The organism is Acetobacter pasteurianus subsp. pasteurianus LMG 1262 = NBRC 106471 (genome assembly GCF_000285275.1).
Classification (GTDB): domain Bacteria; phylum Pseudomonadota; class Alphaproteobacteria; order Acetobacterales; family Acetobacteraceae; genus Acetobacter; species Acetobacter pasteurianus.
In genome coordinates, this window is the sequence record NZ_CADO01000139.1 from 226,001 (window position 1) to 341,343 (window position 115,343).

A 115,343-nucleotide genomic window follows, 5' to 3' on the forward strand; every position below is an offset into this window, starting at 1 on the left:
GCTGCCATGATCGTGTTTTTCTCATATTTCTATGCGGCCGTTACTTTCAACCCGACGGAAACAGCCGATAATCTGAGAAAGCAGGGTGGGTTTATTCCTGGTGTGCGCCCTGGTGCGTCTACGGCGTCATACTTTGATAAAATTCTTACCCGTCTGACCACGATTGGTGCAGCGTATATGGTGGCAGTCTGTCTGTTGCCTCAGATCCTGATCAGCCACTACAACGTGCCGTTCTATTTTGGCGGAACGAGTCTGATTATTATTGTGTCTGTAACTATTGATACGGTCACACAAATTCAGTCTCATTTGGTGGCGCACCAGTATCAGGGGCTTATGCGTAAATCACGCGGCGGCAGGAAGCAGAGGATCATCAGACGATGAATATTATTTTTCTGGGCCCTCCCGGCGCGGGAAAAGGTACGCAGTCCAAACTTCTTGAAGAGCGGTATGGACTGATTCAGATTTCTACAGGTGACATGCTGCGCGCAGAAGTGGCCAAGGGATCTGAAACAGGTAAGCAGGCAAAAGCTCTGATGGACGCCGGGAAACTGGTGCCGGATGAGCTGATTATTGCAATGCTGAAAAGCCGGATTGCGCAGGCAGATTGCCAGAATGGTTTTATTCTGGATGGTTTTCCGCGCACGCTGGCGCAGGCTGAAGAGCTGGACAGCATGCTGTCTTCTGATGGGAAGAAGATCGACACCGTTCTCTTCCTGGATGTGGATGAAGAAATTCTGGCAGATCGGATTTCCGGTCGCTTTACGTGTGGCAACTGCGGCAAGACGTACAACGAGGTCTCTAACCCACCTAAGGTGGATGGGGTCTGTGATTCTTGCGGCAGCCATGAGTTCAAGCGCCGGGCGGATGATAAGCGGGAAACCGTTGTTGAACGGCTGAAAGAGTACCGGAAACTGACAGCTCCGATTCTGCCGTTTTATGAAAAAACCGGACGGCTGCACAAAATTAACGGCATGCTGTCGGCCTCTGAAGTGACAGGCGAAATCGAAGATGCGCTTGCCAGCGAGGGGCTGATCACGAAAAAGTGATCCGTTTTCGTTGACTTGTGGCGGTGGCCGGTATATTTCGCGGCCACCAAGTGAAATCTGCCCCAAGGGCTATGAGCGTTCGTGGTTAAGGCGGGCGAACAGGAGTATAAGGCGTGGCACGTATTGCCGGCGTGAATGTCCCGACCAACAAACGGGTTGTTATCGGGCTTCAGTATATTTACGGGATTGGCGCAACTAAGGCTGTTGAAATCTGCAAGGCTCTGGAAATTCCGGAAGCAAAGCGGGTTAACGAGCTGAGCGATGACGAAATCCTGAAGCTGCGTGAACTGATCGACAGCAAGTATCGCGTTGAAGGCGATCTGCGTCGTGAAATCGCAATGAACATCAAGCGTCTGATGGATCTGGGCTGCTACCGCGGTCTGCGTCATCGTCGCGGTCTGCCTGTGCACGGTCAGCGCACACACACCAATGCCCGCACGCGCAAGGGCAAGGCTGTGGCGATTGCAGGCAAGAAAAAAGCAACGCGCTAATCCAACTGGTTAGGATGTCTAACCCTGCTGCGGCAGGCTCTGGGCAGGGACTGAGGTAGAAAAGACATGGCGAAAGCCGCAACTCCGCGTATTCGCAAAAAAGAGCGTAAGAACATTATTTCTGGCGTGGCGCATGTGCTCTCCACGTTCAACAACACCATGATCACCATCTCTGATGCACAGGGGAATGCCATTTCTTGGTCTTCCGCTGGCGCACAGGGATTTAAGGGGTCTCGGAAATCTACGCCTTATGCGGCGCAGGTTGCGGCGGAAGACGCAGGTCGCAAGGCTCGCGAACATGGTATGGAAACTCTGGAAATCGAAGTTTCCGGTCCTGGGTCAGGGCGTGAAAGCGCACTGCGTGCTTTGCAGGCTGTTGGTTTCACCATCACCTCCATCCGCGATATGACGCCGGTTCCGCACAATGGCTGCCGCCCGCGTAAGCGTCGCCGCGTCTAAGTCCTGAGCAGGAAGGCAGCTTATCAATTAGGCTGTCTTCCGGTTGTTGTGTCCACTTCAGAGAAATCGCTGCGATTGCAGTGGTTTTTCGTATTGAAAGGCCGGTACCTTGGTCCTTCAGAAAAACTGGCAATCTCTGATCAAGCCTGAAAAGCTTGAGGTCGAATCCGGTGTGGAGCCAGCACGCATCGCAACCGTGGTTGCAGAACCTCTGGAACGCGGGTTCGGGATGACACTGGGGAATGCGCTGCGGCGTGTTCTGCTGTCCTCGCTTCAGGGTGCGGCTGTTACTGCTGTGCAGATTGACGGCGTGCTGCATGAGTTCTCGTCTGTTGCAGGCGTTCGGGAAGATGTCACGGACATCGTGCTGAACATCAAGCAGCTGGCACTGCGTATGCATGGCGAAGGGCCAAAGCGTATGATGCTGACGGCCACAGGCCCCGGCGAAGTGCGTGCCCGTCAGATCCAGACCGGCCATGATATCGAGATCATGAACCCCGATCTTGTTATCTGCACGCTGGACGATGGCGTTAAGCTGGGCATGGAATTTATTGTAAACATGGGTAAAGGCTATGTGCCTGCCGCGGCTAACCGCCCGGAAGATGCACCAATTGGCCTGATTCCGGTGGATGCAATTTATTCCCCCGTAAAGCGCGTGTCTTATAAAGTTGAGCCTACCCGCGTTGGGCAGGTGACCGATTATGATAAGCTGCTGCTGACGGTTGAAACCAATGGCGCTGTAACGCCTGAAGATGCTGTGGCTCTGGCTGCACGTATTCTGCAGGATCAGCTCCAGCTGTTCATCAACTTTGATGAACCGCGCCCTGTGCAGGCTGAAGAGCCTGAAGATGATCTGCCGTTCAACCGTAATCTGCTGCGTAAGGTGGATGAGCTTGAACTGTCTGTTCGTAGTGCAAACTGCCTGAAGAACGACAACATCATCTACATTGGGGATCTGGTGCAGAAGAGCGAGCAGGAAATGCTCCGTACTCCGAACTTTGGCCGGAAATCCCTGAACGAAATCAAGGAAGTTCTCACTTCTATGGGGCTGTCCTTGGGTATGAATGTGCCGGCTTGGCCGCCGGAAAATATTGAAGAGCTGGCAAAGCGGCTTGATGAGCCGTTTTGATCTGACTTTTCACACAGTACGTAGGAACTGAACTATGCGTCACGGGATTGCCGGCAGAAAGCTCGGCGTTACTTCTTCTCACCGCGCAGCCATGTTTCGCAATATGGCTGTTGCACTGATCAAACACGAACAGATCACCACCACGCTGCCTAAAGCTAAGGAACTGCGTCCGGTTGTTGAAAAGCTGATTACGCTGGGCAAGCGGGGCGACCTGCATGCACGCCGTCAGGCTTTTGCCGTGCTGCGTGATGATGTGATCGTGAAAAAGCTGTTTGCTGCTATTGCAGAACGCTACAAGGCTCGTAATGGCGGTTATACGCGCGTTCTGCGTGCTGGCGTGCGTTATGGCGATGCCGCACCTATGGCTGTTATCGAACTGGTTGATCGCGATGTTTCTGCCAAAGGGCAGGACAGCGGCCCACGTCCGGAAGCAGAAGAAAAGCAGGATCTGGCTGCATAAGCCACTCATCCGGTTTTTAGAAAAAGGCTGGCTCAGAAATGGGCTGGCCTTTTTTTATGCGTTTATGACTCCGTTAGTGGTGCGATTTTATATCGTGAAATTGGTTGGAAAATTTACACCATTTCTACTTGCTATATTGACAATATAGCCTTGTAGCACGTTAGTAATTGCAAAATGAACGGCGCAAACAAACACGGTGGCATTATGAGGCGAGTTTTTCTGCGGATCATGCTGGTGATCAGCCTGCTTTTTGTAGGGCTGACACAGCAGGCACGGGCCGGAACCCCGGTGCGTATTGGATATATTCCTGTTCTGGGGTCATCCGCCCTGTTTGTTCTGGATGGTGAGGGCTGGGCCAAGCAGGCCGGGTTAGACTTGCAGCTTGTGCGCTTTGGTTCTGGCCCTCAGGCTATTCAGGCCTTGGTATCCGGGCGGATTGATGCCTACGTGGCAGGTGTGTTGCCGTTGCTGCAGGCCCGTGCGCATGGTGTGGATGTTAAGGTTGTAGCTTCTGGCTCGGTTGAAGAACTGGAGCTGGTGGCCCGTGGTCCACTGGCGCAAATGGTGCCAGAAGGGCAGGAAGGCGGCCTTTCTGCTCAGGTCATTAAGGATGGCTTTGCCAAGTTCAAGCAGGAGCAGGGCCATCTGCCGCGTGTTGCTGCACAGCCAGCCGGTTCTGTGCCGGATATCATGCTGCGTTACTGGCTGCAAAAACGCCTTGATATTGCGCAGCCTGCCTCTGTTATCAACATTGCCGGTGTAGATATTGATGCCGCACAGCAGGCTTTTCTGGCTGGCGCGGTAGATGCCGCTGTGTTGCGCGAACCTTCTTTAACCGTTGTTAAAACCCGCATTCCAGATGCACGTATTCTGGCCACCGGGCATGATATGCTGCCAGATCAGCCGGGTTCTGTTCTGGCTATTGTAAAGCCAACAGAAGTGCCTTGGGCAAAAACACTCACAGGCCTGTTTGTTAAAGCCAACACCTTGGTGGCCCAGCACCCGGATGAAGCCGCTCCTTTTGTGCGCACGGCACTTGGTGGCGGTATGCTGAAGGAAGAAGTGTTGCAGAAAGCCCTTACGCGCTCTGCCCAGCATTTTGTGAGCGATCCTGCGCGTATTGTAGAAGGCGTGCGCCAGTTGCAGGATTTTGAGGTTGAACAGGGGCTTTTGCGCAAAGCCGAGCCAGTGGATGGCCTGTTTGATCTGGAGATGTGGAAGCAGAGCCAGCAGTGAGGGATAAAGTTTCGTTTTCAACAAAATGGGCGTTAGGTCTTATCGGGCTTATCGTCTTTTTTGGAGGGTGGGAGGCAGCAATCCGCACAGGGTTGCTGCCTTCTGGTATGGTGCCTGCTCCCAGTTCACTTGGGCCAGCCTGGCTGGATGAAGTGCGCGGGGGTTTTTGGCAACAGGCCATTCTGGATAGTCTGCATCATTATCTGTTGGGCCTGCTTATTGGTTCCGTGCTGGGGGCTGGCTTAGGCATTCTGTGCGGCATGGTGGCCGTTGTGGATGGCTTGCTGGAAGGTATTGTCCGGCTGCTGCGGCCTGTGCCGGGCTTGGCATGGGTGCCTTTTGCCATTTTGTGGTTTGGTCTGAACACATCTGGCGCCACGTTTGTCATCGCCATTTCAGTTTTCTGGATCAACTTTTACGCGGCGCATAGTGCCGTGCGCGGGGTAGACCCGGAGTTGTATGAACTGGCAGCCGCTTTTGGGCATGGTGGCTTTTTTGGCCGCTTGTTCAAAGTGGTGCTGCCTGCGGCTTCTCCCGGCCTTATGTCTGGTCTACGCACAGGGCTGGGGCAGGGCTGGATGTCTGTTGTGGCGGCGGAACTGTTTGGTGTTCCCGGTATTGGTGCGCGAATGATGCAGGCCTCCAGCTTGCTGGCAACCGATGTTGTGGTTGTTTACATGCTCACCATGGCGCTGCTTTATGCGGTAACCGATTTTCTGTTCGGGTTTGTAAGAAAGCGCGTGCTGAGGTGGCAACCATGAGTGCAAAACATAGCGTTGCCAGCTTGGATAATGTTGGCCTCTCGCATGATGGTGGGGCCAATTTTGTACTGCGCAATGTCAGCCTGACCTTGGAGCAGGGGGAGTTTGTTGCGCTTTTAGGCCCATCGGGTGTGGGTAAATCCACGCTTTTGCGCGTGTTTATGGGGTTGATGCAGCCTACAGAAGGCACGGTAGGAGGTTCGGCCTGCACAACAGATGCAGAGGAAACAGGCACCAAACGGCGCAGGCGTGCCTTGGTGTTTCAGGATGCGCGGCTTATGCCGTGGCGCTCTGTGCTGAAAAATGTTGAGTTCGGGCTGGAAGGCTTGGGCCTGACGCGTGAAGAAAAGCGTACCCGCGCCATGGATGCGCTCAAGCTGGTAGGGCTGGAGGAAGCTGCAGACCGGTGGCCGCGCCGTATGTCCGGCGGCCAGCGCCAGCGTGTGGGGGTTGCCCGTGCTTTTACGGTAAACCCTGATCTGCTGTTGATGGATGAGCCTTTTGGCGCGCTGGACCCCATTACACGCAGCAGCCTGCAGGAAGAGCTCCAGCGTATCTGGCAGCAAACACATAAAACCGTGCTGTTTGTTACGCATGATATTGAGGAAGCCTTGCGCCTAGCAACACGTGTGGTGGTGCTGGCAGGTGGTCCACCAGCAGGCATTACGGGTGAAATTGCCATTACGATGGATGAACGGAACCCCGAAAGCACGGTTTTTAGAACCTATGCCGCCCGTTTGCGGGCCATGATTGCGGGGGAAAAAGACCCCGGTGGCGCTCCGTACTGGCGTTCTGCTGAAATTTAGTTGAAAAGCATATAAATAAACATAACACGGCATCCTTTGCGGGGTGTCGTGCGTTCACATGCAACAAAACGGGGAGACATCGCATGAGCGATGACAACACAAAGGATTACGCGCTGGAAGAAGGTATTGGCCGTGTTCAGGATGGTGCGGAAGGCTTGTTCAGCCAGCTCCCCAGTTATGATGAAATGAATCCGGGCAAGCGTTGCGCTGCAACAGAAGCAGTGAAAGATGTGGTGATTGACCGGCCATTCCTGATCCTGCCGGTTGTGGGGATTTTCAGCTTTATTGTTGGTGGCCTGCTGCGTCGGCGACGCTGAGGTTTTTTGATAGACGTCTTTCAGTCAGAAAAACTCTGCCTGAGAGTATGAAGGAGATGATTACATGCTGAAGCTGGCACTGTTTTTTCTGGTTATTTCCCTTATTGCAGGGCTGTTCGGTTTTGGCGGCATTTCCACTGCAGCTGCGGGAATGGCAAAAATCCTGTTCTTTATTGCAATTATTCTTTTTGTTGTTTTCCTGGTGGTGGCCTTGCTGGCTGGGCGCGCCATTACAAAATAACCGCTCTGGAATAATTAGAGCATGAAAAAACCCCCGGTCTGAAAAGGCCGGGGGTTTTTGTTTGTGCTGCAGAGCTGCGCAGACCCTAGTTTTTGTCCTTCTGAATAAAGGAAGGCAGAAGCGGGTTGTCTGTTTGCATGGAATCTTTGCTGGGTAGGGAGGATGCATCCCACCCACCACCAAGAGCCTCAATCAGCGTTACGGAATCCAGAATACGGCTTTGCTGGATTTGCAGCGCCGTTTCCGCGTTGGAAAGGGCCGTTACTTCCGCCGTAATCACCGTGGTGTAAATCTGGGTGCCAGCCATGTACTGGTTGAAGGAAATCTGCACAGCCTTGTTGGCAGCTTCTACCGCAACGGCCTGCTGATTGGCCTGATCAGCCAGTACGCGCAGGTTGGCAAGCTGATCTTCCACCTGTTGCAGGGCGGTCAGCACTGTCTGGCGGTAGGCAGCCACGTAGTAATTATAATTGGTCTCGGCTTCACGCACGGCGGCTGTACGTGCACCGCCTTCAAACAGGGTTTCCGTGGCGGAAGCACCAAGCGCCCAAATACGGTTGGCCACCTGCACCAGCGCGCCCACCGGGTCACCACTGTAGGAGTAGCTGGCTGTCAGTTTTACGTCCGGGTAAAAGGCGGCAAGGGCCGCGCCAATCTGAGCGTTATATTCTTCCATCCTGCGTTCTGCAGCAGAAACATCAGGCCGACGTTGCAAGAGTTCGGAGGGCACAGCAACGGGAATGGCGGGAATATCCCGCGTAAGCGCACCGTGCGGGATGGAAAGATCTGCCGGGGCCTTACCCATTAAAATGGCAATGGCGTGCTCATACCCAGCACGCGCGGCATCTGTTGCTGTGGCTTGGGCGCGGGTTTGCTCAAGCTGCGTTTTGGCCTGCATCAGGGTGGTGGGATCTGCCGTGCCTGCATCATACTGGTTTTTGGTAATCTGGTAGGAGCGTTCGTAAAAATCTACGTTCTTTTGTAGCAGATCGTGCAGGCTGTCCTGATACCGCAGGTTAAAATAGGCTGTGGCCAACTGTGCCTGATAGGAGAGTTTGGCATTGGCCAGATCCGCCGCAGAAGCCTGAGCCTCGGTTACCTGAGCCTGAATCTGGCGGCGGATAGCGCCCCACAAATCCAGATCCCACGATGCCGAAGCGCCCATGGCATAGGTGTTTTCTGTGGTGTTGGAGGCAACGGATGAGGTTGTATCTCCGTAATTGATGATCGTGCCCGATGAGCGCGAACCACGGCCAGAGCTCTGCCGGTTGAAGGAGAGGGCCCCGCTTAAGGTAGGATACAGTTCAGCCCGTATGGCGTTAATGGCAGCGCGGGCATTGCGGTATCTGGCCTCATACTGCGCCACGTTCTGGTTGTTGATTTCAACCTGAGATTCAAGCTGGTTCAACAACGGATCATTATACAGTGTCCACCACGCACCTTTGGGAATAGCGGCCAGGCTGGGCTGCGCGTAGTTCCAGCCCGGAGCAGGCTGCAGCTCCTTGAACTTGGGAGAGATAGTGGCGGAGGGCCGCTTGTAATTGGGGCCAACCATGCAGCCCATCAGCACCAGTGGCGCCATAAGGCTGGCTGCGCGGCGAGACAGTTTTTTGTGTTTGAGCATCATGCTGGAAAAAGAAGGCGAAACCATCAGCTATCCTGCCGGGAGGTGCGAGAAAAGAAGGAGCGCAGGCGTATTTTCTGAACACGCAGCCGCCACGTATCAAGCGTAAGATAAATAACAGGGGTGGTGTAAAGTGTAAGGGCCTGGCTGACGAGCAGCCCACCCACAATGGCAATGCCCAATGGGTGGCGCAGTTCTGCCCCATAGCCATTGGTGATCATCAGCGGGGCTGCCCCCAGTGCTGCGGCAGCGGATGTCATGATAATGGGACGGAAGCGCAGCAGGCAGGCGGTACGAATGGCCTCAAGTGAAGACATGCCATGTTCACGCTCTGCCACAAGGGCAAAGTCCACCAGCATGATGGCGTTTTTCTTCACAATGCCAATCAGCAGAATCACCCCGATCATGGCGATAAGCGAGAACTCTTCACCCGCCAGTTGCAGCGCCAGCAGCGCGCCCACACCTGCGGAAGGCAGGGTGGAAAGAATGGTGAGCGGGTGCAGGTAGCTTTCGTACAGAATGCCCAGAACAATATACACGGCGCATAGGGCCGCCAGTATCAGCAGGGGCTCATCATTCACGGCTTTCTGGAACTGTGCGGCATTCCCCGCAAAGCTGCCATGGATGGTGGAAGGCATGTGCAGCGTAACCTGAGCCGCATTGATAATCTGCGTTGCCGTGCTGAGTGAAACCCCTTTGGCCAGATTGAAGGAAATGGTGGAAGCCACCGCCATACCCTGATGGTTGACCGAAAGGGGGGTGCGTGTCTGCACAATCTGCGAAACCAGAGTAAGTGGCACCATGCTTTCTGATGATGTGCTGACAGCAGACCCGTTGGAAGCCCCGGCACCTCCGGCCAGTGCGTTGGCAATCTGGTTTTTGAAGGATTCCGAACTCAGGGAGGATGCCGAACTACTGCCCGCTGCATCCAGCCCGGTCGTGTTGCGCACGCGTATGGTGTTGGATTGTGTGCCACCACCTGCTGTGCCACCGGCCACACTCACCCATACCTGCATCAGGCTATGGGGGTTGGACCACAGTACCGGATCGGCTTCCATAACCACACGATACTGATTGAGCCTGTTGTAGATGACAGAGGCCGCACGCTGGCCGAAGGCATCATACAGCGTGTTGGAAAGCAACTGAGGCGTGATGCTGACACGTGCGGAGGTATCACGGTCTATATCCACGCTCATGGCGGAACCGCCCTGCTGCACGTCGGATGAAAGATCTGTCAGTTCCGTGTGATGGCGGAGCTCGCTCAGTAGTTTTTCAGTCCATGTATAAAGCTCGGAGGCGTTTTCACCCTCCAATGTATATTGGTAGGCGGCATTGCTCTGCCGGGCACCCGCACGTACGGCGCCGGGTTCCATTAAAAAGAAATCAGCCCCCACCAGCTTGCTCAGCCGCTTGCTGATACGGTTGATAAGGTCTGTTGGTGTATCCGAGCGCTTACTTTTGTCCTGCAATTGTAGGAACAGATTGGCTTGGTTGGAGGAACCTCGGCCGCCGATAAAGGAGGAAACACTTTGCACCTCCGGTTCCGCCAGAATGGCCTTTTGCACATCTGCCAGCTTTTTGCTGAGTGCGCCAAAAGAGATGGATTGATCGCCCTGCAAATGCCCCATCAACAGGCCCGTATCTTCCACCGGGAAGAAGCCTTTGGGCATAAGAATAAACAGCGCCACAATCAGTGCCAGCGTAAAAGGCAGGCTTAGCAGCACAAGCTTGTTATGCCGCAGCGCTACATCCAGTGAATACGCATATCCAGCCTGCAGTTTATCCAGCGCACGCGTAATGCGTGCTGCCACGCGGGCAGAAAGCGGAGGGTGTTCCTGTGTTTCAAGCGCGGGGGCACGTGGGGCCAGCAGGTAAGCGGCCATCATGGGCGTAAGGGTGAGAGACAGCACCATGGAAATAATGATGGTGATGCTGACCGTCATGGCGAATTCGTGGAACAACCGGCCCGCAAGGCCACCCATCAGCAGAATGGGCAGAAAAACCGCAATGAGCGAAATGGAAATGGAGAAAACGGTAAACGCTACCTCGCCACTGCCTTTTATGGCAGCCTCTCGCGGGGCAAGGCCTTGCTCTATGTAGCGGGCAATGTTTTCCACCACCACAATGGCATCATCCACCACAAAGCCGGTGGAAACCGTAAGCGCCATAAGGGACATGTTGTCCAGCGAATAGCCAAACAGCGCCATCACCCCAAACGTGGCCACAATGGACGCAGGCACCACAATGGCGGGAATAAGCGTCATTCTGACAGAGTGCAGGAACAGCAGCACCATCAGCACAACCAGCACCACGGAAATAACCAGCGTAAGCTGTGTATCCGCCAAAGAGGCACGGATGGTAAGGGAGCGATCAAGCCCCACATGCAAATCCACCCCACCGGGCAGGGCGACCTTGAGCATGGGCAGTTTGGCGTTGATTTGATCCACCGTGTGGATCACGTTGGCCCCGGCCTGCGGGAACACAACGGCAATAACTGAGTCCTGTCCGTTATAGTACCCGGCGTTGCGCAGGTCTTCCACGCTGTCACGCACTTGGGCAATATCGGCCAACCGCACGGGCCGGCTATTGCGCCATGCAATAATCAGATCCCGATAATCCTGCGCCTTGCTGACCTGATCATTCGTGTCCAGCGTAAAGCGCATGCCGCCTTGGTCAATAATACCTTTGGGGGTATGGGCATTGGCCGAGGCCAGGGCTGCGCGCACGTCTTCAAAGCTGATGCCGTAACGGTAAAGCGGCAGGGGGTTTATTTCCGCACGGATAGCTGGCAGCGCACTCCCGCTGATTTCTACCTGACCAACACCTGCTACGGAGGAAAGGTGCTGCACCAGCACGTTGGTGGCATAATCATAAAGCTGCGGGCGCGTATGTGTATCTGATGTCAGGGTTAAGATCAGAATGGGCGCGCCGTTGGGGTTGGCTTTACGGTACGTCGGGTTTTGCCGCAGGGAGGAAGGCATATCTGCATGGGCAGCCTGAAGGGCGGCCTCCACATCTCGCGCAGCGCCGTTGATATCGCGCGAGAGGGAAAATTGCAGCATGATGCGCGTAGTGTTCTGCGAGGACTGTGACGTCATTTCCGTCACATCCGCAATCTGGCCCAGATGCCGTTCCAACGGGGCCGCTACGGAACTGGCAATTTCTTCCGGGCTGCCACCGGCCTGCGTGGCCTGCACCATAATGACCGGAAAATCCACATTCGGCAGGTCAGATACCGGCAGGGTGCGGTAGCCCAGAATGCCCCCCAGCAACATGGCCACCGTAAGCAGAATGGTGGCCACGGGCCGGTCAATAAACAGCCGGCTTATGCTCATGGCGCGGAATGTCCATCAGCCGGAGGTGGGGCAGAAGGCTGGCTGTGCCGATGCCGCATGGCATTGAACTTATGGGCAAGCGTATCCAGCGCCAGATAGATAACCGGCGTGGTGAACAGCGTAAGCAACTGGGAAAGTGCCAGCCCGCCAATAATGCTCAGCCCCAGTGGGTAACGCAGTTCCGAGCCTGTGCCGTGTGAGATGACCATAGGCACCGCGCCCAGCATGGCGGCAAGGGTTGTCATTAAAATAGGGCGAAAACGCAGTGTGGCGGCGGTGCGGATGGATTGCAGGGAGTCCATGCCATGCACACGTTCGGCTTCCAGCGCGAAGTCGATCATCATGATGGCGTTTTTCTTTACAATACCAATCAGCAGCACAATGCCGATAATGCCCATAATATCCAGATCCACGCCCGCAATCATCAGCGTAAGCAGCGCACCAATGGCGGCGGAGGGCAGGGTGGACAGAATGGTAACCGGGTGCACAAAGCTTTCGTACAGAATGCCCAGCACGATGTACACAGCTATCAGCGCCGCAGCCACAAGGAACAGCTCGTTACTGAGCGAGCCTTCAAACGCCGCCGCCGTGCCTTGGAACGATGTCTGGAAAGCCGAGGGCAGACCTATTTCCTTTTCCACCTTGCGGATGGCGGCTGTGGCATCCCCCAGCGCGTAACCATCGCTCAGATTGAAGGAAATGGTGGTGGCCGGGAACTGCCCAAAATGCGTGAGCAGCAGGGGAGCTGTTTCCTGCGTAACGGTGGTAACGGCAGCCAGTGGCACCAGCCCGGAGGTAGGCGAACGCGTGGGGCCAGAAACACTTTCCCCCGAATTGCCGCTAATACCCGGTAGGTAAAGCTGGGAGAGTGAGGTCAGGTTGGTCTGAAACTGCGGGTCTGCTTCCAGAATAACGCGATACTGGTTGGACTGCGTATAGATGGTGGAAATCTGCCGCTGGCCAAAGCTGTCATACAGCACGTTATCAACGGTTTGCGGCGTAATGGAATAACGCGCACCGGTGGCTCTATCCAGCGTAACCTTTGCCACCAGCCCGGATGCCTGCAAATCCGATGTCACATCAGAAAGCGCAGGTTCCTGCTTCAGGCGGTCCAGTAGTTTTGGCACCCATGTTTCAAAGGCGCTGTATTCTGGGTTTTCCAGCAGGAACTGGTATTGCGTGGCCGTAACCGTTGTATCCAGAGAAAGATCCTGAATAGGCTGCATATACAGTTTGATACCGGCGACCTGTGCGGTTTCATCTGCCAGTCGGCGGGCAATCTGTGCGGCAGTGCTTGTGCGGTCATCATGCGGTTTGAGGTTGATGAGGAACCGGCCCTGATTGAGTGTGGCGTTCTGCCCATCCACCCCGATAAAGGAAGACAGCGAAACCACATCAGGGTCTTTCAGCAGCACTTTGGCCAGTTCCTGCTGATGCTCCTTCATGCTCTCAAAAGAGATGGTTTGCGAAGCAACGGAGATGCCCTGAATAACCCCTGTATCCTGCGCGGGAAAGAACCCTTTGGGGATAACCCACGCCAGCACACCCGTAAGCACCAGTGTGCCCACGGCCACGCATAGGGTGAGCACACGGTGGGCTAGCACCACATCCAGTATGCGGTCATACCCGGCAATCAGCTTTTCCGTGTAGTCTTCCATCCGGGCAGACCAGCGCTGGAATGCCGTGGTGGCCGAACTGGCATCATGCACACGTTCGGAAAGAATGCGCGCACACATCATCGGCACCAGCGTAAGCGAGACCACAGCAGACAGAATGATGGTCACAGCCAGCGTAAGCGCAAATTCATGAAACAGGCGGCCCACCACATCGCCCATGAACAGCAGCGGAATCAGCACCGCAATCAGCGAGATTGTGAGCGAGATAATGGTAAAGCCAATTTCCCCGGCCCCTTTCAGGGCGGCTGTCATCCGGTCTTCTCCTGCTTCCACATAGCGGGAGATGTTCTCGATCATGACAATGGCATCATCCACCACAAAGCCGGTGGCGATGGTCAGGGCCATGAGAGACAGATTATCCAGCGAGAAATCCAGCAGATACATCACTGCCAGCGTGCCGATAATGGAAAGCGGCACAGACAGGCTGGGAATAATGGTGGCGGGGATATTGCGCAGGAACACAAAAATAACCGCCACAACCAACGCAAGGGATAAAAACAGTTCACCCTGCACATCGGAAACAGAAGCGCGGATGGTGGTTGTGCGGTCTGTCAGCGGGGTAATATCAATGCCCGGAGGCAGCGTTTCCCGCAGGGCAGGCAGGGTGGCCTTTACGTTGTCCACCACGGAAATCACGTTGGCGCCGGGCTGACGCTGCACGTTCATGATAAGCGCAGGCGTCAGGTTGGACCACGCCGCAAGCTGTGTGTTTTCTGCGCCCACAACCACAGTTGCTACATCACGTAGGCGGATGGGCCCGCTGTTCTGGTAGGCGATAACCTGATTAAGCAGCACATCTGCGCTGGTAATCTGCCCATCCACCTGCAACGTGGCGGCCTTTTGCGGGCCATCAAACGTACCGGTAGGGGAGTTTACGTTCACGTTGCCAATGGTGGTGCGTAACGTGTCCAGATCCATCCCGTAGGATGTGAGCTTGGGAATGTTCACCCGCACCCGAATGGCCTTGCGGTTGCCGCCAGAAAGCGTCACCAACCCCACGCCGGAAATCTGGCTGATCTTTTGCGCCAGACGCGTATCCACGTAGTCTTCCACTTCAGGCAGCGGAATGGTGGAGGATGTAATGCCCAGCGTCAGCACAGGTGTATCGGCCGGGTTTACCTTGGCGTAAACCGGAGGGGCTGGCAGATCTGTTGGCAGCAGGGAGTTGGCCTGGTTGATGGCCGCCTGAACTTCCTGCTCCGCCACATCAATGGATGTATCCAGCGCAAAGCGCAGGGTAATAACCGATGCCCCACCAGATGAGCGGGATGTCATCTGGTCCAGCCCCGGCATCTGGCCGAACTGGGTTTCCAGCGGCGCAGTTACGGAGGTGGACATCACATCCGGCCCGGCGCCGGGGTAGAATGTTTCAACCGTAATGGTTGGATAATCTACCTGAGGCAGGGCAGAAACGGGCAGAAAATGGTAGCCCAGCAGGCCAGCCATAAAAATGGCCAGCATAAGCAGAGTAGTGGCAACCGGCCTGCGAATAAAAAGGGCTGAGGGGTTCACTTTGCCGCGTGATCCGATGCTGGAGTGGTTTGTGCAGGAATGGTGACTTTAATGCCGGCGCGCAGATGGTCTGTGCCATCTGTTACCACTCTGTCACCATCTTTCAGGCCAGTGGGCACAACAATGTTGTTGCCATCTGATGTGCCGGTGGTAACGGGCCGCACCTCAACAGTGTTATCGGCCTTTACAACGTAAACAAACTGGCCGGTGGGGCCAGTTTGCACTGCTGTAGTGGGCAGTAGCAGCACGTTGTTAAGTGTTTTGACCAACAGACGGGCATTTACAAACTGGTTGGGGAACAGGTGCTCGTCCGTATTGGGGAAGATGGCACGCAGACGCACGGTGCCGGTGGAGGTATCTATTTCACTATCCAACGTGCTGACGGTGCCATCAGCAATTTTTTGCGTGTTGGAACTGTTCCATGCCTCTACGGAAAGAGACTTCTGGGTGCGCAGTTCCTCCGCCACTTCTGGTAGCTGATCCTGCGGCAGGGTGAAGATAACGGAAATAGGCTGCATTTGCGTAAGAATAGCCAGCCCGCCAGATTGGCCCGCGGTTACGTAATTGCCTTTATCCACGGCGCGGATGCCAATGCGGCCATCTACAGGCGCAATAATATGGCAGTAGGTAATCTGGAGTTTCTGGTTATCTACCAGTGCCTGATCGGATTTTACCGTGCCTTCCAACTGCTGCACAACAAACTGCTGATCCTTGGCGGTTTTGGCATCAATACTGTCCTGCCGGATCAGGCGCTGGTAACGCGCGCTATCAACACGGGCCTGTGCAAGCTGGGCCTTATCTGCTGCAAGCTGGCCTTCATACTGAGCCAACAGCACCTCATAGGGGCGGGTGTCTATCAGCGCTAGCAAATCACCTTTGTGCACGTGCTGTCCTTCCGTAAACAGCACGTTCATCAGGTAGCCTTCCACGCGGGTCTGCACGGTTACGTTGGTAATGGGAACTACCGTGCCCAGTTCAGTAAACACCACAGGCATGGAGCCACTATGCACTGTTTGCACGGCCACAGGCTGCGCTTGCGAGGCATCCGCAGTATGGTGTTTGCCTTTTTTATGCGTTCCGCTGCTGGTGTCTCCATGCGGGCGCAAAAAGGCAAAGGCCAATACGCACGCGCCTGCCAGAGCTATGCCTGCAAGTAACATCCGTTTTTTACGGGGAGGGCGCGGAGATGGTGAAGACGGAGAAGCGGGAGAGGCTGGCTGATGTTCATCCATGTGGCGCGCTGCGTATTACCTGAAAAATAAGGAATGTTGGTTCAGACAGGAAAATAAAGGCCAGAATAAGGTTTTATAATCCATCTGAAGAAATTGATATGTGCCGGAAAGCAGAAAATCCTGCTTTCACCGTAAAACGTACCACATGGATATGGGAAGGGCTTGTTACGTTTTTTTAGCGCCTGTTGCCGCTCATGGAAGCCCCGGCAGAAGGCGCAAGGCGTGCCGCAAAAGGCACTGCCAGCAGAGATACAGCCCCGGTTGCCAGAAAACCGGCGGAAAAATCACCCAAAGTGGGTGTTGTGTGGCCATATATTTGCCCCAGCACCGTAAGCGTGCCCGCAGCAATACATATGCCAGCCGAAAGCATGATCTGCTGCATGGTGGAATACAGGCTGGTTGCCGCACTCATGTTGCTTGCTGGCACATCCGCATAGGCAATGGTGTTGTAGGCAGAAAACTGGATTGCTTGCGCAGCCCCGGCACATGCCAGAATAAGCGAGAAAAGCCACAGCGCATGTGGTAGCCGAAAGCTGGCCACCAGCGTAAAAACAACAGCCGCTGAAACACCGTTAAACATGAGCACTCTGCGGAAGCCCCAGCGCTTGAGAATGGCTGGCACAAAGGGGCGCGTTATTAACGCACCAATGGGTGCAGTAAATGTTACCAGCCCGCTTTGCTCGGCATTCAGCCCCATGCCGATTTGCAGGAAAGACGGCATAAGAAAAGGGAGAGACCCCACGGCCACGCGTGAGGCTGCACCCGCAAAAACAGAAATCCGGAAGGTGGAAATACGCATCAGCCGGAAGTCCAGCAACGGCGCAGGAACGCGAAAGGCGTGGATGCAGTAAATGGCCATCAGAAGGCTGCCTGCACCCAACATAATCAGGCGCAGGGTAACCGAGCCTTCTGCGTGGCTGAACAGTTCTGCAAAAACAGAAAGCAGAGCCAACCCGCCACCGGCCAACACCATGCCTTTCAAATCAAACGGTGGTGGTGAGGGTTCATAAATTTGTGGAATGAAGCGCCACGTAAGCCCTAGCCCAATCAGCCCGATGGGAATGTTGAGGTAAAAATTCCACCGCCACGAAAACCATGTGGTGATAAACCCGCCCACCACCGGCCCAAGCAAAGGGCCAAGTGTGGCGGGCAGCATCATCCATGTCATGGTGCGTACAAGCTGATCACGCGGTGTGCTGCGGATAATCACCAGCCGCCCTATGGGCACCATAAGGGCACCGCCAATACCTTGTAGCGTGCGCATGCAGGCTAGAAAGGGCAGGGAGTTTGCCTGCGCGCAAAGCAGGGAGCTGGTGACAAAAATGCAGATGGCCACCATCAGCACGGAGCGGCTGCCCAGCCTGTCTGCTAACGCGCCGGAAGCCGGTATGAAAATGGCCAGACCAATAATATACGATGTGAGTGCAACAGAGGTTGCAACTGTATCAACGTGTAAACTGTTAGCGATAGAAGGCAGAGCTGTTGCCAGAATGGTGCCATCAAGCTGTTCCATAAACATCATGGAGGCAACGATCAGGGCGGTGAACTGCGCTTTGGTCGGGCGTGGCATGCCTAGTCAGAAACGTGTTTTTGCGGTCTGATGCAACCTATGATCCTGTAGGCACTGTTTTGTTACGGCAAGCAGGCGGGCAGGATTGCACTCAAAGTTTAAGGAAAAAGTCATGGCTGAAGATAAAATCAAAAATGTTGAAAGCAAGGTTGAAGGCGCAGCAACAGATGCCAAAGGCCATGTTAAAGATGCCGTGGGCGGTCTGACAGGCAACATTGGCATGCAGGCCGAAGGCAAGTTCGATCAGTTTGCTGGCCACATGCAGCAGGATTTTGCAGACCTGTATGAAGAAGGTGAAGGCGTGCTGGAAAAAGCAGCTACCTTTGTGCGTGATAAACCCCTGCTTTCATTGGGTATTGTATCTGCTATCGGCCTTGTTCTGGGCTGGCTGATCTTCCCCCGCCGCAAGCGTTCTTGAAAAATTAGTTTACCGGGACTCTTGCGCTCCTAGGTAAAAAAATGCTTCTCCTTCCCTGCGGAGTCGCAGTTGATGCGACTCGGTTAATTTAGCCGAGTCGCATCAAATGGATGGAAAGAGGGGCAATGCCGGACTTTACGCGGGAGCAGCAGCTGGGTGGCCGAGTGGCCGGGGTGGATGAAGTGGGCCGTGGCCCGCTGGCAGGCCCCGTGGTTGCTGCCGCAGTGGTGTTTGGCGCTGGTGTACCTGCTGATCTTGCCGCCGTTATTGATGATTCCAAAAAATTAAAACCAGCTGTGCGCGAAGCCATAGCAGAACGCCTGCCTCAGGTGCCGGGTATTGAAATCGGCATTGGGGCGGCGTCCACTGCGGAAATCGATAAGCTGAACATCCACCATGCAGCCCATCTGGCCATGCAGAGGGCGGTCGGCCGCCTGCCGCGCCTGCCAGACCACGTGCTGGTGGATGGTAACAAGCTGCCGGATTTTGGTTGCGATGCACAGGCCATTGTGGGTGGAGACAGGGTGAGCCTGTCTATTGCCGCGGCATCTATTGTGGCCAAGGTGGTGCGTGATCGCGCCATGGCCCGGCTGGATGCGCGCTGGCCTGATTACGGCTGGGAGAAAAACGCGGGCTACGGCACGGCTGTTCATCGCAAGGCGCTGATCAGCGTGGGCATTACACCGCACCACAGAAAGACGTTCGGCACAGTGCGCCGGCAGCTAGAAGAACATTATTCGGCGGAGAAGCAGGTATGAGCGGCGCAAAATCAGCATCCATGGAACTCCCTCTTGATCAGATCCTCCGTGGTGAATGTGTGGAAACCATGCGGTCCCTGCCTTCTGGCTCTGTGGATTGCGTGTTTGCAGATCCGCCATACAACCTCCAGTTGCGTGGAGAGCTGCGTCGCCCGGATGATACGCTGGTGGATGGCGTGGATGATGATTGGGACAAATTCTCCGATCTGGAAGAATATGACCGCTTTACCCGTGCATGGTTGGCAGAAGCCCGCCGCGTGCTGCACAAGGATGGCACAATCTGGGTGATTGGCTCCTACCACAACATCTACCGCATTGGCGCCATTTTGCAGGATCTGGGCTTCTGGATTCTGAATGACATTGTGTGGCGTAAATCCAACCCCATGCCCAATTTCCGCGGGCGGCGTTTTACCAACGCGCATGAAACCCTCATCTGGGCCGCCCGTGGGCAGGATAGCCGCTACCGCTTCAACTATCAGGCCATGAAGGCACTGAATGATGATGTGCAGATGCGCTCAGACTGGTATCTACCCTTGTGCACAGGCAATGAACGCCTGCGGAATGAGCACGGCCTGAAGCTGCATCCCACCCAAAAGCCGGAAAGTCTGCTGCACCGTGTGCTGCTGGCCTCCACCACGGTAAACGATGTTATTCTGGACCCATTCTCCGGCACAGGCACCACGGCTGCCATGGCGCGCCGTTTGCGGCGGCACTTCATTGGTATTGAACGCCACCCGGATTACGTAGAAGCTGCAATGGCGCGTGTGGCTGCTGAAACGCCGCTGGAAGCCGATGCTGTGCAGACCACGCAGGATAAGCGCGAAGCCCCGCGTATTCCTTTTGGTTCCTTGGTGGAGCAGGGTGTCATTGCTGCTGGTACAGTGGTGTGTGACAAGAAACGCCGTGTGCATGCCACAGTTTCACCCGATGGCACGCTGGTAAATGGCACCAAGCGCGGCTCTATCCACAAACTGGGTGCGCAGCTTACAAACGCCCCATCCTGCAATGGCTGGACATTCTGGCATTTTGAACGGGCGGGGGAACTGTTGCAGCTTGATGTGCTGCGGCAGGAAACGCTCCAGAAAACAGCGCAGGCTTAACTGCGCTTCTTTTTGGCAATCAAGAAAATACTTTAAAAACAGATGGGAAAGGGCAGCTTTTTAGCTGCCACCAAAGCCCAGAAAGCCAACAGAAGGCTGTGCTGTACCGCCTGTGCTATCATAGCGCCGTTCTTGAACACGCTTCTGTTCTTCCTGCTCATAACGGGCAGTGTTGATGCCGCCAGAAACAACAGGTTCCGAACCACCGTCATCCATGCTCCCACCGTAAGAACGCGGGTTATCAGCCGGTGTGCGGAGGGAAAGCAGCAGGAAGGTAATGGGGTTTCGGTTGAGGTCGATAGACATATCCAGCGGTGTCTGACCCAGAATATTATGCCCGTTCAGATCTGCCCCACGGTTAATGGCATCTTTTGCGGCAGAAATACTGCCACGGTTGATGGCATCAAACAGAGCGGCTGTGGGCTCCACATCCTTGTTGGATTTATCCCCGTCATCTTCATCCAGGCCTGATGCACCGGGAATATTGGTAGGCGGGGCTGCCCGTTTGGCAGCTTGTGCGTCTTCCGCCTTTTTGGCGTCTTCCGCTGCGGCAGCTTCATCGCCCCCTTGTGCCTGCGCCCAGACAGGAGTGGTGGCAAAGCAGGCAAAACTGCCCATAAGCATGGCAGAAGAAGCAAGGCGGCAGAAACGGGTCATTGTCTGTCCATCATTACACGTATGCGTCATGCTATCACACCGCATAATGGTGTGAAAGTGGAGAGACCGCACACCCCACTCTTTCCCTGCTGTTATCAATTCCGGCCTTCACGCCACCACCCAGCAAAAAGGAAGGCGAGGGATACCAGCAGCATGCTCCATGTTGGCAATAAGGGTTCTGCACTTTTGCCCGTAACAATATGTGCGCCACGCTGCGGAAAAGCCAACCAATCTGCACTGTGCAGGGTGGTAGATTCTGCCATCCGAATGGTTGGTATGGCCAGATGCCCCGGCGTGCCCAGCCAGAATACACCTCCGCCCGATTGTTGCGCCATAGGAGCCAGCTTGGTAGCCGTGGCTCGTAAATCCGTCATTTCACGGATATCGCTTTGCACGGGGGCTGCGTAGGCAGTGTGTGTGCCATCCGCTACTTGCCAGATGCCCATTTCATTTGCAGGCAAGGTTGCCGTCTGGCTGCCATCCTGTGGGGCTGCATGCAGGTGTAGCGTTGTATGTGTGCCTGAAGGTGCCGTAACGGTCACATCCGGCGGCGTGGCTTCGGTGCTGATACTGTGGCGTGTTACGGTTAACATGTTGTCCGTAATGCTGGCGGCCAGTTGTTCTTCTTCCAGCTCAGGCTCTTTCATGAGCCAGTGGGAAATCCGGCGCAGCAATTCCGCCTGCGGTCCCCCACCGCCTTCACCGCGAGACCAAAGCCAGATCTGGTCAGAAAGCAGGAGGGCCACACGGCCCTGATCCACCCGGTCCAACACCAGCAGGGGGGCGGCATCTGGCCCGCTCATCAGCACTTCACCATGTGTGCTGTCTGGCTTGAGGGCGCGGTACCATGGCCCCCATGCGCCGGCAACGGTTGTCGTGCTATCTGGCACGTTTGCCTCTGGCGCCCCAGAAAGTGCCGCCGTCACGGGGTGTTGGCGGCCCTGAGCCGTTAACCGGGGGCGGAACTGGCGTTCCACCATGCCGGTTTCTGGCGGCACATGTGCGGGCAGCACATCGCCCACAGGTGTTTCCTGAAGTGATCCGGGGCCTACAAATTCTGGCCCTGCAGTCAGCAACAGTCCGCCACCACGGCGTACAAAATTGGCAATGTTTTCCAGATAGCTGTGGGGCAGAATACTACGGTTTTCAAAACCATCCAGAATAATCAGATCAAACTGGTTGATCTTGTCCTGAAACAGTTCCTTTACGGGAAAAGCTATCAGAGCCAGATCAGATAGCGGCGTGCCATCATCTTTTTCCGGTGGGCGCAAAATGGTGAAGTGAATCAGATCCACTGCGGGGTCGGCCTTCAGCAACCGGCGCCAGACACGTTCCCCCTGATTGGGTGTGCCGGAAATCAGCAGCACCCGCAGCCTGTCCCGAATGCCCATAATATGGGTGATGCTCTGATTATTCAGCTGAGAGACTTCTCCCGCCAAAGGAGAAACCGAAAGGCTGATGAGCATCTGCCCCGGCCGTGCAACGGGGATACTGATATCCTGCGGCGTGCCTGTAACAACGGGCATAACCACAGGTTCTTCCCCATTCACGCGCAGGGTCAGTTCCGCTGGCGTGCCGGCGTGCGTGCTGGGGCCGGAATCTTCGGCCAATACGCGCAAATGTGCCGGTTGTCCGGCAATAGCGTAGGGCGGTGCTTCCAGTATCTGGAGCTTGCGGTCTGTTTCCTCACCTTTGGCAGTTAGCAATACATGCAGGGGTAGGGTGGTTTGTTCCCCCGTAGCGGCGGTGCGTGGGCGCAGGCGATCAGGTAGGTTGGCGGGAACATCAGCAACCTGACCGTCTGTGACCATCATGGCCCCAGCAAGCTGATCGGGCGGGATATCTGCGGCAGCCTGATCTAATGCTTCAAACAGGCGGGTACCGTCATGCCCGTTTTGGCGGACTGTAATGGTGCGGATATTCAGCCCATCCACCTGCATATGCGCCAATGCATCCGCAGCCTGCCGGGCAATAGCCGCCCGCTGCTCGATGGCCATGGAGGGGGACTGATCTACCAGCATAAGGGCAGTTTGGGGCAGGCTATGCCAGCTTTCGCGCAGATGCTGCGGGCCCGCCAACCAGAACAGAAGTGAGGCAAGTGCCGCCAGACGCAACAAGGCCCCGCGCGCACCGTTATACAGGCTCCATGCACAAAGCAGCACGCCCGCAACACCAAGTAGAGCCAACAGCCATAAAGGCAGCAGTGGCGCAAAACCGATGGATTGCATCAAACTGTTCATCATGGCCGGTCTTCCAGCCGTTTCAGCAGCATGGGCACGTGTACCTGGTCCGCCTTATAGCTGCCGGTAAGCGCGTAAATGACAATATTCAGCCCAAAGCGGTAGGTCAGCAAACGCTGTTCCGCCCCACCAGGAATAACAGCAAAGGGCGTGTTGCCAGATGCATCAACCGCCCACGCATGCGCCCAATCTGCCGAGCCGATAATAATGGGGCTAACTTCATCATTCCCGGCATCGCCTTCACGCGCCACCCAAATGGGCTGGCCCGCATAACGGCCCGGAAAATCATGCAGCAGGTAAAAGGTATGCGCCAGCAGGTGGTGGTCATTCATGGTCACAAGTGGTGGCACTGTCAGCCCTGTTGTGGCGCGGCGCAGGGCAGCGCGTGTGCCCGGGGCATCACCAGCAAAACTGGCGTCATCTGTGGCATTATCTGGTGTGTCCTGCCCTTGGGTATCAATCAGCAAGATACCACCATGCGCCATAAAGCGGTTGAGCGCGGCTATCATGGCGGGGGAGGCATGGGCATCTGGCGTAATGGGCCAGTATAGCAATGGATAATACGCCAGATCATCCGTTTCCGGGTGCACGCCATCGGGGTGGCCCAGCACGGCAGATGTGCGGGCATTGGTGAAATCCGCCAACCCCTGAAGCCCTTGGCGCGAGGCCTCATCTACATCTGCATGCCCTGTTAAAACGTAGGCCAGACGTGTTTCAAGTGCCGCTCCGGGTACGGAGAGGGTAGCTTGCGGCGTTAGAACTGCGGGCTGTGTATCTGCAGCATAAGCAGGAGCAGCCATACCAAGCAGCATGCCCCCCATAACCAAGGTGGCCACATTGATGTGTTTGGGTGTCAAAAATCCCTTACGCATCAGCAACGCCAAAGCACCATCGAGCAACAATAGAACAAGAGCAGCCAACAGGCAGAAGCGCCCAAGAGGCACATCCGGCTGTTGGCCTGCGGGGTCTGTAATAACCCCCACGGCACTTTCCGGATGCAACGCGGTAACGTGATCTGCGGCATTCAAGGCGCGGCGGCCAGAGCCGGGGCCATACAGGCCCGGTGGGTGCGCGGGTGATACATCCGTGGTGGCAAAGTCGGAGGCTTTCAGGCCGCGTGCATATGGTGGCGGAGGGCCAGCAACGCCTGCGCCATCTAGTGTTAAGGCTGGTTGCAATATGGCATCATCCGCAGGTACGCTCACGCCATTTGCGTGGTCTGTCAGCCTTTGCAGCATGGAGACAAACAACCCCGAAAGCGGCAGGTTGGACCAATCCGTTGTGCTGCTAACGTGGAACAGCACAATCTCCCCTTTGCCCAGTGCGGCGTGCGTAACCAGCGGCGTGCCATCTGCCAGCCGTGCCCATGTATGCTCGGTCAGTGTGGCAGAGGGACGGGCCAGAACCTGCCGTGAGACCGTAACATCATTGGGGGGTACCAACCCGGCAAATGGGGAGGCTGCATCAAACTGGGCAAGTTTTTGTGGTGTGCCCCATGTCATGGAGCCGCCAAGCTGGCGTGCGCCATCCAGCAAAGTAACGGGCAGCAGATCTTGCGTAGGTGGCTGGGTGTTTTCGCTTTCGGTGGTTTCAGCAGCTTCATCATGCTGGGCACCGGCAAGGGTTGGGCCAGCAAAGCGGATAAGCGTGCCGCCATTTTTCACCCATTCGCGCACTTTTTCCCGTGTTTCGGGGTCTGCCAGCGTGCCATCAGGTGCGATTAAAATAGAAAGTGGGCGGCTTAAAAGAGTTGTTGGCGTGCCTTCATGCAATTCGGCAGAAGGCGCAAGGGCGCGGCGCAGATAGAACAAAGACCCCACCAAAGGTGTATCCGCACCACCAGAAGCCAGAAGGCCGACCGGGTGGAGGCGGCTGCTTTCATCCATCAGCACCGTGGTGGCGGCACTGGCTGAGCCTGCAAGTGTGAGCGTGTCTATACGGTTGCGCACGGCTGCTGGCAGGTTCACAGAAATATCGGCATAAGCGGATTGTGCTGGTAGGGTTACGGGCACAACGGCCAGAGTGCCGCCATCTTGAGTATGCGCAATAACATTAAAGGCCCGTGGAGCTGCCGTCGGCATCGCCACCAAGCGCGCCATGACGGTACTGCCTTTATCGGCCATTGGCGCCAAAGCCACAGCATTTTGGTGCGGAAAACGCACTTCGCGCACATGGCCTAAACTTTGCAGTGCGTGCCTAAAGGCATCATCGCCGGGGGTGGCAATGCCATCTGCCAGATACAAAACGCTGCCAAATGTCTGTGATGTCAGATGTTCAAGTGTGTGAGCGGAAGCTGATCGATCCACTTGCCAAGGTTCTGGGCGCAGTGCGTTCAGATGCTGCCGTACCTGCGTAACGGGTAGGGGAGTAAGGTTTTCTGCAACCGCTGTTTCTGCTTCTGATGCGGTTGTCAGCAACAGCACAGGGCGTTTGGCGCGTTCGGCATCATCCAGAAGGTTTTGTGCAGCAGCGAGCCGCTCGTTCCAGTCTGCGGCGCTGAACATGCCGTTATCTATAACAAGCAGCACCGGGCCAGAGCCTTGCTGGGCAGCATTATGCCCCGGCAGCACAGGCCGGGCGAGGCCAAGCACCAACAAGGTAACAGCTAAAAGACGCAACAGCAGCAACCAGAGCGGAGAGCGTGCGGCTTCGGTCTGGCGTGGTTTCAGGCTGGCCAGCAGCTTTACGGGCGGAAATACCTGTTGGCGTGGGCGCGGCGGTGTTGCCCGGACAAGCCACCACACCAACGGCAGCGTAAGAAGCCCCAGCAGGGCAAGAGGAGCCAGAAATATCATACTCGGTGGCCCATCAGGTTATGCAGGGCCAGCAAGGTGGGTGTGGCTGGGGTATCGGTAACGTGGCAAAGATAATCATGCCCAAGGCTTACGGCCATGTGTTCAATCTGGCTGCTGCGTGCTGATGCCAGATGGGTGTAATCTGCACGCAATGTTTGCACATGCGGCAGTTCTATGGGGTGTTCACCTTCCAGCCCCGTAAATTCAACACGCCCTTCATAGGGGAGTGAAAGTTCTGCCGGGTCTGCAATATGCAGCACATGCGTGCGCACACCACGGGCCGCGCATTGATGGAGCAGCCCGCGCAGGGTTTCTGTTTCGCACAGCAGATCACTGGTCAGCAGCAAATGCGCGTGGCGCGGCAATGCGGCAGCTGCGGGCAGGGCGTTTTTTTGCGGTGTAGATGCCTGAAACACCAAGGCCAATGCCAGACGCTCCAGCAGGCTGCCACCAGCAGGCAAGTGCACCATGCCGGATGATGAAAGCAGGCGAATACGTTCTCCCCCACGGGCAAGGGCTGCGGCCATTGCCAGCGTGAGCAGAATGGCGCTTTCCAACTTGGTGGGAATGTTGGTGCGGGATTGCCAGTTCATGGAGCCGGAAAGATCGCACCAGAGCAGAATGGTTTGCGCGCTTTCGGCTTCTGTTTCACGCACATAGGCGTGGGTGCTGCGGGCAGATTGCCGCCAGTCTATGTGCGCGGCAGGTTCCCCCGGTTGAGCCGGGCGATATTGCCAGAAGGTATCACCCCATCCTGCACGATGCTGTGGATGTTGCCCGGCTGCCAGCGTGGCGGTTGTGCGGTTGGCTTGCACAATCAGATCGGGCATGCGCGCTGCCAAAGCCTGCGCCTGTTGGGTAAGGGTGGCAGGTTGCTCAATGGCAACAGACTCATCCGCCTGCGTAGCAAAATGCGGAGCCCGAGTGGTGCCAGCCTTATTGCGGCGGAATGCGGCGGTAAGAAAAGATGGGCCGCGCAATGGCTTTAACCCAACTGTTGCAGAAGGCGAGAGATCACATCCTGAATCTGCACACCTTCAGCACGGGCGGCAAAAGTCAGCGCCATACGGTGGGCCAGAACGGGCTGTGCCAGTGCGGCAACATCATCAAGGCTGGGGGAAAGTCTGCCATCCAGCAAAGCGCGCGCACGCGTGGCCAGCATAAGCGTTTGCGCAGCACGCGGGCCGGGGCCCCATGCAATTTGTTCACGCAAGGTGGCATCCTGCGTGGTTTCTGGCCGCGCGTTGCGTACCAGATTGAGAATGGCATCCAGCACTTTTTCACCCACCGGAATACGGCGCACCAGTGCCTGTGCTTCCAGTAGGCTTGTGGCATCCATAAGGGTTTGGGGTTGCTCTGTTTGTGCGCCAGTGGTGGCCAGCAGCATCTGCCGTTCCGCTGCTTCATCGGGGAAGGAGAGCGGAATTTGCAGCATAAAGCGGTCAAGCTGCGCTTCTGGCAGCGGGTAGGTGCCTTCCTGCTCCATAGGGTTCTGGGTGGCCAGAACATGGAAGGGGCGCGGCAGGGGGTATTCCGTGCCGGCCACGCTTACGCGGTGTTCCTGCATGGCCTGCAATAGGGCAGACTGCGTGCGTGGGCTGGCACGGTTGATTTCATCCGCCATTAACAGTTGGCAGAACACAGGGCCAGGCACAAAGCGAAAGCTGCGATGGCCTGATGCATCTTCATCCAGAATTTCACTACCCGTAATGTCGGAGGGCATAAGGTCTGGCGTAAACTGCACGCGGCGCGAATCAAGCCCCAGCACTGTTCCCAAAGTTGTGACCAGCAATGTTTTGCCCAAGCCGGGCGCGCCCACCAAAAGCGCATGCCCACCTGCCAGAATGGTGGCAAGTGTTTGGCGGATAACCTGTTTTTGGCCAAAAACAATGCGAGAGGTTTCCTGCTGCACGGCTTGCAGCCGTTCGCAGATACGGTCTGCCTCCCGCACTTCGGGAGGAGAGGAGGGCTGTTGCGCGGGCTGCGATGCGTCTGATGCGGTCATGGTTCCAGTGTGAAGCACATACGGGGCTTACATCAAGCGGGGTATCATCCCTATATCATCAGGATGACGGTATGGACACGTATTACAGGATGGTAGGCCAGTGAAAGGCGAACACGCAGTGAGTGGCGACAGTCTTGCCTGTTCGGGGCATCAGGAAAGCCCGGAAAGAAAAAGGCATGACTTGGGATATCTGCCTTTTCTGGTGCGGCGCGATGGCGTGTGGCTTTATCGGGGCACCCCCATAAAGCGTAAGGCCATGCTGTGCATGTTTGGCTCCATGCTCACGCGGGATGAAAATGGGGCATACCTGCTGCGCTCCCCGTTTGAGACCGGGTATATTGAGGTGGAAGACGTGCCTTTTCTGGCGGTAGAGCTGGATTGGACGGGCTGTGGCAAAATGCAGCGGCTGTGTTTTCGCACCAATATGGATGAAGTGGTGGTAGCTGGGCCGGAACATCCGATTCGGACAGATTGGAACATGCCACCAGAGGCCTGCCCGGAGAGTTGCCCCCCCTATATCCGGCTGCGGGAAGGCGATAACAGGCATTTTCCGCTAGAGGCGCGTTTATCTCGTCCAGTGTGGTACGAGCTGGCAGCCTTGGCGGAGCCGGGCATGTGCCAGGGTATCCCCTGCATGGGGGTTTGGAGCTGTGGCTGCTTTTTTCCACTTGCCAGACAAACATCCGGCACAGACTGCGACGTATGACCCGTAATTTATTGGACCGCTTGGAACCCACGCGCCTGCACGCGCTGGAGGAGATATGGGCCGTGCTGCCCGAGGCGCGTCTTGTCGGCGGTGCGGTGCGTGATCTGATGGTGGAGCGCCCTATTGCGGACATTGATCTGGCAGTGCCCCAACCGCCCGAGGAGGTGATGCAGCGCCTGAAGGCGCAGGGTATGACAGTGGTGCCCACAGGGCTGGCGCATGGCACGGTTACGGCGGTGATCGATTCCGCACCCTATGAAATCACCACCCTGCGGCGAGATGTGGAAACAGACGGACGCCACGCCGTCGTGTGCTGGACAGACAACTGGCAGGAAGACGCCGCGCGCCGTGATTTTACAATCAATGCCATGTCCTGTGACAGCACGGGTACTGTGCATGATTATTTTGGCGGCCAGCATGATCTGGCAAATGGAAGTGTGCGCTTTGTAGGCGATGCCACGCTGCGGATACAGGAAGATGCCCTGCGTATTCTGCGGTTTTTTCGCTTCTGGGGTCGCTATGGGCGTGGGCAGGCAGATGCACAGGCCATGCACGCCATTACCACACAGGCAGAGTTGTTGAACGGCTTGTCTGTTGAGCGCATATGGTCTGAACTCAAGCGTATTCTGGCTGGGCCGAAGGTGCTGGACGTTGTGTATCTGATGCAGCAGGCCGGTATCCTGCCTGTTTTGCTGCCAGAAGGTGCGCATGTGCCTTTGTTTGCGCAGTTAATGACGTTTAATCCGCCAGCAGATGCCCTGTTGCGGCTGGCAGCTTTGGTGCCAGACAAAAGTGCGGATCTGGCGCGCCGCCTTAAATTCTCCCGTGCTGAAGCCGCGCGTCTGAAAGCTATGCAGGCTGAACCCGTGCCTTTGCCCGATATGTCTGATGCGCAATTACGCCACTTATTGGCAGATACCTCGCCAGATATTTTAACAGCACGCAGTTGGCTGTATCAGGCGCGGCATGCTGATGTTTTGGGCACAGAACTGCGCCAGCGTTTGGCGCAGCTTGAAATACCAGTGTTTCCGCTAGCAGGGCGAGACCTGCTGGATGCAGGCTGCCAGCCGGGGCCGCATGTTGGGCAAGTTCTGAAAGATGTGCGCAACTGGTGGCAACAGGGCGGTTGCACTGCGGATAAACAGACCTGTTTGGCCCATGCGTTAGGGCTGGCTAAAGCGTTGCCATAATAAAACCATGCGTCAGCCTCTTACGTGAAAGGGTGGGAGGCTGTTAGAGAAGAGCGCATGACGTCACAAGCATCTGCTTCCTCTACCCGTTCGTCCCGTTCATCCCGCGATTTGTTGCCGGATGATACCCGCGTGCTTCTGAGGAGGTTATGGCGGGGGCAGGTGCGCCGTTATCCCGGCAATCTTACGGCTGTTGTGCTGCTTACGGTGTTAACCGCCGGGCTTACAGCATTGTATCCGCTGGTTATCCAGCGCGCGCTGGATATGTTTTCCAGCCACGATTCCCGCATTCTGTACCAGGTACCGCTGCTGGTGGTGCTGATTACGGTTGCCAAATCCATCTCCCAATACGCGCAAACGCTGGCGTCTCAGGGTTTGGTGCTCAAGGTTATTCGCGGTTTGCAAAGCGAGATGTTCGCACATCTGATGCAGGCAGACATTACCGATGTAGAGCGTGAAGCCCCGGCCAAACTGGCCGCACGTTTTACCACGGATGCCGTTTCCATTCGTGAAGCCATGATCCGGGCTGTGAACTCGCTGGGTGATGTTGTTACCGTGGTGGGGCTGATTGCCTCCATGTTCTATATGGATTGGGAACTCAGCCTGATAGCCGGTCTGCTTTATCCCATTGCTGCAGTGCCTATCCAAAAACTGGGCAAGCGCGTGCGCCGCGCATCTGGCGGGATGCAGGAGCGGATTGGGGAAACCGCTGCTTTTCTCACTGAAAGTTTCAGTCAGGCCCGCACCGTGCGCGTGTATCGGCTTGAACAGCGTGAGGAAGAACGCGCCGCCACATCGTTCGATCATCTGCATCAGGCTATGTTGCGCATTACGCGGGGCCGTGCGCGTGTTGACCCCTTGTTGGAAGCACTGGGTGGCTCAGCCGTGGCTGCCGTACTGGGTTTTGCAGGGTGGCGTGCTGCTATGGGGGGCGCCACATTGGGGGATTTTTCCGGCTTTGTAGCGGCATTGTTGCTGGCAGCACGCCCACTGCGTGCATTGGGGGCCTTGAACGCTGCTTTGCAGGAAGGTCTGGCCGGGCTTGTGCGTATTTTTGAAATTATTGATGAAAAGCCTGCTGTGGCAGATTGTCCGAACGCAGTGCCCCTTTGTGCCGGACAGGGTGATCTGGTTTTTGAGAATGTAGGCTTTGTTTACCCAGATGGGCGGGTTGGCCTTTCTGGCCTGAATTTTGAGGCCAAGCCGGGCTTTACCGTGGCCTTGGTGGGGCCTTCTGGGGCAGGTAAATCTACCGCACTTTCGCTGGTGCCGCGCCTGCACGATGTGACATCAGGCCGTATTTTGCTGGATGGGCAGGAACTGCGTGATCTCACGCTGGCCAGCCTGCGAGATGCCATTGCTTATGTAAGCCAGGATCCGCTGCTGTTTGATCTTTCTGTGCGCGATAACATTCTGATAGGCCGCCCCTCTGCCACGGAAGAAGAAGTACAAGCAGCAGCCAAGGCCGCAGCGGCTGAAAAGTTTATTCTGGCCCTGCCCGCAGGCTATGAAACCACAGTGGGGCCGGGTGGGCAGCGGCTTTCTGGCGGCCAAAGGCAGCGTGTGGCCTTGGCGCGGGCACTACTGCGCAACCCGCGCCTTCTGCTGTTGGATGAAGCCACAAGTGCGCTGGATAGTGAGAACGAAGCCGCAGTGCAGGATGCCTTGGCAACCTTGCGCAAGGGGCGCACCACGCTTGTTGTGGCGCACCGTCTTTCCACCGTGCGTTCGGCTGATCTGGTGGTGGTGATGCAGGAAGGCCATGCTGTGGAATGCGGAAACCATGATGAACTTATGGCGCAAAATGGCCTGTATGCGCGTCTGGTCAGAACGCAGGGGCTGGAACGCTAAGGCCAGCGCAGCAGATCAGACGTAGCAAACTGCGTCTTTTTTACAGCAAAACATTAAAAACCCAGCTTGCACATGCGCTGAATGCCATGTGCGACTTGATGCCTGCTTGTGAACATGCCACAACTCTGACCGACCAGTTCGGTCAGAGAAAGAGTGACCGAAAAAGCAGGGTATGCGCCGTGCGTTTGAGATGGCAGGGAACAGTATGACAGACGACCACAACGACCAGTCTTCCGCAAATACCGGCGCACCAGCCAAGCCAGAAGAAAAGAAAAAAGAGAATCCCCGCCGCAAGATTATTCTCACTGGGGTTATTGCCGTACTGGCTGTGGGTGCCGGTGTGTACTGGTTTATGACTCGCAATGAAGTTGAAACGGATGATGCCTTTACTGCCGGGCGCGCCATTACCATTGCACCGCATGTAAGCGGGTATGTGACAGAACTGCTGGTGAACGATAACCAGTTTGTACGCAAAGGCCAGCTTTTGGCCCGCATAGACCCGCGAGACTGGAAAGCTGCGCGAGATCAGGCCGCCGCACAGGTTGAAAGTGCGCAAGCCTCCAAGAACGCCAGTGACATGATGCACATGGTGGCCATGCTGGAGTTCCCCGGTAAGCTGTTGCAGGCAAAAGGTCAGCTAGAAGCTGCCAAAGCGCAGGAATTTAAGGCGCAAACAGATTTCCGCCGCCAGCATGTGGTGGAACGTGCAGCAACATCGCAGCAGGATATAGATTCCGCTCGTGCTGCGTTGGATGCCGCCAAGGCCCGCGTGATAGCCGCGCAGGGTGCCGTGCAGATGGCCATGCCCGTGCAGCCCAACATCCAGAACGCCGCCATTCAGATCAGTCAGGAAGAAGCAGCGGTTAAAACTGCACAGGCTCGGCTGGAAACCGCAAACCTGAATCTGGAATGGACAGAAATTCGTGCTCCGCATGATGGCTGGATTTCCCAGCGTAATCTGGAGCAGGGCAATTACGTGCAGCAGGGGCAGAATATACTGTCCATTGTAGAGCCGGAAGTGTGGGTGGTAGCCAACTACAAGGAAACCCAGATTACCCGCATGAAGCCCGGCCAAAAGGTGGATATCAAGGTAGATGCCTATCCATCTCTCAAGGTGCATGGGCATATTGATTCACTGCAAAAAGGCACGGGCGCGCAGTTCAGTGCCTTCCCGCCAGAAAACGCAACAGGCAACTACGTAAAAATCGTGCAGCGTGTGCCTGTTAAAATCCTGATTGATGATGGTCTGGACCCCAACCAGCCGCTGGCCCTTGGCATGTCCGTGGTGCCAACAGTGCATGTGGATACACAAGGCCATTCTGATGCAGCGCCGCGTGATGGGGCAGAACCCGCAACTCCGGCCCCGGCTGCGCAATGAGCACACAGGCCGAAGTAGCCCCCGGCGGGTGGAAGCCAAAGCATAATCCGTGGACTGTCGCCTTTGTAGTTACCATGGCGGCGTTCATGGAAATTCTGGATACAACCATCGTGAACGTCTCCCTGCCACATATCGCAGGGAGCCTATCCAGCACGTATGATGATGCGACGTGGACACTCACGGCCTATCTGGTCGCCAACGGGATTGTGCTGACAATTTCTGGTTGGCTGGGTAAGGTTTTTGGCCGCAAGAACTACTTTCTTATCTGTATTGTTATGTTCACCGTATCGTCGTTTTTGTGCGGTACGGCTACCAGCCTTGCTGAACTGGTGATTTTCCGTCTGATGCAGGGCTTTTTTGGCGGAGGGCTTCAGCCCAACCAGCAGTCCATTATTCTGGATAGCTTCCCGCCCGAAAAGCGTGCCGCAGCATTTGGCCTTACCGCCATTGCTGCCGTTGTGGGGCCGGTTATTGGCCCAACGCTGGGTGGGTGGATTACCGATAACTTCTCATGGCGCTGGATCTTTTTCATCAACGTGCCATTCGGGTTTCTTACAACCGTTGGCGTGATGGCGCTGGTGGAGGACCCGCCGTGGGCGCGCAAGCAGAAAGCCCCGGTGGATGCCATAGGCATCAGCCTGATTACCATTGGCTTTGCCAGTCTTGAAGTGATGGTGGACCGTGGTGAGGATGCAGACTGGTTTGGTTCCACCTTCATCCGCATTATGGGTGTTCTGGCGTTTTTGGGCATTGGTGGCGCTATTTTGTGGCTGCTGCATGCCAAAAACCCGGCGGTGGATTTGCGCGTGTTCAAGGACCGCAACTTTGCGGTAGGCACGGCACTTATGGGGGCAATGGGCGCGCTGCTTTATGCATCCGCTATTATTGTTCCGCAGTTTGCCCAGCAGGTTATGGGGTACACGGCCACAATTTCCGGTTTGCTGCTTTCTCCGGGTGGGATTGCCGTTATCTTCCTTATCCCGATTGTGGGTAAGCTGATGACGCTCATGCCCGTGCGCAATGTGATTGCACTGGGTTTTGGGCTTATGGGCATAGCTCTGTTCTGGTCCGCCCATTTGCTACCGTTGCTGGACTTCCATCACCTCATGCTGTTCCGCATGAGCCAGACAGCCTGCTTGGCCTTTCTGTTTGTGCCCCTTTCCACTATTGCGTATTCCACCATTCCCGAAAGGCTGAATGCAGATGCCTCGGCGCTGTTTAGTATGGCGCGTAACGTGTTGGGCTCTTTGGCTATTTCCGGTGCTACGGCATTGCTTACAGAGCGGCGGCAGGCGCATCAGTCTTACATGGTGCAGTGGATGACGCCGTATCATCAGCCGTATAATGATTATCTGGCGCAGGCCAAAGGCGTTGCCTCAGCCCACGGATACGCCCCTGGTGCGGCACAGGCCATTGCCCAGCACACCCTGTTTCAGGAATTTACCCGGCAGGTGGCCATGCTCTCTTACAATGAAGTGTTTATGATCTTGGGTATAGGCTCGTTTTTGTGTGTGCCGTTCTGTTTCCTGTTTTCTGCCATTACAGGCAGCGGCAAAACGACGGGCGCACACTAAAAAGCACGGCAAAAACCCAACAAAAAAGCTCCCTGACTATGGTTGGTCAGGGAGCTTTTTTATTGTGCGTTATGTTTATGCGCGAGGTTTTGCAAACTGTGCAAAATCCTGCACCAAGCGTTCGTAAATCGGTTTTTTAAACCCCACATTCTGCTGGGGCAGGGTGGCAAGATCTATCCATTGCCAAGCATCAAATTCCGCTGGGGTTTGGGCATCCAGCCGGATATCGGCATCTGTGCCCTCAAAAGCCAGGGCAAACCATTTTTGTGTCTGGCCCCGATACTTCCCACCCAATGCACGGCCTATAAGGTGCTGGGGCAGATCATACGTAATCCATTCTGGATGTTCGGCCAGAATACGCACTTTGTCTGTGCCAATTTCTTCTGCCACTTCGCGCAGTACGGCTTTTTTTGGGTCTTCTCCGGCATCAATGCCGCCTTGGGGGCATTGCCATGTGCCTTCGCTTAATGGGCCGCCAGCGCCGGGCATATCCGTGCGCCGGGCAATAAAAATGCGTCCATCAGCATGAAAGATCATGGCTCCAACATTAGGGCGATACGGAAGGGACGGAGAGCTTGCGTCTGTCATTGTTGCGGCTGGCCTTGCTGCTGCACACGTGGGTTGGAGAGGTTCACATGCATGCTGCCATCTGCGGCGGCTGGGCCATAGGCGGACATATCCGGCGGCAGAACAATCTGGCTGACAGGCACCAACGCAATGCCCATATCTTTGAGGTGCGGCAACCATGCGCGCAGGCAGGCCATGGCTACAGGCCGCAATGGCCCCAAAATGCCAATGGCGCGCCCGTTCTGCCGTGCCAATTGCTGGAGTTTCAGCAACTGGATATCAATGTTGACAATATCCGTATCCGTGTTCACCACCACATCAGCGGTGGCAGTGCTGCTAGCACCTTCGGTTTGCGTGCCGGGTGTGGCGTCCAGATAAAGCAGGCCACGCTGGTCTATGGCCTTTACCAGAGATTTAAAGCTTTCAGATTGCGGGAAGCTGCCACCATTCTGCCCGGCAAAGGCATTGGTAACACCCACATACCCTGCCAGATGAGAAAGTGCCCAGTTTAGATTATCCATGTTCTGCTGGGGTGAAAGTAGCAGCCCAAGTGCTTTGGGCCCGGCATCTGTGTTCTTGGTGGCGTTATCCTGAATGGGGAGAGAAAGCAGCGTTTCATGCCGGTGCTGGCGTGCTGCGTTCATCAGTTCTTCAGGGTTGGCGGCATAAGGTGAAATACCCAGAGAAACCGGGCCGGGCAGGGAGTTTATGGCTTCGGTTGTCAGGTCATCTGTCTGGTCTATGCCATCAATCAGCAAAGCCACCATGGGGGTGCCGGGCGGTACATCCACCGCAGGGGCGGCATAAACCTTTTTGGGCGTGCGATCATGCGCACCCACTTTGGGGAGGGGAAAGCCCCCTGGCCCATTCTTGCTTTCCAGCAGATCAGCCTGCGGCCCCGGAATGGTGGTGCGCTGTGCGGGGGAGGATTGTTTGGCAGCAGAATCTGCCGAAACATCAATATCCTGCCCCTCAATGGAAAGTCCGGGCGGCCCCATAACCTGCAACCCTATGGCAAGCGCCACAGCGGCTGTGGCGCACCCACCCCAGAAGCGGATAAAGGCGCGCCCGTTAGAGGGCAGTTGCTGCCAGAGCGATGGAGTGTGCATGGCCTTTCCCTTTCGCGCCCTTAGTGGTGCGTTGCACTATCCGTTTTGGCGGGTTGCTTGGCAGGCGGCAGAGATGCAGCCGGATCTGGAGAAGGCAGGCCAGCCATAAAGCGCACAATGCGCAGGCCTTCCTGAAGCTGGAAGTCTGTTGCGGGCTTGTCGTATTCAAACTCCGGCCAGTTTGCTGGCGGTTCGTTTGGAATATCCTTGGCAATGGCAGGCAGATCCGTGCGGGGCTGCGCCTTGGTCTGGTTGCCGCCCTGATTTTTCAGAATATGTTCCAGATCAGCTTCGCGCAGGCTGAAAGCTGGGTCTTCGCGCGTTTCCTTCACCACAATATCAGGTGTGATGCCCAGCGCCTGAATGGAGCGGCCAGAAGGGGTATAGTAACGCGCGGTGGTCAGCCGCACGGCACCATTACCCGGAATGGGGATAATGGACTGCACAGACCCCTTACCGAAGGAACGTGTGCCAACCAGCACCGCCCGGTGATGATCCTGCAATGCGCCGGAAACAATTTCGGAAGCAGAAGCGGAGCCACCGTTAATGAGCACTACCAGTGGCAGGCCATCTGTAATGTCGGTGCCGTGGGCATCCCAACGCTGGCTGTCTTTGGGGTTGCGCGAGCGGGTGGAAACAATTTCGCCCGAGCGGATGAAGTTGGAAGAGACATCCACAGCCTGATCTAACAGACCACCCGGATCATTCCGCAGATCCAGCACCAGCCCGGCTAGCTTGCCACCAGCCTGCTGCTTGAGGCTGTTATAAGCCTTCAGCAGTTCTTTTTCGGTGGTTTCGTTAAATTGTGCCACGCGGATGTAACCCACCCGGTCATACAGCGCAGATTTCACCACATCAATGTGAATCACTTCACGCGTTAGCGTCACCACAATCGGTTTGGGTGTTTTTTCGCGCACCAGTGTCAGGGTAATTTTGGTGTTGGCCTTGCCGCGCATTTTCTTCACGGCTTCATCCAGCGGTGTGCCGTCAATTGGGTGGCCATCTACGGCAATAATGTAATCACCCGGCTTGATGCCAGCCCGAAAACCCGGTGTGCCATCAATGGGGGACACAACGCGGATATGCCCATCCTGCTGCTGAAGCTCCAGACCAAGGCCGCCGAACTCGCCCTTCATCTGCACCATCATGTCATCATACTGTTTTTGCGTCATGTAGGAGCTGTGCGGGTCCAGCCCGCTCAACATGCCATTCAGCGCATTTGTAATCAGATCACGGTCTGAAACAGGTTCCACATACTGTTGGCGGATCATGTCCATAACCGTGCCAAACAGTGTGAGCAGCCGGTATGTTTCAGCATGGTTTGTGGTGGGTGTGGCATCTGGCGCAGTGGCAGCCTGCGCGGGGGAAGCTACAAGGGCAGAGCCAGAAAAGTGGCCCGGATGAAAAGCCAGGGCAAGGCCGGTTAAGGCAGTGGCGCCGAACATCAGACCTGTGCGGAACTTCATGCGATCGTCTCTCCTGTCGCAGGGCTGTATGTGGCCCTTGCGTGTTCTTCCTGTCTTTTCAGCCAGCACAATAGGGGTGTGGCCAAGGTTTTACGCGCATAACCAGATGTTCTGGCGTTGGTTGGGCAGAGTAACCTTTGTGCTCCGGCTTGGCAAAGTGCCAGCGTGTTTTCTGCCATTACAGAAACGGCGCGGGATTGATGGTTTTCTGCCCATGGCGCAACTGAATGAACAGCGTGCCAGAGCCTCTGGAACTGCCCATCTGTCCTATAGGTGCGCCCTTTGTCAAACTCTGGCCCATATCTACGGCCAGTCCGCTCAGGCCCGCCATGATAAAGCGGTAATGGCGGCCGCAATTTAAAATAAGCATTTGCCCATAGGTGCGGAACGGGGCTGCAAAATCCACAGTGCCAGCACAGGGGGCGCGCACACTGGCACCGGGAGGGGTGCGATATGTCATACCCGTAGCAGGGCCAGATTCGGTAGCAGACCCCCAAGTGGAAATAAGTGTGCCCGCAACGGGCCGCAGGCCAGACCCAGCAGAAGGATGTTCGGCCAGCCCAGGCCCCTGTGTTTTTACCATAGCGGCCATTTTACGGCGTGCGGCTTTTGCCCGCGCGGCCTCATGCGCGCGTTCTGCGGCAGCTATTTCCTTTTGCAGGGCAGATTCGGCCTGTGCCTGAAGGGCATCCAGTTTGGAAACAGCATCCTGCAAACTGGCCGCGCGTTGTGTTGCGGCCTGTAGCTGATGCGTGGTGCTGATGGCAGTGGCAGACGCCTGTTTTTGTGCTTCCCGCGCAAGGGCAGCTTGTTGGCGCACGGTATCGCGTTGGTGGGTTTGGGTTTGCTCAAGCTGGTTTAATTCAGCCAGCTTGTTTGTAAGCGTGGTATTTAATGCAGTCAGCCGCGCCTGACGGGCGCGCATGCCTTCGGCTTCCTGCTCCATCTGCCGCGAAAGCCCGCGCAAAACCAGAAAGCCGGTAATGGCATCACCCTGCGGCATGGGGGCAGCCAGCAAGGTATCCGATGGATAAAGGGAAAGACGCTCCGCCAAAGGCAGAATAGGGGCAAGCGCATGGGCATCTTGCACCAGGGCGGCCTGAAGGGATGCCTGCTCCTTTTTGACATCCGAAATCTGGTCTTGCAGATCAGCAATCTGCTGTTCTGTGCTTTGAAGTTGCGATGTGGCACTTACCGTTGCAGCAGAAAGTGAAAGCGCACGGTTTTTGGCTTCTGCCGCTGCGGCCTGAGCTGCCTCATTCTGGCTGCGAGATTGCGCAACTGCAGCAGCCTGTCGGGCTTTTTCCTGCTCCATGGCCTCATGCTGTGCATGGGCTGCATTGACGGCAGCCTGAGCTTCCCGCACCGATCGATCGGACATGACGGAAGGTTCTGCAGCCATTTTGCTTTTGCGCGTATGTGTGCTGCGGGTTTTGTTTTCCCGCGCAGATGTTTTGGCTGCAGTTTGTGTGGAATGATGTGCCGTAGCTGCTTTTTTATGGTGTGTGGTTGCAGCCTGTAAGGGCATTGCCGGATAGCCCGCCAGCAAAGTAGGGACTGCAACCAGAAGCGCCGTATATCCGGCCAGTTTTCCCCAGTGGGAAGAAGGGCAGACAGGGGAAGAAAAAGGCCGGATATGTTTCATTCAGCGTTCAAGCAGGGAAGAACCCGTCATTTCCGCAGGTTTTGGCAGGTTGAGAAGAGCCAGCAGCGTGGGGGCAATATCTGCCAGCCTACCGCCATCGCGCAGGGCGGATGCACCCGAACCATAGGCAATAAAGGGCACAAGGTTAAGTGTGTGCGATGTATGTGGCCCGCCGGTTTTTGGGTCTTTCATGGTTTCGCAGTTGCCATGATCCGCCGTGACCAATAGCGCGCCATGTTCTTCTGCTATGGCCTGCGCAATACGGCCCAAACCGGTATCCACGGCTTCCACTGCCTTTACGGCGGCATCCAGCTTGCCCGTATGCCCGACCATATCCGGGTTGGCAAAGTTGAGAACAAGCAAGTCGTATTCACCACTTTTAATGGCGGCTACGGCTTTGTCCGTCAGTTCCGGGGCAGACATTTCTGGCTGAAGATCATACGTGGCTACTTTGGGGGATGGCACCAGAATACGATCTTCCCCTTCAAACAGCATTTCGCGTCCACCGTTCATGAAGTAGGTGACGTGTGGGTATTTTTCTGTTTCCGCCATGCGGATTTGCTTGAGGCCTGCGCGGGAGACAACTTCGCCCAACAGGTTTGTCAGTTCCTCTGGCGGGAACAGAATGGACATGCGTTTGGAAAGCGTATCGCTGTAATGCGTCATGGCCACAGCAGCAGCAAACTGCACAACCTTGCCACGCGCAAAGCCATCGAAATCAGGCTCCAGCAGGGCGTCCATCAACTGGCGGATACGGTCTGCACGGAAGTTGAAGGAGAGAATGCCATCTCCATCCTTCATGCCGGTGTAGCCTTCCAGCACGGTGGGGATGATGAACTCATCCGAAATATCTGCCTGATAGGCGGCGTTTACCACATCTTCCGGCGTGGCAGCTTGCGGGCCTTCTGCGCTGACAATGGCGTTGTAGGCTTTTTCTACCCGGTCCCACCGTTTATCGCGGTCCATGGCGTAATAGCGGCCGGAAATGGTGGCGAGCTTTACGGAAGAAGGTAGATCAGCGCGGAGTTTTTTCAAAAACTCCTGCGCGGAGCGTGGGGCGGTATCGCGCCCATCTGTAAACAGGTGGAACGCCACTGGCACACCGGCTTGGGCAATAATATGCGCAAGAGCCGCAGCATGATCCTGATGAGAATGTACACCACCGGGAGAAACAAGGCCCATCAGGTGGCAGGTGCCGCCGGTTTTTTTTAGGGTGGCAATAAAGTTTTCCATCACCGGGTTGCGGGCAAGGTTGCCATCCCGGATGGCGGTGAAAATGCGCGGCAGTTCCTGCATCACCACACGGCCTGCACCAATATTCAGGTGCCCAACTTCGGAATTGCCCATTTGGCCTTCAGGCAGGCCAACATCTTCACCACTGGTGCGTACAAAGCTGTGCGGGCTGTTTTGCCACAGCTTATCAAAATTGGGGGTGCGAGCAATCTTCACCGCGTTGTCTGATTGATCCTCTCGCCATCCAAACCCATCAAGGATGACAAGCATAACTGGTCTTTTCTGTGGGTGCGATGTGGAGGTCATAGGTTAAGCCTTTTTATGTTTTTTGTTTATGCGTGAATAATGCCACCAAATTGCATGAAGACAAAGAGGGCAAGTGCAGCAGGTGCCCGTATGCCCAAACACAAAGGGCAGCCCCAATACTGGAGCTGCCCTTGTAAAAGCCTCAACACCTAAAAGTTTTCAGGCGCGGCGCACAATGTAAGATTTACCCAGTTCCTGCGTGATAAGGGCAGCGTGTTCTGGGTCTCGCGCTTCTATCATCACTTCCAACTGTGCTGCCTGCACGGAAGGTGCTGCAAACAGGCGCTGGTGCGAAACTTCGATAATATTGCCGCCAGCTTCCCCGATGCTTTTGGAAATATCGGCCAGAACACCGGGGCGGTCTGGAATTTCCATAATCAGGCGCAAAATGCGGCCATCACGCAGCATGGCGCGCAGCAGAGTGTTGGCCAGAATACGGCTATCAATGTTTCCGCCAGAAACAGGCAGGGCAACCTTTTTACCGCGGAACATATCCGGGTAAGTTAGCAGGGCAGCAAGCCCGGCAGCGCCTGCGCCTTCACTGACCTGCTTGGCACCTTCAGCCAGCAGGGTAATGGCGTTTTCAATAGCGGATTCAGAAACAACCAGAACCTGATCAACCAGCTTGCGGATGACTTCATCCGTCTGGCGGCCAATTTGCAGAACGGCAATACCTTCCGCAATGGTGGCGCCACCATTGGGGCGCGTGGCCGGGCCGGGGAAGGCACACAGGGAATCATACTTTTCCACCTGCACGCCAATCAGCTTGATATCCGGGCGCATGGCGCGGGCCGCCACAGCGCAGCCAGAAAGCAGGCCCCCACCACCAATAGGCACCACCAGCGCATCCAGCGGCCCAGCATCCTGGAAAAGCTCCAGCGCGCAGGTGCCTTGGCCCGCCATAACTGCGGGGTCATCATACGGGTGGATAAAGGTGCGGCCTTCACGCGCTTGCAGGTCTTCTGCAAACATCAGGGCTTCTGCAAAGCTTTCGCCTTCCAGAATAACACGGGCCCCCCAGTTGCGGGTACGCACCACTTTACCTGCCGGCGTAAACTTGGGCATGACAATAACGGCATCAATACCCAGCAGGCTGGCATGGCGGGCCACACCCTGCGCATGGTTGCCAGCGGATACGGCAATGACACCACGGCTGCGCTCTTCGGGGGAAAGCAGTGCCAGCTTGTTGGCGGCACCACGCTCCTTGAACGACCCGACAGCCTGAAGGTTTTCAAGCTTAAGGGTAATATCAGCCCCGGTTGCCTTGGAAAGCGCATGGGAAGCAATGGTGGGCGTGCGGATCACATTGCCACGGATACGATCTGCCGCGGCTGTGACATCCTCAAACGTGATCATATTAGATGAATTTGACGGAAAGGATTTCGTAAGTCCGATCTCCGCCCGGTGCGGGCACAGAAACGGTATCGCCTTCTTCCTTGCCAATCAGCGCCTTGGCAAGTGGGGAGGAAATGGAAATTTTATGCTGTTTGATGTCTGCTTCGTGCAGGCCAACAATCTGGTACGTAATTTCCTTGTCCGTATCTTCGTCCACAAGGCACACAGTAGCCCCAAACTTGACCTGTTTGCCGGAAAGGGAAGTGGGCTCAATAACTTCTGCAGTGGAAATAAGTTCTTCCAGTTCCAGAATACGGCCTTCAATAAAGGACTGTCGTTCTCGTGCTGCGTGATATTCCGCATTTTCAGAAAGATCGCCGTGGCTACGGGCTTCCGCAATGGCGCGGATAACTGCCGGACGTTCTTCTGATTTCAGCTTGCGCAGCTCATCTTCTAGCTGCAGCAGGCCCTTGCCCGTCATTGGAGTTTTCTGCAAGACGCATCCCCAGACTTAAAAAAGCAGCCGGAACCAGCGGGTTCCGGCGCAAAAGTTAAACAGTTACACGGGCAAGGCATAACCTGCAAAAGCAGGCTGCCACCCGAACATGGCTAAGGAGGCGCGGGCAGGTTATGCTCGCGCCTTTAGCTTAGAATGTTCCACTAAAGTATGACTGAAGTGGCGCAACATCAAGCGGTCCTTCACGCATTGCCGCAATTGCATGAATTGCAGCCCGCGCGCCGGCCATCGTGGTGTAGTGCGGAATACCCAGCACAAGGGCAGAGCGGCGGATATCAAAACTGTCTGCCACAGACTGCGCACCCTGTGCCGTGTTGATAACCATCTGCACCTCACCAGAGCGAATGGCATCCACACAATGTGGGCGGCCTTCCAGCACCTTGTTCACAAGGTTCACCTCAATACCGGAATCGCGCAGCTTTTTGGCTGTGCCGCGGGTGGCCATAATACGGAAACCCATGGAAGCCAGCAGGCGGCCCAGCGGTGGCAGTTGGGGCTTGTCACTTTCACGCACGGAAAGGAACACCGTGCCGGAGGTTGGCAGCTTAACGCCAGCCCCAAGCTGGGATTTGGCAAAGGCGCGCTCGAAGGATGTATCCAGCCCCATGACTTCACCCGTGGAGCGCATTTCTGGCCCCAGAATGGTGTCCACTTCCGCAAAGCGGTTGAAGGGGAATACGGCTTCCTTCACCGCAACATGCGGCACCACGGCTCGGTCATCCAGATTGAAGCCGGAAAGTTTGGCGCCTGCCATAACGCGCGCACCAATCTTGGCCACCGGCACACCCGTTGCCTTGGCCACAAATGGCACGGTGCGGGATGCGCGTGGGTTTACCTCAAGAACAAAGATTTCCTGATCCTTGATGGCGTACTGCACGTTCATCAGGCCCACAATGCCCAGTTCCCGCGCCATGGCTTCTGTCTGGGCTTTCAGCTCAGTTACAATCGCGGGGGAGAGGGTATAGGGCGGCAGGGCGCAAGCACTATCGCCAGAGTGGATGCCTGCTTCTTCAATGTGTTCCATCACGCCAGCCACATACACATCCGTGCCGTCTGCAATGCAGTCCACATCAGCTTCAATGGCTTCGTTCAGGTAACGATCAAGCAGGATCGGGCCGGAGGAAATATCGTGCCCGGCCATTGTCAGCACATCGCGCATGTAGCGCTGCAGGCCGTTACGGTCGTACACAATTTCCATGGCGCGGCCACCCAGCACGTAGGAAGGGCGCACCACAACCGGATAGCCAACTTTTTCGGCCACGGCTTCGGCTTCTTCCGGCGTACGGGCAATGCCGTTTTCTGGCTGGCGCAGGCCCAGCTTGTGCAGCATGGTCTGGAAGCGTTCACGGTCTTCCGCCCGGTCAATGGCATCTGCCGGGGTGCCCAGCAGCGGAATACCTGCGGCTTCCAGAGCGCGGGAAAGTTTAAGAGGTGTCTGCCCGCCATACTGCACAATGCAGCCCTTAACCGTACCTTTCTGCTGTTCGCAGCGGATAAGGGAGATCACGTCTTCAGCCGTCAGTGGTTCAAAATACAGACGGTCGGAGGTGTCATAGTCGGTAGAAACCGTTTCCGGGTTACAGTTGACCATGATGGTTTCATAACCGGCTTCACGCAGGGCGTAAGCGGCATGAACACAGCAGTAATCGAACTCAATACCCTGCCCGATACGGTTGGGGCCACCACCCAGAATAACAATCTTTTCCCGGTCTGTCGGGTTGGATTCACAGGTTGGCGGCGCAAACTGCCCTTCGTAGGTGGAATACATATACGGGGTGGAGGATGCGAACTCACCCGCACAGGTATCAATGCGCTTGTAAACCGGTGTCACACCAGCTTCCGCCCGCAGTTTGGCCACTTCTTCAGGCTGCGTGCCAGACAGGCGGGAAAGCTGCACGTCTGAGAAGCCAAGGGCCTTCAGGTGGCGCAGGCTCTGGGCATCCTTCGGCAGGCCGTGGTTTTCCACTTCCCGTTCTGCGTGAATGATTTTTTCCATTTCACGCAGGAACCAAGGCTCAAACTTGCAGGCTTCGTGGATGTCATCCACGGAAAGGCCCGCACGCAGCGCCTGTGCCGCCATAAGGATACGTTCTGGCTTGGGCTGGGAAAGAGCCGCGCGGAAGGCATCTTCTCCACCATCACCGGGCTGTTCCACTGGGTCCAGCCCGTGCAGGCCGGTTTCCATGGAGCGCAGACCTTTCTGCAAGGCTTCAGGGAAGGAGCGGCCAATGGCCATGGCTTCCCCAACCGATTTCATGGAGGTGGAGAGCAGAGCCGGTGCGCCGGGGAACTTTTCAAACGTAAAGCGCGGGATCTTCACCACCACATAGTCAATGGTGGGTTCGAAGGAGGCCGGGGTGGTGCGCGTGATGTCGTTTTTTAGCTCATCCAGCGTGTAGCCAACGGCCAGCTTGGCCGCCACTTTGGCAATGGGGAAGCCCGTTGCCTTGGATGCCAGCGCAGAGGAGCGAGACACACGGGGGTTCATTTCAATCACCACCATGCGGCCGTCTTTGGGGTTGATCCCAAACTGCACGTTGGAACCACCCGTTTCCACGCCAATGGCCCGCAGGCAGGCAATGGAGGCATCACGCATGCGCTGATATTCTTTGTCAGTCAGCGTGAGTGCCGGGGCAACTGTGATGGAATCACCCGTATGCACACCCATTGGGTCAATGTTTTCAATAGAGCAGATGATAATGCAGTTGTCCGCCTTATCGCGCACAACTTCCATTTCATACTCTTTCCAGCCCAGCACGGATTCTTCCACCAGTACTTCCGTGGTGGGGGAGGCATCCAGCCCGGAAAGCACGATCTGGTCGAACTCTTCACGGTTATAGGCAATGCCACCGCCGGAACCACCCATGGTGAAGGATGGGCGGATAATGGACGGAAAGCCAATCTGCTTGAGCGCATCGTGCGCTTCTGCCAGCGTGTGGGCAATAAAGCTGCGCGGGCTTTCAATGCCAATGGCATCCATGGTTTCGCGGAACTTCTGACGGTCTTCCGCCCGGTCAATCACCTCGGCGTCTGCGCCAATCAGTTCCACGTTGTGCTTGGTTAAAAAGCCCGAAGCATGCAGCGCCATAGCGGTGTTCAGCGCTGTCTGGCCACCCATGGTGGGCAGCACGGCATCTGGCTTTTCCTTAAGGATAATGCGTTCCACCACTTCCGGCGTAATGGGTTCCACATAGGTGGCGTCCGCAAGGCCGGGGTCTGTCATAATGGTGGCTGGGTTGGAGTTTACCAGAATAACCCGGTAGCCTTCTTCCCGCAGGGCCTTACAGGCCTGTGCGCCAGAGTAATCGAACTCGCACGCCTGCCCGATAACAATAGGGCCAGCGCCGATGATGAGGATGGAGCGGATGTCTGTCCGTTTGGGCATGATACGTTCGTTCCCGTTATTTCTTGGCGCTGTTAAGGTCGATCAGGGTGACAAAGCGTTTGAACAGATAGAAGCTGTCAGACGGGCCGGGGCTGGCTTCGGGGTGATACTGCACGGAAAACGCCGGATACTTGTCTGATGCCAGGCCTTCGTTTGATCCATCAAACAGGCTGACATGCGTGACGTGAGCATCGGCTGGCAGGGTGTCGGCATCCACGGCAAAACCGTGGTTCTGGCTGGTAATTTCCACCCGTTTGGTGGCCAGATCCTGCACCGGCTGGTTGGCCCCGCGGTGGCCGCGTTCCATCTTGTAGGTTTTTGCACCCAGTGCACGGGCCAGAAGCTGATGGCCCAGGCAGATGCCAAACAGTGGCACACCGGCATCCAGCACAGCTTTAATGGCAGGTACGGCATATGTAGCTGTTGCTGCCGGATCACCCGGGCCGTTGGAAAGGAACACACCTTCCGGCTTAAGGGCCAGAATTTCTTCACCCGTGGTGGTGGCGGGCACAACGGTTACATCACATCCAGCAGCCACAAGGCAGCGCAGGATGTTACGTTTTGCACCGTAATCCACAGCCACAACCTTGCGGCGGTTTGTGGGGGCTTCCTTGCTGCCTGTGGGCCATTCCCACACGCTTTCTGTCCATGCATATGGGGTAGAGCAGGTAACTTCCTTGGCAAGATCCATGCCTTCAAGGCCGGGCCATGCTTTGGCTTCTGCCAAAACAGCGTCCAGATCAAACTTGCCATCCTGCGGGAAAACCAGCGCGGCTGTTTGCGCACCCTTGTCCCGGATTTTCAGGGTGAGGGAACGGGTATCCACACCAGCAATGCCGGAAACACCGCGTTCCTTCAGCCACGCATCAAGGCTTTCTGTTGCGCGCCAGTTGGCCGGTGCTGTGGGGTCTTCCTTCACTACAAGGCCGCGGGCAAACACTTTTGCGGCTTCATCATCTTCAGCATTCGCGCCCACATTGCCGATATGGGGGAAGGTGAAGGTAATGATCTGCCCGGCAAAAGATGGATCAGTCAGTGTTTCCTGATACCCGGTCATGCCGGTTGAAAAGCAGATTTCGCCAATGGAGGGTTTGGAGGTAAAAGCGCCAAAGCCTTTCCCCCACAATACGGTTCCATCTGCGAGAACAAGCGCGGCGGTGGCGCCATCGGGGCGGGCGTCGGGCATGGATGATCCTGTCTTGCTGTCTCCCGCATGGGGGGAGGGTCGGTCTGTCGGAATGGGCTGGAGGTCTTCCAGGGAAAGGCCTGTGGCCTGCGCAATAACTGGCCAATGGCGGGGCGGAATAGCCTGCGCCTGCCGCCATTTGCGGATGGCTTCTGTGCCAACGCCTGTCAGCTTGGCTGTGGCGTCTGGGCCGCCAATCCGGGCGATAATGGTATCTATGGACAAGGGCATGTGCGTGCTTGTGCCTCCCGAAGCCGTCTTCTAGCACTCGATTTCCTAGGTGGGAAGAAATTTCCCACGCGCAAGATGCAGTGGTGTAAGTGGGTGGGAAGTTTTTTCCCGCAGTGTTGCATACGTGCCGCGCAGGGCGGAGTGGCACTTTAATTTCCAGCCTGAATGTTCTTTTTACGAAACCCAGTGATATGGTGCGCCCGATTGCAGCACAGAAAGAGCGGAGCATATGGAAATGACATTACGTGAACGCCTGATGGCAGACCTGAAAACAGCCATGAAAGCAGGCGAAAGCGCCCGTGTGGCCACAATCCGGATGATTACGGCCAAGCTGAAGGATGTGGAAATTGCAGGCCGTGCCAAAGGGCAGGAAGGTCTGAATGAAAACGAAGCCATTGCCGCATTGCGCGGAATGGTAAAGTCTCGCACGGAATCTGCTGGCATGTGCCGTGATGGCGGTCGCCCCGAACTGGCGGAAAAGGAAGAGGCGGAAATTGACGTTATCCGTGGCTATCTGCCGCCAGAAATGGATGAAGCTTCCCTGAAGGCCGCGGTGGATGAAGCCGTTGCTACCGTAAAAGCCGAAAGCCTGAAGGATATGGGCAAGGTGATGGCGGAACTTAAAAACAAGTTCGGCGTAGCGCTGGATATGGGCAAAGCCAGTGCTGCTGTCAAAGCGCGTCTGGGCTAAGCGTTTTTTAACGTCATATTGCAGAAATTAAGTATCGGCCCGATCTGGGGTGGCTTTGTGCTGCTTGGTCGGGCCGCTTGATGAAACGGACAGTCAATGGCGATTGATTCAGCTTTTCTGGATGAATTGCGGGCCCGCACGCCCATTGCGTCCGTTGTGGGGCGCAGGGTCAAGCTGGCCCGCTCCGGGCGGAACTGGAAAGGGTGCTGCCCCTTCCACGGTGAAAAAACACCTTCCTTTTATGTTTATGATGATCACTTCCACTGCTTTGGCTGCGGTGTGCATGGAGATGTCATCTCCTTTGTCATGCAGATGGAGGGCAAGAACTTCCCCGAGGCTGTAGAGGAATTAGCCTCCAGCGCGGGCATGGAAGTGCCAAAGGATACGCGCCGTACGCAGGAAGAAGTGGCGCATGTGCGCTCGCTGGAAGACGTGTTGGCTGCTACGCAGGAAATCTGGTCTCACGCTTTATACAAACCGGAGGGCCGCGCCGGGTTGGATTACCTGCTGGGGCGTGGCCTCACGCGGGAAACGCTGGAAACCTTCGGCTTGGGTTGGGCGAGTGAGAGACGGGGAGAACTGGTTTCTGCTCTCGCACCCAAAGGCATTACGCCCGAGATGATGGCCGAAGCCGGCCTGATGCGGGTGGATGAGCACGGGCACCCCAAGGGTGAGTTGTTCTGGGGGCGCGTTACTTTTCCCATTCGGGATCGCAAAGGGCGGCTGGTTTCCTTTGGTGGGCGTATTCTGGGTGATGGGCAGCCCAAATACCTCAATGGGCCGGAAACCCCTGTTTTTTCCAAGCGGCGGTTGTTGTTCGGGTTGGACCGTGCCCGTGCGGCTGTGCGTGCGCCACGCCCCAAAGGTATGTTGGCGCCGGATCTGGTGGTGGTGGAAGGGTATATGGATGTTATTGCCCTGCATCAGGCCGGTTTTACGGGGGCCGTGGCCCCGCTGGGTACGGCGCTCACGCCTGAGCAGCTAGAGGCGCTCTGGCAGGTCGATCGGGCACCCATCCTGTGTTTTGATGGGGATGCAGCCGGACGCAGGGCGGCAGTTAAGGCGGCAGAAACGGGCTTGCCACTGCTCAAGCAGGATTACTTCCTGCGCATTTGCCTGCTGCCAGATGGGGAAGATCCAGACAGTCTGGTGCGCACGCGCGGGCGGCAGGCTGTTGCAGAGATGTTTGCCGCAGCGCAGCCTTTATCCGAAGTGCTGTTTGATCTGCTGAGCGCTGGCATTAACAATCCGGGGCCAGAAGAACGCGCAGCCCTGCGGCGCAGGCTGACGGAAGTTGCCGCCCTTATTCCAGATAAAATGCTGGCGTCTGAATATCGCTCCACATTGCTGGATCGGTTTTTTACAACTTTCCGGCGTGGCGGTGGCGGTAAATGGAATGGGCCGCAGGGGCGCAAAAGCAATGCACCTGCCTCGGTGCCCGGTGCTGTGCCTGTCAATATGGACCAAACACGGGAGCGCCAGCGCCTGATGCTGGAGTTGCTGCTGTTTCATCCTGTGTTGGTGCCGGAGGTGGAGGAAGCTCTGTGCCGGCTGGATTTACCCGAAGAATTTGCCGAGGTGCGCGCTCTTTTGCTGGACCTTTCTGCCGAGGGTGAGTTGCCAGACAATGCTGCGGCACTATATGCATGGTTACAGGCGGAAGGGGCGGAGGAAACCATTCGCGCTGTCATGCGTGAAAGCTACTCTGCGATGTCGGAAAGTGATGCAGAAGACCCTGCGCACACTGTTGCGGCAAGAACACAGTGGTGGCATTTTTATGGTTTGCTCTACGGGCCGCAATTTATTCAGGAAGTAAATCGTGAGATTGCGCGTTTTGTTGAAAAAGGCGGAGATTCCGCTGAATGGCAACGGTTACAGGCGCGGCTAGAGGCAATGGAACGCCTGAAACGCGGCGGTGTGGACGACACCGAGCTATAAGACAACAAATGTGTTCAGGGCGTGTTCCCCTTGACTTCACGCGCAGGATATCCCACGTCCTGCCCGCCCTGAAAAGAGAGCAGTACATAGTAAACTGGTCGTTCTGCATTCTGTTCGGATGCGGGCGGGGAGGAGCAGGTCTGGCATGGCGACAAAAACGGCATCAACCAACGCAGCGCAGGAACAGGATGGTGATACCACCCTGCTTGATACGCGGTCTTCTGCAGTCAAAAAACTGATTGCCAAAGGGCGTGAGCGCGGGTGCATCACGTTTGATGAGCTAAATGCCGTTCTCCCGCAGGACAAAATGTCTTCTGAGCAGATTGAAGACATTATGGCCGTGCTGTCTGAAATGGGTATTCAGGTTGTCGAGAACGAAGATAACGACAACGAGGAAACTGAACCCAAGAAAGCCGCTGCTGAAAGCGATGACGCAGAGGAAGAAGCCGAGGCTGAAACCGAAGCGGAAGCCGAAAGCCCAACCGGTAATGTAAATGCCGAAAGCGTAGGCCGTACGGATGACCCCGTGCGTATGTATCTGCGTGAAATGGGCACGGTGGAACTGCTCTCTCGTGAGGGCGAAATTGCCATTGCCAAGCGGATTGAGGCTGGCCGTGATGAAATGATTGGCGGCTTGTGTGAAAGCCCGCTGACATTCCGCGCCATCATCTCTTGGCATGAGATGATCCGTAACAATGAAATGCTGCTGCGTGACATTGTGGATCTGGAAGCCATGCAAAGTGGTGGCAACCCGCTGGAAGAGGGCGGAGACGGCACGTTTAACGAAGCCGAATCCGATTCTGAAGCGGAAGAAGCCGAAGAGCCAGAAGCCGAGGGCGAAGGCGATATTGAGAGCGAAGGCAGTGGCCTTTCCCTTTCTGCGCTGGAAGAAAAGCTCAAGCCGGAAATTCTTGCGCATTTTGATGAGATCGAACCGCTTTATGCCGAACTGCGCAAGTTGCAGGTGCAGCGGATTGAAGCCCTGACATCTGGTGAAGATGTTGATGGCAATTTTGAAGAAAGTTACGTTGCCCTGCGTGAAAAGCTGGTGGGCAAGGTAGAGCAGGTTCACCTGCACAATAACCGGATTGAAGATCTGGTGGCCCAGCTCAAGCAGATGTTCCAGAAGCTGAACATGCTGGAAGGGCGTATGCTGCGTCTGGCAGAAAGCTGCCGTGTCTCACGTGAAGATTTCTTGCTGAAATACCGTGGCCGTGAGCTTGATCCGGGCTGGATGGACATGGTTTCCGGCCTGTCTGGTCGTTCATGGAAGAACTTTGTGGCCAAGCACGCCAATACGGTGGTTGGTCTGCGTGATCAGGTTGCACAGTTGGCGCAGGAAACGGGTTTGCCAATTGGTGAATTCCGCCGTGTGTATGCAACGGTTGCGCGTGGTGAGCGTGATTCTGCGCGTGCTAAAAAGGAAATGATTGAAGCCAACCTGCGCTTGGTTATTTCCATTGCCAAAAAATACACCAACCGCGGCCTTCAATTCCTTGATCTGATTCAGGAAGGCAATATCGGCCTGATGAAGGCGGTGGATAAGTTTGAATACCGCCGTGGTTACAAGTTCTCCACCTATGCAACGTGGTGGATCAGGCAGGCGATTACGCGCTCCATTGCGGATCAGGCCCGTACAATCCGTATTCCGGTGCATATGATCGAAACGATCAATAAGCTGGTGCGCACCTCTCGCCAGATGCTGCATGAAATCGGGCGTGAACCTGCACCGGAAGAGCTGGCTGAAAAGCTGGGTATGCCGCTGGAAAAAGTGCGCAAGGTGCTGAAAATTGCCAAGGAGCCCATCTCCCTCGAAACCCCGATCGGGGATGAGGAAGATAGCCATCTGGGTGATTTCATCGAGGATAAAACAGCTATTATCCCGCTGGATGCCGCTATCCAGACCAATCTGCGTGAAGCCACAACCCGCGTTCTGGCCTCTCTTACTCCGCGTGAAGAACGCGTGCTGCGTATGCGTTTTGGTATTGGCATGAACACCGATCATACGCTGGAAGAAGTTGGCCAGCAGTTTAACGTAACGCGTGAACGTATCCGCCAGATTGAAGCCAAGGCTCTGCGTAAGCTCAAACATCCAAGCCGTAGCCGTAAGCTGCGTTCCTTCCTGGATGATAACTGATCTAAACTTTAACGCCGAATCCACAACGCGCATGAAGGTGGTTGTTACCTTCATGCGCATGTTTTCTCCGCCCCGACACGCACCTCTGGCTTTGCCAGAAGGATGGCATGTGCAGGAGCATCTTCGGCCCGATGTGGCTGGGTATCGGCTTTTGCAGGATCGGGTGGGGCGAGACTATTGCTGGTGGATGCGGCAGGCAGCATCAGATGCCACCTTGGCGCGTTTTCTGGAAACAGCGCCTGTAAACATTGGCCTGTTGCGGCAAAAACAGCAGATCCGAGGTTTTTTTGAGCTGGATCTGGCAGACCCGCAATCTGTAAACCTTTCTTATTTCGGTCTTTTTCCCGAAGCGATTGGCCAAGGGGTCGGGCGCGCTTTTCTGGATAATGTGCTGCGTTTAGCATGGCAGGGTGGCCCGCACTCTGTGCGCGTGAACACCTGCACGGCAGATCATCCGCGGGCTTTGGCGCTGTATCAGCAGGCAGGCTTCAAGGTTATGCGCCGCGTGCAAGAGATATGGGATGTGCCAGATCGGCTTGGCATTCCCGTTCCTCAGCATTTGCGTGTGTGAATCTCTCTTGCTTTTGCCGCGTAAATATGATTGAGACTGCTCTTTCCCTGCCGGGTTCATGGCATTGGCCCGGCTATACCCGCAGCTTCAGATTTTAAAACTCTGTAGCACCGTAGGCCGGAACGGTTCGGCACGGGTGGGTTGATTGTATCCGAAGGGAGTCAACATGCCACTTTATGAAACCGTGCTGATTGCGCGGAATGATATTTCCCAGCAGCAGGTGGATGCCATTCTTGATGGTATTGCCGCCCAGATCGAAGCCGATGGCGGTGCCGTGCGCAAGCGCGAGTACTGGGGCCTGCGTAGCCTTGCCTATCGTATCAAAAAGAACCGCAAGGGCCACTATGCCCTTCTGGGTCTGGAAGCACGTTCCGAACTGGTGAAAGAAATTGAACGCCAGCTCGCTCTGAACGAAGACGTTCTGCGTCTGATGACCCTGCGCGTTGAAGAAATCGACGAAACTCCGTCTCCGGTTCTGTCCCGCAAGGGTGATGACCGTGGTGACCGTGGCGGCTTCCGTGGTCCCAAGCAGGCCGGTGGTCGTTTTGAAAGTGGCCGTGGCCGTCGCAGCGGTGGTGAAGACCGCAGCAACGCCGAACAGCCAGCTGACAACGCAGCAGCGGAGTAATCCAGAATGTCTGATACAATGGAAGTAAACCCCGCCGCCCGTCGCCCGGCTGTGGGTGCGCGTCGTCCGTTCTACCGTCGTCGCAAGTCTTGCCCGTTCTCCGGCCCCAACGAGCCGAAGATCGATTATAAAGACGTGCGTCTGCTCAGCCGCTTCCTGTCCGAACGTGGCAAGATCGTGCCGAGCCGCATCACGGCGGTTTCCGCAAAGAAGCAGCGTGAACTGGCACAGGCTATCAAGCGTGCCCGCTTCCTGGCTCTGCTTCCCTACGTTGTAAGCTGAGGGAGCGATCAATGGCTGCTACAGAAGTAATCCTGCTTCAGCGCGTCGAACATCTGGGTCAGATGGGCGATGTGGTGAAGGTACGTCCGGGTTTTGCCCGTAACTATCTGCTGCCACAGGGCAAGGCTATCCGTGCAAACGATGATAACCGTGCCCGTTTTGAGCGTGAACGCGCTCAGCTGGAAGCACAGAACATCAAGCGTCGTGAAGAAGCTGAACGTCTGTCCGAACGGATGGAAGGTCTGGCTGTCATCCTGATCCGTCAGGCTGGCGATAGCGGCAGCCTGTATGGTTCCGTCAGCACGCGCGATGTTGCGCAGGCTGTTACGGAAGCAGGCTTCACCATTTCCCGTCAGCAGGTTTTTCTTGCACACCCCATTAAGTCTTTGGGGCTGTATGAAGTGAAAATTGCGCTGCACCCGGAAGTGGTTGTGCCGGTTATCATCAACGTGGCACGTTCTGAAGAAGAAGCAGAACGTCAGGCACGTGGTGAAGCTGCTTCTCCTGAAGAAGAAGCTGAAATTGCTGGTGATGATGCCGTTGTTGAAGGCGAACTCATTACCGACCCAGCAGAAATTGCTGAAGCAGAAGCTGCACCGGCAGAAGCTAACGCTTAATTTGCCGTTTGCATTTTCATGCGGAAGAAGCCCGGAAAATTCTTTTCCGGGCTTTTTTTTTGCGCGTATGCTGCAATCAATTTTCTGAAGGAGACGCGGCATGAAGCAAGTTCTTGATCGCATTCTGCAACACTTTATCGCAGATGGTCGGTTGCAGGTGCGCTGGCCGGATGGAAGTACAAGCCTTTATAAAGGGCACAATCCCGGCCCTTCAGCAGGCGTGGTCCTGCATAATCAGGCTGCCGTGCGGGCAATGGTGATAAATCCGGGGCTTGGTTTTGGTGAAGCCTATATGGACTCTCACCTCGATCCGCTGGATTGCACACTTTACAATCTGCTGGATGTGTTAATGCTTAATGCCATGCGCCCCGGTGGCCATGTGGCAGAACGTCTGGCATCGGCCCTACGGTATGTGCGCCGTGGGTGGATTCAGTTTAATCCTATCAAGCGTGCGCAGCAGAATGTAGCGCATCATTATGATTTGGATAACCGCCTGTATTCTTTGTTTTTAGATAAAGACTGGCAATATTCCTGCGCTTATTTCCGACATGGCACAGAAACGCTGGATGAGGCGCAAGAGGCCAAAAAGCACCATATTGCAGCCAAACTGTTACTAGATCGGCCGGGTTTGGAAGTGCTGGATATTGGGTGTGGTTGGGGCGGTATGGCCCTTACGCTGGCCAAGGATTACGGCGCTATTGTTACCGGCATCACCCTTTCTCAGGAACAATTGGCTTTTGCACGCCAACGCGCCAAGGATGAGGGGCTAGAGGGGCGCGTACGGTTTGAGTTGCTGGATTACCGCAACCTGCACCGGCAGTTTGACCGTATTGTCTCCGTTGGCATGTTTGAGCATGTGGGTGTTGGGCATTATCGCCAGTTCTTTGATGTTATCAAAAACGCACTTGTGGAAGATGGTGTGGCCCTTGTGCATTCCATTGGCCGCAGTGATGGACCGGGCACAACAAACCCGTGGGTGAACAAATATATTTTCCCCGGTGGGTATTCTCCGGCACTCAGCGAGGTTTTTGCCGCAGTTGAGCCTACTGGCCTGTGGGTGACGGATTGCGAAATCCTGCGCCTGCATTACGCAAAAACCATTGCCATCTGGCGTGAGCGGTTTGAGGCCAAGCGTGCAGAAGCTGTTGCGCTGTATGATGAACGCTTTGCGCGGATGTTTGAATTTTACCTTAACGCCGCTGAACTGGCTTTCCGTGTGCAGGGGCACATGAACTTCCAGCTCCAGCTTTCACGCTCTATTTCTGCTGTACCGTTTACGCGGGATTACATTGCCGCAGCAGAAAAAGAATAAGCCTTTTATTGAGCAGATAGGGCAAAATGCGCGCGTGCCAAGCGGTCAAACTCTGCAACATCCAGAGTTTCCGCGCGGCGCGTGCCATCTATGTCTGCTGCCGCCAAAAGCTTATCACCGTTCAGGCCTTTTAAGGCCCCGCGCAGCATTTTGCGCCGCTGCCCAAAGGCTGCTGCCGTTACCCGCTCCATTGCTTTAAAAAGCGCAGGCTCAGGCTGCTGGGCATGAGGCGTAATGCTGGCAACGGCAGACCATACCGCTGGAGGGGGTGAAAACGCACCCGGCGGCAGCTTCATAACAATCGCACAATCTGCACACCATTGGGCCAGTACAGCCAAGCGCCCGTAATGTTCGCTGTTAGGGGCGGCGCAAATGCGCTCTGCCACTTCCAACTGGAACATGAGTGTTAGCCGTTCCCACGCGTTACCTTGCCGCAGCCAGCCAATAAGCAAAGGGGTGGCCACATTGTAGGGCAGATTGGCAATAATCTGCCGTGGTGCGGGGCACAGTTCTGTAAGGTCACACTTGAGCGCATCGGCTTCCACCACCTTTAGGCGGTTGGGGTAAAAGCCTGCCAGTTCCTGAATAACCAGCACTGCGCGGCTATCAAGCTCCACCGCTGTTACGGATTCTGCCGGGCCGTTCAGCAAAGCGCGTGTTAGCCCGCCGGGGCCGGGGCCAACTTCTACAACGTGGCGGCCTTTCAGGTTGCCTGCCAGTGTTGCAATACGTTCTGTTACACCCGGATCAAGCAGAAAGTGCTGGCCAAGGGCTTTGCGTGCATCCAGCCCGTGCCGATGGATAACATCGCGCAGGCTCTCCAGTGGGGCAGACAGGGCCTTATACCCCCTTCAGCTTGATGTGCTTGTCAATAATAGCGCGACGGTGCAGGTCACTATCCAACTGGCGGGCAGCCTGTTCCACACGTTCATTCATCAACTGGTCAGCAATTTCGCTGGGTGAGCGGTTGGAAAAGTTCTTTTCCTTTTTGGTGCACACCATCAGCAGATCGATCCCATCGCGCGAGACCAGAGGGCGCGAGACCTTGCCTTCGGGCAGATCGGCCAGCAGAGACTGCATTTGAGGGTTCAGGCGTTCCAGCGGCATTTCACCCGGATCTGTGGGGCGCTTTTCACCTTCGGCCTTGTTAAGGGCCTCCATTTCCGTGCAGCTATGGGTGTTCTGGATAACCTGCATGGCCTTTTGCAGCGTAGATTCCTGCTGTGGCGTAATGTGCTGCGGGTCTAGCGGTGTATCAAAGGAAAGGAACACCTGCCGAATGGTAATCAGGTGGCCCATTTCGTGCCCGATAACACGCTTGCCATTAAGGGTGATGATAACATACCCGCCCGGCACCTTGATGGGGTTGGAAATAGCCCCAACGCCCACAGGCATCTGCCGCACCACCTGAACCACTGCGGGGTCAAGCTCATCTTCCTGCACCCAGCCCATGGACCCACCATCCAGCGCTGTCTGACTTTGAGAAAACTGAGCTGCCACAATGGGGAAGGGCGCACCCTTACGCAGTTCCTGAATAACGGTGTTGGTGAAATCCAGCTCTTCCTGATCGTGCCGGGGATCTTCAACTTTTACAAAAATTTCGGCCAGTTCGTATTCCGTACGGCCTTCTTCACGCTTGAGCGCAGCCTGACGCTGGGCAATATCCTGCGCAGATACGCGAGAGCGCGCGCCCAGTTCCTGCCGGAGCACCTGAATCCAGCCAATCTGCACCCGGATCTGATCGATCAACGTGGTGAGGGATACGCCATCTTGCGCCAGATGCTCACGCAATGTGCCTTCGGGCATGCCGTTGCGCCGCTCAATATTGGTAATGGCGCCTGCAATCTGTTCCGGCGGCACGTTGATATGGCGGCTGAGAATTTCCTGCGTGCGCAGGCGTTCATCAATAAGCTGGCGGATAATCTGGGGCCGTAGCCGTGCCATCAGGTCAGGCGTAAGGGGCAGGCCGGTAGAAAGGGCAAACAGTTTGCCGCGGTTATCAACATCGCGCTTGGTCAGCGGAATACTGTTGATAACAGCCAGAATCATGTCATCCGGTTCTGGCTGGGCAGGTGTTGCTGTTTGCTGCGTTGCCGCGCTGGAGGTGTGCCGTGTTGCTGCCTGCGCATACGGTGCGCCAGCAATGGCGGGAACAGTAAGCGCGGCAAGGGAACAACAGGCCAGTGCAAGGGAACGCAGGCGCATACGGAACAGTCTTTCAGCTTTCTGCCAGATCGGGAACTCTGTTCCCTGATACCGGAGCGCGAGGCATTTTTGAAGCAGTTCTTACTTAAGGCCGAAAGACCCAAGCGTTTTCAGGCTAAGGGTGAACAGGAAGGTGGAGTTACGCTGCTGCCCACCAATGGTGGTGTACTGCTTGAGATACATGAAATCGAGGCCGAAGCAGTCATTCGTATATCCGATATCCCCACCCAGAGAGACAAATTCACGACGGGAGAGGCTGCGGCGTGCAAAGCCGGAAAGATGCCAGTTATCCCAATCGGAAGAGAAGCCGCCGCTGATTTCGTTTGTGCGTACGGTGTACAGCTGGTTGGGGTTATAGGAACGATAGTTGGTGGCGAAGTAGTAATAGGGTGTCACCGGCTCATACACATACCCGCCACGGATACGGAAATGCGGCACCCCGGCGCTGAACAGGGCATCACCAAAGTTGAACTTGCCGGTGTAGGGGTCAAGCCGCATGCGGGCGTTGAAGTCAAAATACTCGTTGGGCGAAACGCGGGCGCGCGCCACAATATCCGAGGCATGATGGTCTAGCCCAGAATAGGGCAGGCGGTCATGCTCGATATGTTCCTGGAAGCTTTCACCGGCCAGAAGGTCAACTTCGTGGCCATCCCATGTCCAGTTGGCATGCACCCCAATGTTGCCGCGCAGGCCGCCATCCAGCCTGTCTGTGCCCTGATAGCGGTTGAGCGAGAACAGCGTTGAATCCGTAAATTCATAGGCCATACTGTCTTCGTTCGGGATCAGATCATTAGATCCCATACCCGTATTGGGGGCGTAAATGGCCTGCACAATGGGTTCTATCAGCTGCGTGCCACGGCCATGTTCAAAGCTGCGGACAAACGGCCAGTTTGTTTTTAACGCAATGGTTGGCAGAACCTGCCCGCTTACAACTGTACGGGCTGTTTTGTAGTAGTTGGGCTGCTGGTACAGCTTGCGGGCGCGGTAGACCATGGAATCAAGCCGCAATGTCAGCAGGAATTGCTGCCCTTGGCGGGAACGCCACAGCCTATCCCAATTCAGCTGCAATTCACCGCGTTGATCGGCAGACCCGTTTTCACGATACACGTAAAAATCGGTGGTGTTTACGCTGGTGCGGCCGCCCAACGCATCTGGCTGGCCAACAAAGCTATACGTATAACGCGGCAGCGCCCACGGCAGATCGGTGTTGTGAATGACACCTTTGTTCAAGCCCTGATAGTACTGCCCATCAATGCGGGAGTAAGAACCTGTGCCAAAGCCTTCAATATAGGCGTTGGAGTTCAGGGTATCAGACCCATAACCCTGCACACGGTAATCGCGCATATAGTCAGCAGAGGTGGCCAGATTGATGTTGGCGCCAGCACGCCAGTGCTTGTCTATGGAGAACTGGCCGCGCGCAAACAGATAGCCCTGTACACCATGGTTGCCGCCACGGCCCACATCATCACCAAAGCCGTTGGTGTAGCTGTTACTGCGGTGCGTATCGTAAGCCAGACCACCCTGAATGTTGATTTTGCCGAAGTTAAAGAAGTTGCGATACTGCGCGCTGATCTGAGGCCCTGTTTTGGTGGAGAACAGGCCCTGCACGGTCAGGTCAGATTGATCATCAATCACCCAGTAATACGGGATGGTGAAATACGTGCCCAAGTAACGGTCATGTGGCGTAATGCCGGGCATAAGGAACCCGCTGTGCCGCTTGGCTGAAGGATCCGTCATGGAGAAATAGGGCAGGTAGATTACCGGAATGCCCAAGATATCCAGATAGGCATCACGGAAGTCGATCTTCTGGTGTTCCAGATCCTGCGTGGCGTCATAGGCGCGGAACTGCCAGAAGGGCGCGCGAGTTTTATCTTTTTCGCAAATTTCGCAGGCCGTATAAACGGCGCGGCTCATCACGTTAATCTTGCCTGCAGTGCGGCGCAGGCCATTGGCTGCCAGTTTGGCGTTGTCCTGCATGGTGGCATTCACGTGCATCATGATGCCATCCTTCATGCCGCCCGAAAGCTCGGCATAATGGGTGTACAGCACGGAGCCATCTGGCTGAATGGTGGCTACATTTCCGCGCGCGGCCATAACGCCGGTATCGCGGTCATATACAATGCGGTCTGCTCGCAGCACATGGTCGCCCTGCCAGACCTGGACATTGCCAGTCCAGGTAACGGTGTGCTCAACATCGTTATAGTCAACCTTGTCGGCCTGAAAGGTTGCCGGTTCATCGGGAGATGTCGGGCGGCCGGTATCAAGATGCATCACCTGCGGGCGGAACTGCGCGTGCGCATGTTTGGGCAGGCTGAAAAGAAGGCACGCGGCCATGCTCCCCAATGCGGTGGCCGCACTGAGGGTGGAACGACGGCGCAGCAAAGGGCTGCGGAAAGGCCGGCGGGCCACGGTCAATCAGCCATCCTCCAAATGAAGCAGCAACGAAACAGCCAGACACAACCCAGCCAGCGTAGGCGCCCATGCAGCCAGCATTGGAGGAAGTGCCCCCGAATTACCGAACTGCTCTGCAACCTTGGATACGGTGAAAAGCAGAAAACCCGCCGCAACGCCAGACCCGATCATGCGGGCAACGCCTCCGCGCCGTGATGGACGCATGGAAAAACCCGCCGCAACCAGTGCCATTGTGCCTGCCAGCATAGGCAATGCCAGCAGGGATTGAAAATGAATACGATGCCGAATGGATGAGAAACCAGAGCGATCAAGCAGGGAAATAAAGCCCGGCAGCGCCCAGACAGAAAGCGTTTCGGGGGAGGAAAAACTTTCCTGCACACGGTTAACCGTTAAATCTGTGGGCAGATCAATCTGGCCAACGTGGTGCAGCAAATCATTTGGCCGCACGACCGAGGCATCACTTAAAATCCATTTCAATGTTCCCAGATAGCCCTCTGGGGCTTCGATTCGCATCATCAGCTTGTCCTGATGATCAAGACGGAACACGCTCACATTACGGATACGGAGCAACCCATCCTTAAGCTGCACGCCACGCGCATGCAGCATGGCCACGCCGTGCGGATCGTACTGGCTATCTGATTGCCGCAACCATAAGGACCCACTGGAGAGGCTAAGTGGCCCACCGCCGGTACGCAGATATTGCTGATCCAGTTCTTCCGCCCGGCGGTACATGGATGAAGATACTGGGGAAATCAGGGTGGTGAAAACAGCGCCAATCAGCATGGCGCAGGCCACCGGGGCGGTTAGAAACTGCCATGCGGAAATGCCAGCCGCACGTGCCACAATCAGTTCGGAAGAACGGGTCAGGCGCCAGAAGCACACAATCCCGCCCAGCAGCATGCCAAAAGGCAGAATTTCCGTGGCAAAATAAGGCACATGCAGCGCTGCAATTTCTGTCACCACATTGGTGGAAACATCTGGCTTGGTGGCCACGCGGCGCAACAGGTCAATAAAGTCAAACAGGCAGACAATACCGGTAAGGGAGGCAATCATTGCCACAACAGAAAACACAAACTGCCGCGCGATATAGCGGGAGAGGGTAACGGCAACAATCATCAGGCCGGAAGCCCCTTCAGTTGTGTGTCAGGCGGGCAGAGGCGCGGTCTGCCAGCATTTCCGGAATGAACAGTATGCCTGCGCATATCAGCCCCGGCAGTAATGCCACAAGCGGAATAAGCGGGATAAGGGCCATGTTTCGGCTGGCCAGATTTTGCAGCAACAGGTTGATGGCCAATAGCCCCACAACTGTCAGCACCGCGGCAAGGGGCCGCTTGATATTGCCGTAGCGGGAAAAAGCCCCGCGCAGCACGGCAACCAGCCCCACCATGGCAAAGGAAAAGCAGGTAAGGGGGGATGTCAGGCGGCGCCAGCCTTCTACCTTGAACTTGCCGGTATCGCGTTCAGAAACCTGCTGCGGATCTGGGTGCAGCAGTTCCCCCAAAGACATTTCAGCAGCATCCCGAAAGCGGGCGTCTTCCTGATGTGCGGAAGACAAATCCATGGAATCCTGCTTGAAAACCAGCATGTTCAGGCGGCCTGTCTTATGGTCGATCACCTGTCTGGAACCATCATACAGGATCACGCGTGGGGTATCATTCACGATCATCATGGACCCATGATTGGCCAGAATTGTGGCCTGATTACCCGGTTGCCGATCATCTTCCACCATAATGCCGTGCAGCGTGCCATCGTGGCTGCGAGAGCGGATATAGACCGTCATGGCATCCGAAACCTTGGTGAACACACCTTCTTGCAGCATGAAGGCAGCCATCTTGTTGCGGATATCAAATTCGTATTGCCGGAAGGCATGGTAGGATGTGGGAACAATCCACAAATTCAGCAAAAAGCCCATAATGGTGGCCATAAGCGCGCAGCCAAGCCCCGCCCTTGCCAGTGCGAACTGTGAAAGGCCCGCTGCCTGCATAACAGTAAGCTCACGGTCTCCCGCCAGCCGCTGATAGACAAACAGGCTCACCACAAAAGTGGTAATAGGCAGCACCACAGCTACAAAGGAGGGGATGAGCAGGCTGGTGAGTTCAATGAACACGCGCAGCGAAAGCCCTCTATCCACAACCAGAGAGACAAAGCGCAAAGACTGCATAAGCCAGATGAGCGCGGCCAACCCCCCGGTGGTTGCCAGCAGTGCCACCAGAAGCTGGTGGAACACATACCTGTCCAGCGTGAGGAAACGCGATTTCAGCCAAGACTGAAGTGAACGGACGGTCATACGTCTGTTATCTACTTCACCTGTGCGGGAGGCAACAGCCTTATCATGCATAAAGCAGGTGGAGGCATGTTGCTCCGGCGCGGTTTTTCTTGAAAAGTGACAGTTTTATTGGCGCAAACTCTCAAAATTCTGCGTTTTCTTTTTTCGGTTTCCGCAGAATTTCTAGAATAGAAGAATCACACCACCAGCAGCCGTGTTGTCGCTTTCCTTGTAGGGGCCGTGGGCGGCAGACGATGTATGTGTGTATTCGCCCACCAGATTCAGCCAGTCTGTCAGCTTGTAAAAGACAGCGCCAACTTCAGATTGGTTGCGCCGCACAAGGGTAGGGCTGTTTTCGCCCGGAGCCTGGTACAGATTACTCACACCGTAACTGCCCACCAGCTTAAGCCTTTTGGTCACGTGGTAGGCGCCCTGCACGTAATACCCTTCGGATGCGCGTTTGCGGCCATTTTGCCCAACGCCATCAAAGAACAGCCCGGTGGTGCCCAGCCCGCTGCCGCGATAGTAGTAGGCCACACCTTCAAGCGGCCCATAGGTAACCTTGGTGCCGATATCGCCCGCTTCGGCCATGGCGCCTTTGCGGCTGTCTGTATTCAGCAACGTGCTTTGCAGACCCTGCTGATGCTGGATCAGGAAGCTGGCCCAGATGCGTGTCTGCACCTCGCCAACCTTGAAATCATACGTAACCTTGCCCTGCACCATGGGGGAAGAGTGATGCTCGGAAGAGGCAGACAGATCGCCCCCGGCAAAATTGAACTCATCCAGCGGCTGGAAAATACCAACGGTGCCCTGAAAGCCGTGGATTGTAGGTGAGGCATAGGAAATCTGCGGAATCCAGTCTGCATACACATAGCCGACACCAATACGGCCCAGAGATGTGTTGCCCGGAGCAGCGTTGTTGCCAGAGGCACCTACGCTTAGCAGTGTTGCATCATTCAGGATAGCGTCGGAGCCAAACAGTGCCAGATCACGCCCGACCTTGAACGTGCCGATATTCTTGTTGCCAAATGTGACGTAAACCTGACGAAGGTCGATACCAGCAGTGCCAAGCCCAACGGGGCTGCCGCCTGTGTTGGCGTTAAAGGCCCCGTTCTTGGCGTTATCAATGCCCGGATACATGCCCAGAACAGCAGAAATATCCATGCCGCGCTGTACGGTGCTCAGCTTGAGCACAAAGCCAGCGGGCAGCAGGCCGTTACGCACGGCGGAAGAATCAAACCCGCTGGAACCGGTAGAAACACCCCCCGCTACAGCTTGGCCGCCAGCGGGGCTGTTATAGGTGTAAAACCCGTTCACAAAGCCAGAAAGGTTGATGTTGATGGGGCCTGCCATAAAGGTAAGGCCTTTGCCGGGCACGTATTTTGCCACGCGCACCACATCGTTGCCTTTAAGGGATTTGGCAGCTTCTTCAGCCGAGCGTGCACTGGCTTCTGCGCGTTCTGCTGCACTTTCGGCCCGCATACCGGAATCTTCTGCGCCGGGGTCAAACTTAATGCCGGGTTCGTATTCATCACCCCCCGCACCGTGTCCGGCATGGGCCACCATGCGGTGCCGCGTGCCTGCCGCTGCCGTGCGGCCAGAGCCCGAACCACCTCTCCCGCCGGAAGATGCACGCTCGGTTTGTGCCGGGGCGGAGTGACGCACGTGCTTGGCAAGGAGTGTATCGTATTCATGCTTGGTCAGGCTGCCTTTGGCGCGCAGCACGTCCAGCAGATCGCTGTAATCATCGGCTAGAGCAGCTTTTGGCAGCATGGCAGGCGAACCAGCAACCGATGCGGCCATAACCGTGGCAACCAGCGCCTTTTTTCCCGATGCCATAAAACTTGCTCCCCTAAAAACCTGCTCTCTCTTACTGTGGATCAGACTTCCTGCCGTCAATACGGCGTAAAAAGGCAGCAGATGTGTGAGCTAAGGGGAAAGGATGCAGCAAAACCGAATGCATTGGTAGAAATTTCCCGACCATGCGCTGCTGCGTGAACGGGAAAACGTATTGGTTTCATAACGGAGTGGAATAAATAATAATTTTTAATATCAAGGAATTATAAGTTGATTCTCTGTGTTGGAAGCAGAGCGGAAAACAGTATGAATTAAAAATGACGTAAGCAGTTTTGGCTATAAAATGCTATACACACAGCACAAAAAGTGAAGAAAAGTGCACTTACAAAAGTTCCCACCATCACGGAATTTTTATTGTTATAACAATAATTTACATCACCTCCTGTCTCTGTTTTCGAGTGGTGGCGCAAAAGGGTGCAGGAATTCTTCCGTAATTGCAGTACCTTGCATCATGCTTTGCCATTATGCCGCCGTGTTCGCGCTGCACAGCACATTTTGGTGTCCTGAATTCAAACTTAGCCGGGCAGGGCGTGTTGTTCTGCCAAATCAGTAACGAAAGCAAACACGGTGTCGGCGGAAAAAGAAAAACACAGTCAGGCTTTGCCTCAAGGCGCTCAGCAGCAAGCTGTTTCTGCTCAGCCTGTCATAACTGTGCCGGATGAGGAGTTACCGCACTATGCCGGGCGGCCCGTAGCCTTTCTGCTGCGTTACATGCGGCACCGGCCTGTAGGGCATGCGTTGGTGTTTGGCTCCGTAGGGCTGGCCATTGGCTGCATTGTGCTTTCATCCAACGGTATCCGCCGCTTGGTGGACCTTATGACAGGCACATCCCCTACGGGGGATGTTATGGCCGTATGGTCTGCTGTTGGGGTGTTGATCGGCCTGATTGTAGCAGACAATATCTCCTGGCGTATTGCCGGGTGGTTTGCTGCCCGCACTTTTGTGGCGGTTACGGGGGATATCCGGCAGGATCTGTTCCGTTTTCTAACAGGCCATTCTCCGGCTTATTTTGCAGACCGCATGCCCACATCCCTTGCTGCGCGTATCGCCACTGCTGGCAATGTAAGCTTCACCATAGAAAACCTGCTGGCATGGAGCGTGCTGCCCCCTAGCTTGAATGTTCTGCTTTCTGTTGCGCTGATGTTGTCTGTCAGCACCATTATGGGCAGCGTAACGGTGGTTTTGGCCATAGGTCTGTGTTTTCTCATGTTTCGTCTGGCTGTAAGGGGCCGCAAGTTGCATGGAGATTACGCAGCCGCAGCCGCCGGGCTGGAAGGTGAAACACTGGATGTAATGGGCAACATCGCGCTGGTGCGGGCCTTTGGTATGCGCAACCGTGAGCGTGAACGGTTTAATGCCCTGACTCAACGGGAAATGGGCGAACGCCTGAAATCTCTGCGCTATATGGAAAAGCTGCGCATGATCCATGCGTTGTTAACAGCTGTGCTCACCACGGGTTTGCTTATCTGGGCTGTGTTGCTGTGGCAATGGCAGCAGGCAACCGTGGGGCAGGTGGTCATGATTATCACGCTGGGCTTTGCCATTCTGCACGGCACGCGGGATCTGGCTTTGTCTATGGTGGAAACCATCCAGCATAATGCCCGGCTTTCCGAAGTTCTTTCCTCGCTGCTGGTGCCACATGATATGCCAGATGCCGAAAACGCCGTGCCGATGAAAGGCCCTGTGCTGGGTGATGTGCAGTTTCGGGACGTGGTGTTTGCGTATCCGGGTGGTGCTGCGGTGCTGGACCATTTCAACCTGCATATTCAGGCAGGCACCCGTGTGGGGCTGGTGGGGCGTTCGGGATCTGGCAAAAGCACGGTGTTGGCCCTGTTGCAGCGCATGCGCTTTGTGCAGTCTGGCAGTGTGCTGATAGACGGGCAGGATATTCGTGATCTTACAGAAGATGCGCTGCGGGCCTGCCTTTCCATTGTCCCGCAGGATGTTTCCCTATTGCATCGCTCTGTGATGGAAAACATCCGCTACGGTAGGCCAGATGCTACGGATGCAGAGGTGCGTGCCGCCGCAGCGGCAGCCGGATGTGCTGCATTTATTGAGGAACTGTCTGAAGGGTTTGATACCATTGTGGGGGACAGGGGCGTAAAGCTCTCTGGTGGGCAGCGCCAACGTATTGCCATTGCACGTGCTTTTTTACGCAATGCCCCCATTCTTATTTTGGATGAAGCCACCAGTGCGCTGGATACGGAAAGTGAACAACACGTACAGCAAGCACTGGATAGGTTGATGGTTGGACGCACGGTTATTGCTGTAGCGCACCGGCTTTCCACCTTACAAAATTTTGACAGAATCGTTGTGATGCAGGAAGGCAGGATTATCGAGGATGGTTCTCCTGCACAGCTTGAACAGCAGGATGGCCCTTACAGACAGTTTCTTAACAGGCAGATGACACACGCATAATGATAACCACACAAACACCACAGGCGTGGACCAACCTGCGACCCGAAGGGCGGGGCGAGGCGCGAGGAGCCCTTGCTGCCTACGCTTACCAGCAGATACGTGACAGGCTGATTTACTGCCATTATCAAGGTGGTGAGCGCTTGGTTTTACGCCCGCTTGCAGCTTCCTTGGGGTTGAGCCCAACCCCGGTGCGTGAGGCGTTGTTGCGCTTGGTTTCAGAGCAGGCGCTGGAACTGGATGAACGCAATACGGCCCGTGTACCCACCACCACGCGTACGCTGTTTTTGGAAATTCATGGCGTGCGGGGAGATCTGGAAGGGCGCATCACCCGAGATCTGGCTGCGCATATTACCCCCGAACAAATTGCGGTGCTGCGAGAAAAGCATCGGGATTTCATTGTAGCCTATGAAAATGCAGATCCACACGCCACGGCTGTGGCCAACGCCATTTTCCACAGTACGGCAGCTGGTTTTTCCCGCCTGTTGTTTACGGTGGGGATTATCCGTGGGCTATGGGCGCGTATGGGGCCAATTTATGCGGCAGCTAACAGTTTGCCTACACTTAGTCCGGCAGATCCCAACCACCCACATTTGCAAATTCTGGCCGCGTTTGAAAAGCGGGATGTAGATGCCGCAACAGATGCCTTGCAGCGTGATTTTCTACAAGCCAGAGAATGGCTGGAGCCTTTGCTGCCAGAAGAACAGCCTGTAACAATTTGAAATTGAAATAAAAATATACAAGCCTGCCACGCCGTTAAGATGGGGCAGGCTTGTATATTTATGTGTGGGCAAGCAGCCCTACACAAGAGCTAGACCATCAGGCCGGTTTGGTTTTGCCGCCAGCCGAAGGTTTGCCCGCTGCAGCATTTTTGGCCTTGTCTGCTTTGTCAGACAGACCGGGTACTTCCACATCAATTTCCAGCATGGAACAATGTGCCCCACGGTCCAGCTTGATCTGAACCTTGTCCTGATCCACTGCAACGTGCCGCTTGATAACTTCCATGATCTCGCGGTGCAGCTGAGCCAGCAAGTCATCCTTGCCGTCACCCACACTGATGCGTTCATGCGCCAGCAAAATCTGCAACCGGTCCCGCGCAACGGGAGCGGAGGAGCGGCGCTTAAAGAGGTTGGAGAGGAAGGTCATGAGACTCTCCGTTTGAACAGCCAGTCAAACAGGCCTTTGCGTTCAGTTGGAATGGTAACTTCCACTTTTTCGCCCAACAGGCGGCGCGCTGCTTCTGCATAGGCGCGGGCCGGGGCGCTTTCCGGTTCAGCAATGGTAACAGGGGCACCCACGTTAGATGCTTTCAGAACATCCGGGCTTTCTGGAATAATGCCAAGCAGTGGAATGGAAAGAATTTCAAGCACGTCATCCGTTGCCAGCATGTCACCGCGTGCGGCGCGCTGGGGGTCATAACGTGTCAGCAGCAGGTGTTTCTCAATTTTCTTGCCGCTTTTGGCTTTTTCCGTTGTGCTGTCCAGCATGCCAATCATGCGGTCACTGTCTCGCACAGAGGAGACTTCCGGGTTGGTGACAATAACAGCCATATCTGCATGGTGCATGGCCATTTGTGCGCCGCGTTCAATACCTGCGGGGCTATCACAGATCACCCAGTCAAACTTTTTGCGGAGTTCTTCAATAACCTTGGCAACGCCCTCTGTTGTCAGGGCATCTTTGTCACGCGTCTGGGAGGCTGGCAGAAGGGAGAGGGTATCAATCCGCTTATCCTTGATAAGCGCCTGTGCCAGATTGGCGTCACCCTGAATAACGTTAATCAGGTCAAACACCACGCGGCGTTCCGCCCCCATAACCAGATCAAGGTTACGCAGCCCGACGTCAAAATCTACCAGCACAACTTTCTGGCCGGTTTTGGCCAGTGCGGCTCCCAAGGCTGCGGAAGTTGTGGTTTTACCCACACCACCTTTGCCTGACGTGACGACCAGAACCTTTGCCATCAGTATTCCTTTTTATATCTCTGCGGGATCATCAGGATTGAAGCCATGATGACCTTGTATGGCGATAACATGATAAGCTGCATCTAAAAAGAAAACTGCCAATATCCATTTGGTGTTAGTTTTCTTTTTCTTTACGTTTTTTAGGGCAGCGGACGGAACAAAAGGGCTTCCCCCGAAAGCAGAACCTGCGCGGGCTTTTCTGTGCAGGCGGGGTCCATTTCCTCCGCCGTGGCATAGAATCCATCTATGGCAACAAGCTCGGCTGCCAGATTGCGGGTATAAATCCGGGCATTGCCGTGCCCGCCAATGCCAGCAATGGCCCGCCCGCGCAGGGCGCCATAAACATGGATAGACCCGCCAGCAGAAACTTCTGCTCCAGAGGCCACAGCCCCCAGAATAACCACATCGCCATCTGGCCAGACAATGTGCTGGCCGGAGCGCACGGGGTCTTCTATCAGCAGGGTTGTGGGTTCTGGCGGGCCTTCGGGTTCTTCTTCCGGCGCGGTAATGGGGCCGGAGGAACGGCCACCTACCGGGCTTTCTGGCCATTCCCAATCAGCCACGGCTGGCCATGAGCAATCACCGTTTTCTATGCCCAGCACGCGTACGCCGCGTTCTTTAAGCGCTGGCAGCAGAAAGGCAAGGTTAGGTGTATCGGCCTGCATCATGCTCAGATCAAGAATAACGGGCTTGCCAGCAAAAAAGCCAACAGACCGCGTGATCTGATGATCCAGCGCCACCAGCCAATCTTCCAGCGGGGCTTCCGGCGTGAGGGTGAGCGCCAGAAAAGAGCGCCCGGACATACGGATACGGGGGAGTGGGGGATGTGTGCCGGACAAGAACAGCCGCTCTCGAAATAAAGATCAGGAATAACAGATGCACAGGATAATGGCGTTACAGTGCAGTTGGGAAGTGTCTGTTACGCATTGGATGCATGAAGGCAAGGGGATGGTGGGAATTTGATGTGCTTTCATGCTGTTTTCCCTCTGGCGCTGAGGCAGGCAATGGCATAAATCATCGGGTATGCGTACCCTCTTTCATTTTCCCCTCTCTCCTGCCAGCCGTACTGTTCGGCTTGTACTGGCGGAAAAGCGCCTGCCGTTTGAGGCCATTATTGAACGGGCATGGGAACACCGGCCCGAATTTCTGGCCATGAACCCAGCAGGTGATGTGCCGGTTCTGGTGGAAGATAACGGGCTGATTGTGCCGGATTCGTATGTGATCTGCGAATATCTGGAAGAAGCATATTCCGATACGCCGCTGCTGGGGCGTACGCTGGCAGAACGTGTGGAAGTGCGCCGTGTGATGGCGTGGTTTGATACGCTGTTTGCGCGCGAAGTTTCTGGCCGGTTTATTGATGAACGGGTGATGAAGCGCCTGAGCGGTCGCGGTAACCCCGATGGCACTGCGCTGCGTGAGGCCTATGCCGCCATGCGCCCGCTTATGAAATACGTGAACGATCTGGCAGAAAACCGGAACTGGCTTGCAGGTAATTTTCTGTCTCTGGCAGATTTTACGGCAGCCGGGCATCTGTCCTGCCTGGATTTTATTGGAGATATTGACTGGAGCAAGGTGCCTGCCGTGCGCGATTGGTACGCACGCATGAAGTCTCGCCCCTGTTTCCGTCCGCTTCTGGCTGATCGGGTTTCTGGCATAACGCCGCCTGAATATTACACCAACCTGGATTTCTGATCTTTTGAAACACCAAACGGCGTGGCACGCGCCAGATGTGCTGGTTATTGGCGGCGGGGCCGCAGGGCTTATGGCCGCCATAACGGCAGGCCAGCGCGGGTGCAGCGTTGTTGTGGTGGAACACGGGCCGGAGGTGGGGCGCAAAATCCTTATTTCCGGCGGTGGGCGCTGTAATTTCACCAATACGGAAATGCGAGCAGATCGGTTTTTGTCTGCCAACCGGCATTTCGTAAAATCAGCACTCAGCCGCTATAAGCCAGAAGATTTTCTGGCTCTGTTGGCCAAACATTCCATTGCATGGCACGAGAAAAAGCTGGGCCAGCTTTTTTGCGATCATTCAGCGCGGGATATTGTGTCCATGCTGTTGGCGGAATGTGCGGCAGCGGGTGTGCGTATTCTTACAGACACACGTATTCGCCACGTCAGCCGCTCTGGTGATGCTTTCCGGGTAGATAGCTCTGCTGGTGAGTTTCAGCCAAAGGCCGTTATTTTGGCCTCAGGTGGGCTTTCTATTCCCAAATTGGGGGCCAGCAGCTTTGCGTATGATGTGGCCCGGCAGTTTGATGTGCCCGTTATCAAACCAGAACCCGCGCTTGTTCCGCTAGTGTTTGATCAGCCTCAGGATGGTTGGTTGAAAACACTGGCAGGTGTTTCTCTGCCCGTGCGTGTGAGCTGTGGCAAAACAGCGTTTGATGAGGCCTTGCTGTTCACGCATCGGGGGCTTTCTGGCCCGGCCTTGTTGCAGATTTCCTCCTATTGGCAGGCGGGGCAGGCCGTAAAGGTGGATATGCTGCCGGGGCAGGATTTGGCAGCATTGTTGATGGGGCTGAAAAAAGCTGGTTCAAAAGCCAAGGCCCCAGCAGCTTTGGCCCGATGGTTGCCCCAGCGTTTGGCTGCGGCCTTGGCGGCGCAAAAGGCATCTGATCGGCCTATGGCAGAATGGGCAGATAAAGATGTTCAGGCCTTGGCGCAGCGTGCGCAGAACATGCAGCTTTACCCTACAGGCACAGAAGGCTTTGCCAAGGCAGAGGTAACGCGTGGTGGGGTGGATACGTGTGCACTGTCTTCCCGTACCATGCAGGTAGAAGCTGTGCCCGGCCTGTTTATGGTGGGTGAGGCTGTGGATGTTACGGGCTGGCTTGGTGGCTATAACTTCCACTGGGCATGGGCCAGCGGCCACGCTGCGGGGGAAGCCGCAGCGCAGTTTCGTGCCATATAGGTTTTAGCTTTTTGCAATCTTAATTTCGGCGGCCAGCTCCAGAGCGCGTGTGTAAACAGTGCGCTTTGGCAAGCCCGCTGCCGTTGCTGCCAGTGCTGCGGCATCTTTAACAGAATGTGTTTCCAGCAGGCTGCGCAGGGTGGTGTCCAGATCATCTTCAGATGTCTGCTCCGGCTCGGCTGGGCCAAGCAATACGGTTATTTCTCCGCGTGGCGGGGTGGTGGCGTAAAAAGCGGCCAGTTCACCTACGGTATCGCGCCGCACTTCCTCAAACTTCTTGGTCAGTTCCCGCGCTACGGCACAAGGGCGGGTGGGACCAAAAATTTCTGCCATATCGGCCAGAGTTTCAGCCAGCCTGTGCGGGGCTTCGTGCCAGATCAGGGTGGCGCTCAGGCCAGCACGCTCAGCTGCATGCAGCTTGGCAAAGCTTTCCTTACGGGCTGATGAGCGCGGAGGCGGAAAGCCAATAAACATGAACGGATGCGGTGGCAGGCCAGAAAGCACAAGCGCTGTAAGTGCCGCGTTAGGGCCGGGCACGACCGTAACCGGCACGTTGGCTTCTATGGCGGCCCGTACAAGGCGAAAGCCGGGGTCTGATAACAGGGGCATACCTGCATCAGAAACCAGTGCAATATTGGCACCATCCTGCAGGCGGGCAATCAGGCCGGGAATACGCTGGCGCTCATTGTGCTCATGCAAGGCTTCTGTGCGGGCAGAAATACTGCGTTCCGTCAGCAGCCGGGCTGTAGTGCGCGTATCTTCGCACAGAATCAGATCAGCACTGGCAAGGGCTTCGGCGCCACGTGGGCTGAAGTCCCCCAAATTGCCAATGGGTGTGGCAACCAGCGTAAGGCCGGGGGAAGAAGGCGCATGACTTGGCGGCTTTCCTTCGCTATGGAGGGGAGAAGTCCGGTCGCGGTGTTCATCAGGCCGGTTGTTTGTGGAGGACGATCTTGATGATGACGCGTGCATGTTCGCTCCTGTCTGGACTTGCCAGCCAAGGTCTGGCGGGAAAACAGACATGGCGCAAGGCCGGTCTGGCTGCGTTGGGCATAACGGGCATGGCTTTGGCTGGCTGTGCAGACCAATCTCCCTCTGCTGGCGGTGGGGTTCCCAAGCCTGTTGGTAGCCATAAAATTGGGGTTTTATTGCCTCTGAGCGGGCCAAACGCCGGGTTGGGGCATGAATTGCTGGCAGGTGCACAGCTTGCAGTCGGCACAAATGCATCAACAGACCCAACCGGGCTACAGTTGGATGTGCATGACACAGCCGCAGCCGGTGGCGCATCTGGTGCAGCCACTGCCGCAGTAAGTGCCGGAGATGGCCTGCTGCTTGGCCCGCTCACCAGTGGTGATACCGCAGTGGCCGCCCCAGCCGCACAATCAGCCGGTATTCCGGTGCTGGCGTTTACCAGCGATATTTCGCAAGCCCGTTCTGGTGTGTGGATTATGGGTATCACGCCGGAAGATCAGGTGCAGCGGCTGGTAGAACAGGCGCGGCAGGATGGGCGGCGCAAGTTTGCAGCACTTTTGCCCAACAATCCGCTGGGCCATGCTTTGGGTAATGGTTTGCAGTCTGCTTGCCATGATCAGGGTCTGGCAGCGCCTACCATTGTGTATCACTCCGGTACGGCGGCCAGCATTTCGCAGAGCCTGCGTGATATTTCCAATTACGATACGCGCCTGCAGGCGGCTAAGGGTAGCAGCAGTGAGCCTGCTCCTTACACGCCAGATGCCACCACGGCAGATGCAGATGCCGCCAAAACGGCAGACAAGCTGCCTTCCAATCTGGCGGCTGCATTGGGCACGGATGGTAGCTCCCCCGCGCCAACAGATGCCCTCAAGGCGGATACTCCCAAGCTGGAAGCACCACCTTTTGATGCGTTGCTGCTGGGAGATACCGGCCTGAACCTGCGAAACGTGATTGTGGCGTTGAACGAAACCCAGATCAATCTGCCATCCGTGCGGATTATGGGGCCGGGCCTGTGGGCTGCGTTTGCTACCAAATTGGGGGCCATTAAAGGCGCATGGTATGCCGCGCCAGATCCTTCATCCCGTCAGGCTTTTGTAACGCGCTTTATGGCGGTTAACCACCATATGCCCAAGCCATTGGCTGATTTGTCTTACGATGCAGCCAATGTGGCTAAAACCGTGGCGCAGAGCGGAGTTTCTGGCTATCCGGCAAATGCACTTACACGGCCGGATGGGTTTTCTGGTGTAAATGGTCCGTTCACGCTGCTGCCTGATGGGCGCGTGCGCCGCGCTTTGGGTGTGTTTGAAGTGATTGGTGGTGGTAGCCCTGCCAAAATGCAGAGCGCTCCAGCAAAGGCCAGCGCAATATCTGGCTAATCTGGGTGTATTTGCAATAAATGCTCAAAAGGGCTGCCTGATGTATTTTCAGGCAGCCCTTTTTACTTGTGATGTATGAAAAATTATTTCTTGTGCTGTGCCAGAATAGTTAAAACCTCGGCAACACGTTCCACCACATCATCCCACTTCCGCGGGGTTGTTTGGCGGATAATCTGCAAGGTGGGGTACCACGGGCTATCTGTGCGCCCGTTCAGCCAGCGCCAGCAGTTATCATACCGGTCCATCAGCAAAACCGGTTTGCCCAAGCCACCAGCCAGATGCACCACAGAGGTATCTACCGTAACCACCACATCAAGAGACATGATGAAGGCTGCGGTATCATCCATATTGTGGAAGTGGTGTGTGGGGTCGTACAGCACCATGTTGGGTGGTGGGTCATTCATCTGCTCGGCATAGGGGCCTTTTTGCAAGCTGATGAGATTGACGCCTTCTACATTTCCCAAGGGTGAGAGCGTATGCAGGTTTAAAGAACGCCTGCGATCTACAATATGGGCGGAAATGGTATTGGGCCGTGGTGCGCCACCCCATACCAGCCCCACATTCAGATTATCATTTTCAGGCAGGAACTGTGCCAGTTCGCGCATTTTTAGGGTGTCTGCGCGCAAATAGGGCACAGGTGCGCCCATGGCATCCGGCGTAGCAGAAAAAACGCGCGGCAGGCTAATAAACGGGCAGTGCCAATCAAACGGTGGCGTGGTGCCGCCAACCTGCACAATTTGTGCGCCAATAACTCGCTTGGAAAGTTCGCTGAGCGTTTCAGGCACCCATAGATGGGGAATGGCCCCCCGATCTGAAAGTGGCTTGATATAACGCAGATACATTAAGGTATCGCCAAGCCCTTCTTCCTGCGTAATCAGAATACGCTTGCCCCGAATATCCGTATTCGGCCCAAGCGAAGGCATAAGAGTGCTTGGCGGTAGGCTGGTATGGCCGGGCAGGCGCAGGCGCCATTCATGTTCTGCCCAACCCTGTGCATAACGCCCGGCTTTAAGCAGCGTGATGGAGTGGTTTAGGCGGATTTGCGGTTCCGTAGGGCGGAGGGAGATAGCCCGGCGGTAGTAATCCAGTGCTTCATCCAAACGCCCTTTTCCTGCCAGTATACATCCGATGTTGGAGAGCGTGCCGGCATGATCTGGCTGCGTTTCCAAAACACTTTGCAGATGTTCCAAGGATTCATCAAAACAGCCTTTTTCAAGCAGAGCCATCGCCAACAGGTTGTGGGAGTGCATGCTGTTAGGCCGCAGTGTAATGGCTTGGTGTAGCAGGCTAATGGCTTCATCAAACTGCCCATATTGCACCAGCAGATTGCCCAGAATCTCATAGATACGGGCATCCTGCGGTGTTCGCTTAAGAGCAGCACGGCAAGTGGCTTCTGCCAGAGGGCGTTTATTCAGCTCCGCCATCAGGTCACTCAGTGCCTGTAATGGATGTTCCGTGCCCGCATGGCGGGAGGCAATATCACACAGAATTTCTGCGGCTTCTTCTGGCTGGCCAATTCCGGCAAGGCAATAGGCGTACAGGGTTTTGGCCAGATCATTCTCGCTGGTGCTGAACGGCTCCAGAACAGCACGCATTTCATTGAAATGGCCCATAATAATTTCTGCACGTGCGCGCCGCAACGTCAGTTGATCGGGCAGGGGAGGGGCAGAAGCAGCAGGAGTATTCATGATGGCATTAAGTATCGTTCAAAACAGATGAATGAATAACATAAGGCAGGATATGCGGAGGCAAGAAAAAACCCGACACGATAGTGTATCATGCCGGGCGATGAACCTGAATGTATAAAGTAACGGAATATAAAAGGTTCAGGCAGCTTTCATAACTGCTGTCAGGGATTCCAGAACTTCAGTCGGGTCTTTATTTTCCAAAACGGCCACTTCGGCCACAAAACGTTCCTGTGCAGCTTCAAACAGCTTGCGTTCGCTAAAGCTGCCATCCAAACTATCAACATTGCGGCGCAGATCACGCAGCACTTCAGCAATCTGGACCAGATCACCCGAGTTGATTTTTTCCTGATAAGCTACGGCGCGGCGGGCCCACATGCCTTTGCTGACATGCGGCTTGCCCTTGATAATGGCCATGGCCTTATCCACAATCTCGCGCGAGACAATTTTGCGCAGGCCAGCCTTACGGGCCTTGCTGAGCGGGATGCGCAGTGTCATCTGGTTGCCGGGGAAGGAAATCTGGATCACTTCCAGCTTCGTTCCGGCAATTTCATCAACCCCTATCCGGTCTACCCGCCCCACGCCATGGGCGGCATAGACAATGGCATCGCCTTCCTCAAAAGGATCTTCATCCTTTACTTTTGTTTTTGCCTGGGCTGCCGTAGCAGCTGCAGCGGTGCGTGCCATGGCGTCTGTCACGCCGCCTTTAGGAGGTGCTCTGAACGTGTTCATAGCGATAGCTTATAGCATAAAACCGCAGCGTTGTCTTGTAAAAGAGAAAACTGCGGTTCTGCTATTCAGTATTGTACGCCGTTTACAGCGCCAAGTGGTGGGGCTGTTGGGTCTCCGGTAGGCTGGGTGACATCAATTTCAATATTTCGTGCCATTGTTGCCATGGGCAGCGCGTGCGGTGTGCCAGAAAAAGGTTCCTGCAGGTCATTCGCACTTTTATCCAGCACCAAAAACAGACACCCCACTAGCGATGACCCCAGCGGGGTAATCCATTCCAGTGTCTGCACCATAGAAAGGGGCAGTACGATGCAAAAGATGTTCACCAATGTGCGTGGCAAAGCCGAAAACTGCATGGGCAAAGGTGTGTTGCGAATACGTTCCAACCCACCTTGAGCGTTGGCGATATCGGACAAAATGCGGTCAATCTGCCCGTGCACTGCGCCATCAATGCCCTTTTTATTCACTTCCTCCGTAACACCCAGCCCAATCTGATACAAAATGGCGTTGGGTTTGTTCCGGTAATTAACAATGGCATCCTGCATATAAGGTGGCAGCAGGCGTTGAATATCGGCCGAAGCATCTTCCTTTCCCAAAGCCATGCGCAGGGCATGGGGGTAGGCGGCAATGGCGTACATCAGATCATGCCGGTCTCCCAGTAATGTGCCAGCCTGTCGGCCAAAGGAGCGGCAGTTGTTGGTAATGGCCCCCCACAATGTGCGGGCTTCCCACCAGCGGGCATAGGCGCTGTTGCTGCGGAACCCCATAAACAATGCCAGTGCAGACCCGATAAGAGAAACCGGCAGGCTGGGCTGTTCCATCCATTCCTGATGGAACACCTGAAAAAGCACAACTACAATTAAATCCCACCCTGCCATCAGCAGGATAACACCTAGAATTTCTTTCCCGATAATGCGTAGCCCGACCCTTTGGTCAACAATCATTCACAAATCTCCGCGTGTCAGAAAAGCGTTCTTGCCTGAACCTATATCAACATGGCACGAAAAAAGGAGTTTCTTAACAATACATATATTTATTTCATATTTTTCAGCGTGATTGCGGATTTTTGAAGGGATCAGGAGGGTGGAGATGACAACACAACCAACCGGCTTGAAGCTGCGTGAAGAGCATCTGTGCCACGGTGGCAAGATACAGTTTTACGAGCATTTTTCTCATACTCTTGCGCTTCCAGCCCGGTTTGGTGTGTTCCTGCCGCCAGCAGCCTGTGCCGGGCAAAAGGTGCCTGTTGTGTATGCACTGGCTGGCCTAACCTGCACGGAAGAAACATTCCTTATCAAATCCACAGCATTGGCAGAGGCAGCACGTTTGGGGCTGGCATTGGTGGCGCCGGATACATCACCACGTGGTGCCGGTGTGCCGGAAGAAGATAAGGATTGGGATTTAGGCACGGGTGCCGGTTTTTATCTGGATGCCACGCGGCAGCCTTGGAGCACACATTACCGCATGGGCAGTTACATTGCGCAGGAACTGCCAGAAATTGTAGAGCAAGCCTTACCCTTAGATAGCGCACGGCGTGGCATTATGGGCCATTCCATGGGTGGGCATGGGGCGCTGATACATGGTTTGCGCGCACCAACATTCTGGAAATCCATATCGGCTTTTGCGCCCATAGTGCATCCAGCGGCTGTGCCGTGGGGGAAAAAGGTATTTACTGCGTATCTGGGGCCAGATCAGGCTGCTTGGCGCGCGTATGATGCAGTGTGCTTGTTAGAAGATGGCCACAAACACCCCAATACCATTCTGGTTGACCAAGGTGAGGCTGACCAGTTTTTGCAACGCGAACTTCAGCCTTGGCACCTGCAGCAGGCAGCGGAACAGGTTGGGCAAAAGCTGAACCTACGCCAGCACGCTGGGTATGATCATTCCTATTGGTTTGTGCAAAGCTTTGTGGCCGACCATTTGCGCCACCATGCAGCAAACCTAAAAGCAGGCTGAACTTTTTCAGGAGTGGAGGGCGCGGCTAAGGCTGGGAGAGGTAAATCCCCCTAGCGCGCCCAGCCATTTAAGATACTCCAAAGCCAGAAGCCGCAAAGAGGAGCGGCGCAGAGGGTGTTCCATGGCAGGTGGCAACACTGGATAAGGATACAGAGTCACATCCGGCAAGGTGCGGCTGAGTTCCAGCAAGGCGCGGCGCATGTGATAACTGGCGGTTACAACGATAAGCGATGTTATGTGGTTATCTGCAACCCAAACGGCTGTTTCTGTGGCGTTGCCAATGGTGGAGCGGGCCTGATAGCCCAGAGTAATGCGCTCCGCCAAAGCCGGAGGGGCGGTGGGTGGTAAAAGCTCACCCAGTGTGGTTTGGGTATCTACTCCTGAAATCAGCAGTTTCTCGCCCTGATTGCGCGCCAGCAGATTAAGCGATGTATCAATGCGACCTGCGCCACCTGTAAGTGCAACAATGCCATCGGCATGGGGCAAATAGCCCGGTGGGCGCAGGGCATCGTTTACAAACCAGCCAAACCCACCCGCAAAGGCAAAGCAGGCCAGTAAGATCAGCCGGAATGAAAGCCGTATAAAAAGCATGATCGGGCCAGAAGGGCGCGGCCCGGATGGCTTGCGTTGAGGGATTATGGGAGCCGCCGCAGCCATAGGCGCACCATGCTCTGTGTTGTAATCCAGCAAATAAAGGCTGCAACAAATGGCAGTGCTGCAAAGGCAACCAGCATATCTGTTGGAATAATGTTTTGCAGGGTTTGCCAATCTGGCAGCAACAGCGTGTCAGACTGAAGCGAGATATTGGCAAAAGGCGCGGCCATTCTGAACAGCACCAGCAAAGGCACCATGGCCAGAACAGTACCAGCCAAGCTGCCGCCTAACCCCAGCATAGCCGTGCGCCATGCAAAGCGGCCTGCAATATAGCCATCTGATGCACCCAGCCCGTGCAGGATTTCAATAATATCGCGCCGGGTTGAAAGGCCTGCCCGTGTGGCAAGGCCGGTTACAAGTGTGGCAATGCCGCCAACAGTAAGCAACGCCAAACCTGCGCAGGCCAAAAGGCTGTTTGCCAGTGCCTTCAGGCGTTCTCCCCAGCTTGCGTTATGCTCCACAATGGTGCCGGGTACATGCGCGGTAAGGGTTTGCTCCAAGTCATTGGGCACCTGCGCGTTGTCTGACAAACGAATGCGGATAATGGCAGGCAGAGGGAGGGCGGAATTATCAGCCTCACCCAGCCAAGGCTCTAAAAGCCGTGCCAGTTCTTCTTTATCCAAACGGTGCATCACCGAGCCGGGGGGCAGGGTGTTGAGATCTGCCAAAACAGCTTCCGCTCGGGTGGGGCCTGCGGGCTCTTTTTTGCTGGCAGGGGTAAGGGGCTGATCCGGGTCTGGCACCTGCACGGTTACAAGTTGGGCCGCACCTCCGGCCCAACGGGCAGAAAGTGCGCGTGCACCAGTTGCGCCTGCAAGCGTTAAGGCTGCCAAAAAGCTCATCATGGCCACAAGCGTAAACAGGCTGCGGTCTGGTAGGGCTTCGGAAACAGAAAGACCATCCTTACGGCCAGAAAAGGGCATCATCATACCGTTGCCCCTTCATCCTGCACCAGTCGGCCGCGTTCCAGATACAGGGCCGGGCGTTCCAGCCTACGGATCAGGGCTTCGTTATGCGTTGCCACAACCATGGTGGTGCCCATGTCGCTCAGTTCGGCAAACATATCCAGCAGGCGGTGGGCTTGGCTTTCTTCCAGCGCGTTGGTGGGTTCATCCGCCAAAATCAGGCCGGGGCGGTGGATAATGGCGCGCGCAATGGCTGTACGCTGCTGCTCCCCACCAGAAAGGCTGGCTGCGGGAGCATTCAGGCGCTCACCCAAACCGACCCATTTCAGAATGGCATGAATTTCATCCTGAATTTCATCTTCAGGGCGTTTTTGCAGGCGCAAAGGCAGGGCTACATTATCCGCAACACTCAGGCCGGGAATAAGTTTGTAATCCTGATGCACCATGCCGATTCTCTGCCGCAGGCGCACAAAGTGCGCACGCTTTTCTGCCTTGGAAACAGGCTTGCCCAAAAGCAGCATGCGCCCTTCTGTGGGAAGTGTTTCAAGGTGCAGCAAGCTTAACAGGCTGCTTTTGCCAGCCCCCGATGGGCCAAGAAGCCAGCGGAATCCACCTTGCGGGATAGAGAAGGAAAGATCGGACAATACCTGCGTATTCTGCTTTTTGCCCCGCCGCCATGAAACGTTTTCCAGACGGATCATGCTGGAACCATAAAGGACAGAAGTGGCATAAAGCGGAGCAATTGTTGCATGTATGCAGTGTAACCGAGAGGCAGGGGGAGTGTCGATTGAAAGACACAACATACTGCTTAATAAACGGTATGTTCCATCTTTTTGGCGCGATGTCTGGCGCGAACGGGTGATACCTGTGCTAAGGGAGATGCCAAATCTGTTCTTCCGTTCGATGCCTTAGCCTCGCATCTGCGTGCAGCAGGCGCAGGGAGGAAGGCAGCCTTGTATCAAGAGAGTGTTCATGAAGATCGTCTGTCCTTCCTGCGGTGTGGCCTATCAGGTTCCAGAGGCTCTTCTTGCCAAAAGGCAAATGCTCAAATGCTCTGCCTGTGGCGTTAAATGGCGGGTTCAGATCCCGCAACCGCAGCAAGAACCCGTTGCGGAGCCTGTGCCGCATGAACACGCTCAACCGCAATCTGCCCCACCAGAAGCAACAGCACCACAGCGCGCGGTAGAAGAAAAAGTAGCTCCCGCTCCGGCATCTTCGGAAGCACCCATTGCCGATAAACCGGATTCGGGGTCTTTGCCGACAGCAGAAGCTCTGGCGCCACAAGCGCCTGCTCCAGAACCTGTTGCCGAGGAAACACCAAAACAGCCTGCGCCGGTTGAACCGCAAGCGCCAGCAGCCCCCGTTCAGCCACAGCCAGAACCTCAGCCTGTTCCACCATCAGCGGAACCTGCGCCGGAAGTGCCCAGCGCGCCTGCTGTTGAACCGGAACCTGAAGTTGAGCCCGAACAGCCACCAGCACCAGAGCCGGAAGAACCAGTTGCACCGCAGCCCGTGCCGGAAGTGCCGCAGCCAACAACAGTGCGGCAGGTGCATGTTACGCAAACACCTCCGCCATATGTGCAGCCGCATGTTGAACCAACGCTGTCATCGGTTACAAAACCTTTCGCGCCTTCTGGCCCCGTAGCGGCACCGGAACCGCCAAAGCCAAAAGAAGCCGCTACACAAACAGGCCAACGTTCTGAACCTTTGCGTAGGGCATCATCACCCGCTGCCACACCTTCTGCACCACAAGTGGGGGCTGCAAACACGCCTCGGCCTATGGGAATGCCCAAAGTGCGGCCGGAAGTGGCGCAGGCTTATGCTCAAAGTGCAGCGGCGCATGTTGCGCAGCCCAAAGCACAATTGGCGCGTCAGCTTGATGTGCGTGGGCTGATTTTAACGGAAAAATTCTGGAAAATAGCCTGGATTGTCAGCGTTCTACTGGCTGTTATCGGCTTTGTGGCCATCTGGCATTGGTGGAATGCCATTGTGCACGCGTGGCCTGCGGCAGCGCGTCTGCATCGGGCCGGTTAAGACCAGATACGAAAAAGACGCGCCTAAATTTGTCAGGGTGAGCTTGCGCAGCTTTTACATGCTGCGCCCGGCCAATGTTGCCAGTGTGGCACCTGCGGCAGCCAGAGCCATCAGCATAATACCGTCCCAGATCAGGCCGCTTGCTGTAAGATCGTGCCCAGCAATAACAAGATGATGCGGAATGGCGGAAGCCACATTGGCAATGGCATCGCGCGCTTGCGGGTCTGCCGATGCGGCTGATTTGGAAAGTGCGCCAACCAGCGCGGGCAAGGCGGCCCATGCCACACCTGCAATAAGCAGCAGTGGGGCAAACAGTTCTGCAATCTGTTGCACAAAATAGAACGCAAAATAACAGACAGACCAGATAGCCGTGCGCACAAGGGCAAAGCCAGAAGTGCTAGATCGGGAGGCAGCAGAAGACTGGGAGGAAAGAGGCATGCGCGGGTCCATAGGTCGTATTCCTTGCCGGCAGTAAATGGGGCCGAATGGTTGTGTTGTATCCAACCCACAGAGCGCGCAGGCGGACTATTCTTGCCCTGTATATACAGGCACAGGGTAAAGCATGCCAATGGATAGCCATATGACGGATGCAAGACATGTTTTCATACGGGTAACGCATTCGCGATGAGGGTGTGAGGGCAGAGTTTTGGTAGGGTGCATTTTTTATACTGACCTCTTGGAAGGGCATGTCAGCGGATTTTATGCCGGTGGCCGGTAAAATTATGGATTTTCTTTCCTGCTCCATCCTGTTTGCCGGGGTGGACGCGGCTTGGCAGGCGCACCTTGAAACCTTGCTGCAGGCGCGTGGGTTGCGTGTAAAAAGCGTGGCGGATGGTCGTTCCGCCTTTGCCGGGTTTGATGAGGATTTGCCTGATCTTCTGGTCGTGCCCGCACGTTTGCCAGATATGCCAGCAACCCAGCTTTGCCAGCGTTTGCGGTTAAACGCAGCCACGCGCGGTATTCCGGTTGTAGTGTTGTTGCCAGAGGCCAACAGTAGGCAGGAAGCCGAAATTCTGGAACGCGGGGCAGATTGCTGCTTCAGCATGGCGGATAATCCGCTATTGCTGGTTTTCCGTATTTGTGCGCTGCTGCGTGAATATGATGAAGACCTTGCCGGGCGTGAGGGCGTGGTGTTTCGCCAGCCTCGTATTGTAATCATGACCGCACCGGGCGGTGTGTTATGGGCGTGGTCTGATAGGCAGAAACCCGCAGATTTTGAACCGATCAGAGGCGGTCAGCCTTATCTGGTAGAGCTTCTGCAACAGAATGGGGAAGATGCCCTGCTGGTAGAAGACCCGGAAAAGCTGGACCTTTCCGGTATTGCCAGCAGCCGTGCCTGCCCGGATTGTGTGGTGGTGGATCTGGCTTGCCCGGCATTTGATGGCCTGGCACTTGCCCGCACCATAGCGGCTTTTCGCAGGCGCAGCCGCCAGTGCACACGCATTATGGGTATGGTGGAACACGGTGGCCTTTCTGGTGAACAGGTGGCACGCGCATTTCATGCCGGGATAGATGATCTGCTGGATGCCGATACACCCGTAGATTTGCTGGTAAGTCGTATTGGCAGCCTTGTGCGGCGCAAGACATTGCAAGATGAAGCCCGGCGTGAGGAAGCACATATAGAAAGTGCCCGTGCACGTATGGCGCTGGCCGATGCTCTGCGCCGCGTGAATGCAGATCTGGCGGCCGCCAACCGCAAATTGATAGAGGCGCAGGCCAAATTGGTGCAGTCCGCCAAAATGGCATCGTTAGGGGAGTTGGCGGCCGGTATCGCGCACGAATTCAACAACCCGCTGGCGTTTGTTCTGGCGCATGAAAACACGGTTAAGCGCAGTATGGTCAAGGCGTTGCATGCAGTCAGATCGCAAGATCTGGTTACGGCGGAAACCGCATTGCAAAAAGGGAGCGAGCGCCTTTCAGCCTCCCTTATCGGTCTTTCACGCATGCGGGATCTGGTGGCCAGTCTGCGCCGTTTTTCCCGGCTGGAGGAAGGGGAGTTCCGCCGTCTGGATGTGCCCGAAGCCATAGGTATGGTGCTTACATTGCTTGCCCCCAAACTGGGGCAGGATATTGAAGTCACCTGCAAGCTGGAGGCCCCGCCGGAACTGGTGTGTCAGGCGGCGCTGGTCAATCAGGTGGTCATGAATATTGTAAGCAATGCCGCAGATGCCATTTTGGACAAACGGCGCGAGACGATTCAGAACTCCGAACCCATGCTTTCACACGCAGATCGTATCCTTATCACTTCGTTTTTGGAGCAAGCCGAAAACGGGAAAGGTGAAGAATACGTGATCCAGATAAGCGATACCGGGCCGGGCGTGCCCAAAGAGCTGCAGGAACGTGTTTTTGAACCGTTTTTTACCACAAAACCTGTAGGGTCTGGTACGGGGCTTGGGCTGGCCACCGCATACGGTGTTGTGCAGGCCCACGGCGGCAATGTTGTTGTAACCAATGCAAGCACGTTGGGGGGCGCCTGTTTCACCCTTCGCGTGCCATACAGAGCAGGAGAGGAGAGGCGCGGTGATAACGTTGCCTGACCTGAAACAGCGTCCCATCGTGCTTGTGGTGGATGACGAACCGGAGATTCTGGTTGCGCTGACAGACCTGCTAGAAGGTGCCTACCATGTTCTTTCTGCTTCATCAGGAGAGCAGGGTCTGGCGTTGCTGCGTGAAAACCCGGATGTGGCGGTTATTATCTCGGACCAGCGTATGCCCGGCATGACGGGTGATGTCTTTTTGGCGCAGGCGCGGGATATTTCCGGCGCAGGGGCCATTTTGCTCACGGGATATGCCGATATCTCCGCCGTAGAAGCCGCGCTGAACCGGGGGCAGATTTCCTTTTTTGCGTACAAACCGTGGGACGATGAAACACTGCTTTCCATGGTGGGGCAGGCTGCTGCACGCTATTTTTTGGAAAAAGAACTGGAGTGTGAGCAGCTTTTGCTACGCGGGCTATTGGAAAACCTGCCATTCGGGCTGGCGTTCAAAGATCAGAACGGCTGCTTTATCCGCCTGAACCAGCAGATGGCGCGGGAATTCGGGCGCAGCGTTGCCGAATGCCTGGGCCAGAAAGAAGAGGACCTGGTAAACGGCCCGCGGCAGGAAAGTCTGGAAGAAGCGCAGCAGGCGCTGGAAACATCCGGGCGGGATCAGCAGGTTTTGCAGCTTCCGGGGCCTGATGGACAAAACCGCTGGCATGATCTTACCCGCGTACGGCTAGATAGCCTGCGTAATGCCCCTGTGCGCTCGGGACTTTTGTCTGATTACTCCATCCTGATTGATCGGGACGTAACAGACCTGCTGGGGCTGGAACAGCGCTTGCGACAGGCCCAGAAAATGCAGGCCATTGGCACATTGGCTGGCGGCATTGCGCATGATTTCAATAATCTGCTTACCGCCATTCAGGGGTCTTTGGAACTGGTGCAGGATCTGGAGCCTCCGCGTGAGCCGGGCGTGGCACGGCTGTATCAGAACGCCATGGAAGCCGCACGCCGAGGGGGCACACTTACGCGCAAACTGCTGGACTTCAGCCGTCCGCGCCATTTGGTGTGCCAACGGGTGGAAGTGCAGGATGTCATCCAGAACCTTCAGGGCTTTATGAAGCAGGGCAAGGTGCCAGAAGATATCCGCGATGCGCTGGATTCCGCCTTGGTGGAAGGTAGTGGGCGCTTTAGCAGCGTGCAGTTTGTGCTGCCCGAAGAACCTCTGCCACCAGTATGGACAGACCCCGTGCAGCTTGAACTGGCGGTGTTCAGCCTGTGCATTAACGCTATAGATGCTCAGCCGGAGGGCGGCAAAACCAGCGTTTCCGTGCGGCAGGTTGCACGGCTTTTGGGCCGCCATGTGGGCAAGGATCACGCCGGGGCATGGGTGGTTGTGCAGGTTTCGGACAGAGGCGTGGGCATGACGGAAGAAATGCGTGCCCGCATTTTTGATCCGTTCTTCACTACCAAGGATATGGGGCAGGGTACCGGGCTGGGCCTGTCCATGATTTATGGCTTTATCAGCCATTGCGGCGGTGAAGTGCGGGTGGAAAGTACGCCGGGTGGCGGCACTTCTGTAGAGTTGTGGTTCCCGGCCATGGATGCGCAGCTTTCAGCATCCATTCCACCAACGGCAGGTGCTTCTGGCAATGCCACCGCCAACATGCGCACATTGGCTGCCACACCACAGGGCCGCGCTATTCTAGTGGTGGATGATGAACCGGGCGTGCGGGCGGTAACGGCAGGCTTTCTAAGCCGTGCAGGGTATGAGGTTCTGGAATCGGCCAGCGGTGCCGAAGCAGTGGAAACCGTACGCAACAGGCCAGATATTGCCCTTGTGGTGATGGATGTGATGATGCCCGGCATGAATGGGGGCGAGGCCGCACAACGTATCCATGCCGAACGGGCAGAACTGCCAGTGCTGTTTGTAACAGGCTATGCAGATCTGGGTATTTTGCCCCAAGGCGTGGCCGTTTTGCACAAACCCTACACGCGTGATGCGCTTTTAGGAGATGTAAAGGCCATGCTGGCTGCATAGGCCAACCCCTTGTTCTGGGCGGAATAAGGCTTATCTGAGGAAGATCATGCATACTTTTCACACAGCTTCCTCATCTCATGATCCCGTCGGCTGGCACGGGACAACCATTCTCTGCGTGCGGCGCGGGGCCGAAGTTGCCATGGCGGGCGATGGTCAGGTCACGCTGGGCAGCACGGTTGTTAAGGGCAATGCCCGGAAGGTGCGCCGCATAGGCCCGCAGGATAATATTCTGGCGGGCTTTGCAGGGGCTACGGCAGATGCCTTTACCCTGCTTGAGCGGCTGGAAGCCAAGCTGGAACGCTACCCCAACCAGCTTGAGCGCGCCTGTGTAGAACTGGCAAAGGATTGGCGGACAGACCGTTATCTGCGCCGGTTGGAAGCCATGATGGCCGTGGCAGATGCCGAACATTCCTTTACCCTCACAGGCAATGGCGATGTGCTGGAGCCCGAAGATGGCATTATCGCTATTGGCTCAGGCGGCAACTATGCTCTTTCCGCTGCCCGTGCCCTGCTGACGGTTGATGGGCTGGGGGCAGAGGAAATTGTGCGGCGGTCTATGAAGATTGCCGGTGATATCTGCGTTTACACCAATCACTCTGTCCGTGTGGAAACACTCAAGGCAGCCTCAGATCAGGAGAGCCGGTAATGGATGCTCCTAACTTTTCCCCGCGTGAAATTGTAAGCGAACTGGACCGGTTTATTGTTGGCCAGCAGGATGCCAAGCGGGCCGTGGCTATTGCCATGCGCAACCGCTGGCGGCGTGCGCAGCTTTCTGAGGGCATGCGTGAGGAGGTTGTGCCTAAAAACATCCTCATGATCGGCCCTACTGGCTGCGGTAAAACAGAAATTGCCCGCAGGCTGGCAAAACTTGCGCAGGCTCCTTTCCTGAAGGTGGAAGCCACCAAGTTTACCGAAGTGGGTTATGTGGGCCGAGATGTAGACAGCATTGTGCGTGATCTGGTGGAAGTCTCCATCACCATGCTGAAAACATCTCGCCGCAAGGATGTAGAAGAAAAAGCCCGGCAGGCAGCGGAAGAACGCATTGTAGATGCGCTGGCGGGGGAAGGATCTTCTGCCGATACAAAAAGCAAATTCCGCAGCATGCTGCGCAGCGGCCAGCTTGAAGACAAGGAAATTGATATTGCCGTAACCGAGCAGGCCCCTGCCGGAAGCAGTGATATGCCCGGAGCCGTGCCGGGGCAGGCCATTAATGTAGGCGATATGATGAAAGCCTTCATGAACCGTGGCCCCAAGCAGAAAAAGCTCAAGGTTTCTGTGGCACGGGAATATCTAAAGCGCGAAGAAGCGGACCGCCTGCTGGATGGTGAGGCCCTTACGCGGGAAGCCGTAGCCAATGCGCAGGAAAACGGCATTGTTTTTCTGGATGAGATAGACAAGGTGTGTGCCCGTGCATCAGAAAGCGGTGCAAAGGGTGGCGATGTCTCCCGCGAAGGGGTGCAGCGTGACCTTCTGCCGCTGATTGAAGGCACAACCGTTTCCACCAAACACGGCCCAGTGAATACAGACCATATTCTGTTTATTGCTTCAGGCGCGTTCCATTTGGCTAAACCGTCTGACCTGCTGCCAGAACTTCAGGGGCGTTTGCCTATTCGGGTAGAATTACAGCCACTTAGCCGTGAAGATTTGCGCCGTATTTTAACAGACCCAGAGCATTCTTTGCTCAAGCAGTACATCGCACTGATGGGCACAGAGGGTGTGACGCTGAACTTTACGGATGATGCCATAGATGCACTGGCTGAACTGGCAGCAGATATTAACGACCGTGTAGAAAATATTGGGGCGCGGCGCCTTGCCACGGTGCTGGAAAGATTGTTGGAAGAAGTCTCTTTCACGGCATCGGACCGTAAGGGTGAAACCGTGGAAGTAAATGCTGCAATGGTGCAGGAAAAAGTCGCGCCACTGGCGCGCAAGGGAGATCTGAGCAGGTTTATTCTGTAATGGAAGCACCATTTGTAACGCCGCAGGAAGATACGGCAGAAGAAGCTATTGAAGCCATCCGCGATGAGCTGGAAATCTTTGATGATTGGATGGAACGGTATCAGTACATCATAGAAATGGGGCGCAAGCTGCCCCCATTCCCGAAAGAATGGTGTGATGATGCCCACCGCGTGCCCGGCTGCCAAAGCCAGGTATGGCTGGAAGAAAAGGAAGAGGACGGCAAACTGTATTTTGCAGGCCTGTCTGACGCCGCCATAGTGTGCGGGCTGGTGGCCTTGCTGTTGCGCGTATATTCTGGCCGATCCAGAGAAGAAATTCAGGCAACAGACCCCAAGTTCCTGCGTGATCTGGGGCTTGTGCAGGCACTTTCCACCAACCGAGGCAATGGGGTGGAAGCTATGGCGCGGGCTATTCGTTCCGTTGCTGCTTCTGCTGTGGCCTGAACTGAATGTGAATTGCGCCGCCTTTAGATAGGTGGTGCAATTTCAAATAAAAAACCGGCGTGCTGGAAAAATCCAGCCGCCGGTTTTTTATTATGCCTGCTTTACAGAAAAGCGGGTGCCTGAAAAATCAGGCGTTCCCCTTTTCTTTCAGCGCTTTCAAAATGTCAGCTGGGCGCACGGGCAGGTGCCGCATACGCACGCCAACAGCATTGAAAATGGCGTTGCCAATAGCTGGTGCAATGGTGGTTACACCTGGTTCACCAAGCCCCATGGGTTTTTCCGTGCTGGGCAGGAATTCAATATCCATATCCGGCACATCTGTAATACGCAGGGGCGTATAGGTGTTCAGGTTACGGTCACGAACGTTGCCGTTTTCAATTTCCGTACCTTCAAACAGCGCCATGCTCAGGCCCCACAGTGCGCCGCCTTCGGTCTGGGCCAAGGCGCCGTCTGGGTCAATAATCGTGCCAGCATCCAGCACCAGCCAGATTTTCTGGCAGGTTACAACGCCTGTTTCGCGGTCAACATGCACCTGTGCGGCACCTGCTGTCCATGTTGGCATGTTGCGTTCCTGCCCGAAGGTGGTGGCAATGCCAATGGCCGTATCTTTCGGCAGGCTAACTTTGCCGTAACCGCACTTTTCCACCAGCTTTTTAAGCACATTGGCCTGACGGGATGCCCCACCAACAGAGTTGGGAGCACTGCCTGCATTACGGCCCTTGCATGTTAGCAGCCCAAGGCGGAAATCAACCGGATCTTTCCCATAATCATGGGCCAGTTCATCCAAAAAGCTTTCATGCGCCCACGGTGTCCAGCCGGAACTGACCGAACGCAGCCAACCGGGACGGAAGGTGGCATCGGCCAGATCATTATCCAGCGCACGCACCAGAATGGGGCCGACATCGTACCAGTGGTCAGCGCCTGCAATGGCGAACTGATCGTATGGTTTGCCGTCTTCACCTTTTTCCATAAAGGCGGCAGCCATCACGCCTGTTGGCCAACCGGCAGAGGCATGATGCTCCCACCCGTTAATGGAACCATCCTTGTTAACACCAGCGCGCACTGTCTGGATGGACGGTGAGCGGATGGAATCAAACAGCACGTCGTCAGAGCGGGTAAACACCAGTTTAACAGGCTTGCCACCCAGTGCCTTGGAAATCAGCGCGGCGGGAACTGCGTAATCCCCGTTCAGACGGCGGCCAAAACCACCACCCAACAGGTAGCTGCGCATCACCACATCGGATTCAGGAACCTGAAGCGCCTTGGCAATAACGGGCAGGAACAGGGTCTGCCACTGGTTACCGCAATGTACTTCCCACTTGCCTTCATGCAGGCGGGCAAGGGCGTTCATGGGTTCCAGCTGATAATGCAGCACGGAAGAGCACGTATAGGTGCGTTCCACCACCTTATCGGCTTTGCCCAGTGCCTCATCCACTCCGGCATCATTGAAGATGCGCGAACCGCCGGTTTTTTCGGCAATCTGCTTACGGCCGTGCTCAATAATGTCCTGTTCTGTCACGTTGGCGGTTTTACCCGGTGTCCACGTTACTTTTAGGGCATCTGTTGCGCGGATGGCAGCAGGGTAGGAGGAAGCCAGAACAGCCACCCAGCCAGGTACTGTGTTGGAAGGATCATCCAGCACAATGTAGCGGATATAGCCCTTAACCTTTTTGGCTTCCGTATCATCAACAGAAACCACTTTGGAGCCATACCGCGTGGGCGGCATTTTGGGGCGGGCATACACCATGCCTTCCAGCTTGGCATCAATGCCATAAATGGCTGAGCCATCTGTTTTGGAAGGAATATCCAGCGCTTTAACTTCACGCCCGATCAACCGATGTTCGGATGAAGGCTTGAGCGGCAACTTGGCCATTTCATCCGGCGTAAAGGTGCGGGTAGGGTGCGCTCGGCTTACAATGTCACCGTAGGAAATGGAGCGCTTGCCCGCAATAACCTGCCCATTGCGGGCAATACATGCAGAAGGCGCCATACCCAGAAGGCGCGCACCTTCTTCCACCATCACGGTACGGGCTGCGGCACCAGCTTGGCGGAACTGATCCCACGTCAGCCAGACAGACCAAGAACCACCCGTAATCATCAGGCCCCATTTGGGGTCTGTATCCACGTAGGTGATCTTAACCTTGTTCCAGTCCGCTTCCATTTCATCGGCAATAATCCGGGCAAGAGCTGTGCCAACATGCTGGCCCATTTCTGCACGAATAACGTTTACGTTCACCCAGCCATCTGGTGCAATGGAGCACCAGATTGTGGGTTCAAACGCACCACCGGCGGGCAGATTGCCTGCGGCCTGCGGATAAACCTGCGCAGCGTTACCCTGCCGTGCAAAGCCGAACATAAAGGCCGAGCCCATGGCCGTAAGCAGAAAACCGCGGCGCGTGGGCCCACGGCCTGCGGCCCGATCCTGCCGGGCTGCAATGCGTTCCAGCTTACCCATGAGATGCCTCCTCCTTCTGCATGGCGGCGGCCGCTTTCTTGATTGCCTTGCGGATGCGCACATACGTCATGCAGCGGCACAGGCTGCCGCCCATTACGCCATCAATCTGCTCATCCGTCGGGTCGGGATAATCTTTCAGAAGGCTGACAGCCTGCATGATCTGGCCGGACTGACAGTACCCACACTGCGGAACCTGAATATCCTTCCAGGCTTCCTGCACAGGGTGTTTGCCTTCTGGGTGCAGGCCTTCAATGGTGGTTACATCAGCGCCTTCAATGGAGCTGATGGGCGTAATGCAGGAGCGGGTGGCTCGGCCACCCACCAGCACGGTGCATGCACCGCACTGGCCTACGCCACACCCAAACTTTGTGCCTGTCTGGTCCAGATCATCACGCAGGGCCCACAACAGGGGGGTATCTTCTGGCACATCGACGGAAACGTCACGGCCATTGAGTTTGAACTTTATCATCTCTTGCTCCGTGTTCCGTCTTAGTGCGAAGAATTGACAGGAACTGGCTGGACGGTCTTGCGCACTTCAGCGGCCTTTTTCTCAAGGTTTGTCCACGGTGGCAGTGTGGTGCGGGTGCGGCGCAGATAGGCGGCAATGCGGGCCATATCCTTATCGGACAGCGCATTGTAGAAGCTGGGCATGGCTACGCCAGATTGCCCTTCTTCCGCCGTAAGCCCACGCAGCATGACCTGATACAGGTTTGTGGGTTCATCCAGCCACAGTGCGTTGTTCAGCGCCAGATCCGGGCGGCCAAGAACAGGCGTGGGCGCTGCGTTGTAATGGCAGGCCGCACAGGCACCCTGATACAGCTTTGCGTCCGGGTCCACATTCGGGCCGATTAGATCGGTTTTGGATTCTTCCATGGCGCGGGCCAAGGCAGCCTTGTCGTTCTTTTCACGCTCGGCAGCGTGGTCCACATCCGCAAAATAATGCGCAATAGCGTGCACATCTTCTTCCGGCACGGTGGAAAGGAAGCGATGCGGCACGGGGGACATAGGCCCACCGGCCGGGCCGTGCAGCGGGGCTACGCCAAAGCGCAGATACTGGAACAGCTCATCTTCCGTCCATGTGGTGGGGGTTGGGTTGTGCTCGTTAAGGGCAGGCGCAATCCAGTTATCCACCACGGCACCTTCGTAGGCAGAGCCTTTCTTTTCGGCACCCATAAGGTCACGCGGGGTGTGGCACGCGCCGCAGTGGGCGTTGCCTTCAGCCAGATAGGCACCGCGATTCCACAACGCATCATGCCGTGGATCGGGCTTGTAAACGCCGGGGCGCAGATACAGCAGTTTCCAACCAGCCTGAAGAATACGCAGGCTGAGCGGGAAAGGCAGCTCGTTCGGGCGGCGAGACATATGCACGGCCGGGCGTGTCATGATGTAGGCATACAGATCGGAAATATCCTGATCCGTCATCTTGGTGAAATGATCGTACGGGAAAGCCGGAATCAGATGCACGCCCTTGCGGGACACACCAAGATGCATGGCGCGGCGGAAGGCCTCTTCCGACCAGGCACCAATGCCCATTTCAACATCTGGTGTGATGTTGGAAGAATAGATGGCCCCAAATGGGGTATCCATTCTATAGTCACCAGCCAGTTCCGGCCCACCGCCGTTATCTGTGCGGGTGTGACATTCTGCGCAATACCCTTCAGCCGCCACAATCCGCCCGCGCTCTATCTGCTCGGCAGAAAAGCTGGCGGGGTTTGGCCGCTCAATCGGGGCAATTGGTGGATACCATGCATAATATAAAAACCCGAGCCCCCCAAGGACCCCGGCCGCGGCTACTCCCGCTAGAAGACGTTTGATCACTCTACCCCCAATCCCGTGAAAAACGTACCATCTGGCGGGCAACACGTAAGCCTACGCGCCATGAGCCGATGGATCAGCGTCTGAGGTTCGTTTCTTGATTCAGGACGATTCTTATCTGGAATTGCGATGTAAATAAACGCATAGGTTCCACTGTATTACAGTGAAATCTGAATAAGATTTATTTGTCTGCCGAGAATATTGCAGAAAAACAGGGGGTTCGTCTTTATCTATATTTTAACGTATATAGTTAAGCGTTGATTTTGCATGTATGCCATGCGCTCAGTTCTTGAAAGAAATCATATTTTTGCGATGAAAGAGGCCGTTGCACTTCTCTGCTGTAGCCGTATTCGGTTTATCAGAGAGAGCGCAACGGTACGGCGGCACAAAGGCCTAAGGCAGATTAGCCAGCGTGCTGGGCAAGGGTTTTGTGTGTGCCTTGAGCGCGAATGCTCTGGCGGATTTTCACAACGTCAGTTGCAAAGTCGGGGTGATCTTTCAGGTTCCAGCCCGCAAAAACGGTCATCTGCAACCCTGTGGCCAGATCTTCTGCACGGGCCAGCGCAAGTTGTTCTGCGTTAATGGCAGGTTCTGTAATGGTATAGGGCGTGCCCTTATCCGTAGTGCCACGCAGATATTCCAGAAAACATGCCGTGCCAAACGCCAGCCGCCAATGATCGCGCCCAGAGCCCAGAACGCCATTGACAGTATCTGTCAGAAACACGGGCAATTTGGAGCCGCTATCGGAAGCAATGCGCAAAAGCTGATCGCCCACCGCAGGGTTGCGGAAGCGGTGCAATACCTGTTGGGCGTATTGTGCCAGAGAAACACCTTTTGGTGGCGTGATGAAGGGTGACGCGTCTTCTGCCAGAAAACGTTCCAGATGGCCCAGCAGCAAGGTGTCTTCTATGGCATGTGGCACAGTGTCATACCCCATTAGCACACCGGGCAGTGCCAGCATGGAGTGGGAGGCATTGAGCATCCGGAGTTTTACCTGCTCATAAGGCCCAACGTCATCTGTAAACTGAACGCCTACGGTTTCCAGTTCCGGCCGACCATCGCAGAAATTATCTTCAATCACCCATTGCGTGAAATCTTCTGCAAAAATGGGCATCTGGTCAGCAACACCTGTCAGGGCATCCAGGCGTGTAACATCTGCTGCGCCAACAGATGGTGTAATCCGGTCCACCATGCTGGATGGGAAGGTAACGTTTTCCTTCATCCACGCACCCAAGATAGGGTCGCGCGCTGTGGCGTAGGTGCAAAAAGCCGTGCGGGCAGCTTTGCCATTATGGCGCAGGTTATCGCAGCTAAGCACCGTAAAGGGGCCGGTGCCGCTTTCGCGCCGCTGGCGCAGGGCCTCACATACTAGCCCGAATGCTGTTTCAGGCACATCGCGCGCTAAATCTGCTTTAATATCAGGGTGATCGAGCGTGAAGTTGCCTTCAGCATCCAAGTGGTAGCCACCTTCTGTAATGGTCAGGGTGACAATTTTAATATCCGGGTCTGTCAGGCGCTTAATGGCGGCAGCGCGATCTTTGGCTGCGTGCACATATTCTATAATGCTGCCGATAACATTGGTTTCATGCGTGCCATCGGGCGCAAAGGCGGTGAGTGTGTACAGGTTGTCCTGTTCCGCCATAATGGCAGCGCGCTTGTCTTCGCGCGGTGTATTGCGCAGGCCTACGCCAACAATGGCCCAGCCTTGCTGGCCCTCGCGCTCCAGAACTTTGTTGATATACATGGCCTGATGGGCGCGATGAAAATTGCCCACGCCAAGATGCGCAATGCCTGCCGTGGTTTTCTGCCGGTCATAACGCGGCGTTGTAACCTGAACAGGAAGCTGATGCAGTGTGGCGTTGGAAAGAGGGATCATGAAAACCGTGTACCTCGCTTTAAAATATCTGTTGGGCATAATGTTGGGGCAAAACGCAGCATAAGCAAGAAAGCTGCGTATGTGAGGCTTGAAAGTGATGGGGCTTTCCGTTAAGGGAGCGCATTCGCACACGCGTCCGGGCTTGTAGGGCATGCCCGGCCGTGGTTGGTTGCCTTAATTATTTAAGGTGACGTTATCCAGATTTGTTCAGGAGTGTTGAAATGCCCAAGATGAAGACCAAGTCGTCGGTCAAAAAGCGGTTTAAAATCACCGCAACCGGCAAGGTGCTCTCTGGTCCGTGCGGTAAACGCCACGGCCTTATCAAGCGCACACAGAAAATGAAGCGCTCCGCTCGCGGCACGCAGACCATGACCCCGCAGGACGGTCGTACCGTCAAGCAGTGGGCCCCCTACGGGCTATAAGGAGCATCTGATTCATGGCACGTGTAAAACGGGGTGTTACCACCCTTGCTCGTCATAAAAAGGTTCTGGAACTGGCCAAGGGTTATCGCGGCCGCTCCTCCACCAACTATCGCATTGCGCTGGAACGTGTTGAAAAGGCACTGCGCTATGCTTACCGTGACCGCCGCAACAAAAAGCGTGAATTCCGCGCTCTGTGGATTCAGCGTATCAACGCTGCGGTGCGCGAACATGGCCTGACCTACAGCCGTTTCATCAACGGTCTGGATAAGGCTGGTATCGAAATCGATCGTAAGGTGCTGGCCGCCATTGCGTTTGATGATGCCGCAACTTTTGCTGAAATCGTAAAGAAGGCTCAGGCTGCTCTGGCTGCCTGATCTGCCTGTCTGATACGATAAGGTTGAAGAAAAGGCCGTCCCCCGTGGGCGGCCTTTTTGCTTGGTGCCGGTGAGGGAGGATGTGGTTTTCCCTCTTGGGGCTTTTCTCCCGCTGCGGGAAATTGTATCCGCCCGGTAAGCATTTTCTCCTCGCGTGAGGTTTCATGAGCAACGATCTTGAGATTCTGCGGCAGGAAGTCCTGTCCGAACTGGCTGGCGCCACAGACCTGAAAGCATGGGATGCCGTGCGTGTCAGCACCCTGGGAAAATCCGGCAGGCTGACGGCTTTGCTCAAAGCGCTGGGGAAAATGCAGCCCGATGAACGCAAAGCCCGCGGTGTGGCGCTGAACCGCCTGCGTGATGAGCTGACCCGCGCTGTTGAAGCTCGCGGCAAGGAACTGGAAGCCGCAGAGCTGGAAGCCCGTCTGGTTGCTGAACGGGTAGATGTTACCCTGCCGCCACCGCCGGTAGAACGTGGCTACTTGCACCCCATCAGCCGCACGATTGAAGAAATGACCGCCATTTTTGGCGCCATGGGCTTTAAGGTGGCAGAAGGGCCGGATATCGAAACCGACTGGCACAACTTCTCCGCCCTCAACACGCCTGATCATCATCCTGCCCGCACGGATCATGATACGTTTTACCTGCCGCCACAGCCGGGGCTAGATGTAACGCGTGTGCTGCGTACCCAGACATCTGGCGTGCAAATCCGCACCATGTTGGCGCAAAAGCCGCCTATCCGCGTTATTGTGCCGGGCCGCACTTACCGGGCGGATCATGATGCCACGCATTCCCCCATGTTCCACCAGTGCGAAGGCCTGGTTGTGGGCAAGGGTATTACGTTGGGGCACCTTAAGGGCTGTCTGATTGAATTTTTGCGGGCGTTTTTTGGTAAGCCGGAACTGCCGGTGCGCTTCCGTTCTTCCTACTTCCCGTTTACCGAACCTTCCTTGGAAGTGGATATCGGCTGGTCTCGTAAAACCGGTGAGATCGGTGGTGGGGAAGACTGGCTGGAAGTGCTGGGTGCAGGCATGGTGCATGCTCGTGTGCTGGCCAACTGTGGGCTGGACCCGCGTGAATGGCAGGGCTTTGCCTTTGGTATGGGCATTGAGCGGCTGGCCATGCTGAAGAACGGTATTCCCGATCTGCGTTCGTTTTATGAAAGTGATATCCGCTGGCTGCGCTATTATGGGTCGGACCCACTTGCGCCCGCGCTACTGCATGAGGGGGTGTGAGGAATGAAGTTCACGCTATCTTGGTTGTATGACCATCTGGATACGCAGGCCACGCTGGAAGAAATCTGCGCGAAGCTGAACCAGATCGGACTTGAAGTTGAAAGTGTAGAAAACCGCGGCGCGGCGATTGAGCCATTTTTAACTGCCCGTATTCTGGATGCCCAGCCGCACCCCAATGCAGACCGCCTTCAGGTATGCCGGGTAGATGCAGGCCCCGGTTTTCAGGACGTGCAGGTGGTGTGCGGTGCACCCAACGCGCGCAAAGGCTTGGCCGTTATTTTTGCCAAGCCGGGCACTTATGTGCCGGGGCTGGATATTACCATCAAGGAAGGCAAGATCCGTGGTGAAGCCAGCGGCGGTATGCTGTGCTCCCTGCGTGAACTGGGCCTTGGTGAAGAAAGCAACGGCATTGCAGAATTGCCGGAAGATACGCTTCCCGGTCAGTCCTACGCTGATTTTGCTGGTCTTGATGATGTGGTGATCGACATTGCCATTACCCCCAACCGGGGTGACGCACTGGGTGTGCGTGGCATTGCGCGGGATCTGGCTGCTGCTGGGCTGGGCACATTGCGCCCGTGGCTGGCAGAAACGGTGGAAGGCAAGTTTGATTCCCCTGTGGTGTGGGATATTTCCTACCCGGAAGCTTGCCCGTGGGTGCTGGGTCGTACTATTCGTGGTGTGAAAAACGGCCCCAGCCCGGAATGGCTCCAGCGCAAACTGGAAAGCATTGGCCTGCGCCCGATTTCCGCTCTGGTGGATATCACCAACTATTTCTGTTTCGATCTCGGTCGCCCGCTGCACGTGTTTGATGCTGCTAAAATTGCTGGTGGTAAGCTGACAATCTGCCGTGGTGAAGGTGAGCAGTTTCGTGCGCTGGATGGGCAGGATTACACCGTTGGCCCGGAAGACTGCGTGATTGCAGATCAGGCTGGCGTGCAGTCTCTGGCCGGGATTATGGGCGGTGAGGCCACAGGTGCTACAGCAGAAACCACAGATGTATTTGTGGAATGCGCACTGTTTGACCCTGTGAAAATTGCTCTGAGCGCCCGCCGCGTGGGTGTTTCTTCAGATTCCAGTTATCGGTTCGAACGCGGGGTAGATCCGGCTCTGCCCGTTTCCGCACTGGAAGCAGCCACACATCTGATTATTGAACTGTGCGGCGGTGAGGCCAGCGAAGTTGTTTCTGCCGGTGCGCAGCCCGCATGGCAGCGTGATGCCACACTGCGCTTTGCCCGCGTGCGTGATCTGGGTGGGCTGGATGTACCTGCTGATGAAAGCGTGGACCTGCTGGAAAAGCTGGGTTTTGAGGTGCAGGAACGCACCGATACGCAAGTGCGCGTGAGCGTGCCATCATGGCGGAATGATATTGCCCAAAAGCCTGTTCTGGCACAGGGCGAAGGTATTCCGGCTGATGTGGCGGCCAAGGCTGCGGAAGGTGTGGCTGCCATAGAATCAGAAAGTGATCTGGTTGAAGAAGTGCTGCGCCTGAAAGGGCTGGATGCTGTGCCTGCGGTGCCGCTGTCATCTGTGGTGGTTGTGCCAGAAGCAGCACTTACACCCCGGCAGGCACGTCTGGCATTGGCACGGCGCTTTCTGGCTGCGCGCGGGCTAACAGAAACAGTCGGTTTCTCCTTTGTCTCGCACGAGGTGGCTGAGCGCTTTGGTGGCGCGCCGGAATCCCTGCGTCTGCTCAATCCTATTGCATCTGATCTGGACCAGATGCGCCCCACACCCATGATCAACCTGTTGGCTGCGGTTAAGCACAACAGTGCACGTGGATGGGGTGATCTGGGGCTGTTTGAAGTTGGCCCAGCTTTTGCAGAAAACGGCCAGCAGCCAGTGGTAGCTGGTGTGCGCTCTGGCCACACACCGCGTTATCCGGGGCAGGCGGGGCAGCCTGTTTCCCTCTGGGCGGCCAAGGCCGATGCGCTGGAGCTGCTCCAGCAGCTTGGTGTCAACCCAGATGCCATCAGCACCACTACAGATGCACCGGGTTGGTACCACCCCGGCCGTTCTGGCGTGCTGCGGCAAGGGCCTAAAAACGTGCTGGCCTATTTTGGTGAACTGCATCCATCTCTGCTTCAGGCCGAAGGTATTGATGTGCCGGTTGTCGGGTTTGAGCTGATGCCTGATACAGTGCCAGACCCTAAGCGTAAAAAGAAAGCCGCACCGCGTCTTTCTGCGTTCCAACCTGTGCGGCGTGATTTTGCATTTGTTGTGGCGCGTGATGTCCCGGGTGAAAAACTGTTGCGGGCCGTGCGTGGGGCAGAACGTCAGCTTGTGGCAGATGTGAGCCTGTTTGATGTGTATGAAGGCCCACACGTGCCAGAAGGACATCGCTCCATTGGTGTGGAAGTCACCCTTCAGCCCATGGATAAAAGCCTGACAGATGCGGAGCTGGAAGCTGTGTCTGACAAAATTGTTGCCGCTGTTACCAAGGCAACAGGCGCAACCCTGCGTTAAGTGGCAAGGAGCAGGGCTGTATGAAGGAAAAGCGCATCATGGTGGGTAGGGCAAAAATTATGAGTTGGAAGAAAACTGTTGCCCTTTCTGCCTTGTTGTGTGGCTTGGCAGGCGCTGTTTTGCCGCAGGCGCAGGCCGAGCAGATTACAGGGGCCGGTTCCAGCTTTGCCGCGCCCTTGTATCAGTCATGGTCTGCGCATTCTGCGGCGCAAACCGGTGTGCAGCTTAATTATCAGACCATTGGCTCTGGCGCTGGGCAAAATCAGGTTCTGGCTGGCACGGTAGATTTTGGGGCATCCGATGCCCCTATGTCTCATGCGCGGTTGGAAGCTGGGCATTTGCTCCAGTTTCCAACCGCTATTGGCGGCATTGTTGTTATTGCCAATGTGCCGGGTGTGCCAGAAGGCGCCTTACGCCTTACCGGCCCCGTTCTGGCTGCTATTTATGATGGTTCCATCACGCAGTGGAATGATCCGCGCATTGTAGCACTCAATCCCGGTGTGACGTTGCCGGATCTGCCCGTGGCTCCGCTGCATCGGGCAGATGGGTCTGGCACAACCTACGTGTTTACAGAATATCTTGGCCGAGTTTCCCCCACATGGGAAAAACAGGTAGGGCGTGGCACGTCTGTTGCGTGGCCAGTTGGCGCAGGCGCGCGTGGGAATGATGGCATTGCCTCTTACGTAAAAAATACGGAAGGCAGCGTGGGCTATGCAGAGTATGCCTATGCAGAACGCAACCACCTTTCCACGGTTGTTCTGCAAAATCGGGCTGGGGAATTTGTGGTGCCGTCCGTTACCAGTTTTACACGGGCTGCTGAAAACGCGACGTGGGACCACGCAGACATGACAGCCTCGCTCTGTGATGCAGATGGGGCCGGAAGCTGGCCGATTGTTACCACCACTTACGCACTTGTGCCGCGTGAGGCGAATGAGGCAAACCACGGAAACGCTGTAAGAACGTTCTTCCGTTGGGGTGTGAAGGATGGAGAAGCCGCCAGCCGGGAGCTGGACTACGTGCCATTGCCTCCAGTTGTGCGAGATGCCGTTCTGGAGCGGCTGAAATAAGCGGATAACCGGGTTATCCGGTTCTTCCAGCTTTCATCCTGCGGTTGTCCCACGTTTCATCCACAGATTCTGTGGATAAAGCGTTAAAGCGGGATAAGTTACTGAACCCATGCCTGAGAAAACAAAAGCTGGTTTACGGTTGTAAACAGCAGGTTTTTCAGGCGTGGGGATGTTAAAATCACAGCATCTTTTTCAATGGCGGGGGCTACGGGGGCCTGCTCCATAACCCGCCTGTCTGCCTCCTGCCACAAGGCGTTTTGTGCCTGTGCGCTCAGGCTTACATCCGTTTTGGCCTTATCCATCAGGCTTTGTACATCTTGGTTGCAAAAGCCGGGAATATTGATGGAACTGTCTGAACCGGGATGAATATTTTCACATCCCAATAAAGCATCCAAAAAGTTGGAGGCTGATGGATAATCGGCAGACCAGGAGGCTACGCCAATCTGCACATGGTTATCCGAATTCTGCATGTAGGAAAAAGCCAGCGCGCTGCTAAGTGGGCGCAGGTTGGCGTGGTAGCCAAGACTTTGCAGCATATCCCGCACCCATGCGCCCATAGCCAGATCCACGCTGGTGTTGGCGGCAATAACGGTTACTTTCTGGCCGTATGTTCCGCTTTCACGTACCAGATTGCGCGCTTTTTCCATATCTGTGCCACGCCACATGGGGGCGGGAGATTCAGGAGAGGCATCCTTGGTATAAAAACACTGCGTAGAGGATGCCGGTAAAGTGGAAGGCAGCATGCCGCATAGCGGGCGGGCAATGCCGGGGCCGCCATATAGAATGGTCATGGCCTTGCGGTTTAGTGCGTAATTGACGGCTTGCCGCGCCTTGAGGGAAGAAAAAGGTGCTTCCCGCATGTTCATGGGCAGAAAATACATGGCCGGGTGGCGCAATACGTGTGTCTGGCTTGCAAAGCGGCTGCCCAATTCTCCCAATCGGTCTAGGGGAATAGGGTCTGCCATCCAGTCATACTGTCCGTTTTCTACGGCGGTTACGGCAGCTTCATCCGGTATGCCAAAGGTATAGTCTATCCGATCCGGGTAGCCGAAAGGCTGTGCTTGCGGGTTCCATTCCTTGAAATACGGGTTGCGTTCCAGCTTCAAAAACCGGTTTGGGTCATATGCTGCAAGCTGATAGGGGCCAGTGCTGGGTAAGGGCACGTTGCCGGTATCGTGGTCTGGCGCGTTAGCTGGTAAAATAACGGCATGGGTAAATGCCAGCTTATGCAGGAATTCTGTATCAGGCGTTGTAAGATGAAACGTGATCCTGCGGGTGGCGGGGTTTTCTACAACCCCTTCAAGTTTGCAGTCTGCCGGGCTGCGTAGGCAGGCATGAGCACCTTTAATAGCACCATAAAAAGCCCCGGCCGTTGGGCTACCTACACGAAAAATTCGGCGGAAGGATGCCACAACATCTGCTGTGGTAACGGGTTGACCGTTGGAAAACGTAATGCCTTCACGCAGGCGGAAGGTATAGGTCAGGCCGCTATCTTCAGGCTGTGGGAGTTCTTCCGCCAAATCTGGCACCACATCTGCTCCGGCCAGACCATCGGCTTTGCGAAAGGTGGTTAACCCATCATACACATTGGCAAACAGATTGATGTATTTGCCGGAGTAATTGATCTGGGGGTCCAGCGTGCCGCCGGAAGAAGCCGCGACCAGACGCAAAGTGCCACCCATATGGGGGGAGGATGGAACATCTGAAACATCCGCGGCTCTGCCTGTTTCTGTGGTGCCAGCTGTAAGCAGCACACAAAAGCAGGCAGAGCGAAACAGCTTGCCAGACTTACTGGCCAGCATTCTGCTCCATTGTCGCTTCAGGGGATGGGGATGTCATCAACGCGCTAAGGTTTTTGTAAAGGGACGACACCATCATGATCCCCACAACTATCGTGGCGATAATGATGCAGATTCGTACAAACTTATTGGTCATAGCGTATTGAGCCACCACCATAATTGGTGGTGGAATGTTTGTAAGGATTGGTTCCCTGCTGGGGCGTAAGAGGGGGGCGATACCAACCAGGCGCAGCGCGCCCGTGGTTTGAGCCGGGGTGATAATAGTGCCGGTGCGGATCATGCGCACACGCAGCAAGCCCAAACCCGGCCAGCAACATAAGGGCGACCTTGTGGGGGCGCCGCAATGAAGAAAACTGTTTCATCATACCTCCAACATAGCGTTGTTTGGGTCTGTTCGCCAAGAACAAAGCAGGTAGGCGCTGATATGTGGCGTGCAAGCCCGGTGCATTCACATAATGGCAAGAAAATGCGTGAATAATGAGGCCAATGCCGTGGGCAATATGGCTAGGGCAGGGCATGCCATGTTAGGGATAACGCGTATATGGCGCAGAGGCTGCCATTTCCTTGCCTTATCCTGATGGTAACGGTGAGGCAGTGTGGATGTTGGTGTTGGATATAGGGAATAGCGTGGCATGGCGGTAACGGGTCTGGCAGCGGTACTGCTTGTTATTGCATTGCTTTTAGTGGTGGTAAGCACTGTACAGCCCATTGCACGCAAGCTGGAACTGTCTGAAACGGTTCTGCTGGCAATTGTGGGCATTATCATCGGTTCTTTGGCAGACGTTGCGCTGCGCAGTTCTCACACCTCGGCCTTCAACGGCATTGCAGAAGCTTTGCTTGATTTTCCGCTGAACAGTGAAGAATTTCTGCTCATCTTTTTGCCCGCGCTGGTGTTTCAGGGCGCGTTGGCCATTGATGTGCGGCGTCTGGCGCATGAAACAGGCACCGTTTTGCTGCTGGCTGTGGTGGCAGTTGTTATTGCCACAGCTACTATTGGTTTTGCGCTTTACCCCTTTGCCCAGATGCCGCTTGTGGTCTGCCTGCTGCTAGGGTCCATCGTGGCTACGACGGACCCTTCTGCCGTGGCAGGGATTTTCCGAGATATTGGAGCCGCAACACGCTTGACGCGGCTGGTGGAAGGTGAGGCGCTGCTGAATGATGCTGCGGCCATTTCCATCTTCTCTATTCTTCTGCCCTCCGTCACGCTACACAAAGCCATTCATCTGGGTGATGCGCTCATCTCCTTCGTGGTCTCCTTTGTGGGGGCGCTGATTGTCGGGGTCGTTGTCGGGCGTCTCACGCTGGTCATGATGTCTGCCATCGCCAGCTCGGCAGCGGAAATCACGTTGACTGTGGCACTGCCTTACGTGGTGTACATCCTTTCAGATGAAATTCTGGGGGTTTCCGGCGTGGTGGCTACGGCTGCTGCTGGGCTTACGCTTTCTGTTTACGGGCCATCCACCATTCGGCCGCAAACATGGCTGTTTCTCAATCAGCTTTGGCAGCAATTGGTGTTCTGGGCGGGGTCCTTGGTGTTTGTGCTGGCCTCCATGCTGGTGCCGCGCCTGCTGGTGGGTATGACCCGGTGGGACTGGGTGCTTATCCTTATTGCCAGCGTGGCGGGTTTGGCTGCACGTGCAGCCGTGGTGTTTGGTATGCTGCCTTTGCTGGCATGGACACGCCTTTCCCCACCCGTGCCCACACCGTTTAAGGTGACAATGGTGTGGGGTGGTTTGCGTGGGGCCATTACGCTGGCGCTGGCGCTGGCTGTTACGGAAAACGAGCACGTTTCCACTCCTGTTGCGCATTTTATCGGTATTATCGCCACGGGCTTTGTGTTGATCACGCTGCTTGTTAACGGCACCACGCTGCGTTCACTCGTGCTGTTTCTCAAGCTCGATCGGCTTTCCCCCATTGATGAGGCCATGCGGCATCAGGTGCTCAGCATCGGGTTGGGTAATGTGTGCACCCGCGCCAAGGAACTGGGGGATGAACTCGGCTTTAGTGCAGACGCCTCACGTTCGGTGGTCGATCATCTGGCGCGCCGGGCAGAGGAAGAACAGGCTGCCAATGAGTTTGACCGCGCATTATCGGACATTCAGCGCGTTAATCTGGCACTGATCACCATAGCCAGCCAGGAACGCTCCATGTTGCTGGATCTGTTCCGTATGCAGGGGCTTTCCCGCCGTGTGATGGAAACACTGCTGCGGTCTTCCGAAGCTGCTATTGATGGCGCGCGGCTGGAAGGGCGTTTGGGCTATGTGCGGGCGTTGCGTAAACGGTTAAGCCCATCCTTGCGCTTTAAGGCCGCGCAGTGGGTGCATAACCATTTGCGTCTGGATCGGCCGCTAATGCTGTGCATGGCAGAACGGTTTGAAATGCTGATGGTGGCGCATTTTATTTCCATTTCGCTCACACGTTTCATGCACGAACGGCTGGAACCCACATTGGGCAGCCGTATTGGAGAAATTGTGGCCGAGGTGCTTTCTCGCCAGCGCAAGCTGCTGGATGAGGCACTGGAAACCTTGCGCCTGCATTATCACGGCTATGCCGAGGCGCTGGAAAACCGGATTTTCCGCCAGATTGCTCTGCGGTTGGAAAGCGAGGAATATACAACCCTGCTTTCAGAATCCCTTATCAGTGATGAACTGAGCCGCGAATTGCTGAAAGAGCTGGAACGCCGCAGGCATCGTCTGGTCAAGCGGATGAGCTTTGATCTGCGCAGCGGCATAGAAGACCGGCTGAAGCATGCCGCCATCTTCAAGGGCCTGCCGGGGGCGGAACTGCATGATCTGGCCACCACTACATCGCTACGCTTTGTGGCCCCGCAGGAGGTTATCTGCCGGAAGGGGCGCAAGATGCGCGCCATCTATTTTATTAGCGCAGGTTTGGCGGAAAGCCACGTGGCCGGGGCCGATGTGCTGTATGGCGCAGGGGATCTGATAGGCGCGCAAGAGGCCTTGCATGGCTGGCGCTGCCCCGGCACCATCCGTGCCGTGCAGTTTGGGCACTTTATGGTGATTACGGCCAGCCGCTTCCAGCGCCTGATTGAAGATTACCCCGTGGTGCTGGAAAATATTCAGAACATCTTGCGCAAGCGTGAAGCCGGAGAGCGGCCTATTGCGCTGTTGCCCGGTGCAAACCGTAAGGTGGAAGATGATGCAGGCAAAGATGCGCTGATGCTGTTGGCGCCCAAAAGCCAGCTACCGCCTGCGTCCGAAACAAAGGAATAAATGGCCTTAATAATGCGGGCATAAAAAACGGCGCGGAGCCAACAGGCCCGCGCCGTTTTTTGTAGAACACGCTGTAGGTTTTACAGGCGGGTAATGGGCGGCGGCAGGGAGTTGCTCTGGCGCAGGGCAAGGCCAATTTGCAGCCAGCTTATGCCGCTTACAATCAGTTCCGCGCCAACAAATGTGCCAATCAGCCACAGGCCAGACCACGGCAGGGTGAAGTACAGGCACAGGCCTACAAGCAGGCTGATAAGCCCGCTACCCAGAATAATCACCCAGCCGGGCATACCGCGTGCCTGCAGGGCCAGAACGCAGCGCAGCACACCCACAACCACAAAGCAGGCAGATACAAAAATGGTAATGGCAACAGAGCCCGTGGCTGGTTCTTCTATAAGAAGGTAACCGCCAGCAGCGTAAAGCAGCCCGCATAGCAGGGAAAAAATAAAGCCGCCCCAATCACGCACGGCAAAGGCATGTACCACCTGCATAATGCCGGCCACAATCAGCAGCGCGCCAATAAAGATGGTGCTGGCAAGGGTGACGGAAACCGCATCAATACAGGCAATAAAGCCCAATACAATCAGGGCGAGACCCAACGCCACGAATAGCCCCCATTTTTTAGCAAATGGCATGCTGAGCAATCCTTTCTTTTCAATTTTATGTGCCGATGGCACGACTATGCACTGCACAATGGCAGAAAGCGCAACGGAAAAAGTTGACACTGCGCCCGGGGTTTCGTAATTCCTGCCTCCATTGCCGGGAATGTGGACAAATCGGCCAGTAGGGGCACATACCCCGCTGGTAATACGGTTTGCGCCCGCTCCGATCCGTGGTGGACGGAGACTACCGGTGTAACGACGGACATCTGCCCGATGTTCCGCCTGTTAAGAGAGAAGAGCGCACTATGAGCAAGCGCCTTGAGAGCAAGTATAAAATTAACCGTCGCCTTGGTGTAAACCTGTGGGGTCGCGCCAAATCTCCGGTTAACCGTCGCGAATATGGCCCGGGCCAGCATGGCCAGCGCCGTAAGGGCAAGCCGTCTGACTTCTCTGTTCAGCTGATGGCCAAGCAGAAGCTGAAGGGTTACTACGGCAACATTACAGAAAAGCAGTTCCGCCGCTATTATCAGGAAGCCGTGCGCCGCAAGGGTGATACGTCTGAAAACCTGATCAACCTGCTGGAACGCCGTCTGGATGCCGTTGTATACCGGATGAAGTTTGCGATCACGCCGTTCGCTTCCCGTCAGTTCATCAGCCACGGCCACATTTTGGTTAACGGCAAGAAGATGAACATCCCTTCCTACCTCGTGAAGGATGGTGACGTTATCGAAGTGCGTGAAAAGTCCAAGCAGCTGGCTATCGTTCTGGATGCCGCACAGTCTTCCGAACGCGATGTGCCGGAATACATGGAAGTAGATCATCGCCAGATGAAGGGTACGTATCTGCGTGGCCCGCAGCTTTCCGATGTGCCGTATCCGGTGCAGATGGAACCGAATCTGGTGGTCGAATACTACTCCCGTTAATCGGCGTTTAGGTTCGTTTTATGCCGCGCCGGGTGGAGGTGTTTCTCTCCATCCGGCGTTTGCCGTTTTTACTCATGTTTGTTTCGGAACAGAGCCCTTATGTCTGATACCGCATCCGCCCCTCTTAGCAGTGATATTACCCGCCGCCGGACCTTTGCTATTATCTCGCATCCGGATGCCGGTAAAACCACGCTGACAGAACGGATATTGCGGGCTGGTGGGGCTATTCAGATGGCGGGCAACGTGCGCGCCAAGGGTGAACGCCGCCGCACACGGTCTGACTGGATGGGCATTGAGCGGGACCGCGGGATTTCCGTTGTCAGTTCAGTGATGACGTTTGATTACGGCGGCTGTGTGTTCAACCTGCTTGATACGCCCGGACATGAAGACTTCTCGGAAGATACCTACCGTACCCTAACAGCCGTTGATTCCGCCGTAATGGTGATTGACGCCGCCAAGGGTATTGAAGATCGGACACGCAAGCTGTTCGAGATTTGCCGTTTGCGCGATATTCCGATTGTCACCTTCATCAACAAGATGGACCGTGAGGCGCAGGACCCGTTTGCCCTGCTAGATGAAATTGCATCATCCCTCGCGCTGGATACATCGCCTGCCACATGGCCGGTTGGGCGTGCGGCCAAATTTGTTGGCACGTACGATATCCTCACCAAAAAGCTGCACACAACGGTTGATCTGCCAGAAGATGATGCCCGCCTTGTGCAGATGCGTGAGGAACTGGAACTGGTAGAAGCCGCGCTGCCAGAGTTTGATAAAGAATCCTTCGATGCCGGGCACCTTACCCCTGTGTTCTTCGGGAGTGCGATGAAGGAAATCGGGGTGACTGATCTGCTGGACGCATTGGTAGCCTTTGGCCCACCACCGCGTGACCAAGCCGCAGAAACCCGCGTGGTAAAGGCCACGGAGCCAAACATGACGGCACTGGTGTTCAAAATTCAGGCGAATATGGACCCCAACCACCGTGACCGTATTGCCTTTGCCCGTATCTGTTCCGGAAAACTCAGCCGTGGCATGCGCCTTAAGCACACGCGTACGGGCAAAAGTTTTGCCGTGCATACGCCTCAGTTCTTTTTTGCGCAGGATCGGCATCTGGCAGAAGAAGCCTTTGCGGGCGATGTGGTGGGTATTCCCAACCACGGCACCTTGCGTATTGGTGATACACTGACGGAAGGTGAGGATATCCAGTTTACCGGCGTGCCACACTTTGCTCCAGAAATTCTGCGCCGCGTGCGGCTGGATGATGCCATGAAGGCCAAAAAGCTCAAGCAGGCGCTGGTGCAGTTGGCAGAAGAAGGCGTGGTGCAGTTGTTCCGCCCGCAAGATGGTGCGCAGCCTATTGTTGGGGTGGTGGGCACCTTGCAGCTTGATGTGCTGCAATCTCGCCTGAAAGCAGAATACGGCGTGGCTATTGGCTTTGATTCCACGCCTTATTCTCTGGCCCGCTGGATTACCGGCCCGCGTGAGAAAATTGAGGCCTTTGCCGCAGCACATCGCTCCGCCATGGCGGATGATCTGGATGATGATCCGGTATTTCTGGCCACATCAGCGTTTATGATGCGCCGCACAGAAGAACAGAACCCGGATATCAGCTTCCATGATATCAAGCAGATTGGTGTGGAAATTAAATAAGTCGTGCAATGCCGCGTATCAGAAGATGCGCGGCATTTTACTTTTTACGTCATGCTTCAAAAGATACTGGCTGGTTGGTAAAATGGCGTTTTGCCCCAGCCATGTTGTGACATTTTGCGCAGGCACACAGGCCAGCATGTCGTATTCTTTGTTGGCATGTTGTTTCCAGCTTTCTTCCACTTTTGTAAAAGCAAGCTGAGTTTCTAACACAAGCCCAATATCCAACACGCGGGTATGAGGGTGCCGCACTGCCATAAGTGGCTGCCCAACCTTTAGGCTTTTGGCATCCAGCCCCAGTTCTTCTGTAGCCTCTGCTAAAATCTGCTCGGTCAGATTGACGCTTTGCGTATCGGTGCGTTTTTCAATGCTGCCAGCAGGCGGGCTTTGCCAGAAATTTCCCTGATAAATGGAAGATGGGTTGCGCCGGCCTAATACGTATCCATCTGGCGTATGTACCAGCCCCACCACGGCTAATGGTTGCAGGCGCAGAAAAGGAAAAAGTGCGGGGTTCTTCATTTGCGCAAATACGCGGCGATACTCTGTCCAATAGCCTTTAATGGCTGTGCGCGTTACGCAGGATGCAGAAAATACGCAGCCATTAAACAGGGCTGGCGTTGTTGCACAGGCTTGCTGCCATAGATGCGTGATTTCCTGTTCAACATCTTCCGGAGCCGCCGGAGGTGGGGCTTCCACATCAATGCGGAAGGAAGCAGAAAGGGGCAGGGCAGGCCACGGGCCACCAAAAGAACGGGTCATGCCGTAACCTAATGCGATATATGGCCAAAAGAAAAGGGAGCCACTAGGGCTCCCTTTCCATCGCAATCGGTTTTTTGAACAGCCGGACTGCTCAATATCAGGCAACGGCCTGTTTCAGAGCTGCCGTCAGATCCTTTGTGGTGGCATTGCCGCCCAGATCCTTCGTGCGCACCGTACCGTTGGTGATAACCTTTTTGATACCGGCATCAATACGGTCAGCCAGATCATTACGGTTTACATGGCGCAGCATCATAACGGCTGCCAGCAGCAGAGCCAGCGGGTTGGCAATGCCTTTGCCTGCGATATCTGGCGCAGAACCGTGCACGGCTTCAAACACAGCGGCTTTTTCACCAATGTTTGCACCTGGTGCCATACCCAAGCCACCAACCAGACCGGCCGTAAGGTCGGAAAGGATGTCACCAAACAGGTTGGTGGTCACAATCACATCAAACTGCCACGGGTTGATAACAAGCTGCATGGCGCAGGCATCTACAATCCGTTCATTGAATTCAATGCGGCCCTTGTATTCTTCTGCAACCTTGCGGCCTTCTTCAAGGAACAGGCCTGTCAGCAGTTTGAGGATATTGGCCTTGTGAACAATGGTCACCGTTTTACGGTTGTTCTTTACCGCATATTCAAAGGCAAACTTTACAATCCGGCGGCATTCTGCGCGGGAGTTAAAGCCGGAGCTTAGCGCAATACCCTTGGGGTCATCCCCCACCGGAATGTAGTGTTCCATTGCTGCGTAATAACCTTCAAGGTTTTCACGGAACAGAACAAGGTCGATATCATCAAACCGACCACCGGGAATGATGGTTTTGGTTGGGCGCAGGTTGGCAAACAGGCCAAATTCCTGACGCAGGGTTACGTTGATGGATTTGAACCCACCACCAACTGGAGTTGTCAGCGGGCCTTTCAGGGCCAGGCCCGTGCGCCGGATGCTTTCAATTGTCTGCTTGGGCAGCGGGTCATTTACCGCGTCCACACCCGCCATACCGGCCAGTTGGCGGTCCCATACAAATGGGGCCCCAACGGTATCCAGAATTTCGGTAACTGATTCAACAATTTCAGGGCCGATGCCATCACCTGCAATAAGAGTGGCTGGAATGGTCTTGCTGTCTGTCGTCATTCTGAGAAGCTCCCTTCAACTTCGTAGCCTGTTTTGCGCCCGTTTTACGGTGCATGCGATTCTCAATTTCGTGACTAGAGGGGAAAGACTCCGCCTCTCACGCCCTCTTGAGAGGCGCACATGCCGTTTTCAGCCATTTCTGTGCATCAGATGGCAGGTGAGGGCCTACCTGATCCAAGATTTGAGCATGGTACGCGTCCAGCACGGCGGTATCTTCCGGGCCTAACAGGGTTAGGTCAATCAACCGTCTGTCAAAAGGTGCCAGTGTAAGGGTTTCAAATTCCAGAAAAGCCCGATCCGAATGGGGCATGTTGCCCGGGCGGATCATTACTAAGGTTTCCAAACGGATGCCGTAAGCACCGGGTTTGTAAAAGCCCGGTTCGTTGGAAATCACCATGCCTTCTTCAAGCGTAATGGGAGAAGGCATTTTGGAAATACGGGTTGGCCCTTCATGCACGGAAAGAAAGCTGCCCACACCGTGGCCAGTGCCATGATCATAATCCAGCCCAGCCTGCCACAGGTCAAACCGCGCCAGTGCATCTAGCGCATGGCCTTTGGTGCCCACCGGAAAACGTGCGCGACCAAGGCGCAGATTACCCTTGAGCACACGGGTAAACACGTCTTTCAGGCTGGCAGATGGTGCATCGGGGCCTGTCCAGATTGTGCGGGTAACATCTGTTGTGCCTTCGGGGTAATGGCCACCGCTATCAATCAGGTAAACTTCGTTATCCTGTAATTTCCGGTCACTTTCCGGCGTAACGCGGTAATGAATGATGGCCCCATTGGGGCCGGAACCGGAAATGGCAGGAAAGGATTCTTCTTTGTAATCCTTCCCTTCAGCACGGAAGGCATCAAGCTGCGTTGCGGCTTCGAGTTCTGTGCAGTTGCGGCCTTCTGTATCCAGCCAGTGCAGGAAACGGCAAAGTGCTACGCCATCGCGCAGATGGGCTGTGCGCATGCCCATCTGTTCCACCTTGTTCTTGCGGGCTTTAGGTAGAAGGCACGGGTCTGGAGCTTCCTGCACCGTAGCACCATGGCGAGTGAGGGTTTGACCAAACCAGACAGCATTGCTGGCAGGGTCCACACCAACGGTTTTGCCTTTTAGGGTGGCCAGAACCTGTTCCATCTCCTGCGGTGTATGCACACGCACGGAAGAACCGAGCCATTCCTTAACGTTTGCCGTGATTTTTTCTGGCTCTATAAACAAGTCCACCGAATTGTTTGCATGCACCAGCGCAAAAGCCAGCACCACAGGCGTGCAAGGAATATCGGAGCCACGAATATTCAGCAGCCACGCAATAGAGGCTGAATCGCTCAGAACGGCTGCGTCCTGACCGTTTTGCGTAAGAATGGCAGAAACTTCCTGCCGTTTTTCAGCAGAGCTTCGGCCAGCAAAGGCAAGCGGGTGCACACAAGCTGGGGCCGAGGGAAAAGCTGGGCGGTCTGTCCAGATATCATCCACCAGATTGCGCGATGTTGGTACCAGATTTATCCCGCTTTGGGCTGCAAACGGGCGCAGTTCCGCTACACTCATCACACGCGGGTCATACCCCACGCGGGTTTGGGGTTTTGCTTGCTCTTTCAGCCATGTGGCCGGAGGTGTCTGGCTAATATGCAGGCGTTGCCAGCATGTGCCATTTACCTGTTGATCCATTTGGGTAATGTAACGGCCATCAGAAAACACGGCGGCGGTATGGGGCAGCACAATGGCCGTGCCTGCGCTGCCCGTAAAGCCTGTTAACCATGCCAGACGTTCTGCACAGGCTGGTGTGTATTCCCCCAAAAACTCATCGCTATGGGGCACAATCAGGCCATCCAGCCCCTCGTTTTGCAAAAGAGTGCGCAATGCGGCCAAACGGGTAGAGGATGCAGACGCCATGGAAACCGTGTCCTGAAAATATAGGAAAAGAAAAGGCCGATCAGGCTGTTTTTCGAATAGGAAGAACCGGGCGGCGCAGGATCAGGGTCGCCCATTCGCCTTCATGAAGTTCCTGCTCAAGTACAAGCCCCTGCCGCCGATGCGCTGCCAGCACCATACGTACCTGTGTGCGCAACAGTCCGGCCAGAATAACCGTGCCACCGGGGGCCAGATACCGCGCTAGATCCTTGGCCATCAGGCACAGAGGGCGTGCCAGAATATTGGCAAAAACCAGATCAAACGGGGCGGCCTTCCAGATGGCGGGGGTTTGCCACCCATTGCCCAAGCGGCATGTTATGGCGCGGTTAAGCTGGTTACGCTTGGTGTTTTGTGCTGCTACGCGCACTGACCACGGCTCAATATCTACCGCCAGCACTTTTTGGTGCAGCAATGCCGCTGCAGCCATGGCCAGAATGCCGGTGCCGCAACCCAAATCTAGAATACGGCGCGGGTGGCGATATGCCACACGTTCCAGCGCGCGCAGGCACCCACGGGTGGAACCATGCTCGCCCGAGCCAAAGGCCACGCCAGCATCCAGCGTAAGCACAATGCGGGTGGCATTTTTGGAATCGGGCAAATGCGTGCCGCGCACCACAAAACGGCGGCCTACTTCCTGTTCCGGAAAGGCCTCATACGTGCGGGCCAACCAGCCTTCGGCTTCTGTGCTGGCACGTTCCAGTGGGGCGCTTACACCTGTTGTCAGTTCAGCCAGCACAAGGGCGGCTGCCAGTTCATCCTCGCGGTGTCCGGTGTCTTTTACGCCTTCTACCCGCCACTGGGTACCTTCCGGGTTAGCCTCAAAAATACCTACCGTGGCGCATACGCTGCCAATGGCGTTTTCATAAGCTTCCACCGCCGCTTCCGGCACAGTGACAGAAATGGTTTCAAGGCTGGTGGCATGACGGCGGGTAGGAGGGGCCATTAGATTTTCTCGATAAAGGATGAAAGAAGACGTTTGGTGCCGACAGATTCAAAAGACACTTCAACATGGTGCCGATCTGCCGAAATAACGACGCCCTCCCCAAAGCGGGGGTGGCGCACATGGTCTCCCAGTTGCAGGGCCGGTGCGGCTTCCAGCATGGGGTCTTTTCTGCGGCGGGCAATAATGGGGCCGTTATCAAACACGGATTCGGAAAGGTTGAGGCCCTGCCGCTGGAAGCCGCCACCTTCATCATGGCGGACTACGTGTTCATCTGGCAGTTCTTCCAGAAAGCGGCTGGGCATGGAAGGCTGCCAGTTGGCGTAAATACGCCTGCGGCCCGCATGAAAGATAATGGCTTCCTGCCGTGCGCGCGTAATGCCCACGTAAGCCAGCCTGCGTTCTTCCTCCAGCCCTTTCAGACCGCCTTCATCCAGTGTGCGTTGGGAGGGAAAAACGCCTTCTTCCCAGCCGGGCAGGAATACTGTGTCGAACTCAAGCCCCTTGGCGCCGTGCAGCGTCATGATGGACAGGTAATCATCCTGCCCGTTTTCATCATGATCCATGACAAGGGCAACGTGTTCCAGAAACTCGCCCAGCGTTCCAAAATCGGCCAGTGCACGCGTAAGTTCTTTCAGGTTTTCCAACCGCCCCGGCGCATCAGGGGAGCGATCCTGCCGCCACATGTCCATATACCCGCTTTCTTCCAGCAGGTGTTCTACGGCCACTACATGGCCTTCACGCGCCAGAATATCACGCGTGCTGGCAAAGGCTTCCATGAGCTGGCGCAAATGGGCGGCGGATTTTCCTTTAAGCGCGTTATCTTCCAGCAGCTTTTCCGTGCCGCCTGTAAGGGGCAGGTTATTGGCGCGGGCCGCAGCGTGCAGCTTTTGTAGCCCAGCAGGGCCAACGCCGCGTTTGGGCACATTGATAATGCGTTCAAACGCCAGATCATCCGCGGGCTGGCTGAGTACGCGCATATAGGCCAGTGCATCACGTATTTCTGCGCGTTCATAAAACCGCAGGCCGCCCACAATGCGGTAAGGTAAGCCTGTTTGCATCAACCGTTCTTCAAATGCGCGGGTTTGAAAGCCCGCCCGCACCAGAATGGCAATTTCCTTTAAGGCGTGGCCTTGTGCGCGCAGTTTTTCAGCCTGTTCGCACACCATGCGGGCTTCTGTATCCGAATCCCACACCCCAAGAACGCTAACTTTTTTGCCTTCTGCATCTTCTCGGCCGGGGCGGAGTGTTTTGCCCAAGCGTTCACTGTTATGGGCAATAAGCCCTGCCGCCGCGCCCAGAATATGCCGGGTGGAGCGATAATTGCGTTCCAGCCTCACAACCTTGGCGGAGGGAAAATCTTTTTCAAACCGCAGAATATTTTCAACTTCTGCGCCGCGCCATGAGTAGATGGACTGGTCATCATCCCCCACGCAGCAGATATTGGCTGGACTTTCTGCATGTTTGGCCAGCAGGCGCAGCCAAAGGTACTGAATGGTGTTGGTATCCTGATACTCGTCCACCAGAATATAACGGAACAGGCGATGATACTGGGCCAGCACATCAGGCCGTGTGCGCAAAATTTCGGTGACATGCAGCATGAGGTCACCAAAATCGCAGGCGTTCAGCTGCTTCAGGCGGACCTGATAGGCGGTGTAAATGGCACGGGCATGGCCATTGGCAAAATCCGAATCCTCGGTGGGAGTAATGCGTTCTGGCGTAAGCCCACGGT

At 55.7% G+C, this 115,343-nt stretch carries 95 protein-coding genes (2 of these 95 running past the window's edge); 47 read left to right on the forward strand and 48 right to left on the reverse strand.

The features are described 5' to 3' along the window. The 11 genes from secY to APA10_RS14805 form a co-directional block, all read left to right on the forward strand. Positions 1-381, forward strand: partial view of a preprotein translocase subunit SecY gene (secY, locus tag APA10_RS13005; RefSeq protein ID WP_003628215.1) — the end only. The gene continues 978 nt to the left of window position 1, outside the view; only the last 381 of its 1,359 coding nucleotides appear in the window; its start codon lies off the left edge, out of view; its stop codon occupies positions 379-381. Continuing rightward, complete coding sequence (locus APA10_RS13010) at positions 378-1,046, forward strand: adenylate kinase (protein ID WP_003628214.1); 669 nt, start codon at positions 378-380, stop codon at positions 1,044-1,046. The genes secY and APA10_RS13010 overlap by 4 nt, the downstream gene beginning before the upstream one ends. 113 nt (positions 1,047-1,159) lie before the next feature. Further along, on the forward strand, positions 1,160-1,537 hold the full coding sequence (gene rpsM, locus APA10_RS13015; protein WP_003622748.1) for a 30S ribosomal protein S13: 378 nt from the start codon (positions 1,160-1,162) through the stop codon (positions 1,535-1,537). A 66-nt stretch (positions 1,538-1,603) separates the two neighbouring features. Continuing rightward, positions 1,604-1,996 (forward strand): 30S ribosomal protein S11, encoded by a 393-nt coding sequence (gene rpsK / locus APA10_RS13020; protein ID WP_003622750.1) that lies wholly within the window; start codon positions 1,604-1,606, stop codon positions 1,994-1,996. Between the two features lie 109 nt (positions 1,997-2,105). Next, entirely contained in the window at positions 2,106-3,125 is a 1,020-nt protein-coding gene (locus APA10_RS13025; RefSeq protein ID WP_003622752.1) for a DNA-directed RNA polymerase subunit alpha, read from the forward strand. 34 nt (positions 3,126-3,159) lie between these two features. Continuing rightward, on the forward strand, positions 3,160-3,585 hold the full coding sequence (rplQ, locus tag APA10_RS13030) for a 50S ribosomal protein L17 (protein ID WP_012812772.1): 426 nt from the start codon (positions 3,160-3,162) through the stop codon (positions 3,583-3,585). 174 nt (positions 3,586-3,759) lie between these two features. Next, positions 3,760-4,821 (forward strand): ABC transporter substrate-binding protein, encoded by a 1,062-nt coding sequence (locus tag APA10_RS13035; protein WP_003628213.1) that lies wholly within the window; start codon positions 3,760-3,762, stop codon positions 4,819-4,821. Continuing rightward, positions 4,818-5,582: an ABC transporter permease gene (locus APA10_RS13040; protein WP_003628212.1), complete on the forward strand. Its 765-nt coding sequence runs from the start codon at positions 4,818-4,820 to the stop codon at positions 5,580-5,582. The genes APA10_RS13035 and APA10_RS13040 overlap by 4 nt, the downstream gene beginning before the upstream one ends. Continuing rightward, entirely contained in the window at positions 5,570-6,388 is an 819-nt protein-coding gene (locus APA10_RS13045; RefSeq protein ID WP_080587182.1) for an ABC transporter ATP-binding protein, read from the forward strand. The genes APA10_RS13040 and APA10_RS13045 overlap by 13 nt, the downstream gene beginning before the upstream one ends. An 83-nt stretch (positions 6,389-6,471) precedes the next feature. Continuing rightward, positions 6,472-6,705 (forward strand): hypothetical protein, encoded by a 234-nt coding sequence (locus APA10_RS13050; RefSeq protein WP_003622764.1) that lies wholly within the window; start codon positions 6,472-6,474, stop codon positions 6,703-6,705. 64 nt (positions 6,706-6,769) lie between these two features. Continuing rightward, on the forward strand, positions 6,770-6,946 hold the full coding sequence (locus APA10_RS14805; RefSeq protein WP_003622765.1) for a DUF1328 domain-containing protein: 177 nt from the start codon (positions 6,770-6,772) through the stop codon (positions 6,944-6,946). Between the two features lie 85 nt (positions 6,947-7,031). On the opposite strand, the gene APA10_RS13060 is transcribed toward APA10_RS14805, so the two are convergent. The 5 genes from APA10_RS13060 to APA10_RS13080 form a co-directional block, all read right to left on the reverse strand. Next, entirely contained in the window at positions 7,032-8,597 is a 1,566-nt protein-coding gene (locus APA10_RS13060; RefSeq protein WP_003622766.1) for an efflux transporter outer membrane subunit, read from the reverse strand. Beyond that, the gene (locus tag APA10_RS13065) at positions 8,597-11,905 is read right to left on the reverse strand and encodes an efflux RND transporter permease subunit (RefSeq protein ID WP_035367811.1); all 3,309 of its coding nucleotides are present in this window, start codon (positions 11,903-11,905) and stop codon (positions 8,597-8,599) included. The genes APA10_RS13060 and APA10_RS13065 overlap by 1 nt, the downstream gene beginning before the upstream one ends. Next, positions 11,902-15,093, reverse strand: a complete 3,192-nt coding sequence (locus APA10_RS13070) for an efflux RND transporter permease subunit (RefSeq protein ID WP_003622771.1) — start codon at positions 15,091-15,093, stop codon at positions 11,902-11,904. Before APA10_RS13070 ends, APA10_RS13065 begins: the two co-directional genes overlap by 4 nt. After that, positions 15,090-16,325, reverse strand: a complete 1,236-nt coding sequence (locus tag APA10_RS13075; protein WP_003622774.1) for an efflux RND transporter periplasmic adaptor subunit — start codon at positions 16,323-16,325, stop codon at positions 15,090-15,092. The genes APA10_RS13070 and APA10_RS13075 overlap by 4 nt, the downstream gene beginning before the upstream one ends. Positions 16,326-16,500: 175 nt before the next feature. Then, on the reverse strand, positions 16,501-17,895 hold the full coding sequence (locus APA10_RS13080) for an MFS transporter (protein ID WP_003628208.1): 1,395 nt from the start codon (positions 17,893-17,895) through the stop codon (positions 16,501-16,503). Positions 17,896-18,007: 112 nt separating this feature from the next. Here APA10_RS13080 and APA10_RS13085 point away from each other — a divergent pair, with 112 nt between their 5' ends. From APA10_RS13085 to APA10_RS13095, 3 genes are all read left to right on the forward strand, one after another. Continuing rightward, positions 18,008-18,313: a CsbD family protein gene (locus APA10_RS13085; RefSeq protein ID WP_003628207.1), complete on the forward strand. Its 306-nt coding sequence runs from the start codon at positions 18,008-18,010 to the stop codon at positions 18,311-18,313. A 110-nt stretch (positions 18,314-18,423) separates the two neighbouring features. Further along, entirely contained in the window at positions 18,424-19,071 is a 648-nt protein-coding gene (locus APA10_RS13090; RefSeq protein WP_012812774.1) for a ribonuclease HII, read from the forward strand. Further along, positions 19,068-20,171 carry a site-specific DNA-methyltransferase gene (locus APA10_RS13095; protein ID WP_003622780.1) on the forward strand — a complete coding sequence of 368 codons (1,104 nt, stop codon included), beginning with the start codon at positions 19,068-19,070 and terminating at the stop codon, positions 20,169-20,171. Before APA10_RS13090 ends, APA10_RS13095 begins: the two co-directional genes overlap by 4 nt. Positions 20,172-20,231: 60 nt before the next feature. On the opposite strand, the gene APA10_RS13100 is transcribed toward APA10_RS13095, so the two are convergent. From APA10_RS13100 to APA10_RS13120, 5 genes are read right to left on the reverse strand one after another with little or no spacing between them, the layout of a single operon-like run. Beyond that, a complete protein-coding gene (locus APA10_RS13100) occupies positions 20,232-20,900 on the reverse strand; it encodes an ankyrin repeat domain-containing protein (protein WP_035365470.1) in 669 nt (222 codons plus the stop codon). A gap of 23 nt (positions 20,901-20,923) precedes the next feature. Next, a complete protein-coding gene (locus tag APA10_RS13105; RefSeq protein WP_003628205.1) occupies positions 20,924-23,071 on the reverse strand; it encodes a hypothetical protein in 2,148 nt (715 codons plus the stop codon). Continuing rightward, on the reverse strand, positions 23,068-25,863 hold the full coding sequence (locus APA10_RS13110; RefSeq protein ID WP_003628203.1) for a DUF4159 domain-containing protein: 2,796 nt from the start codon (positions 25,861-25,863) through the stop codon (positions 23,068-23,070). The genes APA10_RS13105 and APA10_RS13110 overlap by 4 nt, the downstream gene beginning before the upstream one ends. Next, entirely contained in the window at positions 25,860-26,843 is a 984-nt protein-coding gene (locus APA10_RS13115) for a DUF58 domain-containing protein (protein WP_003628202.1), read from the reverse strand. The genes APA10_RS13110 and APA10_RS13115 overlap by 4 nt, the downstream gene beginning before the upstream one ends. A 5-nt stretch (positions 26,844-26,848) precedes the next feature. Then, positions 26,849-27,886 carry an AAA family ATPase gene (locus APA10_RS13120; RefSeq protein ID WP_012812779.1) on the reverse strand — a complete coding sequence of 346 codons (1,038 nt, stop codon included), beginning with the start codon at positions 27,884-27,886 and terminating at the stop codon, positions 26,849-26,851. 82 nt (positions 27,887-27,968) lie between these two features. Here APA10_RS13120 and APA10_RS13125 point away from each other — a divergent pair, with 82 nt between their 5' ends. The 5 genes from APA10_RS13125 (at position 27,969) to APA10_RS13145 (ending at position 34,567) form a co-directional block, all read left to right on the forward strand. Further along, positions 27,969-28,574 carry a DUF1285 domain-containing protein gene (locus APA10_RS13125; RefSeq protein ID WP_003628201.1) on the forward strand — a complete coding sequence of 202 codons (606 nt, stop codon included), beginning with the start codon at positions 27,969-27,971 and terminating at the stop codon, positions 28,572-28,574. Then, complete coding sequence (locus tag APA10_RS13130; protein WP_003628200.1) at positions 28,571-29,764, forward strand: CCA tRNA nucleotidyltransferase; 1,194 nt, start codon at positions 28,571-28,573, stop codon at positions 29,762-29,764. The genes APA10_RS13125 and APA10_RS13130 overlap by 4 nt, the downstream gene beginning before the upstream one ends. Positions 29,765-29,821: 57 nt before the next feature. Further along, positions 29,822-31,615, forward strand: coding sequence for an ABC transporter ATP-binding protein (locus tag APA10_RS13135; RefSeq protein ID WP_035365442.1), 1,794 nt, complete (start codon positions 29,822-29,824; stop codon positions 31,613-31,615). Between the two features lie 172 nt (positions 31,616-31,787). Continuing rightward, on the forward strand, positions 31,788-32,993 hold the full coding sequence (locus tag APA10_RS13140) for an HlyD family secretion protein (protein ID WP_003622799.1): 1,206 nt from the start codon (positions 31,788-31,790) through the stop codon (positions 32,991-32,993). After that, positions 32,990-34,567, forward strand: a complete 1,578-nt coding sequence (locus tag APA10_RS13145; RefSeq protein ID WP_003628198.1) for a DHA2 family efflux MFS transporter permease subunit — start codon at positions 32,990-32,992, stop codon at positions 34,565-34,567. Before APA10_RS13140 ends, APA10_RS13145 begins: the two co-directional genes overlap by 4 nt. A gap of 75 nt (positions 34,568-34,642) precedes the next feature. Here APA10_RS13145 and APA10_RS13150 read toward each other — a convergent pair whose 3' ends face one another. From APA10_RS13150 to carA, 9 genes are all read right to left on the reverse strand, one after another. After that, complete coding sequence (locus tag APA10_RS13150) at positions 34,643-35,155, reverse strand: RNA pyrophosphohydrolase (protein WP_035365441.1); 513 nt, start codon at positions 35,153-35,155, stop codon at positions 34,643-34,645. Next, positions 35,152-36,243 carry a divergent polysaccharide deacetylase family protein gene (locus APA10_RS13155; RefSeq protein ID WP_003628196.1) on the reverse strand — a complete coding sequence of 364 codons (1,092 nt, stop codon included), beginning with the start codon at positions 36,241-36,243 and terminating at the stop codon, positions 35,152-35,154. Before APA10_RS13155 ends, APA10_RS13150 begins: the two co-directional genes overlap by 4 nt. Before the next feature lie 20 nt (positions 36,244-36,263). Next, positions 36,264-37,709: a S41 family peptidase gene (locus APA10_RS13160; RefSeq protein WP_003622806.1), complete on the reverse strand. Its 1,446-nt coding sequence runs from the start codon at positions 37,707-37,709 to the stop codon at positions 36,264-36,266. Between the two features lie 178 nt (positions 37,710-37,887). Next, entirely contained in the window at positions 37,888-39,354 is a 1,467-nt protein-coding gene (locus APA10_RS13165) for a murein hydrolase activator EnvC family protein (RefSeq protein WP_003628194.1), read from the reverse strand. Further along, positions 39,355-40,893, reverse strand: a complete 1,539-nt coding sequence (gene gpmI / locus APA10_RS13170) for a 2,3-bisphosphoglycerate-independent phosphoglycerate mutase (RefSeq protein ID WP_035365439.1) — start codon at positions 40,891-40,893, stop codon at positions 39,355-39,357. A gap of 159 nt (positions 40,894-41,052) precedes the next feature. Further along, the gene (locus APA10_RS13175) at positions 41,053-42,249 is read right to left on the reverse strand and encodes a threonine ammonia-lyase (RefSeq protein ID WP_003628190.1); all 1,197 of its coding nucleotides are present in this window, start codon (positions 42,247-42,249) and stop codon (positions 41,053-41,055) included. A gap of 1 nt (position 42,250) precedes the next feature. After that, entirely contained in the window at positions 42,251-42,724 is a 474-nt protein-coding gene (gene greA, locus APA10_RS13180; protein WP_012812785.1) for a transcription elongation factor GreA, read from the reverse strand. Positions 42,725-42,875: 151 nt separating this feature from the next. Further along, positions 42,876-46,130 (reverse strand): carbamoyl-phosphate synthase large subunit, encoded by a 3,255-nt coding sequence (gene carB, locus APA10_RS13185; protein ID WP_003628187.1) that lies wholly within the window; start codon positions 46,128-46,130, stop codon positions 42,876-42,878. Between the two features lie 16 nt (positions 46,131-46,146). Then, positions 46,147-47,547 carry a glutamine-hydrolyzing carbamoyl-phosphate synthase small subunit gene (gene carA, locus APA10_RS13190; RefSeq protein ID WP_003628185.1) on the reverse strand — a complete coding sequence of 467 codons (1,401 nt, stop codon included), beginning with the start codon at positions 47,545-47,547 and terminating at the stop codon, positions 46,147-46,149. Between the two features lie 235 nt (positions 47,548-47,782). On the opposite strand from carA, the gene APA10_RS13195 reads away from it, so the two are divergent. The 8 genes from APA10_RS13195 to APA10_RS13230 all read left to right on the forward strand — a co-directional run bounded on the left by APA10_RS13195 (position 47,783) and on the right by APA10_RS13230 (position 55,723). Beyond that, the gene (locus APA10_RS13195; protein ID WP_003628181.1) at positions 47,783-48,238 is read left to right on the forward strand and encodes a GatB/YqeY domain-containing protein; all 456 of its coding nucleotides are present in this window, start codon (positions 47,783-47,785) and stop codon (positions 48,236-48,238) included. A gap of 96 nt (positions 48,239-48,334) precedes the next feature. Then, on the forward strand, positions 48,335-50,176 hold the full coding sequence (dnaG, locus tag APA10_RS13200) for a DNA primase (RefSeq protein WP_003628179.1): 1,842 nt from the start codon (positions 48,335-48,337) through the stop codon (positions 50,174-50,176). Between the two features lie 145 nt (positions 50,177-50,321). Then, positions 50,322-52,313 (forward strand): RNA polymerase sigma factor RpoD, encoded by a 1,992-nt coding sequence (gene rpoD / locus APA10_RS13205; RefSeq protein WP_003628177.1) that lies wholly within the window; start codon positions 50,322-50,324, stop codon positions 52,311-52,313. Beyond that, a complete protein-coding gene (locus tag APA10_RS13210) occupies positions 52,303-52,884 on the forward strand; it encodes a GNAT family N-acetyltransferase (protein ID WP_035365437.1) in 582 nt (193 codons plus the stop codon). The genes rpoD and APA10_RS13210 overlap by 11 nt, the downstream gene beginning before the upstream one ends. 166 nt (positions 52,885-53,050) lie before the next feature. Continuing rightward, positions 53,051-53,512 (forward strand): 30S ribosomal protein S6, encoded by a 462-nt coding sequence (rpsF, locus tag APA10_RS13215; RefSeq protein ID WP_003622834.1) that lies wholly within the window; start codon positions 53,051-53,053, stop codon positions 53,510-53,512. Positions 53,513-53,518: 6 nt separating this feature from the next. Beyond that, entirely contained in the window at positions 53,519-53,794 is a 276-nt protein-coding gene (rpsR, locus tag APA10_RS13220) for a 30S ribosomal protein S18 (protein WP_003628175.1), read from the forward strand. 11 nt (positions 53,795-53,805) lie between these two features. Further along, positions 53,806-54,411, forward strand: a complete 606-nt coding sequence (gene rplI, locus APA10_RS13225) for a 50S ribosomal protein L9 (protein WP_003622838.1) — start codon at positions 53,806-53,808, stop codon at positions 54,409-54,411. A gap of 100 nt (positions 54,412-54,511) precedes the next feature. Next, positions 54,512-55,723, forward strand: a complete 1,212-nt coding sequence (locus tag APA10_RS13230) for an SAM-dependent methyltransferase (protein ID WP_003628174.1) — start codon at positions 54,512-54,514, stop codon at positions 55,721-55,723. A 5-nt stretch (positions 55,724-55,728) separates the two neighbouring features. Here APA10_RS13230 and rsmA read toward each other — a convergent pair whose 3' ends face one another. From rsmA to APA10_RS13260, 6 genes are all read right to left on the reverse strand, one after another. Then, positions 55,729-56,559, reverse strand: a complete 831-nt coding sequence (gene rsmA, locus APA10_RS13235; RefSeq protein WP_035362074.1) for a 16S rRNA (adenine(1518)-N(6)/adenine(1519)-N(6))-dimethyltransferase RsmA — start codon at positions 56,557-56,559, stop codon at positions 55,729-55,731. 4 nt (positions 56,560-56,563) lie between these two features. After that, positions 56,564-57,928, reverse strand: a complete 1,365-nt coding sequence (locus tag APA10_RS13240) for a peptidylprolyl isomerase (protein ID WP_003622844.1) — start codon at positions 57,926-57,928, stop codon at positions 56,564-56,566. An 81-nt stretch (positions 57,929-58,009) separates the two neighbouring features. Further along, entirely contained in the window at positions 58,010-60,337 is a 2,328-nt protein-coding gene (locus tag APA10_RS13245; protein WP_003622847.1) for an LPS-assembly protein LptD, read from the reverse strand. A 6-nt stretch (positions 60,338-60,343) separates the two neighbouring features. Continuing rightward, on the reverse strand, positions 60,344-61,456 hold the full coding sequence (gene lptG / locus APA10_RS13250) for an LPS export ABC transporter permease LptG (protein WP_003622848.1): 1,113 nt from the start codon (positions 61,454-61,456) through the stop codon (positions 60,344-60,346). Positions 61,457-61,472: 16 nt separating this feature from the next. Further along, entirely contained in the window at positions 61,473-62,678 is a 1,206-nt protein-coding gene (gene lptF / locus APA10_RS13255) for an LPS export ABC transporter permease LptF (protein ID WP_035367812.1), read from the reverse strand. A 111-nt stretch (positions 62,679-62,789) separates the two neighbouring features. Then, on the reverse strand, positions 62,790-64,445 hold the full coding sequence (locus APA10_RS13260) for a hypothetical protein (protein ID WP_003622850.1): 1,656 nt from the start codon (positions 64,443-64,445) through the stop codon (positions 62,790-62,792). Positions 64,446-65,030: 585 nt separating this feature from the next. Between APA10_RS13260 and APA10_RS13265 the strand changes: the two genes are divergently transcribed. Both APA10_RS13265 and APA10_RS13270 read left to right on the forward strand, forming a co-directional pair. Continuing rightward, positions 65,031-66,881 (forward strand): ABC transporter ATP-binding protein, encoded by a 1,851-nt coding sequence (locus APA10_RS13265; protein WP_003628168.1) that lies wholly within the window; start codon positions 65,031-65,033, stop codon positions 66,879-66,881. Next, positions 66,881-67,600 carry a GntR family transcriptional regulator gene (locus APA10_RS13270; protein WP_003622853.1) on the forward strand — a complete coding sequence of 240 codons (720 nt, stop codon included), beginning with the start codon at positions 66,881-66,883 and terminating at the stop codon, positions 67,598-67,600. Before APA10_RS13265 ends, APA10_RS13270 begins: the two co-directional genes overlap by 1 nt. Positions 67,601-67,697: 97 nt before the next feature. Here APA10_RS13270 and minE read toward each other — a convergent pair whose 3' ends face one another. The 3 genes from minE to minC form a co-directional block, all read right to left on the reverse strand. Next, positions 67,698-68,024, reverse strand: coding sequence for a cell division topological specificity factor MinE (minE, locus tag APA10_RS13275; RefSeq protein ID WP_003628167.1), 327 nt, complete (start codon positions 68,022-68,024; stop codon positions 67,698-67,700). Next, positions 68,021-68,836: a septum site-determining protein MinD gene (gene minD / locus APA10_RS13280; protein ID WP_003622855.1), complete on the reverse strand. Its 816-nt coding sequence runs from the start codon at positions 68,834-68,836 to the stop codon at positions 68,021-68,023. Before minD ends, minE begins: the two co-directional genes overlap by 4 nt. A gap of 140 nt (positions 68,837-68,976) precedes the next feature. Continuing rightward, on the reverse strand, positions 68,977-69,675 hold the full coding sequence (minC, locus tag APA10_RS13285) for a septum site-determining protein MinC (RefSeq protein WP_035365435.1): 699 nt from the start codon (positions 69,673-69,675) through the stop codon (positions 68,977-68,979). Positions 69,676-69,859: 184 nt separating this feature from the next. Here minC and APA10_RS13290 point away from each other — a divergent pair, with 184 nt between their 5' ends. Further along, complete coding sequence (locus APA10_RS13290; RefSeq protein WP_003628165.1) at positions 69,860-70,528, forward strand: glutathione S-transferase family protein; 669 nt, start codon at positions 69,860-69,862, stop codon at positions 70,526-70,528. Between the two features lie 4 nt (positions 70,529-70,532). Next, on the forward strand, positions 70,533-71,747 hold the full coding sequence (locus APA10_RS13295) for a BaiN/RdsA family NAD(P)/FAD-dependent oxidoreductase (protein ID WP_003628164.1): 1,215 nt from the start codon (positions 70,533-70,535) through the stop codon (positions 71,745-71,747). A 3-nt stretch (positions 71,748-71,750) separates the two neighbouring features. Here APA10_RS13295 and rsmI read toward each other — a convergent pair whose 3' ends face one another. After that, positions 71,751-72,719 (reverse strand): 16S rRNA (cytidine(1402)-2'-O)-methyltransferase, encoded by a 969-nt coding sequence (gene rsmI / locus APA10_RS13300; protein WP_003628163.1) that lies wholly within the window; start codon positions 72,717-72,719, stop codon positions 71,751-71,753. Here rsmI and APA10_RS13305 point away from each other — a divergent pair. Further along, positions 72,707-74,095, forward strand: coding sequence for a penicillin-binding protein activator (locus tag APA10_RS13305; protein ID WP_003628162.1), 1,389 nt, complete (start codon positions 72,707-72,709; stop codon positions 74,093-74,095). The genes rsmI and APA10_RS13305 overlap by 13 nt on opposite strands. An 83-nt stretch (positions 74,096-74,178) precedes the next feature. On the opposite strand, the gene APA10_RS13310 is transcribed toward APA10_RS13305, so the two are convergent. The 3 genes from APA10_RS13310 to APA10_RS13320 all read right to left on the reverse strand — a co-directional run bounded on the left by APA10_RS13310 (position 74,179) and on the right by APA10_RS13320 (position 77,453). After that, a complete protein-coding gene (locus APA10_RS13310) occupies positions 74,179-75,783 on the reverse strand; it encodes a tetratricopeptide repeat protein (RefSeq protein ID WP_003628159.1) in 1,605 nt (534 codons plus the stop codon). A 138-nt stretch (positions 75,784-75,921) separates the two neighbouring features. Next, positions 75,922-76,512, reverse strand: coding sequence for a CarD family transcriptional regulator (locus tag APA10_RS13315; RefSeq protein WP_003622862.1), 591 nt, complete (start codon positions 76,510-76,512; stop codon positions 75,922-75,924). A 65-nt stretch (positions 76,513-76,577) separates the two neighbouring features. Next, positions 76,578-77,453 (reverse strand): bestrophin family protein, encoded by an 876-nt coding sequence (locus APA10_RS13320; protein WP_003622863.1) that lies wholly within the window; start codon positions 77,451-77,453, stop codon positions 76,578-76,580. Between the two features lie 145 nt (positions 77,454-77,598). On the opposite strand from APA10_RS13320, the gene fghA reads away from it, so the two are divergent. Continuing rightward, positions 77,599-78,465: an S-formylglutathione hydrolase gene (gene fghA, locus APA10_RS13325; RefSeq protein WP_003628155.1), complete on the forward strand. Its 867-nt coding sequence runs from the start codon at positions 77,599-77,601 to the stop codon at positions 78,463-78,465. Positions 78,466-78,471: 6 nt separating this feature from the next. On the opposite strand, the gene APA10_RS13330 is transcribed toward fghA, so the two are convergent. From APA10_RS13330 to APA10_RS13340, 3 genes are read right to left on the reverse strand one after another with little or no spacing between them, the layout of a single operon-like run. Then, a complete protein-coding gene (locus tag APA10_RS13330) occupies positions 78,472-79,056 on the reverse strand; it encodes a YdcF family protein (RefSeq protein ID WP_003622867.1) in 585 nt (194 codons plus the stop codon). Between the two features lie 44 nt (positions 79,057-79,100). Then, positions 79,101-80,048 carry a cell division protein FtsX gene (locus APA10_RS13335; RefSeq protein ID WP_003628153.1) on the reverse strand — a complete coding sequence of 316 codons (948 nt, stop codon included), beginning with the start codon at positions 80,046-80,048 and terminating at the stop codon, positions 79,101-79,103. Next, positions 80,045-80,827, reverse strand: a complete 783-nt coding sequence (locus APA10_RS13340; RefSeq protein ID WP_003628152.1) for a cell division ATP-binding protein FtsE — start codon at positions 80,825-80,827, stop codon at positions 80,045-80,047. Before APA10_RS13340 ends, APA10_RS13335 begins: the two co-directional genes overlap by 4 nt. A gap of 121 nt (positions 80,828-80,948) precedes the next feature. Here APA10_RS13340 and APA10_RS13345 point away from each other — a divergent pair, with 121 nt between their 5' ends. Continuing rightward, positions 80,949-82,058 carry a zinc-ribbon domain-containing protein gene (locus tag APA10_RS13345; RefSeq protein ID WP_035365430.1) on the forward strand — a complete coding sequence of 370 codons (1,110 nt, stop codon included), beginning with the start codon at positions 80,949-80,951 and terminating at the stop codon, positions 82,056-82,058. A gap of 54 nt (positions 82,059-82,112) precedes the next feature. Here the strand turns inward: APA10_RS13345 and APA10_RS13350 are convergent, their stop codons facing one another. Continuing rightward, positions 82,113-82,508, reverse strand: coding sequence for a hypothetical protein (locus APA10_RS13350; RefSeq protein ID WP_003628150.1), 396 nt, complete (start codon positions 82,506-82,508; stop codon positions 82,113-82,115). Positions 82,509-82,744: 236 nt separating this feature from the next. Here APA10_RS13350 and APA10_RS13355 point away from each other — a divergent pair, with 236 nt between their 5' ends. From APA10_RS13355 to APA10_RS13375, 5 genes are read left to right on the forward strand one after another with little or no spacing between them, the layout of a single operon-like run. Further along, a complete protein-coding gene (locus APA10_RS13355; protein WP_003628149.1) occupies positions 82,745-84,595 on the forward strand; it encodes an ATP-binding protein in 1,851 nt (616 codons plus the stop codon). Further along, positions 84,579-86,579: a response regulator gene (locus tag APA10_RS13360; RefSeq protein WP_012812803.1), complete on the forward strand. Its 2,001-nt coding sequence runs from the start codon at positions 84,579-84,581 to the stop codon at positions 86,577-86,579. The genes APA10_RS13355 and APA10_RS13360 overlap by 17 nt, the downstream gene beginning before the upstream one ends. Positions 86,580-86,625: 46 nt before the next feature. Further along, positions 86,626-87,225 carry an ATP-dependent protease subunit HslV gene (gene hslV, locus APA10_RS13365; RefSeq protein ID WP_012812804.1) on the forward strand — a complete coding sequence of 200 codons (600 nt, stop codon included), beginning with the start codon at positions 86,626-86,628 and terminating at the stop codon, positions 87,223-87,225. Further along, positions 87,225-88,538 carry an ATP-dependent protease ATPase subunit HslU gene (hslU, locus tag APA10_RS13370; RefSeq protein WP_003628148.1) on the forward strand — a complete coding sequence of 438 codons (1,314 nt, stop codon included), beginning with the start codon at positions 87,225-87,227 and terminating at the stop codon, positions 88,536-88,538. Before hslV ends, hslU begins: the two co-directional genes overlap by 1 nt. Beyond that, positions 88,538-88,981, forward strand: a complete 444-nt coding sequence (locus APA10_RS13375; protein WP_003622884.1) for a SufE family protein — start codon at positions 88,538-88,540, stop codon at positions 88,979-88,981. The genes hslU and APA10_RS13375 overlap by 1 nt, the downstream gene beginning before the upstream one ends. A gap of 127 nt (positions 88,982-89,108) precedes the next feature. Here the strand turns inward: APA10_RS13375 and APA10_RS13380 are convergent, their stop codons facing one another. The 4 genes from APA10_RS13380 to APA10_RS13395 all read right to left on the reverse strand — a co-directional run bounded on the left by APA10_RS13380 (position 89,109) and on the right by APA10_RS13395 (position 95,127). Beyond that, on the reverse strand, positions 89,109-91,436 hold the full coding sequence (locus tag APA10_RS13380) for a xanthine dehydrogenase family protein molybdopterin-binding subunit (RefSeq protein ID WP_003628147.1): 2,328 nt from the start codon (positions 91,434-91,436) through the stop codon (positions 89,109-89,111). Next, positions 91,429-91,905, reverse strand: coding sequence for a (2Fe-2S)-binding protein (locus APA10_RS13385; protein ID WP_003622889.1), 477 nt, complete (start codon positions 91,903-91,905; stop codon positions 91,429-91,431). The genes APA10_RS13380 and APA10_RS13385 overlap by 8 nt, the downstream gene beginning before the upstream one ends. Before the next feature lie 20 nt (positions 91,906-91,925). Further along, on the reverse strand, positions 91,926-93,254 hold the full coding sequence (locus tag APA10_RS13390; RefSeq protein ID WP_003622891.1) for a c-type cytochrome: 1,329 nt from the start codon (positions 93,252-93,254) through the stop codon (positions 91,926-91,928). 400 nt (positions 93,255-93,654) lie between these two features. Beyond that, entirely contained in the window at positions 93,655-95,127 is a 1,473-nt protein-coding gene (locus APA10_RS13395; RefSeq protein ID WP_003628145.1) for a mannitol dehydrogenase family protein, read from the reverse strand. A gap of 221 nt (positions 95,128-95,348) precedes the next feature. Between APA10_RS13395 and rpmI the strand changes: the two genes are divergently transcribed. The 5 genes from rpmI to pstS all read left to right on the forward strand — a co-directional run bounded on the left by rpmI (position 95,349) and on the right by pstS (position 100,688). Beyond that, the gene (gene rpmI, locus APA10_RS13400) at positions 95,349-95,549 is read left to right on the forward strand and encodes a 50S ribosomal protein L35 (RefSeq protein WP_003622898.1); all 201 of its coding nucleotides are present in this window, start codon (positions 95,349-95,351) and stop codon (positions 95,547-95,549) included. A gap of 14 nt (positions 95,550-95,563) precedes the next feature. Next, positions 95,564-95,923 (forward strand): 50S ribosomal protein L20, encoded by a 360-nt coding sequence (gene rplT / locus APA10_RS13405; protein ID WP_003622900.1) that lies wholly within the window; start codon positions 95,564-95,566, stop codon positions 95,921-95,923. Between the two features lie 164 nt (positions 95,924-96,087). Beyond that, positions 96,088-97,158 (forward strand): phenylalanine--tRNA ligase subunit alpha, encoded by a 1,071-nt coding sequence (gene pheS / locus APA10_RS13410; RefSeq protein ID WP_003622905.1) that lies wholly within the window; start codon positions 96,088-96,090, stop codon positions 97,156-97,158. Positions 97,159-97,161: 3 nt separating this feature from the next. Next, entirely contained in the window at positions 97,162-99,621 is a 2,460-nt protein-coding gene (gene pheT / locus APA10_RS13415) for a phenylalanine--tRNA ligase subunit beta (protein ID WP_003628144.1), read from the forward strand. A gap of 20 nt (positions 99,622-99,641) precedes the next feature. Beyond that, entirely contained in the window at positions 99,642-100,688 is a 1,047-nt protein-coding gene (pstS, locus tag APA10_RS13420) for a phosphate ABC transporter substrate-binding protein PstS (protein ID WP_003628143.1), read from the forward strand. Positions 100,689-100,786: 98 nt separating this feature from the next. On the opposite strand, the gene APA10_RS13425 is transcribed toward pstS, so the two are convergent. Both APA10_RS13425 and APA10_RS15475 read right to left on the reverse strand, forming a co-directional pair. Beyond that, on the reverse strand, positions 100,787-102,490 hold the full coding sequence (locus APA10_RS13425; RefSeq protein WP_003628142.1) for an ABC transporter substrate-binding protein: 1,704 nt from the start codon (positions 102,488-102,490) through the stop codon (positions 100,787-100,789). Positions 102,491-102,612: 122 nt separating this feature from the next. Beyond that, complete coding sequence (locus APA10_RS15475; RefSeq protein ID WP_003628141.1) at positions 102,613-102,852, reverse strand: hypothetical protein; 240 nt, start codon at positions 102,850-102,852, stop codon at positions 102,613-102,615. A gap of 267 nt (positions 102,853-103,119) precedes the next feature. Here APA10_RS15475 and APA10_RS13435 point away from each other — a divergent pair, with 267 nt between their 5' ends. Then, the gene (locus tag APA10_RS13435; protein ID WP_003628139.1) at positions 103,120-105,720 is read left to right on the forward strand and encodes a cation:proton antiporter; all 2,601 of its coding nucleotides are present in this window, start codon (positions 103,120-103,122) and stop codon (positions 105,718-105,720) included. 80 nt (positions 105,721-105,800) lie between these two features. Here APA10_RS13435 and APA10_RS13440 read toward each other — a convergent pair whose 3' ends face one another. Then, positions 105,801-106,352 (reverse strand): HdeD family acid-resistance protein, encoded by a 552-nt coding sequence (locus tag APA10_RS13440; RefSeq protein ID WP_012812810.1) that lies wholly within the window; start codon positions 106,350-106,352, stop codon positions 105,801-105,803. A gap of 272 nt (positions 106,353-106,624) precedes the next feature. Here APA10_RS13440 and rpsD point away from each other — a divergent pair, with 272 nt between their 5' ends. Both rpsD and APA10_RS13450 read left to right on the forward strand, forming a co-directional pair. Then, the gene (gene rpsD / locus APA10_RS13445) at positions 106,625-107,242 is read left to right on the forward strand and encodes a 30S ribosomal protein S4 (RefSeq protein WP_003622919.1); all 618 of its coding nucleotides are present in this window, start codon (positions 106,625-106,627) and stop codon (positions 107,240-107,242) included. 99 nt (positions 107,243-107,341) lie between these two features. After that, positions 107,342-108,889, forward strand: a complete 1,548-nt coding sequence (locus APA10_RS13450) for a peptide chain release factor 3 (RefSeq protein WP_003628137.1) — start codon at positions 107,342-107,344, stop codon at positions 108,887-108,889. An 18-nt stretch (positions 108,890-108,907) separates the two neighbouring features. Here APA10_RS13450 and APA10_RS13455 read toward each other — a convergent pair whose 3' ends face one another. The 5 genes from APA10_RS13455 to APA10_RS13475 all read right to left on the reverse strand — a co-directional run. Next, positions 108,908-109,645: a hypothetical protein gene (locus APA10_RS13455; protein WP_035367814.1), complete on the reverse strand. Its 738-nt coding sequence runs from the start codon at positions 109,643-109,645 to the stop codon at positions 108,908-108,910. Between the two features lie 97 nt (positions 109,646-109,742). After that, positions 109,743-110,774 (reverse strand): isocitrate/isopropylmalate dehydrogenase family protein, encoded by a 1,032-nt coding sequence (locus tag APA10_RS13460; protein WP_003622925.1) that lies wholly within the window; start codon positions 110,772-110,774, stop codon positions 109,743-109,745. A 97-nt stretch (positions 110,775-110,871) separates the two neighbouring features. Further along, complete coding sequence (locus tag APA10_RS13465; protein ID WP_003628655.1) at positions 110,872-112,653, reverse strand: aminopeptidase P family protein; 1,782 nt, start codon at positions 112,651-112,653, stop codon at positions 110,872-110,874. A gap of 40 nt (positions 112,654-112,693) precedes the next feature. Then, entirely contained in the window at positions 112,694-113,614 is a 921-nt protein-coding gene (locus APA10_RS13470; RefSeq protein WP_003628656.1) for a 50S ribosomal protein L11 methyltransferase, read from the reverse strand. Further along, positions 113,614-115,343, reverse strand: partial view of an ATP-dependent helicase gene (locus APA10_RS13475; RefSeq protein ID WP_035365584.1) — the 3' portion only. Its footprint extends 502 nt past the window's final position; only the last 1,730 of its 2,232 coding nucleotides appear in the window; its start codon lies beyond the right edge, outside the window; it ends in the stop codon at positions 113,614-113,616. Before APA10_RS13475 ends, APA10_RS13470 begins: the two co-directional genes overlap by 1 nt.

What these genes read in the sequence shown, in the direction of transcription:
- APA10_RS13010 (WP_003628214.1), top strand. Translation starts at nt 378, where the DNA reads ATGAATATTATTTTTCTGGGCCCTCCCGGCGCGGGAAAAGGTACGCAG.
- rpsK (WP_003622750.1), top strand. Translation starts at nt 1,604, where the DNA reads ATGGCGAAAGCCGCAACTCCGCGTATTCGCAAAAAAGAGCGTAAGAAC.
- rplQ (WP_012812772.1), top strand. Translation starts at nt 3,160, where the DNA reads ATGCGTCACGGGATTGCCGGCAGAAAGCTCGGCGTTACTTCTTCTCAC.
- APA10_RS13035 (WP_003628213.1), top strand. Translation starts at nt 3,760, where the DNA reads ATGAACGGCGCAAACAAACACGGTGGCATTATGAGGCGAGTTTTTCTG.
- APA10_RS13050 (WP_003622764.1), top strand. Translation starts at nt 6,472, where the DNA reads ATGAGCGATGACAACACAAAGGATTACGCGCTGGAAGAAGGTATTGGC.
- APA10_RS14805 (WP_003622765.1), top strand. Translation starts at nt 6,770, where the DNA reads ATGCTGAAGCTGGCACTGTTTTTTCTGGTTATTTCCCTTATTGCAGGG.
- APA10_RS13060 (WP_003622766.1), bottom strand. Translation starts at nt 8,597, where the DNA reads ATGGTTTCGCCTTCTTTTTCCAGCATGATGCTCAAACACAAAAAACTG.
- APA10_RS13065 (WP_035367811.1), bottom strand. Translation starts at nt 11,905, where the DNA reads ATGAGCATAAGCCGGCTGTTTATTGACCGGCCCGTGGCCACCATTCTG.
- APA10_RS13075 (WP_003622774.1), bottom strand. Translation starts at nt 16,325, where the DNA reads ATGGATGAACATCAGCCAGCCTCTCCCGCTTCTCCGTCTTCACCATCT.
- APA10_RS13080 (WP_003628208.1), bottom strand. Translation starts at nt 17,895, where the DNA reads ATGCCACGCCCGACCAAAGCGCAGTTCACCGCCCTGATCGTTGCCTCC.
- APA10_RS13085 (WP_003628207.1), top strand. Translation starts at nt 18,008, where the DNA reads ATGGCTGAAGATAAAATCAAAAATGTTGAAAGCAAGGTTGAAGGCGCA.
- APA10_RS13090 (WP_012812774.1), top strand. Translation starts at nt 18,424, where the DNA reads ATGGAAAGAGGGGCAATGCCGGACTTTACGCGGGAGCAGCAGCTGGGT.
- APA10_RS13095 (WP_003622780.1), top strand. Translation starts at nt 19,068, where the DNA reads ATGAGCGGCGCAAAATCAGCATCCATGGAACTCCCTCTTGATCAGATC.
- APA10_RS13105 (WP_003628205.1), bottom strand. Translation starts at nt 23,071, where the DNA reads ATGATGAACAGTTTGATGCAATCCATCGGTTTTGCGCCACTGCTGCCT.
- APA10_RS13110 (WP_003628203.1), bottom strand. Translation starts at nt 25,863, where the DNA reads ATGATATTTCTGGCTCCTCTTGCCCTGCTGGGGCTTCTTACGCTGCCG.
- APA10_RS13130 (WP_003628200.1), top strand. Translation starts at nt 28,571, where the DNA reads ATGACCCGTAATTTATTGGACCGCTTGGAACCCACGCGCCTGCACGCG.
- APA10_RS13135 (WP_035365442.1), top strand. Translation starts at nt 29,822, where the DNA reads ATGACGTCACAAGCATCTGCTTCCTCTACCCGTTCGTCCCGTTCATCC.
- APA10_RS13140 (WP_003622799.1), top strand. Translation starts at nt 31,788, where the DNA reads ATGCGCCGTGCGTTTGAGATGGCAGGGAACAGTATGACAGACGACCAC.
- APA10_RS13145 (WP_003628198.1), top strand. Translation starts at nt 32,990, where the DNA reads ATGAGCACACAGGCCGAAGTAGCCCCCGGCGGGTGGAAGCCAAAGCAT.
- APA10_RS13150 (WP_035365441.1), bottom strand. Translation starts at nt 35,155, where the DNA reads ATGACAGACGCAAGCTCTCCGTCCCTTCCGTATCGCCCTAATGTTGGA.
- APA10_RS13155 (WP_003628196.1), bottom strand. Translation starts at nt 36,243, where the DNA reads ATGCACACTCCATCGCTCTGGCAGCAACTGCCCTCTAACGGGCGCGCC.
- APA10_RS13160 (WP_003622806.1), bottom strand. Translation starts at nt 37,709, where the DNA reads ATGAAGTTCCGCACAGGTCTGATGTTCGGCGCCACTGCCTTAACCGGC.
- APA10_RS13165 (WP_003628194.1), bottom strand. Translation starts at nt 39,354, where the DNA reads ATGAAACATATCCGGCCTTTTTCTTCCCCTGTCTGCCCTTCTTCCCAC.
- gpmI (WP_035365439.1), bottom strand. Translation starts at nt 40,893, where the DNA reads ATGACCTCCACATCGCACCCACAGAAAAGACCAGTTATGCTTGTCATC.
- APA10_RS13175 (WP_003628190.1), bottom strand. Translation starts at nt 42,249, where the DNA reads ATGATCACGTTTGAGGATGTCACAGCCGCGGCAGATCGTATCCGTGGC.
- carB (WP_003628187.1), bottom strand. Translation starts at nt 46,130, where the DNA reads ATGCCCAAACGGACAGACATCCGCTCCATCCTCATCATCGGCGCTGGC.
- carA (WP_003628185.1), bottom strand. Translation starts at nt 47,547, where the DNA reads ATGCCCTTGTCCATAGATACCATTATCGCCCGGATTGGCGGCCCAGAC.
- APA10_RS13195 (WP_003628181.1), top strand. Translation starts at nt 47,783, where the DNA reads ATGACATTACGTGAACGCCTGATGGCAGACCTGAAAACAGCCATGAAA.
- dnaG (WP_003628179.1), top strand. Translation starts at nt 48,335, where the DNA reads ATGGCGATTGATTCAGCTTTTCTGGATGAATTGCGGGCCCGCACGCCC.
- rpoD (WP_003628177.1), top strand. Translation starts at nt 50,322, where the DNA reads ATGGCGACAAAAACGGCATCAACCAACGCAGCGCAGGAACAGGATGGT.
- APA10_RS13210 (WP_035365437.1), top strand. Translation starts at nt 52,303, where the DNA reads ATGATAACTGATCTAAACTTTAACGCCGAATCCACAACGCGCATGAAG.
- rpsF (WP_003622834.1), top strand. Translation starts at nt 53,051, where the DNA reads ATGCCACTTTATGAAACCGTGCTGATTGCGCGGAATGATATTTCCCAG.
- rpsR (WP_003628175.1), top strand. Translation starts at nt 53,519, where the DNA reads ATGTCTGATACAATGGAAGTAAACCCCGCCGCCCGTCGCCCGGCTGTG.
- rplI (WP_003622838.1), top strand. Translation starts at nt 53,806, where the DNA reads ATGGCTGCTACAGAAGTAATCCTGCTTCAGCGCGTCGAACATCTGGGT.
- APA10_RS13230 (WP_003628174.1), top strand. Translation starts at nt 54,512, where the DNA reads ATGAAGCAAGTTCTTGATCGCATTCTGCAACACTTTATCGCAGATGGT.
- APA10_RS13240 (WP_003622844.1), bottom strand. Translation starts at nt 57,928, where the DNA reads ATGCGCCTGCGTTCCCTTGCACTGGCCTGTTGTTCCCTTGCCGCGCTT.
- lptG (WP_003622848.1), bottom strand. Translation starts at nt 61,456, where the DNA reads ATGATTGTTGCCGTTACCCTCTCCCGCTATATCGCGCGGCAGTTTGTG.
- lptF (WP_035367812.1), bottom strand. Translation starts at nt 62,678, where the DNA reads ATGCATGATAAGGCTGTTGCCTCCCGCACAGGTGAAGTAGATAACAGA.
- APA10_RS13260 (WP_003622850.1), bottom strand. Translation starts at nt 64,445, where the DNA reads ATGGCATCGGGAAAAAAGGCGCTGGTTGCCACGGTTATGGCCGCATCG.
- APA10_RS13270 (WP_003622853.1), top strand. Translation starts at nt 66,881, where the DNA reads ATGATAACCACACAAACACCACAGGCGTGGACCAACCTGCGACCCGAA.
- minE (WP_003628167.1), bottom strand. Translation starts at nt 68,024, where the DNA reads ATGACCTTCCTCTCCAACCTCTTTAAGCGCCGCTCCTCCGCTCCCGTT.
- minD (WP_003622855.1), bottom strand. Translation starts at nt 68,836, where the DNA reads ATGGCAAAGGTTCTGGTCGTCACGTCAGGCAAAGGTGGTGTGGGTAAA.
- APA10_RS13290 (WP_003628165.1), top strand. Translation starts at nt 69,860, where the DNA reads ATGCGTACCCTCTTTCATTTTCCCCTCTCTCCTGCCAGCCGTACTGTT.
- APA10_RS13305 (WP_003628162.1), top strand. Translation starts at nt 72,707, where the DNA reads ATGACGCGTGCATGTTCGCTCCTGTCTGGACTTGCCAGCCAAGGTCTG.
- rsmI (WP_003628163.1), bottom strand. Translation starts at nt 72,719, where the DNA reads ATGCACGCGTCATCATCAAGATCGTCCTCCACAAACAACCGGCCTGAT.
- APA10_RS13310 (WP_003628159.1), bottom strand. Translation starts at nt 75,783, where the DNA reads ATGAATACTCCTGCTGCTTCTGCCCCTCCCCTGCCCGATCAACTGACG.
- APA10_RS13315 (WP_003622862.1), bottom strand. Translation starts at nt 76,512, where the DNA reads ATGAACACGTTCAGAGCACCTCCTAAAGGCGGCGTGACAGACGCCATG.
- APA10_RS13320 (WP_003622863.1), bottom strand. Translation starts at nt 77,453, where the DNA reads ATGATTGTTGACCAAAGGGTCGGGCTACGCATTATCGGGAAAGAAATT.
- fghA (WP_003628155.1), top strand. Translation starts at nt 77,599, where the DNA reads ATGACAACACAACCAACCGGCTTGAAGCTGCGTGAAGAGCATCTGTGC.
- APA10_RS13330 (WP_003622867.1), bottom strand. Translation starts at nt 79,056, where the DNA reads ATGCTTTTTATACGGCTTTCATTCCGGCTGATCTTACTGGCCTGCTTT.
- APA10_RS13335 (WP_003628153.1), bottom strand. Translation starts at nt 80,048, where the DNA reads ATGATGATGCCCTTTTCTGGCCGTAAGGATGGTCTTTCTGTTTCCGAA.
- APA10_RS13340 (WP_003628152.1), bottom strand. Translation starts at nt 80,827, where the DNA reads ATGTTGTGTCTTTCAATCGACACTCCCCCTGCCTCTCGGTTACACTGC.
- APA10_RS13350 (WP_003628150.1), bottom strand. Translation starts at nt 82,508, where the DNA reads ATGGACCCGCGCATGCCTCTTTCCTCCCAGTCTTCTGCTGCCTCCCGA.
- APA10_RS13355 (WP_003628149.1), top strand. Translation starts at nt 82,745, where the DNA reads ATGTCAGCGGATTTTATGCCGGTGGCCGGTAAAATTATGGATTTTCTT.
- hslV (WP_012812804.1), top strand. Translation starts at nt 86,626, where the DNA reads ATGCATACTTTTCACACAGCTTCCTCATCTCATGATCCCGTCGGCTGG.
- hslU (WP_003628148.1), top strand. Translation starts at nt 87,225, where the DNA reads ATGGATGCTCCTAACTTTTCCCCGCGTGAAATTGTAAGCGAACTGGAC.
- APA10_RS13375 (WP_003622884.1), top strand. Translation starts at nt 88,538, where the DNA reads ATGGAAGCACCATTTGTAACGCCGCAGGAAGATACGGCAGAAGAAGCT.
- APA10_RS13380 (WP_003628147.1), bottom strand. Translation starts at nt 91,436, where the DNA reads ATGGGTAAGCTGGAACGCATTGCAGCCCGGCAGGATCGGGCCGCAGGC.
- APA10_RS13385 (WP_003622889.1), bottom strand. Translation starts at nt 91,905, where the DNA reads ATGATAAAGTTCAAACTCAATGGCCGTGACGTTTCCGTCGATGTGCCA.
- APA10_RS13395 (WP_003628145.1), bottom strand. Translation starts at nt 95,127, where the DNA reads ATGATCCCTCTTTCCAACGCCACACTGCATCAGCTTCCTGTTCAGGTT.
- rpmI (WP_003622898.1), top strand. Translation starts at nt 95,349, where the DNA reads ATGCCCAAGATGAAGACCAAGTCGTCGGTCAAAAAGCGGTTTAAAATC.
- rplT (WP_003622900.1), top strand. Translation starts at nt 95,564, where the DNA reads ATGGCACGTGTAAAACGGGGTGTTACCACCCTTGCTCGTCATAAAAAG.
- pheS (WP_003622905.1), top strand. Translation starts at nt 96,088, where the DNA reads ATGAGCAACGATCTTGAGATTCTGCGGCAGGAAGTCCTGTCCGAACTG.
- pheT (WP_003628144.1), top strand. Translation starts at nt 97,162, where the DNA reads ATGAAGTTCACGCTATCTTGGTTGTATGACCATCTGGATACGCAGGCC.
- pstS (WP_003628143.1), top strand. Translation starts at nt 99,642, where the DNA reads ATGAAGGAAAAGCGCATCATGGTGGGTAGGGCAAAAATTATGAGTTGG.
- APA10_RS13425 (WP_003628142.1), bottom strand. Translation starts at nt 102,490, where the DNA reads ATGCTGGCCAGTAAGTCTGGCAAGCTGTTTCGCTCTGCCTGCTTTTGT.
- APA10_RS15475 (WP_003628141.1), bottom strand. Translation starts at nt 102,852, where the DNA reads ATGATGAAACAGTTTTCTTCATTGCGGCGCCCCCACAAGGTCGCCCTT.
- APA10_RS13435 (WP_003628139.1), top strand. Translation starts at nt 103,120, where the DNA reads ATGGCGGTAACGGGTCTGGCAGCGGTACTGCTTGTTATTGCATTGCTT.
- APA10_RS13440 (WP_012812810.1), bottom strand. Translation starts at nt 106,352, where the DNA reads ATGCCATTTGCTAAAAAATGGGGGCTATTCGTGGCGTTGGGTCTCGCC.
- rpsD (WP_003622919.1), top strand. Translation starts at nt 106,625, where the DNA reads ATGAGCAAGCGCCTTGAGAGCAAGTATAAAATTAACCGTCGCCTTGGT.
- APA10_RS13450 (WP_003628137.1), top strand. Translation starts at nt 107,342, where the DNA reads ATGTCTGATACCGCATCCGCCCCTCTTAGCAGTGATATTACCCGCCGC.
- APA10_RS13455 (WP_035367814.1), bottom strand. Translation starts at nt 109,645, where the DNA reads ATGACCCGTTCTTTTGGTGGCCCGTGGCCTGCCCTGCCCCTTTCTGCT.
- APA10_RS13460 (WP_003622925.1), bottom strand. Translation starts at nt 110,774, where the DNA reads ATGACGACAGACAGCAAGACCATTCCAGCCACTCTTATTGCAGGTGAT.
- APA10_RS13465 (WP_003628655.1), bottom strand. Translation starts at nt 112,653, where the DNA reads ATGGCGTCTGCATCCTCTACCCGTTTGGCCGCATTGCGCACTCTTTTG.
- APA10_RS13470 (WP_003628656.1), bottom strand. Translation starts at nt 113,614, where the DNA reads ATGGCCCCTCCTACCCGCCGTCATGCCACCAGCCTTGAAACCATTTCT.